Raw genomic sequence first — 110,127 nt, 5'->3', positions numbered from 1 at the left:
CGGACGATGCGGTACATCGCGGGCTGCTCGACCTCGCTCACCGGCCGGGCGCGCATGGCCGACAGGGCGATGCGATCGCTGAGGAAATAGGCGACGCCGTTCGTGATCAGTGCGATCACCAGGGCGATCGTCAGACCGGCACGGCCGCCCAGCGCGCCTCCGATGAGGAGGATCAGCGCCGACATGACCCCCAGCAGGGCGGCCGTCTTGACACCGTTGAAACGCAACTGCGGCACCTCCCCTTGTCCCCATAGGATCAACGGGCTGACCTGGAGGGATGTTCCCTGTCAGGGCCTGTCTCGAAGTCCCCGCCGGTAGCGGGCGGTGTCCAGGTGGTGCCTCGCGATGCGGAGGAGGGAGGCCCTACGGGACGGCGAGCGCGGCCGCGTGCAGGACGAGTTCAGGGGCCACGGAGACGGCGACGGCCCCGGCCAGGGCCACCGCGATCGCGAGACCGCCGGCGCGGCCGACCCGTACGCGCCTGGCCTTTCCGGCGGCGAAGAGCCGCGTGGCCCAGGTCAGGTAGTAGTACAGGCCGAGGACGGTGTTCACCGCCATGATCACGGCGAGCCAGGTCGCGGCGCCGCCGACCGCCGCGCGGAAGACCACGACCTTGGCGAGCAGCCCCATGACGCCCGGGGGAAGGCCGGCCAGGCAGAGGAGGAAGAACGCGAGCGCGAAGCCGCTGCCCGGGTTGACGCGGGCGAGGCCCCGGTAGGACTCCAGGTCACGGATGCCGCGCCGGGCGGCGACCGTGACGACCGCGAACGCCCCGATGTTCATGATCGCGTACATGGCGACGTACGCCGCAGTCGCGGTCATCCACTCGTGCGGGCGGACATGCGCTCCCCCGGCCATCGGGGCCAGGATGTAGCCGCTCTGGGCGACCGAGGACCACGCCAGCAGCCGTACGGCGTCGGTCTGACGGAGCGCGAGGAGGTTGCCGAGCGTCATGGTCGCCGCCGACAGCACGCCCATCAGCGGGCCCCACGTGTCGCCGTACGGCCAGAAGCCGACGGTCAGCACGAGGGTCAGCCCGGCGAACCCGCCGGCCTTCGACACGACGGACAGGAAGGCCGCGACCGGCAGCGGAGAGCCCTGGTAGACGTCCGGCGCCCAGAAGTGGAAGGGCACCGCGGCGATCTTGAAGCCGAACCCGGCGACGGTCAGGACGATGCCCGCGGCCGCCACGGGCCGCAGGTCGCCGTGGACGTGCGCCAGCCCGGCGGCCACCCGGTCGAGGTGCATCGCGCCGGTGACGCCGTACACGAGGCTGATCCCGAACAGCGTCACCGCCGACGACACGACCGACACGAGGAACAGCTTGAGCGCCGCCTCGGACGCCGTCCCGTCGTACCTTCGCAGCGCGACCAGCGCGAACACCGGCAGCGACAGCGTCTCCAGCGCGACGACCAGCGTGATCAGGTCCCGGCCCGCCGCGAGCAGCAGCGCCCCGAGGATCGCGGCGAGCAGCAGGAAGTGGTACTCCCCCACCGGCAGCGCGGACCGCCGCATCTCGCCGTGCGACAGCAGCACCACCACGATGGCCGCCAGCAGCACCACCGCCTGGAACAGCACGGTGAAGTCGTCGGCGGCGTACGAGCAGGAGACGTGCTCGCCGGGCCGGACGGCGGCCGCGCAGAACGTCGACCGCCCGTGCCCGAACGGCAGCGCCACCGCGGCCGCCACCAGCGACACGACGGTGAGCCCGCCGACGGCCTTCGCCGGCGCGCCGAACGCGTCGGCCAGCAGCACGACCACGGACGCCACCGCGACGATCAGGGCCGGGAGGATCGCCAGGTAGTCGATCGACTGGATCATCGTCCCCCCAGGAGCAGGCGTACGGCCCCGTCGGTGAGGTCGAGGAGCGTCTTCGGCCACAGCCCGATGAACAGCGTCGCGGTGATCAGCGGGGTCCAGGCCAGCAGTTCGTGCGATCGCACGTCGGCGAACCGCGCCGTGCGCCAGTGCTCGGCCACCGGACCGTGGGTGACCCTGGACAGCAGGCGCAGGAAGTACGCCGCGGTGAGGACCGCGCCGAGCCCGCCGACGGCCATGAAGGTGATGAACGTCGGCCTCGGCAGCCCCGCGTGCGGCTCGTACGCGCCGAGCAGGGCGAGCATCTCGCCCCAGAAGCCGGCCAGGCCGGGCAGTCCCATGCTGGCCACCGCCGCGAACGTGAGGATGGACGCGAGGTACGGGACCTTGGCGAGCATGCCGCCGCCGAGGGAGTCCAGGTCGCCGGTGCCGTACCGCTCCTTCACCGCCCCGGCCAGGAAGAACAGCAGGCCGGTGATGAGGCCGTGCGCGATGTTGCCGAACAGCGCGGCGTTCAGCCCGACGGGCGTGAGCGTCGCGATGCCCAGCAGCACGAAGCCCATGTGCCCGATCGACGAGTAGGCGATCATGCGCTTGAGCTCGCGCTGCGCGAGGCAGGCCAGCGCGCCGTACACGATCCCGATGACGGCGAGGAGACCGAGCCAGGGCGCCCAGACCTTCGCGCCCTCCGGTGCCATCGGCACGGCGATGCGGACGAAGCCGTACGTGCCCATCTTCAGCAGCACGCCGGCCAGCAGCACGGAGCCGATGGTGGGCGCCTCGGTGTGGGCGTCCGGCAGCCAGGTGTGCAGGGGCCACATCGGCGTCTTGACCGCGAAGCCGAGGGCGAGCAGCCCGAACGCCGCGACCTGCAGGCCGTGCGACAGGCCGGCGCCGTGCCGGGCGGTGAGGGCGGTCATGTCGAAGGTGTGGGCGTTCACCGCGACGATGAGGATGCCGACGAGCAGGAGGCCGGAGCCGAGCAGCGTGTAGAGGATGAACTTGTTCGCCGCCGCCCGGGCCCGCGGTGCCGCGTCCTTGCCGCCCGAGCCGCCCCAGTCGGCGATCACGAAGTACATCGGGATCAGGACGACCTCGAAGAACACGAAGAACAGCAGGAGGTCCAGCGCGACGAACGTGCCGAGCATCCCGACCTCGAGCAGCAGGACCAGCCCGATCAGCGCCTGCGGCGATCCGTCCCGCGACTCGGCCGGGGCCGGCAGCACCCGCGCGGTGTAGATCATGCACAGGAACGTCAGCGTCGCCGTCAGCACGACGAGCGGCAGCGAGATTCCGTCGACGCCCAGGTGGAAGCGGAGCCCGATGGACTTCGCCCAGGGAACGTCCACGCCGAGCTGCGCGCCGCGCCGGCCGTAGTCGAAGGCGGCCGCCGCCATCACCGCCAGCACCAGCGTCACGCCGGACACGACCAGGCCGTACAGCCTCGCCAGGCGGGTGACCCGGCGCGGGCTTCCGGGCAGGGGGGCCAGCATCCCCAGCGCGCCGAGGAGGGGCACCGCGAGCATCGCCGCGAGGATCATGTCGACACCGCCCGCTCCGCCGTGCGGGTCGATGCCGGCACAGCCCGCTTCGCCGCGAGGATCATGTCAGCACCACCACCGCGACCACGATGAGCACCACTCCCGCGAAGAGCCCGGAGACGTACGCCTGTGCGTTGCCGTTCTCGGTGACCCGCAGCAGGCCGCCGAGCCGCCGCGCGCCCCGGCCGGAGCCCTCGACACCCGCGTCGACGACGCGTTCGTCGGCGTGGACGACGAGCCGGGCCAGGGCCCGCACCGGCCGTACGATCGCCACGTCGTACACCGTGTCCACGTAGAAGGCCGCCCGCAGGACCGGCCGCAGCGGGCCGAGCAGGCGGACCGGGTCCAGTGCCGGGTCGTTGTTCCAGACGAGGTAGACGCCGCCCGCCCCGGCGGCGGCGCACAGCAGCGAGACCACCGCCATGCCCCACTCGGGCCGCAGCCGGTCGCTGAACGGCCCGACCAGCCCGAGGAGCAGCGACGGCACGGCGAGGACCGCGACCGGCCAGCGCATCAGCGGCGTCGCCTCCCGCGCCCGGAACGCCGACCGCCGTTCCCCGAAGAACGTCACCAGCCAGGTCCGCGTGGCGTACGCGGCGGTCACCACGGCGGTGACCAGCCCGGTCACCAGCACCAGCCACGCCACCCAGGACGGGATGGCCGGCGGGGCCCCGTGCAGGGCCTGCCGCAGCGCGTAGGTGTATCCCCCGGTGACCCCGCGTTCGTGCGATCGTGCCGGGATCATGTGGCGTACGGGCATGTAGATGGCGTCATGGCGGGACGGCGAACCCGCGAGGTGCGCCGCCCTCCAGGCCTGGGACAGGATCGTGTCCTTGCTGAAGAAGCCGCTGGCTGGCGGGATCCCGGCCAGCGCCGCGAAGCCGACCGTCATCGACCAGAACGTCACCGGCATGGCCAGGCGCAGGCCGCCCATCGCGCTCATCAGGTTGGAGCCGGCCGTGACGATCACGCAGCCCGCGCCGAGGAAGAGCAGCGCCTTGAACGCCCCGTGCGCCAGCAGGTGGAACACCGCGCCGTCCCGCGCGCCGACCGCCAGACCGGCCGCCATGTACGCGAGCTGGCTGATCGTGGAGTAGGCCAGCACCCGCTTGAGATCGTCCTGGGCGAGCGCGGCGAGCGCGGCGCCCAGCATGGAGATCGCGGCGATGACGCCGAGGACCGCCAGCGACGTGGGCGCGAACCAGAACGCCGGGTAGAGCCGGGCGACGACGTACACGCCCGCCGCGACCATCGTCGCGGCGTGGATCAGCGCGCTGATCGGCGTCGGGCCGGCCATGGCGTCCGGCAGCCAGGTGTGCAGCGGGAACTGCGCGCTCTTGCCCGCGACGCCGCACAGCAGCAGGAGCGTGCCGGCCAGCAGCGCGGTGTGCGACATGTACGGAAGCGACTCGATGATCTTGCGGATCTGGAACGAGTGCGCCGCCAGGCCCAGCACGAAGATCCCGAACAGGAACCCCACGTCGCCGAGCCGGGTGACGAGGAACGCCTTCACGGCGGCGCGCGAGGTCGCCCGGTCGTGCCAGTAGTGCCCGATGAGGAAGTACGAGCAGATGCCCATGACCTCCCACCCGACGTACAGCACGAGCAGGTCGCCGGACAGGACCACGAGCAGCATCGCCGCGGTGAACAGCGACACGAACGCGGCGTAGGAGGAGTAGCGCGGGTCGTCGCGCATGTAGGCGACGGAGTAGATCTGCACCGCGAGCGCCACGCAGCAGACCAGGAACGCGACCACGGAGGCGAGCCCGTCGACCTGCAGGGACAGCGCGATCGACGCCGTCCCCGTCGGGATCCGGGTCAGCGTGCCGACGTGCGACGCGGGGTTCCGCAACTGGGCCACGGCCAGCACGGCGGTGAGCACGGTGGACGCGGCGACGGGCACGACGGCGATCAGCGCCGGGCCGTTCGCGGGCATCCGCCGCGCCAGCACCAGCGCGCCGCGCCGCGTCGTGCCCGGCGACGAGGTCCGCAACCGGCGGGCCAGCGGGGACAGCAGATGCGAGACGGTGTGCCCGAACAGCATGCCGACCAGGGCGGCCGCGAACGGGAGCACGACCGCGACGGCCGCCACGACGATCACCGGCGCACCCCTTCGTCGTCGGTCATGGCGCCGACGTCGAGGTCGGGGTCCGAATCGCCCTCGGCGAGGGTGCGGAGCCGGTCGACGTCGACCGTACGGCGGTTGCGGTAGATCAGCAGCACCAGCGCCAGGCCGATGCCCACCTCGGCGGCCGCCAGCACGATGACGAACAGCGCCAGCACCTGACCGCCGTGCAGCCGGTCGGCCCACCGCATGTCGAAGACGACGAGGTTCAGGTTGACCGCGTTGAGCATGAGCTCGACGGACATCAGCACGAGGATGGCGTTGCGCCGGGCGAGCACGCCGTACACGCCGACGGCGAACAGCAGCGCCGCGATCACCACCGGGTAGACGAGATGCATCAGATCTCCTCGTCCACGCGGGACAGCACGATGGTGTCCTCGTCGTCGGGAGCGGGCCGCCGCTTGGCCGCGCCGAGCCGCCGCGCGACCGCGCCCCGGGGCGCGGTGGGCCGGCGCCGGGGCTCCGGGTCCTCCTCGGGCTCCGGCCCGGCACCGCGGATGTCGGTACGGGACAGCACGATCGCGCCGATCAGCGCGGCCAGCAGCAGCACCGACAGCGCCTCGAACGGCAGCACCCACGTCTGGAACAGGCTCCCGCCGAGCGTGTGCGACGAGCCGCTGCCCACCCGGTCCTTGATCGGCACGTACGCCGAGCGGAACCCGCGGACGAGCGTCGTCACCAGGACGCCCGCGGTCGCCACCGCGACGACGAGGGCGACGATCCGGTTGCCCGAGTCCAGGTCCTCCGAACGCCCGATCGGGGCGCGCGTCAGCATGATCCCGAACAGCAGGAGCACGACGACCGCGCCGACGTAGATCAGCACCTGCACCCAGGCGACGAACTCCGCCGTCAGCACGAGGTACGAGCCGGCCAGCGCGCCGAACGACACGACCAGCCACAGCGCGGCGTGCACGAGTTGCCGCGTCGCGACCACGAGCACGCCGGCGCCCACGGCGACCACTCCGAGCAGCACGATGACGACGTCCGCCGCGGTCACCTCGGCTTCAGCTCCTTGGGCGGCTCGGCGCCGGGGTCGTGCGCGGGCGGCGGCGGCACCGTCCACATCCACTCGCGGAGCCGGTCCCGCTCGTGCGTCAGCTCGTTGATGTCGTACTCGGCGTACTCGAACTCCGGGGACCAGAACAGCGCGTCGAACGGGCAGACCTCGATGCAGATGCCGCAGTACATGCACAGCGAGAAGTCGATGGCGAACCGGTCGAGGACGTTACGTGTACGCGCCCGGCGGCCCTCCGGGGCGGGCATCGTCTCCTTGTGCGAGTCGATGTAGATGCACCAGTCGGGGCACTCACGGGCGCAGAGCATGCAGACGGTGCAGTTCTCCTCGAACAGCGCGATCACGCCACGACTGCGCGGCGGCAGGTCGGGCTGCACCTCGGGGTACTGCCGCGTGATCGACCGGCGCGTCATCGTGCGCAGCGTCACCGCGAGCCCCTTCGCCAGGCCAGTTCCGGGAAGCCGTGCCACGGGTCACCATGATTACGTATCGGGAGCGTCTTTCCGAATCGACCGTATACCCATCGTGCCGAACCGGGGTGCGGCGCTTCGGAGGTCCTCCGGCTTACCATCGCCCCATGACGCGGTCGCCGATGCCCCCGCCCGGACGAGGGCCGTCGCGGCTTCCGCCGCGCCCTCCCTCGGACGGGTTGGGCTGGGCGGCGGTCCCGCTCGTCACCGTCGGCCTCGGCTCGCCGGTCTCGTTCCTGTACGCGGCGGTCCGGCGCCGGTCGGCGGGGATGGCGGTGGCCGCGGCGGGGTACGCGGCAGCGCTCACGGCGGCGTACGAGGCGATCGAGGCGCGGGGCGACCGGCCGCACACCTACGGCATGCTCCTGCTGCTGGGCACCTGGCTCGTCAGCACCATGCACGCCCTCGGCGCCCGCCAGCGCCTCTACCCGCCCGCCGACCCCAGCGACCAGCGGAACCGCCGGGTCGTGGAGGCCGCGCGGTACCGCCGGACGCTCCGCGCGGAGGCCCGCCGGATCGCGCTGGAGGACCGCGGGCTGGCGCACGAGCTGCGCATCGGCCGACCCGACTTCGACCCGCGCGCGTACGACGACGGCGGGCTGATCGACGTGAACCACGCCCCGCCGCAGGCGCTGCGCCTGCTGCCGGGCGTGACACCGGAGCTCGTCGACCGGATCGTCCGCTGCCGGGCCGAGCACGGCGCGTTCATCTCGGCCGAGGAGCTCGCACTGCAGGCCGACCTGCCGCCCCGCATCGTCCCCGACCTCGCCGAGTACGGCCTGTTCCTCACCTGACGCCGGAGCCCACCGGGCACACGGCCGCACCGACGCCGGCCGTTCGACTCGACCGAAGGAAGAGGGCGGGAGGGAACCCCTCCCGCCCCGGTTCGGGTCGGCCACACCACCTACGCGGTGAAGCGGTCGCGTCCCCTCGGCTTCTTCGGCTTGGCGTCCAGGAAGGCGCCGCGAAGCGCCCCCTTGACCCTCTCGCCCTTCGTCTTCGGGGCGTAGGCCGGCGAGCCGTCAGCGTACCGGGGGCAAGCCCCTCCCTCGTGCCAGCCCAGCGGGCGGTCGCAGGTACGGCAGTTTCCAGGCTTAGCCATTCGATGTCCTCCTTCTGTATCGCCGCCCGTCCCTCGCGGATGGGCGGGGGCCTCGCGATCGCGATCACGAGACCGATGAAGACCGTCCGGCATCGAGCCGACTCGGCAGCCATGTCATCGACGGCCGCAGGCCGCTGGCGCGGGGGTGGGGTAAACCGAACTCCCGGTTTCCGTACTGCCACGATCGTCCGGTGACCTGGTCGAACGCGAGCATGGAGGCACGACATCGCCGCTCGACCGAGGAGACCTCGATGACCGTGCTGACCACCAAGTCCCCGATGGCCGCCTGGTGGCGGACGCCCTTCACCGCCGAGCCGTGGCGGCGTACCGCCTACCTCCTGCTGGCGCCGGTCGCGGCACTGCTGGCGATCGCCGACGGCGGGCGGCTGCAGCGCCGGCTGGCGGGCGCGCTCCTCGGCCGCGGCGTCCGGGCCACCCGGCTGCGCGGGATCGCCGCCCTGCCGCTCGCCCTCGCCGGCCTGGTGATCACCGGCTACGGGTGGTCGCTCGTGGTCCTCAACCTGGCCTACCCGGTACGTTGGCTGATCGGCATGGGCGGATCGTACGAGCACGCGTGGGGCGGCCCCACGTTCGCCGGAGTCTGGGCGTTCCACGCGGTCTTCGGCGGGCTGACGTTCCTCTACCTCATGCCGTGGATCCTGCGCGGCCTGACCGCGCTGCACGTCCGGATTCTGGGGCGATGGAACGGATGACCCTCGACACGGCACTCCGGCCCGTGGCCGCCACGCGGGCGGCCTTCGGGCGGCGGGCGGCGGCCGAGCTGCTGTACGCCGTGCTCGGCATTCCGGCGGCCGTCCTCGGGTTCGGGTACGCGGTGCTGACGCTCGCGCTCGGCGCGGGCCTGGCCGTCACCGCCGCCGGCATTCCCCTGCTCGCCGTGGCCCTGGTCGGCGCCCGGCGGTTCGGCGGCCTGCACCGCGCGCTGGCCGGGCGGCTCCTCGGGGAGCGTGTACGGCCGCCGGCGCCGCACCGTCCCGGCACCGGCCTCTACGGCCGGGTCCAGGCCGTGCTGAGCGACACCGCCGGCTGGCGGGCGATGGCGTACCTCCTCGTGCGGCCTCCCCTCGCCCTGCTCCATCTCTACGTCATTCTGTTCACGTGGGGATGGGGCGTCGTCGCGCTCACCTATCCGCTGCAGCGCGCGTTCGGCTGGAACGACGTGACGACCCGCGACGAGCGCGGGATGATCCGGCACGGCTTCGTGGTCGGCGCCTTCCACCTCGACACCTGGCCCCGCGCGCTGCTCGTCTCGGCCGTCGGCGCGGTCCTGCTGTTCGTCGCGCCGCGCGCGGTGCACGCGGTCGTGCTGCTGGACCGGATCCTGATCCGGCGGCTGCTCGGCGACTCCTCCGCCGCCGCGCGCATCCGCACGCTGGAGGAGACCCGGGCGCGCGCGGTCGACGACGCCGCCGCGACGCTCCGCCGCATCGAGCGGGACCTGCACGACGGCGCGCAGGCCCGGCTGGTCGCGCTGACCATGCAGCTCACCCTGTTGCGGGAGACGGCGCCGGAGGGGCCGGTACGGGACCTCGCCACCGCCGCCCAGGCGACGGCGCGGGAGGCCGTCACCGAACTGCGCGAGCTCGTCCGCGGCATCCACCCGCCGGTCCTGGACAGCGGGCTGGACGCCGCCCTGGCCACCCTCGTGGCGGGCGCCGGGCTGCCCGTCGAGCTGCGCGCCGACATCCCCGTACGGCCGACGGCGGCGATCGAGTCGATCGCGTACTTCTGCGCGGCGGAGCTGCTGACCAACGTCATCAAGCACAGCGGCGCCACCCGTGCCGAGATCGAGGTGGTCCAGCACGAGGATCGCCTGCGACTGCGCGTACGGGACGACGGCTCAGGTGGCGCGGTCGTCGGCGCGGGTTCGGGCCTGCCCGGCCTCGCCGAGCGGATCCGGCCGGTCGACGGCCTCCTGGAGGTCGTCAGTCCTCCCGGTGGCCCTACCTTGATCACCGTCGAACTCCCTCCTCAGGCGTGAGGACCCGCCGCATGCGCATCGTGATCGCCGACGACGCCGTCATCCTCCGGGAGGGGCTGGCCCAGTTGCTGGCCGTACGTGGCCACGAGGTGGTCGCGGGGGTGGGGGACGCCGTGGCGTTGCGGGAGGCGGTCGCCGAACACCGCCCGGACGTCGCCGTCATCGACGTCCGGATGCCGCCATCGCACACGGACGAGGGGCTGCGGGCGGCGATCGACCTGCGCCGTGACCACCCGCGTACGGGGATCCTGCTGTTCTCCCAGTACGTCGAGACGCGGTTCGCCGCCGACCTCCTCGCCGGGTCGCCCGCGGGCGTCGGTTATCTGCTCAAGGAGCGCGTCGCCGACCTGGACGACTTCGTCGACGCGCTGCGGCGGGTCGCGGCGGGCGGGACCGCGCTGGACCCCGAGGTGGTGGCCCAGCTGCTGGGCGCCCGCCACCAGGGCGTCGGCGCGCTGACGCCGCGGGAGCGGGAGGTGCTGGCCCTGATGGCCGAGGGCCGGGCGAACGCGGCGATCGCCAAGACCCTCGTCGTCTCCGACCGGGCGGTGGAGAAGCACATCGCCAACATCTTCACCAAGCTCGGCCTGGCGCCGTCCGGCGACGACCACCGGCGGGTGCTGGCGGTCCTGCACTACCTCAGGTCCTGACCGGGCCGCGCCTCGCCCCTGAGCCCGCGGTCGACGAAGCCGATCATCCAGTCGAAGCTCTCGTCGGCGTCGCCGCTCCACTGGAACCCGCCGGCCGCCTGGAGCGCGGCGAATCCGTGGAAGAGACACCGCAGCGTGCGCTGGGCGTGCACCATCTCGCCGTCCTCGACGCCGTACCCGCGCAGGATCGCGGCCATCGACTCGAGCACCCGGGCGCTCGCGTCGTAGAGCTCGTCTCCGGGCCCGGTGACCTCGGCGCCGATCGTCGCGGTGTAGCGGCCGGGGTGGGCGGTGACGTACGCGGCGAACGCCCGGGCGAAGGCCGCCAGCGCGTCCGAGCCGGCCTTGCCCTGGATGGCGGCCCCTACGGCCTCGCCGAGCTCGGTCACGGCGAGGGTGGCGACCCGGCGTCGCAGGTCGTCCAGGCCGGCGACGTGCTTGTACAGGGACGGCGTGCGAACGCCGAGCCGCTGGGCCAGCGTGCCCATCGCCAGGTCCTGGTAGCCGACCTCGTCGGCCAGCTCGGCGCCGGCCCGCACGACGTCGGCGGCGGTCAGTCTGCCTCGCGGCATGGTCGCTCCTTCTCCGTCAGGCGGCCGTGTGCTGCTTGAGGAACGGCACCATGACCGCGGCGACCTCCTCGGGGAACTGCGCGTGCGGGTAGTGCCCGGCGCCCCCGATCATCGCCACGGTGCCGCGTCCGGCGGGCATCGCGGCGACGACGCCGTCCGCCTCGGCCGTCGGGTCGGCCCAGTCGGGGTCGAGCGTGCCCATGACGACCAGGGCCGGACGGGTGAGGTTCGGGAGCTGCGCGCCGGCGTCGGTCGGCTTGGACTGCCCCATCTTCCGCAGGGCCGTCATCCGGTCCTTGTCGCTCAGGCTCGCGCGGATCGCGCCGACCTGGTCGGCGAAGTCGGCGGGCTTCGTGCCGGGGTAGGCGTGATCGAGATAGCGGGTCCATGACTCCACGCTGCCGGTCATCGCCGTCCTCATCAGCAGGGTCAGGCCCTTGCGGTAGCGCCCGACCCGCAGGAGACCGCCGAGGTCGAGCTTCTGCGCCCGGGTGAAGGGAGCGATCTCGACGACGGCGCCGACCAGCTCGGGCTCCTGGGCGGCCGCGATGGTGGCGGCCCCGCCGGCGAAGGAGTGGCCGACGACGACCGCCGGCCCGCCCAGGTGCCGGATCAGCGCGAGCAGGTCCCCGGCCGTGTCCGTGCGGGTGTAGGAGGCCCAGCCGGTGCTGGACTCGCCGTGCCCGCGCAGGTCGGCGCTCGCCACCCGGAAACCGGCCGCGACGAGCCGGGGCGCGAGGTGACGGTAGGCACTGCGCAGGTCGCCCATGCCGTGCGCCAGCACGACCAGCGGACCCTCACCGGCCACCTCGTACGCGATCCGTCCGCCGTCGACGTTCAGGAACTCGGTCATGGCCATCTCCTCTTGGCTAATGCTCATAGCCATAAAGCTAATGCTGTTAGCCGACTGCCGTCAAGCGTCCCCGGCAGGGAAAAGGAACGCCCGCCCACGATCGTGGGCGGGCGTGGGGTCGACCGGACGGACTCAGCCGATGGCGATCTTGATGACGCCGGTGAGGGCCAGCTGGACGAGGGCGAGCGGGACCAGCCCGGCCCAGGCGAGCTTCTGCAGCTGGTCCTCGCGCAGCCGTGGGTAGCTCACCCGCAGCCAGATCACGACGAACGACAGCACGAACACCTTGATCAGCGTCCACAGCCAGCCGAGCTCGTGGTCGAGCGCCGGCCCCTTCCAGCCGCCGAGGAACAGCACGGTCGTCAGCGCGGCCAGCACCACGATCCCGGCGTACTCCGCCAGCAGGAAGAGGGCGAACCGCAACCCGGCGTACTCGGTGTACGGGCCGAAGATGATCTCGGAGTCGGCGACCGGCATGTCGAACGGCGGGCGGCGCAGCTCCGCCAGGCCCGCGATGAAGAAGACCACCCCGCCGATCACCTGCCAGGGCAGCCACCACCACCGCCACTGGTCGACGATCGTGGTGAGGTTCAGGCTGCCCGCCGCCATCGCCACCGACGACGCGGCCAGCACCATCGGCAGCTCGTACGACAGCAGCTGCGCGGCGACCCGCATGCCGCCGAGCAGGCTGTACTTGTTCGCGCTGGCCCAGCCGGCCATGATCGCGCCCAGCACGCCGACGCCGATCATCGCCAGCGCGAAGAACAGCCCGGCGTCCATCGACACGGCCACCTGACCACTCGGCCCGACCGGCACCACGATCAGCACGACGAGGTACGGGATCAGCGCGACCGCCGGCGCGAGCGAGAAGACCCGCCGGTCCGCGGCGGCCGGGATCACGTCCTCCTTCTGGGCGAACTTCACCCCGTCCGCGACCAGCTGCGCCCAGCCGTGGAACGCCCCCGCGTACATCGGCCCGAGGCGGCCCTGCATATGGGCCATGACCTTGTGCTCGGCCTGCCCGACCAGCAGCGGCAGTACGGCGAACGCGCCGACGACCAGCAGCAGCTTGACGATGACGACCAGGACGTCAGACATCGCCGCCCTCCGGGTCGATGCCGCGCGCCCGGCGACGCGGCGGCTGCTCCCCGGGAGCCTCGGCCGCCCCGCGGCGTGCACCCCGGCGCGTCTCCGCACCGGCGCCCTGCCGGGCGGCGGGACCCCAGTCCTGGGGTACGCCGGGCGGCAGCATCCGGCGGCGGCTCGGCGCTCCGCGCCCGGACTCGCCGGGCTCCTTCGCGCCCGGCCAGGGCTTGGCCACCCGCGCCGCCAGGACGAACTCCTTGCGCAGCGGATGCCCTTCGAACCCGTCCGGCAGCAGCAGCGGCTGCAGGTCCGGATGCCCGTCGAAGATCACGCCGAACATCTCATGCGTCTCCCGCTCGTGCCAGTTCGCGCCACGGTAGATCGCGGTCGCGCTCACCAGGCGCGGGTCCTCGCGCGGCACCGTCGTACGGATCAGCAGGTGGTGTTTCTGCTCGAGCGAGTGAAGGTGCGTCACGATCACGAACCCGCGCTCCAGCTCGTCGACGGCGGTGAGCCAGTCGAAGAAGCCGCAGTCCAGTTCGTCGCGCGCGAACGTCAGCGCCTCCTCCCACAGCTCCGGCGGCACGTCGACGGTCAGCAGGCCGAAGGACTCCTCGGCCCGCACGTCGTCACCGAACCGGCGCGCCCACGACACCGCCAGCTCAATCGTCATCGCTCAGCCCCGGGATGATCGTGTGGTCGGTGTCACCCTGCACGGGTGGCGGCTCGGCGAACTTCCGCAACCGGCCGCTCAACCGCCGCGCCTTTCTCTTCGCCCCGGCCTGCGACTCCGGCGCCTCCCCCGCGCCCCCGGCGTCGTCCGCCGCGTGCCCGGCATCGTCCGGCACTGCGGCCGGCCCGGTTCCGGCGTCCTCGTCGACCGTGGGCAGCACCTCGGTCGGCTCGTCCGGCCCCTTGGAGGACGGCCGCTCCCGGCCCGGCCCCGTCTCGGGCACCGTGGGCAGCACCTCGGTCGGCTCATCGCGACCCTTCGAAGCCGACCGCTCCGGGCTCGGCTTCGTCTCGGGCGCCTGCGGCAACACCTCGGTCGGGCCTTCCGCGACGCCCGGCTCGTCCGGCAGCGGCAGGTCCTTCGTCGTCTCGGAGTCCAGCGGGGACGAATCCTGGATCGTGCCGGAGTCCACCGTCGGGAGTTCCTGGGTCTCCGCGGCGGCGGACGGCGACTCGCCGGAAGCGGGAAGCTCTGGGACGGGCAGGTCCTGCGTCTCGACGCTGTCCCCGGTCCCGGCCTGGTCCTCTTCGGGCGCCGGGACGACCGGCGGCGGAAGCTCCTGTGTCCCGGCCGACGCGACGTCCTCGCCCAGCGCGGGGAAACTCTGCGTGGGCTGCTCGGCGGCGTCGATCTCCTCCGGCTCGGGCACGGGCGGCAGCACGAGCGGGCGGCGCAGGACCGCGGGCGTTGGCGGCCGGCGTACGACCGGCGGTGGCGGCGCGACGGCCTCACCGTCCCCGGTGTACCGCTCGCCGAGCGACTCGGCGGCGATCTTCTCCTGCAGCTTGAGGATGCCGTGCAGGAGCGCCTCCGGCCGGGGCGGACAGCCCGGAACGTACACGTCGACGGGGATGATCTGGTCGACGCCCTTCGTCACGCAGTACGAGTCCCAGTACGGGCCGCCGCAGTTGGAGCAGGCGCCGAAGGAGATGACGTACTTCGGCTCGGGCATCTGCTCGTACAGCCGCTTCACGGCCGGCGCCATCTTGTCGCTGACCGTGCCGGAGACCACCATCAGGTCGGCCTGCCGCGGCCCCGGCGCGAAGGGGATGACGCCCAGCCTGATGAAGTCGTGCCGGGACATCGACGTCGCGATGAACTCGATGGCGCAGCAGGCCAAGCCGAAGTTGAACACCCACAGGGAGTACCGCCGCCCCCAGTTGAGCACGAACTTGATCGGCTTCGGGGCGAGCCGGGAGGCGGGCCCGATACGCGGCTCGGGGAGATCGACGGCACCCATGCCCCCATTCTTACGCGTCCTCACACCGCACCGGCGACAAGGTGGATGACGACGGGATCCTTGGGGCACAGTTGTCACAGATCGGTCATAGTGTGCAGCCGACAGCGTAGTCGATCAATCACGTTACGTACATCGACCGTCATGTTGATCGAGAGCGGCTCCTATCGGCGCGCCGAACGCCTCGCCGGCGGAGCGAAGGGCCGGGTCACGCCGCCGTTCCCGGTGGAGTTCGACCCGGCTGAGCTGCTGCCGCAGGACGACTGACCGCGGTCGGCGGCTCAGACCCAGCCCAGGACGCCCTTCTTCCAGGCGTACGCGAGGCCGGCGGCGATGAAGGCGAGGAAGACGAACATCTCGCCGAGCGTCACGTAGCCGTATCCCTTGGCGGAGAAGACCGTCGCCCAGGGGAACAGGAACACCGCGTCGACCGCGAACACGACGTACAGGTAGGCGAAGACGTAGTAGCGGACGTACGACTGCGCCCAGCCCTCACCGACGGGGTCGACACCGCACTCGTACGTCGTGAGCTTCTCCGGGGTGGGCCGGTGCGGGCGCAGCGCCCGGTTGGCCAGGAACGCGCCGCCCACGATCGCACCGCCGATCACGAACAGCACGACGACCGTCAGGTAGGTCCCGTAATAGCCGTGCACGAACCTCAGCGTAATCGGATCATCCGCCGCAGACGACCTCACCCGCCCGCCACGCGACGTGCGCCCGGCTCCCAGGCGGAGGAAGGCGACCGGAGTGCTCGGCCATCGCAGACACGGCCCGAGGCAGGCACGGCCCATCGCGGGCACAGGCCGAGGCAGGCACGGGCCATCGCACGCACGGCCCACCGCGGGCACGGGCCATCGCGGGCGGTCGATGGCCGCCTCCGCCGGCGTGGGCCGGGGGGCGGGCGGAACTCTCAGCGAATGGTCGGTCGCAGGGCCGACGATCCGAACCTTCCAGGCGCTTCGCTTCCCTGTCGCCCGACTTCACCGAGCCTTCGACACACTGCGGCGGTCAGTCGTCCAGAGGGACGGCGGCGAGGCCGTGCAGGCCGGCTCGGATGCGGTCCGGCGGCATCTCGCGAACGGTGACGAGATAGTCGATGACGTCGGCGCGCAGCGCGGTGAACAGGGCGTGCGCCAGGTACTCGGCGTCGTCGTCGGGGCGGGCCGCGGTGAGGCGACGGGTGAGCTCGTCGATCCAGAACCGGCTGGCGGCGTTCGCGTAGTAGGCGTGCGGACCGCGGTGTTCGAGCGCGCGGATGAGGGTTCGGTTGGCCCAGACGAAGTCGAGCAGGGCGTCCAGGTAGGCGTGCAGCGCGGCGGCGGCCGGGCCGCCGGGGCCGAGCGGCGGCGGGCCCGCCTCGACGGCGTCGCGCAAGGCGGTGACCCGGGGTTCGATGACCGCCTCGATCAAGGCGGTGCGGTCTCCGAACCGGCGGAACAGCGTGCCCTTGCCGACACCGGCCGCCGTGGCGATCTCGCTCATCGACACCGCCTCCGCGCCGTCGCGGTCGAAGAGAGCGGCGGCGGCCGCCAGGATCGCCTGCCGGTTACGGGCGGCGTCGGCCCGCTCGGGCTTGCCGGGCATCGATTCTCCTCCTTGCCAACCGGACCATCGGTCCGTATCGTACCGAACCGATTTCGGACCGTCGGTCCGGTTATCTTCGGAGGAGTCTTCACCATGGACGCATCCACCACCGACTGGCGCGCGTTGAACGCCCAGGCGATCAACGGCCTACACGAGAACGCCCCTGGCCCTTACCGCGAAGGCAGGCCGGTGCCACGGGCGATCTCGGTCGTGGGACGCATCCGGCAGGCCGGAGGACCCGCGCCACCCTTCTCCACAGCCTGTGGACAACTCTCGGAACGACCACCCCCGGCGCGGTACCGCCAAGGCTCGGCGAACGCCGCGTCCAGCGGGGCGATTCGCCCGCCTCACGCCGATCGCCGCCCCGATCACCGAGCCTTTCACTCGGCCCTTCGGCTCCTCTCCCCTACGAACCTCAACGCGCCGCTACGCAGAGCGTCCGAAGTGTCGCCGGCACTCGATGGCGGCATCGGTGCAGGCAGCAGGACAGGTCCACCTCCACGGAGGGCCACTCGTACGGGCATCGACCGGGTAACAGACCGCTTATCCGCCTTGTCCGACGATCACCGCAAACGTAGGGTCTCGGCGTCGATCGTTATACAGGGGACATCAATTGAGCACGGAGCGAGACGGCGTTCAGGAGCCGTCGCCGGGACAGCCGGAAAAGCCGGAGGAGACCGAGCACGCAGGAGCGCCGGAAGGGGCGCATCCGTCCGCGCCGGGCGAAGGTTCAGCGCAGACGCCCCCATCCAGCCCACGCGAACCGTCCCCGCAAGGAGCAGGATCGGGGCTTGACCCGCAGGCCGCCCCACCGGAGCAGACCGCGCCAGGACAGGCTGCGCCGGGGCAGGCGGCGTTCGACCAGGCTGCCCCGCCGGAGCACGCGGCATCAGGGCAGGCCGCGGAGGCCGTGCGGGCGAGTGGTCCGGTCCAGGACGCCACCGAGCCGGCCTCCGCCGGCGAAGAACCGCGCTCGGACGAACCGGCCGGACCCACCGGCGCAGAGCCGGAGCCTCCCGGGCCGCCCGCTGAGACCGGCGTGTGGCCGGGGCAGTCGGGATCTCCATCGCCTGCTCCCCCTGCCCCTGCGCACCAGGGAACGTCACCCGCCGGCCCGCCGAGCGTGCCCGGCGATGACGCCGGGTGGTCCGGCGTTCCGGACCCGGCCTCGCCGGGCGGACCCGCTCCGTACCCGGGCGCCCCGGCCGGACCCGGCCCGCACCCGGAGAACCCGGGCGGCACCCTTCCCTACCCGGAGCACGCCGGCGGACCCGGTCCCCACCAGAACGCCCCGGCCGGGCCCGGCCCGCACCCAGAAAACGCCGGCGGCAGCCTTCCCTACGCGGAGAACGCCGGCGGGCCCGGTTCCTACCCGGGTGGTCCTGCGGGCCCCGGGCCTTACCCCGGCGGGCCGGGCGGGCCTGGGCCGTACGGGGACGGCGCCGGGGGGCCCGGCCCCTGGGTGGGGAACCCGGCCGGTCCCGGCCCGTACGGGCCGAACTCCGGGGGGCCCGGACCGTACGGGCCGAACCCCGGGGGGCCCGGACCGTACGGGCCGAACCCCGGGGGGCCCGGACCGTACGCCGGAGGCCCCGCGGGACCGTGGGAGAACCCTGGCGGGCCCGCTCCCGGCGGGCCGCAGGGCTGGGGCGGCGGGCAGACCTGGGGTGCGCCCCAGCCGTACGGGTTCCCGCCGCCGCCCGCGAAGAAGTCGAAGGGCGTTCTCATCGCGGTGCTGGCCGGCGCCGGTGTGGTGTTCGTCGTTCTCGCCGTCATCGGGGTCGCGGCGCTGGGCCGCTCCGGGGACGATCCCAAGACCACGTCGGGCAAGGCGGCGCGCCAGGCGGGTCAGACGATCGGCAAGGCGGGCGGGGTGACGCTGACGGGAACGTACGCCGGAAGCCAGGCGACGTTCAGCGTCACGAAGGCGGGGAGCGCTCGTGGCACCTTCACCGGAGGCGGTTCGCAGGTCTCCCGGGTCGATGTCGGCGGAACCACCTACCTGAAGGCGGGCAGCGGCTTCTGGAACGACGAGGGGCTGTCCTCGACCAGTGCGGAGAAGGCGAGCGGAACGTGGACGCGGGCTCCTGACGACCTCACGCTGCTCGACCTGGCCGACCTGGCGCCCTCCCGGCTGGCGTCCGTTCTCGGCCAGGCCTCGAACGATCCCCTGGCCGTACGGGCCACGGTCAACGGCGTGCAGGCCATCAAGATGAGGGTCAGCACCCGGACGTACTACGTCACGAAGAGCGAGCCACGCCGGCTGCTCCGGATCGAGGGCGCCTCGGGGGCGGAGCGATACGGCTTCGACGTCACGCCGCTGACGTCGGCCGGCGCCGGCACGCTGTTCAGCGGGCTGCGCGGCGACGTGCAGGCGCTGAAGGACGCCTACGACCCCGACCTCACCGTGCTGCCGGTCAGCGCTCTGAAGTTCGGCAGCTGCACCGAGTCGGGCTGCACCGTCAAGGCCGACGTCCGGGCGACGACGCTCGGCGACTCGACCGGAGACGTCCACGTCACCATGAAGGTCGTGTTCAGCGCTACCAAGGGCGGGTCCGCCGTTTCCACCTGCACCGACTCGGCCACGACGAAGGCGGACTCCCAGGTGGGGCTGTCCTGCCGGACGAGCGGCGGGAAGTGGTCGTCCTGGTACCGCTCGCACAACGGGAACTTCTCGATCCATGCGATGCCGTCGTTCTCCGCGACCGTCAACTCCACCTCCGACGTCAACGCGCTGCTGAGCAAGCTGACGCAGGAGCAGCGGACCGGCTGAGGACGGTGGGCGCCGGGGCCATGGACCCGGCGCCCACCGGTCCGTGGTCTCACGGGGTTTCACGCCGCTCGCCGCCCGGCTTCTCCGGGCCTTCGCGGCCGCCCGGGGACATGCCGTGCCTGCCCGCTTCGGCGAAAGCCGAGGCTGAGGCCATATAGTTCGGCACTGTGTCCGGACTCCTGCTCTTCGCGCGGCTGCACGTCGACCTGTGCCGGTCGGCGAGCGCGCTGTGTCCGGAGCCGGCGGCCTGATCCGGCCGCCCGACGCGGCGCGCCGAGCCGCCGTTCACATGTATGCCGACGCCGTGGCCTGGGAAGTCAGTACGGGGCGGGCACGTGAACGGGGCGGACCTTCGAGCGCTGCGACGCATCTCACAAGCGCGCCTCTAGCCGCGAATGTTGAAATAACCACGTGATCCGGGACGTAGCATGAAGGTAAGCCTAAGTGGCACGTCGGATGCGGACGCCTCCCTCCGCCCGAGTGCCGCGCGTCGAGGAGGTCCTGCTCTGTGACCAAACAGGTCCGGCAACTCGACCGCGTCATCATCCGTTTCGCCGGGGACTCCGGTGACGGCATGCAGCTGACCGGCGACCGCTTCACTCAGGAGACGGCCGCGTTCGGCAATGACCTGTCAACACTGCCCAATTTCCCCGCCGAGATCCGCGCGCCGGCCGGCACGCTTCCCGGCGTCTCGAGTTTCCAGCTGCACTTCGCCGACCACGACATCCTGACGCCGGGCGACGCGCCCAACGTCCTGGTCGCGATGAACCCGGCGGCGCTGAAGGCCAACGTCGGCGACCTGCCGCGCGGCGCGGACCTCATCGTGAACACCGACGAGTTCACGAAGCGCGCTTTGGCCAAGGTCGGGTACGCGGCCAACCCGCTCGAGGACGGCTCACTCGACGAGTACCGCGTGCACTCGCTGCCGCTGACCTCGATGACCGTGAAGGCGCTCGAGGACTTCGACATCTCCAAGAAGGACGCCGAGCGCGCGAAGAACATGTTCGCGCTCGGCCTGCTGTCCTGGCTGTACCACCGGCCGACCGAGGCGACGGTCCGGTTCCTCGAGGTCAAGTTCGCCAAGAAGCCCGAGATCATGAAGGCCAACATCGCGGCCTTCCAGGCGGGCTGGAACTACGGCGAGACCACCGAGTCGTTCTCGGTGTCGTACGAGGTGAAGCCGGCGACGCTGCCCCCGGGGTTGTACCGCAACATCTCCGGCAACATGGCCCTGGCGTACGGGCTGATCGCGGGAAGCGTGCGGTCCGGGCTGCCCCTGTTTCTCGGCTCGTACCCCATCACGCCGGCCTCCGACATCCTGCACGAGCTGTCCAAGCACAAGCGGTTCGGGGTTCGAACGTTCCAGGCCGAGGACGAGATCGCGGCGGTGGGCGCCGCGCTCGGCGCGTCGTTCGGCGGCGCGCTCGGCGTGACGACGACGTCCGGCCCGGGCCTCGCGCTGAAGGCCGAGACGGTCGGCCTCGGCGTCGCGACGGAGCTGCCGCTGGTCGTCATCGACGTGCAGCGAGCGGGCCCGTCGACGGGCATGCCGACCAAGACCGAGCAGGCCGACCTGCTGCAGGCGATGTACGGGCGCAACGGCGAGGCGCCGGTGCCGGTGGTGGCGCCGCGCACGCCGTCGGACTGCTTCGCGACCGCGGTCGAGGCCGCGCGCCTCGCGGTGAAGTACCGCACCCCGGTGATCCTGCTGTCCGACGGGTACCTCGCGAACGGCTCCGAGCCCTGGCAGCTCCCCGACGTCGACACGCTGCCGGAGATCGATCCGGCCTTCGCGCAGCCGGGCGAGGAGGAGTTCCAGCCGTTCAAGCGCGACCCGGAGACCCTGGCCCGGCCGTGGGCCGTGCCGGGCACGGCGGGGCTGGAGCACCGCATCGGCGGCATCGAGAAGGCCGACGGCAGCGGCAACATCTCCTACGACCCGGACAACCACGACCTGATGGTGCGGCTGCGCCAGGCGAAGATCGACGGCATCGCCCGCGACATCGCGCCGCTGGCCGTGGACGACCCCACCGGCGACGCGCGCGTGCTCGTGCTCGGCTGGGGCGGCACGTACGGCGCGATCACCGCGGCCGTACGGCGGGTCCGCAACTCCGGGAGCGAGGTCGCGCAGGCGCACCTGCGGCATCTCAACCCGTTCCCGGCCAACCTCGAAGAGGTGCTGCGCTCGTACGACAAGGTGATCGTGCCGGAGATCAACCTGGGCCAGCTCGCGCTGATCCTGCGCGGCCGTTTCCTCGTCGACGTGATCGGCTACAACCGCGTCCGCGGCCTGCCTTTCAAGGCGGAAGAACTCGCGGACGTCATCCGGGATGTGATCAACTCATGAGCGATCCCCTCGCCCTCGTGCCGAAGGACCCCGAACGGCAGACCGCGAAGGACTTCAAGACCGACCAGGAGGTCCGCTGGTGCCCCGGGTGCGGTGACTACGCGATCCTCGCGGCGGTGCAGGGGTTCCTGCCGGAGCTCGGCCTGAAGCGGGAGAACATCGTCTTCGTCTCGGGCATCGGCTGCTCGTCGCGGTTCCCGTACTACATGAACACCTACGGGTTCCACTCGATCCACGGACGCGCTCCGGCGATCGCGACGGGACTGGCGGCCTCGCGCCCGGATCTGTCGGTGTGGGTGGTGACCGGTGACGGCGACTCGCTGTCGATCGGCGGCAACCACCTGATCCACGCGCTGCGCCGCAACGTCAACCTGAAGATCCTGCTGTTCAACAACCGGATCTACGGGCTGACGAAGGGGCAGTACTCCCCGACCTCGGAGGTCGGGAAGATCACCAAGTCGACCCCGCTGGGTTCGCTGGACTCGCCGTTCAACCCGATCTCGCTGGCGATCGGCGCGGAGGCGTCGTTCGTGGCCCGGACGATCGACTCCGACCGCAAGCACCTGCAGTCGGTGCTGCGGGAGGCCGCCACGCACAACGGCACGGCGCTCGTCGAGATCTACCAGAACTGCAACATCTTCAACGACGACGCGTTCTTGCCGCTGAAGAACCCCGAGACCCGCGACGACGTGACGATCCGCCTCGAGCACGGTGAGCCGGTCGTGTTCGGCGCGAACCGGGACAAGGCACTGCGGCGGTCGGCCTCCGGCTCGCTGGAGGTCGTCCCGGCGGACTCCCCGGACATCCTCGTGCACGACGCGAAGAACCCGGACCCGTCCCTGGCGTTCGCGCTGTCCCGGCTCGACTCGCCGGCGTTCGAGCACACGCCGATCGGGATCTTCCGCAACGTCGAGCGCCCGTCGTACGACGAGCTGATGCGGACCCAGATCGACGAGGCCATCGCCCAGCAGGGCCCGGGCGACCTGGCCGGCCTGCTCGGCAGCGGAGACACCTGGCGCATCGACTGACACCGGCGAGCGCGGCGGGCGACACGCTGTTCCACCCGCGCGTGAATCGTGGAATCGTTCGGTCCCATGAGCGTGCGGGTGGAGAAGCAGGGTCCGGTGACGACGGTGGTGCTGGCCCGTCCCGAGGTGCGCAACGCGGTGGACGGGCCGACCGCGCGGGCGCTGGCCGAGGCGTTCGGTGAGTTCGACGCCGATCCTGCGGCGAGCGTCGCCGTGCTCTGGGGCGAGGGCGGCACCTTCTGCGCGGGCGCGGACTTGAAGGCGATGGGCACCGACCGCGGCAACCGGCTCGATCCGCCCAGCGCGTGCGCCTCCGCGCATGGCGTGTCCCACTCCGCGGAGGGCCCGATGGGTCCGACGCGGATGCGGCTGTCCAAGCCCGTGATCGCGGCGATCAGCGGGCACGCCGTCGCGGGCGGCCTCGAGCTGGCGGTCTGGTGCGACCTGCGCGTCGCCGAGGAGGACGCCGTGCTCGGGGTCTTCTGCCGCCGCTGGGGCGTCCCCCTGATCGACGGCGGCACTGTGCGCCTGCCGCGCCTGATCGGCGAGTCGCGGGCGGCGGACCTCATCCTCACCGGCCGCGCCGTGCCGGCGCCCGAGGCGCACGCGATGGGGCTGGTCAACCGCGTCGTTCCGCCGGGACAAGCGCGCGCGGCCGCGGAGGAGCTGGCCGCCCAGATAGCCGGGTTCCCGCAGGACTGCCTGCGGCACGACCGCATGTCCATGCTGGAGCAGCAGGGCCTGGAGGAGGACACGGCGATCGCGAACGAGTTCCGCCACGGCCGTGCCGTACTCGAGGAGACCGGGCTGGCCGGCGTCCAGCGCTTCCGGGACGGTGCCGGGCGGCACGGCTCCTTCGGCCGCTGATCAGACCGACAGCGGGTTGCTCGAGGTCGTCGTCGCGCCCGGAGTCGGAGTCGGTGTGGTCCCGGCCTGCGTCGGGCTCGGCGACGTCGACGTCTGGTTCGGGGTGGGCGTCCGCGACGGCGTGGTCAGGGTGGGGCTCGGCGTCGGGGTCTGCGTGGGAGGCGTCCAGACGGGGGCCGGGGTGGGCACCGGCGCGCCCTTTCCGGTCTTGAGCCGGTTCACGATCTCTTGGGCGGCGCTCTGGCCGAGGTTGCCGGTGATGAGCACCCGGCCCTTGGTGATCGGGGCGTCCACCCGGGGGGCGGCCACCACCTGGTCGCGTACGGTCAGTGCGAAGGTGCGGCCGGCGGCGTTGCGGGTGAGGCGTTTCAGCGCCCGGCCGTCCGCCGGGGCGAGGCTGATCGACACGGCGTACCCGCCGCTCTTCTTGGCACGCTCGACGTGGATGTCGTTCACCCGTTTGATGGTGATGCCGCTCGTCAGCTGATAGCACACCGGACCGATGCCGCTCTGGCCCATCATCCCCTGCACTCCGGGCGGGCACTGCTGACCGGGGATCGCCTGGGTGACCGGATAGATCTTCAGCGGGGCGGCGAAGCGCGCCGGATGCTCCTGGGAGAACGCCACGATGAGCGTGCCGGTCAGCGCGATGGCGGCGATGACGAGCCACAGGATGACGACGGCCGCGATCAGCCCCGGCCGGCCGCCGGCCCGTCGCGCGGGTCCCGCCGCGACCCCGCGTTCCGGCCGCGCGCCCGGGCGCCGCACGATCCGCATCACCGACCTCCGGTCCTCCGGTCTCCCGGTGGAGGACGGCTCTGCGCCGCCGGAGGTTGTCGTGCCGGCGCCGACCGGTGGCATCGGGGTGATCGGGGACCCGGCGGGCGGCATCAGCCGCGTCCGGCCGGCCGCGGCGTCGCCGCCGGGCTCCGGGGACCGGACGGGGGGCATCGGACGGGTCGTGCTCTCGGCGTCGCCGACGGACCGGCCGGTCCGACCGGCGGGCGGCGTCTCGGGTCCGGGCCCGGCGGCGGGCTGCGTCTCGGGCGCGGGCCCGCCGGCGGCCTGCGGGGACTCGACGGGAGGCATCGGACGGGTCGTGTCCTCGGCGTCGGCGCCGGGCTCCGGGGGCCGTCCGTGCGGGGAGGCCGGTCGGCGGGCGGACCGATGAACCGCGAACCTCAAGTGTCTTCTCCTCCGCGTGGGGGCGGGCGGAAGTCTCTCGCCGGGGCATGAATCAGGTCAATCGCATCATGCGGACGGCCCGGCGCGCCAGACCGGGCGGCTCCGCGTCCGTGGGCGGGACGCGCCGTACTCCAGGTTTTCGCCGGTCCTGGCCGGGTAATCCGTGCCGCAAAACTCTGCGCCGAACCTGGAAGGCCACGGCCGACTCGCGTTGGATCTTTCGTGCGTCACCCATGATTCACTCGCCGCAGCCGGGTATGAGCGTCTGGTCACCGATCACCCTGGGTGCGGGTCTCGGCCGACCTGAGGACCACGGAGAGGGGAACGAACATGGTTGCCATCGGTTACACGATGATGTGCGAGCAGGCGACTCCGGACCAACTCGTGCGCGATGTCCGATCCGCAGAGACCGCCGGGTTCGACTTCTCGGTCATCAGCGACCACTACTTCCCCTGGCTCCCAGCGCAGGGCCACGCGGGGTACGCCTGGGCGATCCTGGGGGCCGCCGCGCAGGCCACGGAGCGGATCCCGCTGATGACCTTCGTGACGTGCCCGACGATGCGTTACCACCCGGCGATCGTGGCCCAGAAGGCCGCCACCGTGCAGATCCTGGCCGGCGGCCGGTTCCGCCTCGGCCTGGGCGCCGGGGAGAACCTCAACGAGCACGTCGTGGGCAAGGGCTGGCCGATGGCGAGCGTCCGGCACGAGATGCTGAGCGAGGCCGTCGAGGTGATCGCCGCGCTGTTCGACGGCGGGACGATCGACTACCGGGGCGCCCACTTCGACGTCGAGTCGGCCAAGCTGTGGGACCTGCCCGACCAGCGCGTGCCGATCGGCGTGGCGGTCTCGGGACCCGAGTCCTGCCGGGTGGCGGGCGAGCAGGCCGACATGATGATCGCCACCGAGCCGAAGGGCGAGCTCGGTGAGATGTTCGACGCCTCCGGCGGGTCCGGCAAGCCGCGGGTCGGGCAGATCGCCATCGCGTACGACACCGACCGGGAGGCGGCGGTCAAGCGGGCCCACGAGCAGTTCCGGTGGTTCGGCCTCGGCTGGCCGGTGAACGCCAACCTGCCGGGGACCGGCGCGTTCGAGTCGGCGAGTCAGTTCGTCACTCCGGAGCAGGTCGCCGAGCAGCTCTCGTGTGGTCCCGACGTCGACGAGCACGTGGAGAAGATCAAGGGCTTCGTCGACGCCGGGTTCGACGAGGTCGCGATCGTGCAGATCGGCGGCGAGCACCAGGACTCCTTCATCTCCTGGGCCGAACGCGAGTTGCTGCCCGCGGTCCGCTCGCTCTGAGGACCGGTCAGGGGGCCATCAGTTTGCCGTAGTCCGAGCACTTCCGCTGGCGGCCGACGACGAGCGTCCAGCCGGGCGAGGGATGCTGGTCGTCGAACGTCGGTGGCTGGTCGGACTCGGGTCCGACGTACTTCCAGCGGGCCATCCGTACACGGCGAATGTCCGGCTGGGCGGTCCCGGAGCAGACGACCTGGGCCATCAGCAGCCGGGTCACCGGCTGGTCCCGCTCGTACTCGACCGTCAGGATCCCGTCCCGGACCCTGATGGCGTGCACCACGAGATTCGCGAGAGGGCTCCACATGCCCGCCGCGAGCTCGTTCCCGGTCGGCCCGCTCTGCCACAGGTCGTACAGCGCGGCCTGGGGAGCGCCGGGGAAGGCCACCCGGCGCACCGGCACCAGCGCACCGCCGCGGACGAGGTAGACGGTCGTCTGCGGGACGGCCTGCTGGGCCACGGCCGGTTCACCGGCCCCGATCACGCCGGTGGGCCGTACTCCGCAGGCGGTGCCGAGCACCATGGTGACCAGGGCGAATATGACGCGGAATGCGAGGCGGGCCGTCACGCGGAGTCCTCGGGCCGGTTGGGCAGCCACAGCTCGAACGTCGTGCCGGTCTCGGTGTCGAGCAGGGTCAGCTCGCCGCCGTGCAGTTCGGCGTTGGCGCGAGCGATGGCCAGGCCGAGGCCGCTGCCCTCGCTGCGGGTCCGCGCGGCGTCGGCCTTGTAGAAGCGCTCGAACACGTGCTTGCGCACCTCCTCGGGGATGCCGGGCCCGCTGTCGGACACGCGCAGCCGGATGCCGGGACCGTCCGGCACGTACGAGCGCCGCAGCCGTACGGTGACGGGTCGTTCGCCGTGCCGGAGCGCGTTGCCGACCAGATTCGCCAGGATCATGTCGAAGCGCCGGGGGTCGACGCGGGCGCGCAGGTCCGGAGCCAGATCGGTCTCGACCTCCTCGTCCCAGTCGCGCAGCCGCAGACTCTGCTGGACGAGCTCCGGCAGGTCCACGTCGTCCAGGACCAGCGCCGCCGCTCCGGCGTCGAACCTGCTGATCTCCAGCAGGTGGCCGATCAGCGTGCGCAACCGGCGCGTCTCCTCGGCCACCAGCCCGGCGGCCGTGGCGGCGCTCCCGGTCGCCTCCTCCTCCAGGGCGTCCGTGACGGCGGTCATCGCGGTGAGCGGCGTGCGCAGTTCGTGGGACACGTCGGCCACGAACCGGCGGGCCGACCGCTCCATCTCCTGGAGTTCGGTGACGCTGGCCTCCAGGGCCTCGGCGCTGGAGTTGAAGATCCGGGCGAGGCGGGCGAGCTCGTCGCGGCCCCGGACCTCGACCCGCCGCTCCAGGTCGCCGGCGCCGAGGCCCTGCGCCGCCACCGCCAGCCGCCGGACCGGCCGCAACACGCTGCGCGCGGCGAGCAGGGCGAGCAGCAGCGCGACGACGACGGCCGCCCCGCTTCCGGCGGCGACCGAACGGGCCATCCGGTCGAGGTCGTCGCGTTCGCGCTGGAGGCTCACGATGACGTACGCCTCGATGGGGCTGGCGGTGCGGCCACGCGTGGTCGGGAGGTAGACCGGCGTGCCGACGACCAGGTAGGGCACTCCGCGCGAGGTGATCCGCTGGAAGTAGATCTGCCGGCCGCGCAGCGGCCGGGCGAGATCGTCGTGCGGCCCCGGCCCGCGGACGGCGGCGATCAGCTTGGGCGGGATGCGCAGGCGGGTGAAGTGCGCACCGCTCGTGGCCCAACCTCCGGGCTCGTCGCCGAGCACCCAGGACTGACGGCCGGGCTGGCGGGCCAGGGCCCGGCTGATCGGCTGGAGGAGGTCGGCGGTCAGGACCGTGCCGGGCAACTGCGTGGGCACCGTCTGGGCCAGGGCGTTGCGGACGTCGTTGACGACGGCGTTCTGCACGCGCTCCAGCATCGCCAGCCGCACCAGCCAGTACGCGATCCCGGCGGTGACCGCCGAGGCCAGCAGCGCCACGGCGGCGAACGCCGCGACCAGCCGGGCGCGCAGGCCGATCATGAGGCGACGAAGCGGTAGCCGAAGCCGCGTACGGTCTCGATGTACTTCGGCCGGGACGGCACGTCCTCGATCTTGGACCGGACGCGCTGCACGGTGGCGTCCACCAGCCGGGAGTCGCCGAGGAAGTCGTGCTCCCAGACGGAGGCCAGCAGCTGCTGCCGGGTCAGCACCTGACCGGGGTGCCGGGAGAGCTCGAGCAGGAGCCGGAGCTCGGTGGCGGTCAGGTGCACGTCCTGACCGGCCCGCCGCACCTTCATCGTGCCGCGGTCGATGACCAGGTCGCCGTGGGTGGAACGGTCCCCTGGCGCGCGCTCGACGCGGCGCAGCACCGCCCGCAGCCGCGCGTCCAGGACGCGCGGCTCGACCGGCTTGACGATGTAGTCGTCGGCCCCGGCCTCCAGGCCGACGACGACGTCGATGTCGTCGCTGCGGGCGGTCAGCAGGATGACGGGCAGGGAGTCCTCCGCGCGGATCCGGCGGCAGACCTCGACGCCGTCGATGCCCGGCAGCATGACGTCGAGGATGACGATCTCCGGGCGCTGCGCGCGTACCTGTTCCAGGCCGAGTTCGCCGGTCTCGCGGGCGGTCACGGAGTGTCCGAGCCGGGTCAGCGCGAACTCCAGACCGGCACGCGCCGAAGGGTCGTCCTCCACGAGCAAGATTGTCGCCACGCGTTCATTATCAGGACGCCCGGCGCAATAGTCGGAACGAAAAGATCATGTAACAGTTCTGGGACATGGCGAACTTTCCCAGGCCGCCCAGGGCGCGGGCGAGGTGCCGGAGTACGCCACGCGCCAGCCGGCCGGGTGCCGCGGCCACGACGCCTCGGGCGCCGTACGGTCCGGGACCGGCACGATGACCATGCAGGTTCCGGCCGGTGGCGCCTCGCTCGCGCTGTGGAAGAAGGCGACCCGCGTCCAGGAGATCTGGTACGTCTGCCGCACCCAGACCCGCCACGTCAGGGCCGCGTCGACGGCCACCCCGCCACGCGGCGGACCGGGCCGGAAGATCGGCTCGCGCGCCGGGAGCCAGGGCTTGGCGATGACGAGGGCCGCGACGAGGTTGAAGGCCGTGAGCCCGACGGCGATCGTCCACGCCGGGCGTGGCAGGAACGCCACCGCGACCAGCACGCCCAGCAGCCCGAGGGCCGTGAGCGAGGCCGCGCCGAGCCGGAATGCCGTCCAGTCCCAGGTGAGGAAGCACGTCTCGGGGAAGTCGAACGCGATGAAGGTGTAGTGGGTGAGCCGGTCCCCGGCGTACACCGCGGCGGACAGGCCGGCCCCGGCGAGCACGACCCCCGCCGCGAACGCGTACCCGACGACGGCGTGCCGCCGCCGGATCAGCACCGCGAGGCCGCACAGCGCGTGCGCGACGGCGAGGCAGGCGAGGTAGCGGCCGTAGAAGTAGTTGCCGACCCGGTGCTCGTCCGGCAGCGCCGCCGAGGACGCCAGGGCCGTGCCGGCGGTCGCGGCCAGCAGGACGCCGGACAGGATCCGGTCGGCCGGGTCGCTCCAGGGGCGCCAGAGCGTACGGGCGGCGGCGACGAGGCCGATCCCCGCCAGCCCCCAGGTGGCGACGACGAGGTACCAGATCTGTCCGGCGGCGCCGCACACGGCCCACTCCAGGCCCGCGACCGTGGTGAGCCGCGTCGACAGCAGGCCGCCGAGGTCACGGACACCGCGGGGGTACAGCGCGGCCCGTACCGCGCCGTTCAGCGCCCACCCGGCACCGGCCGCGAGGAGGACGACCGCCATGGGGGCCAGCGTCGTCCCGAGGCGGCGCGCCGGTTCCCGCCGCAGCACGTCGCGGGCGAGGACGCCGGCCAGGGTGAGGACGTGCACGGCGAGGATGACGGAGCCGCGGGCGTGCACGGTGTAGGCGTACGCCGCGGCCAGGCTCGCGAGCGAGCCGGCCGTCACGGTCCACCGCGCGTACGCCCGGCGGGCGTCCCCGGACGCGGTCCGGCCCCGGGACCAGGCGCGCAGGAAGGAGTGCAGCGCCAGCAGCCAGCCGAGGAGGAGGGTGGGCAGGACGGCGTCGGTCAGCGCGAGCCCGCCGAAGACCGTCGCGGCGGGCAGCAGCGCGGCCGCGAACGCCAGCGCGTACGCCTGCGGGCGGGCCAGCCGCATCCGGCGCAGCGCGACGACGCCGAGCGGGAAGATCGCCGCGCCGACGAGGGCGTTGATCCCCAGCACGATGCGGTAGCAGGTCTGCGGGTCGTGGCTCAGCCAGAACGCCGGGGTCAGCAGCAGCGGGTAGCCGCCCTGGTAGAACGTGCTGCCCGACAGGTCACCGCCCGGCCCGCCGGTGAGCCACCGGGCCGCGAGCAGGTACCCGCTCTCGTCGGGGAACGCCGCCGGGACGCTCTGCCCCCCGGCGAGCGCGAACCGGATGCCGACCTGGGCGAGCCAGCCGGCCAGGACCAGCAGCGGCCAGGACGGCCGGCGACGCGGGCGGGCCACCGGTGTGCGCGGCGGTACCGGGGTCCGGACGTCGAAAGTGCTCGGAGACGACATGCCGACCAAGATCGCGACCCAGTGTCATGGCACTGTCCGCACGATGTCCGGGTTCTGTTACACACCGCCAGGGCCTGTCTCCGGCGGCTTTGCGACAGGCCCTAAGGTCTACGGGCATGAGGCGGGGACGGTGGGCGGCGGTCGTCGGTGCGGCGGCCGTGCTGGCGGGCGGCGTGACCTGGGCGGCGCTGCCCGGGCCGCCGAGCGTACGGACGACCGAGCAGCGCATCGCGGTGGTCGACGGGCCGCATGACGACCGGCACGTCGGCCTGGACACGACCTTCTTCGCGCCCGCCGGCCACGGCCGCGCCCCCGCGGTGCTGCTCGCGCACGGGTTCGGCGGCAGCAAGGACGACACCCGTGACGAGGCGGAGCGGCTGGCCCGGCACGGGTACGCGGTGCTCACCTGGTCCGCGCGCGGCTTCGGCCGCTCGGACGGGGAGATCACCCTGGACTCCCCCGACTACGACGTGAAGGACGTCCGGCAGCTCATCGACTGGCTGGCCCGCCGTCCCGAGGTGCGGCTCGACGCACCCGGCGACCCGCGCGTCGGCATCGCCGGACAGTCGTACGGCGGCGGGATCACCCTGCTGGCCGCCGCGTACGACCGCCGCGTCGACGCCATCGCCCCGCAGATCACCTGGTACGACCTGGCCGACTCACTCTTCCCCGACGCCACCGGCAAGGGCGCGGCGAACGGCGTGTTCAAGAAGGTCTGGGCCGGCATCTTCTTCACCGCAGGCGCGTCGTCCACAGGCTGTGGACGGTTCCTGCCGTCGCTGTGCGCGATGTACCAGAAGGTCGCGGAGACCGGAGGGCCCACGCCCGAGGCCGTCGCGACGCTGCGCCGGTCCAGCACCTCGTCCGTCGCCGGCCGGATCCACGTCCCCACCCTCCTGGTCCAGGGCCAGTCGGACTCCCTGTTCCCCCTCGACCAGGCCGACGGCAACGCGCGGGCGGTCAGCGGCGCGCCGGTGAAGGTCGTCTGGTTCCAGGGCGGCCACGACGGCGGCGACCCGGAGACCACGCGCGTCCGCGGCCTGGTCACGGGCTGGTTCGACCGCTACCTCAAGGGCGACCGTACGGCGACGTCGAGCGAGGAGGGGTCCGGCTTCACCGTCACCCGCAGCGGCGGCATCGACTCCTCCACCCAGCGCGTCGTCGTCACCGCCGCGACCGCACCCCGGTACCCGGGCCTGTCCGGCGCCACCCGCCGTACGCTCCCGCTCGGCGGGCAGGAGCAGACGATCCAGAACCCGCCCGGCGGATCCCCTGCCCCCATCTCCACGCTTCCGGGGCTCGGCGCGCTCGGCGGCGTGAGCGGGTTCGGCACCGGCGGCACCCAGCTCGACATGCCCGGCCAGTCGGCGGTGTTCGACACCGAACCCCTGAACGCGCCGCTGACGCTCACCGGGTCCGCGCGCGTACGCGTCCACGTCGCCGGCGGCAGGGCGACGCTGTTCGCCAAGGTGTACGACGTCGGGCCGGACGGCCAGGCCGAACCGGCCCGCCGCCTCGCCGCCCCGTTCACCGTCGACGGCACGGCGGACGTCGCCCTGCCCGCGCTGGATCACCGCTTCGACGCGGGCCACCGCGTGCGGGTCGTGTTCAGCACCACCGACATGGGGTTCGCCTCCCCGACCCGCGCCGCCTCCTACCGCGTGTCCGTGGACTCCCCGCTGACCGTCCCCGTCGCCCCGGCGCTGCGCACGCCCCCGACCCCGCTGCCCTGGTGGGTGTGGGGGTTCCCGGCGATCGCGGTGGCGGCGGCCGTCGTGCTCGTCGCGACGGGACGCGGGCGGCGCCGGCGCGGCGGCGAACCCGGCGACCCCGAGGTGCCGCTGGAGATCGCCGGGCTCACCAAGCGCTACAAGAACGGCCACCTCGCCGTGGACGACCTGTCGTTCCGCGTCGAACGCGGCCAGGTCTGCGGCCTGCTCGGCCCGAACGGCGCCGGCAAGACCACCACGCTGCGGATGCTCATGGGCCTCATCCACCCCGACGCCGGGCAGATCCGCATCTTCGGCGAGCCCGTACGGCCCGGCGCCCCGGTGCTGTCCCGGCTCGGCTCGTTCGTGGAGGGCCCCGGCTTCCTGCCGCACCTGTCCGGCCGCGACAACCTGGAGCTGTACTGGAAGGCCGCCGGGCGCGGCGAGGCGTACCTCGACGAGGCCCTCGAGATCGCCGGGCTCGGCGACGCGATCCGCCGGCCGGTGCGCACCTACTCGCAGGGGATGCGGCAACGGCTGGCCATCGCGCAGGCCATGCTCGGCCTGCCCGACCTGCTCGTCCTCGACGAGCCGACCAACGGCCTCGACCCGCCGCAGATCGCCGAGATGCGCGAGGTCCTCGTACGGTACGCCGCCGCCGGCCGGACCGTCATCATCTCCAGCCACCTGCTCGCCGAGGTCGAGCAGACCTGCACCGACGTCGTCGTCATGCACCGGGGCACACTCGTGGCCGCGGGGCCGGTCGCCGAGATCGCCGGCCACGACGGCTCGATCCTGATCGGCACACCGGAGGTCGACCGCGCGATGAGCGTGCTCACCGCCCTGGAGGGCGTCGAAGGCGCGGAGCCGTACGCCCCCGGCGTCCTCGTGCGCCTGAACGGCTTCGCGCCGGCGGCCGTGGTCGCCGCCCTCGTCGCCGGCGGCGTTCCGGTGGATCGCGTGACGCCGCACCGCCGCCTGGAGGACGCGTTCCTCGCGCTCATCGGAGACGGCTCATGACGCGGGGAGGACTCATGACTCGGGGAGGGCCGGTGGCCGAGGATCCCACGTACCGGCGGCGTCGAACCCTGCCGCTGCGCGTCGAGGCGGTCCGCCAGTTGCGCCGGCGCCGCACCTGGATCGCGTTCCTGGTCCTGCTGGCACTGCCCTGGGTACTCGCCGCCGCCTTCAAGCTCGGCGGCTCGCCGTCGGGGAACGACGCGAACACCCCCGGCCTCGTCACGGTGGCGACGGCGGGCGCGCTGAACTTCACGGCGTTCACGCTGTTCGCATCCGCGGGCTTCCTGCTCGTCGTGGCGGTGGCGCTGTTCTGCGGCGACACGGTGGCGAGCGAGGCGGGCTGGGCGTCCCTGCGGTACCTGCTCGCCGCCCCGGTGCCGCGCGTCCGGCTGCTGCGCCAGAAACTGATCGTCGCCCTCGCGTACGCCGCGCTGGCCGTGGTCAGCCTGCCCACGATGGCGATGATCACCGGGATCTACGTCTTCGGCTGGGCCCGCCTGCGGGTGCCGGGCGGAGACGTCGCGCTGCCGAACGGCACGGCCCTCACCCGGATGCTCATCATCGTCGGCTACATCCTGGCGTCCGAGCTCGTCGTCGCCGCCCTGGCGTTCCTGCTGTCGGTCACCACCGACTCGCCGCTCGGCGCGGTCGGCGGCGCGGTCGGCCTCGTCATCCTCAGCAACATCATCGACGCGGTGACGGCGCTCGGCCACTGGCGGGAGTTCCTGCCGACGCACTGGACGTTCGCCTGGACCGACGCCCTCCAGCCGCACCTGGAATGGACCGGCATGATCAAGGGCACCGCCCTGTCCGCCTCGTACGCCATCGTCTTCCTCGCCCTGGCCGTCCGCCGCTTCCGCACCAAGGACGTCGTCAGCTGACCCACCCTTCCGCGGCAGTCCGGTTATCGGCGGTCTGCTCCGTGGTCGACGGATAGCCGAGCTGCGTCAGCAGTGTGGCGATCACGGGAGCGTCGGCGTCCAGAGCGTCTCTGATCAGAACGTCCATCGATGGTTCCTCCCCACCCGGCCGAGCGTTTTACACGCGTGGGTGCCGGGAGCACCCGCCCCCGTTGCTCCCGGCACCACCTCGGCGTCACCTCGCGGTCAGGAGAACGGGGCGGTTTCCTGCTTGCAGACGGCGCCGGCTGGCGGCAGGACTCCCGTCAGTAGGTAGCGGGTCTCGTAATCCATGGCGCACGAGCTGGGATTCGAGAAGACCGTGTGACCGTACCCGTCGACCGTCAGGAGGCGCGCGCGGGCCAGCGTCCGGGACACGGTGATCGCCTGCCGGTAGGAGGTGGCCGGGTCCTCGGTGTTGTTGAGCAGGAGGATGGGGCCCGCCGTACGCCGGTTCCACGGCCCGGTGTAGCGGCTCTTGCCCAGTGGCCATCCCGCGCACGGTTCCGTCGCCCAGGCCGAGTCCAGGGCCGAGGGCCCCGACCTGGCGTAGGCCAGTCGTGCCGCCGTCTCGTAGGCCCGCGGATCGCTCGGGTTCGGGCTGTCGGAGCACACTGTGGCGAAGTACTGTTCCCGGCCGCTGTACGTCTCCGGCGCGGGGTCACCGGCACCGGCCTGCCGCTTCTCCGCGGTGGTGGTCCGCCCGGACGTCTTCTCCCACATCTGCTGGAGCAGGCCGGCCCCCTCCGGCCACGTGGCCACGCTCCCCAGGGGGACGCTGAGGACTCCGCAGGCGTAGCCGCAGGTCTGTGTGTCCGGCGGGGTGCCCATGGTCACCGGATGACGGCGGAGCCGGCGCAGCAGCGTGTCGTATTTGGCGCGGGTCGCCGCCGGGGTGCCCGCGGAGAAGGCGCAGGCGCTCACGGCCGCCTTGCCGCACAGGCCCAGGAAGTCCCGGAGGACCGCGGCGGAGGCCTGGTCGTTGCCCTCGCGTACGAAGCTCGGCAGCCCGTCCTTCCCGTCGGTCCACGCGGCCGGGTCGACGACGCCGTCCAGGGCCATCCGCCCGACCTTGGAGGGGAACAGGTTGGCGTACGTGGTGCCGAGCAGGGTGCCGTAGGAGAGGCCCACGTAGTTCAGCGTGGGATCACCGACGGCCTGGCGGAGCAGGTCCATGTCACGGGCCACGTCGGCGGTGCTGACGTGCTGGAGGAGGGCGTCACCCGGCTTCGCGCAGCGCGCGGTGAAGCGCGACCACGTACGGACCCAGGCCGACGTCTCCCGGGCACCGACGGGGAAGCCGATGGGCGCGCCGGCCAGGAACGCGCTCTCCGCGTCGGCGGTCGGGAAGCAGCGCATCGCGGTGCTCTGGCCGAACCCTCGAGGGTCGAAGTCGACGATGTCGTACCGAGCCCTCCAGGCCGCCGGCACCCGCCCGTAGGCGGCCGTGAAGCCCGTGAGCTGCGGGCCCGGGCCGCCGCCGTTGACGAACAGCGAGCCGATGCGGTGCGCGGTGTCGGTCGCCCGGTGCCGCATCACGGCGACGCTGACGGTCCGCCCGCGCGGGTTCCGATGGTCTAGGGGCAGTCGCGCGGTCGCGCACTCGAAGCCCCCGTCACAGGATCGCCACCGCAACACCGGCGTCGTCCGCGACTCCGACGCGGCGGCCGTCGCCGCCGCCCGGTCGCCCGAATCGAAGAGCACGGCGGGAACGGCGACGGCGGCGAGCAGGCCGGCCGCCCCTACGGCGGTGGCGGGTCGGAGAAGCCTGGCACCGACCGTGCCAGGCCCGAGAAGACGGTTGGTCCGCATTTCCAAAGAGTCCTTTCACAGGGCGAGGAGCGGTCAGGACACGCGCCGGCGGATCCACCAGACGCAGAATCCGGCCAGGGAGAGCGCGAGGACCAGGTAGATCGCGGCCTCTTCCCACTGGAAGGCCCAGAAACGGCCGGTGGGGTGGTAGCTGACCAGCTGCCGGTAGCCGAGTTCGGCGAGCCGGTCGAAGCAGGCCTGGGACCCCTGCCGGTTCTCCAGCGGGCACTTCTCCACCCAGGAGGGCGGGGAGACCACCTGGCCGGCGGCGTTGACCGTGTGCTGGGAGACGATCCAGGCACCGGGCTCGTCGACCTTCACCGTGAGGTGCCCGGTGAAGTCGATCAGGGTGAGGTTCGCCGAGGTGATCTTGGTGGTGACGTGTTCCGGGGGCAGCAGGTGCGACCGGACTCCCACCGCCATCGTGACCTGGATGACGGTGAAGAGGGCGAGGAGGAGTGCCATCGCGGGCAGGGTCCGCCGGATGACGACGCCGATGGTGACGCCGAGGACGAAGGCGAACGCGGCGTAGCCGAGAGGGGCGATCCCGCGCGTGTCGAAGACCAGGGCCTGCATGCGCGGGAGCACGAAGACTCCGGGGCCGGGAGCGCCGCTGTTCTCGGCGATGGCCGCGTCGATCGGGCCGTTCCACCAGGTCACCGCGAGGCTGAGCAGCCCGGTGGCGGCGATCGCGACGAGGCCGCCGACCCCGAGCTTGACGACCAGCCAGCGGGTGCGGGTGGTCAGGGTCCAGGCCAGCCGGTGCGTTCCGGCGTCCAGCTCCCGGGTGACCAGCGGGGCACCCCAGAACGTGCCGATGATGGCGGGCGTGAAGAGCACGGCGAAGGTGCCGATGAGGTACAGGCTGCTCTCCGTTCCGCCCAGTTCGTCGAGGAACGCCCTCCCGTGGACGTGGTACAGGTGGGCGAGCCGAGGGCCGGTGGCCGCGAGGAGGACGGCGAGGACGGCGATCGCGCCGAACACCACGACCGCCTGCGTACGGAGCTGCCGCCAGGCGAGCCAGATCATCGCTGTCCCTCCAGGACCGGGGTGGACCCGCTCATGTAGGCGAGGACGAGTTCTTCGAGGCCGACCGGGGCGACCGTCCAGCCGTGGCCGTCGATCGGGCCGTCGGCGCGGACGAGCAGGGTGGTCCCCCGGCCGGTGCGGTCGGCCGAGACGGCGTGCACGCCCGGGGGGAGGCCGGCGGGGTCGAGGCGCGGCGCGCTGATCAGGTGGTGCGCGGCCAGCAGCTCGCGGACGTCGCCGGCGATCCGCACGCGGGAGCCGACGAGCACGATGAGGTGGTCGCAGACCCGTTCGACGTCGGACACCAGGTGGGAGGAGTGCACGACGCTGATCTCCCGGTCGGCGGTGGCGTCGCCCAGTTCCCGGAGGAACTCGTTCCGGGCGAGCGGGTCGAGGGCGGCGACCGGCTCGTCGAGGATCAGCAGCCGGGGTCGCTTGGCGAGCGCGAGGGTCAGGGCGAGCTGGGCGCGCTGGCCGCCGGACAGGTTCCCGGCCCGCTGGTCGGGGGGCAGGCCGAGCCGCCGCACCCGCTCGGTCGCCAGCCGCATGTCCCAGCCCGGGCTCAGCCGGGAGCCGAGCTTGAGGTGCTCCGCGACGGTCAGCCGGGCGTAGGTCGGCGTGTCCTGGGCGACGAAGCCGATCTTGGCCAGCTGCGCCGGCCCTGCGGCGGGGCGTTCGCCGCACACCTCGATCGTGCCCGAGGTCGGCGTCAGCAGGCCGGCGGCCAGGCCCAGGAGCGTCGACTTGCCGGCCCCGTTCGGGCCGACCAGCCCGACGACCCGCCCGGCGGGGACCTCGAGGGTGCAGTCCGACAACGCCCAGCGCCGCCGGTATCTCTTGCCCAGTCCCCGGGCCCGCAGGACGACACTCATGCGCCCTCCTTCGTCGGAGGAGTGACCAGAGACGCTGTGCTCATCGATTCGCTCGCTCCGCTCGCTCATGACGTTCTCTCCGTGAATGGCATGCGGTTCACTGTGCGGGCCTCTGCTCGGCGCGTGTACCGGCCGGAAGTACGGTTCCGGCCGAACCGGTCGTACTTTCGGCTGATTCGGCGACGGCGGCGAATCCGTAGCCTGGGCGCCATGGACCTGCTGGATCGCCTGGTGGAGCGGCCCCGGACGGCCGTGAACGCCGGGCTCGGCCTCGTGTTCGCGGCGACGCTGGGCTATGAGATCCACACCCTCATGGGCCGGCACGGCGACTGGGCGCTCACCCTCGCCGTCGGGGCGGTGGTCTCGGCCGCCGCCCTGCTGCGGGAGCGTTCCCGCGCGTGGGCCGCGGCGACCGGTCTCGCCGTCGCCGGGGCGGCCGAAGCGGTCGCCTGGCACTGGAACCTGTCCGGCGAGCCGGCCGGTGCCGCGATCCTCGCCCTGTTCGTACTCATCGCCGCGGCGGTCAGGGTGCTGCCGGTCCGTACGGCGGCGGCCGTCGCGGCCGGCGGGGCGGTCGTGGTGGCCGGCAGCCTCGAGCGGTACTCCCACTTCTTGGCCACCGGCGCTCCGGTCTCCTACTCCGCGACCTGGATCATGGCGCAGGGATGGGTCGCCGCCGTGGGGGCCGGGCTGGTGCTGCGCCGCCTCGACGCCCGCCGGGATGCCTCCATCGAGGCCATACGTAGGGGCGAGCGCCTGGAACTGGCCAGGGAACTGCACGATTCGGCGGCCCACCACATCACCGGCATCGTGCTCCAGGCGCAGGGGGCCCGCATCGCCGCCCGCCGGAACGCCGGGAACCTCGACGAGACGCTGGCGGGCATCGAGGCCGCCGCCACCGAGGCGCTCGCGTCCATGCGCCAGGTCATCGGCCTGCTCCGGGACGCCGACGACGCCGGTGGGCCGGCCCGCGGGCCCGAGGCGCTGGCCGAGCTGGTCGAGCGTTTCGCCCGGCGCGGCCCGGCCGTACGGCTGGACCTGCCCGACGGACCACCGGACCCCGCGTGGCCGCCGGAGGTGACCGCGACCGTCTACCGGGTCGTCCAGGAGTCGCTCACCAACATCACGCGATACGCCTCCGACGCCCGGGAGGTCACCGTGGCCCTCGCCCACGACCGGCGTGACATCACCGTCGAGGTCACGGACGACGCCGCCCCGGCCGGTTCGCCGCGCTTCCCCCACTCCGGCGGGTACGGTCTCGTCGGAATGCGCGAGCGCGTCGAGGCCCTCGGCGGAACCCTCGCCGCCGGTCCGCGCCCCAGGGCCGGCTGGTCGGTGCGCGCCACGCTGCCCGCCTCGAGCCGCCCATGACCACCCGGGTGCTGATCGCCGACGACCAGGCGATGGTCCGCGGCGGGCTCCGGCTCATCCTCGAGGATCAGCCGGACATCACCGTCGTCGCCGAGGCCGCCGACGGTGCCGAGGCCGTCGCCCTGGCCCGGCGGCTGCGGCCCGACGTGTGCCTGGTCGACATCCGGATGCCGGGCCTCGACGGCATCGAGGTCACCCGTGTCCTGGCCGGCCCGAGCGTTCCCGATCCGCTCCGGGTCGTCATCGTGACCACCTTCGACCTCGACGAGTACGTCTACGGAGCGCTGCGCGCGGGCGCCGTCGGCTTCATCCTCAAGGACGCCGGCCCGGCCCTGCTCGTCGAGGCCGTCCGCGCCGCGGGCACCGGCGACGTCCTGATCTCCCCGTCGGTCACCGTACGGCTGCTCAGGCACCTGGCGCCCGCCAGGACTTCCACCGCGCCTCCGGCGGTACCGCTGTCCGTACGGGAGACCGAGGTCATCCGGGCCATCGCCCGGGGCCGTACGAACCAGGAGATCGGCGCGGAGCTCTTCATCTCGGTCAGCACGGTCAAGAGCCACCTGGCCAGCGTCCAGTCGAAGCTCGGCGTCCGTAACCGGGTGCAGATCGCCGCGTGGGCCTGGGAGAACGGTCTCGTACAGCCGTCCGGCCGGTGACCGGGTCACGGCAGATCGATAGTGACGAAGACGGCCGTTCCGGGGATGATCGTGGCGGACGGCGCGGGAGGCGATGCTGGTGACCGGTTCCGACTTCGAAGAGCTGCTGGTGTTCGGCGGAACGGGCAGTCCGCGGCTGACCGCCGCGATCTGCGACCACCTGGGCGTGAAGCCGGGTCGCGGGGAGGTGATCCGTTTCTCCGACGGCAACCTGTTCGTGAAGGTCAACCAGAACGTCCGGGGCCGGCACGTGCACCTGGTGCAGTCCACGGTGTTCCCCGCCAACGACAACTTCGTCGAGTTGCTGTTCTGGATCGACGCGTTCAAGCGGGCCAGCGCCGCGTCGGTGACCGTGCTGATGCCCTACTTCAGCTACGCAAAGGCCGACAAGAAGGACGAGCCGCGGGTGTCGATCCGCGCCCGGGTGTGCGCGCAGTCGATCGAGGTGGCCGGGGCCGACCGGGTCGTCACGATGGACCTGCACGCGCCGCAGATCCAGGGGTTCTTCACCCGGCCGGTCGACGACCTGTACGCCCTTCCCCTGCTCGCCGAGGCGATCGGCGCGCAGGGGAACCTCGTCGTCGTGTCGCCCGACGCGGGGTTCGCCAAGCAGGCCCGGAAGTACGCCAGGCGGCTCGGCGCGCCGCTCGCCATCGCCGACAAGGAGCGCGTCGACCACAGCGAGACGGCGCGGGTCGTCGACCTGATCGGTGACGTACGCGGCCGGGACGCGGTGATCGTCGACGACTTCACGATCACGGCCGGCACGCTGACCGAGGTCGCGGAGTCCGTGATGGAGCACGGCGCGCGGAGTGTGCGCGCGGCGGTGACGCACGGAGTGTTCACGAGCAAGTCGATGGAGCGGCTGGACGCCAGCCCGATCTCGCGGCTCTACGTGACCGACACGGTGGAGAACCAGCCGGTACGGCTGTCGCCGAAGGTGCAGAAGGTCTCGGTCGCGCCGCTGTTCGCCGAGGCGATCGCCCGTATCCACCGCCGGGAGAGCATCAGCGTCCTGTTCGACTTCTGACGCCCTCCCGCTACGGACGGATCGACTCCCGACGCAGGCGAATTGTCTTGACCAATAAACTGGAAGGTGGTTTGGTCGATTGCGCCCGGCAGTCCCTGAGTCCGTCACAGCAGGCGATGCACACGGCGGCCGCCAGGATGGCTCTTTGCGATGACCGGTCGGCGAGGCAGGGCAGCAGCCGCAGTGGTTCGGCGATCACGCCGGACGTGACGGAACAACGGTTCTGCCGCGCCCGACGAAAGGTTGGACCGGTGGCCATTCGCAAACAGACCATCGAGAGACAGGCGAACGCACTGGTGGCCCGCGTACTGCAGCCCGGCGACCGGATCATCAGCGGCGTGTACTCGATGACGGGCCCGAACCCGATGTACGGCTGGATGCTCGCCGCGATCATCGCTGCCGCACTTTCCGGTGCCGTTGGCGCTACCGGCGTTACTTACTATGTGATTCTTATTGGTGTTTTTATTGTTGCTTCTGTTCCGTCTGCTTTTACCGACCACTACTACGTCGCCGTCACGCGGCGGCAGGTCGTCTTCGTCAAGATGAACGGCTTCACGAACCGGCCCAAGCAGATCTCCTCCACGGCGCCGCTGCACGGCGTAGGAGGAATCTCCGACTACCGGCCGAACACCCTGGGGTGGAGCTCGTTCCGCTACACCGTGCCCACCGCCCCGCCACTCCGGCTGAACGTCCCGGGAGGATTCCTCATCCCGTCCGGCAGTTGGCGTCGGGAGCTCGACGCCCTGGTCGGGGCGTTCGGTGTGCCCGTGCGCTGATCACGGCGTTCGGGCGAGCTGGACAGGCGCGGACCGGCCGATGGCTGGAATCGTCAGATCCGTGTCATTGCGGACACATCACCGGGGCGGGACGCTGAGGACGCGCGGATCACGTTCCTCGTCCACCCCGGCTTCCAGCCGCTGGACCTCACCGGTCGCGTGCGCGCGGCCGTGACGCACGGGGTCATCAGCGTCCTGTTCGACTTCTGACGTCGAGCGTCCCGCGCCGGCCGCGCTCCGCCGGCGACACGATCCGTACGACCGGTGACCGGCGGCTTTCCGGATATCGGCGAAAACCGGGAAGGTGCGCAGCCGAAACCGCTATTTTGTCAGAATGATCTTGAACCGTTACCGTAAGCACGGTCGGGGTTGGCTTGCGCTGGGCGGCGCCGTGGTGCTACTGGCCACGGTCGCGCAGCCGGCGCAGGCGGCCGAGCCGGACACCAGCGGTGTCGCGCAGAAGCTCCAGAGGACCATGGCCGCACTGAAGTTCGGCGAGGTCCTGGACACCGAACCCCCCACGTCCACCCAGGCGAAGAAGTCCGCCTCGGTCGACGTCGACCCGGAGAAGAAGCTCGCGGGACGGGATCGGGCTCCCAAGCTGAAGGCGGCGGCCATCGCGGCCGCGACACAGATCCACCAGCAGCCGAACGTCGATGTGACCGTCCTCGAGCTCGACGACAAGGGCCGTCCCGTCTCCTCTGGCACCGTCGTGACGAGCCCGACGTACAAGAACGGCGTCATCGTCCCGGTCGACCGGAACTTCCACACCACCGCGGTGCGCTACCGGCACTGGGACACCAACCTCTGGAACACCAACAACGGGCAGGGCGACACCGACGTCGTGCCGGGCCGCGAGAACGCACCCATCGACTTCATGTCGCCCTACCCGGCGTCGACCCTCAAGCTGCTGGTCGGCTTCGGCGTCCTTCAGCTCGTGGACAAGGGCGCCATCACGCTGGACGACACGTACGCCTACCAGCCGACGCAGGCCTCCGACCTGTGCGGCGCCGCCACGACCGACACCGTCCGCAACTACTTCGACCGCATGATCACCGTCTCCGACAACGGCTCGGCGTGCGCGATGATCAAGCTGTTGAACGACAAGGGCGCGATCGATGGTCTCAACCAGACCTTCCAGGACATCGGCCTGGAGACGCTGCAGCTGAAGGGCACCAACCCCGCCAACGGCGGGAACTGGACCTCCGGCATCAACATGTCCTCGCTGGACACCGCCAAGCTGCTGGCGCTCGTCAACGGCGTCACGGGCACGGCGTGGACCACTCCGAACGGCAAGGCGGTCACCAGTGACGTTCTGAGCAGGTCCTCCCGCGAGTTCTTCATGAAGGAGCTCGGCGACCAGGGCTGGAACAACGTCCTGTCGACGACGAACTACTGCGGCTACACCTACCCGACGGCGGGCATGCCGCAGCGGATCTCGGACCGGTGGATCGGCCCGGACGGGACCGTGACGGTCAACGACGACCCGACCGACGGCAAGTACCAGTACCCCGTGCAGCCGTGCCAGGACGCCGCCCAGGTGACGTTCGCCCACAAGACGGGGCTGTCGGAGAACGCGGTGAGCGACGCGGGCATCGTCAAGTCGCTGCCCGGCAAGCCGAACCGGCACTACATCATCACCGCGTTCAGCAACCTCGGCTACCGGTACATCGACCCGAACCGTCAGGACGTTCAGCCGTCGGTCAACCGGACCGAGAAGTTCGCGCTGCTCGGACGCACGATGGACGCCTACGAGGCCGCGCACTGACCCAGGCGGATACAGGACGAAGGGGCCGGGGAATCCCGGCCCCTTCTGCTCATCCGCTCCGCCCCGGTGAGAACGGCCACCCGCCGGCGAGCGGTTCCACCAGGGCCGGGTGAACGCGGGCCGCGTCGACGGCGACGGCGGTTCGATCGCCGATCAGGTCACGAGGCAGAACTCGTTGCCCTCCGGGTCCCGCATCACCTGGAACCGGCCGTGGGCGTCAGTGCGCAGGTCCCCGGCGGCGGTGGCGCCCTCGGCGCAGAGGCGTTCGCGCGCCGCGTCGATGTCCGGGACCTCGACGTCGAGATGGAGGCGGTTCTTGACCTCCTTGCCCTCCGGCACCAGCTGGAACGCCAGGCGCAGCGGCCCGTCCGGCGGATCGACGTAGGACCAGTCGGGATCACGGTCGACGGCCTCTCCGCCGACCACGGCCGTCCAGAAGCGGGCCAGCTTCGGCGGGTCGGCGCAGTCGATGACGAGTTCCTGCAGTCGTCCGATCATGCCGGAACGCTACCCGGCGGGTCGGCTTCCACTCCCGGTCCGGCGGGCCCGGCCGAGATCTGCCCTCCGCTTACCGTCTGATCTGGGAAAAGTCGTCTACCGTGAGATACCCGGGCGGCCGAGAATGAGGGGGGCAGGCATGCCGGATGAGCTGGCGCGCTTGACGGAGTTCGTCTACGAGATGGGACTGCTCAAGCGCTACAAGCGGAGCGGCTGGCTGGTCGCGGGCGTCGCCGCGCCCGAGAGCATCGCGGACCACTCCTTCCGGGCCGCGGTGCTGGCCGGCGTGCTGGCCGCCCTGGAGGGCGCGAGCCCCGAGCGGGCCATCCTGCTCAGCCTCTTCCACGACAGCCAGGAGACCCGGCTCACCGACCTGCCGTACCTCGCCAAGCGGTACGTCACCCGCATGCCCAACGAGCAGGTCACCGCGGATCAAGTTCGCGGGCTGCCCGCCCCGGTGGCCGACCTGATCACCGGTTCGGTCGCGGAGTACGAGCAGCGGACCAGCCTGGAGGCCCGCTGCGCGCGCGACGCCGACAAGCTCGAATGCCTGTTGCAGGCCATCGAGTACCGAGACCAGGGGCATCACACCATCCAGCCGTGGATCGACAGCTCGCTCGCCGCGCTGCAGACGCCGTCCGGGAAGAAGCTCGCGGATGAGGCGCTCGCCACCGGGTCGCTCGACTGGCTCCCCGGCGTCGTGAACGGTGAGGACGAACCGGCCGTCGGCTGAGCGGCGCACGGTTCGTCCCGGATGTCCAGCCTCGCAGGCCGTGAGGTTTGTTACTTGGATGTTTCTGACAGACGGAGTTAGCGTCTGTTACGTGCATGATGCATCCAATGAGGAGGCGTTCCGTGTGCGGCATAGCCGGCTGGGTGGATTACGACCGCGACCTCACGCTCGAGCGCGACACCGCGCTCACGATGACGCGCACGATGGCGCTCCGCGGCCCGGACGCCGAAGGGCTCTGGATCGACCCGCACGTCGCGCTGGGGCACCGGCGCCTCGCCGTGATCGACATCGAGGGCGGCGCGCAGCCGATGAGCGAGGGACCCGCGGCGCTGGTCTACAGCGGCGAGACGTACAACTTCCGTGAGCTCCGCCGGGAGCTCGAATCCCACGGGCACCGGTTCCGCACCCGCAGCGACACCGAGGTGGTCCTGCAGGCCTACCTGCGCTGGGGCGCCGACCTCGTCGAGCGCCTGAACGGGATGTACGCCTTAGCGCTGTGGGACCGGCGGACCGAGGAACTACTGCTGGTCCGGGACCGGATGGGCATCAAGCCGCTGTACTACGCGCCGACCCGCCACGGAGTGCTCTTCGGCTCCGAGCCCAAGGCCATCCTGGCCAATCCGCTCTTCACCCCGCGCGTCCGGGGCGACGGCCTGTTCGAACTGCTCTCCACCGCCAAGACCCCCGGCCACGCCGTCTTCGACGGCATGTACGAGGTCGAGCCCGGACATGTCGTCCGCGTCTCACGCGACGGGGTCACCGACCGGCGCTACTGGGCGCTCACCGCCCGGGAGCACACCGACGACGTCCCCACGACCGTCCGCCACGTCCGCGAGTTGCTCGAGGACATCGTCGAACGGCAGCTCATCTCCGACGTGCCGCTCTGCACCCTGCTGTCGGGCGGGCTGGACTCCAGCGCCCTGACCGCGCTGGCCGACCGGGCCCTGGGAACCGGCACCGTACGCACCTTCGCGGTGGACTTCACCGACGAGGGCGGCGGGTTCGTGCCCGACGCCATGCGGGACACCGCCGACACGCCGTACGTCCATGACGTCGCCAAGCACGTCGGGACCCACCACACCGACGTCGTCCTCAGCAGCGACAACCTCACCTCGCCGGAGGCCGTCGAGACGGTCATGCGCGCCCGGGACCTGCCCGGCGGCGGCGACATGGACACCTCGCTGTACCTGCTGTTCGCCGAGATCCGGCGGCACTCCACCGTGGCGCTGTCGGGCGAGTCCGCCGACGAGGTCTTCGGGGGGTACCGCTGGTTCCACGATCCGGCCGCGGTCGCCGCCGAGGGCTTTCCCTGGCGCCACGGCCTGGGCAGGGAGCAGGACCTCATCGACCGCGACCTCGGCCGCCGTACCGACGCCTACCTCGCCGCGCGGTACCGCCAGACGATCGACGAGGTGCCCCGGCTGCCCGGCGAGAGCGGCCTCGAACGCCGCATGCGGGAGATCTGCTACCTCCACCTCACCCGGATGGTCCGTTTCCTCCTGGACCGCAAGGACCGGATGAGCATGGCGGTCGGCCTGGAGGTCCGCGTGCCGTTCTGCGACCACCGGCTCGTCGAGTACGTGTTCAACACGCCGTGGTCGCACAAGACCTACGACGGCCGGGAGAAGAGCCTGCTACGCGGCGCGACCGCCGACCTCCTCCCCGAGTCGGTCGTGCGGCGGCGGAAGAGCCCGTACCCCGCCACGCAGAACCCCAGCTACGAACGGGCGGTGCGCGACCGCCTGTCCGGCATCCTCGCCGACCCGAACGCGCCCGTACGGCCCTACGTCGACGAGGACGCCGCGCGCACGGCCCTGCGCCGCCCGATCGGCCGGGCCAGCCTCCAGCAGGACCGCATGGCCATGGAGCGGATCGTCGCCCTGAACGACTGGCTGACGGCCTACCGCCCAGAACTCGTCTAATTAATCACCATTTATCGCAATTAGTGAGTGATCGATTCGCAGCCGAAGGCATGGCCGGTTTAAAGTCCCGGCCATGCCATCGCTGAGTCACGAATCACTCGCCATGCTCTTCAAGAACCGCCCCAGCCTGGCGGCAGAAATTTTGCATGACGCTTTAAAAGTGGATATCCCGGACTATAAAGCCGTCCGGGTCGAATCCGGCGATCTCACCGAGTGGAACCCGGCGGAGTTCCGCGCGGACGCCGTGGTGGTCTTCGAGGCGGCCTCCCCCGTGCTGGCCGTGGTGGTGGAGATCCAGCTCGGGCGGGATCAGGGCAAGCGGTGGAGCTGGCCGGTCTACCTCGCGGGTCTGCGCGCACGGACCCGCTGCCCGGCGATCCTGCTGGTGATCTGCGCGGACGCCGCGATCGGGGACTGGTGCGCCGAGCCGATCGAGCTCGGCCACCCGGGTTGGACCCTGGCCCCTTTGGTGCTCAAGCCCGAGGCGGTCCCGGTCGTGACCGACGCGGCGGAAGCCGCCCGCGCACCGGAGCTGGCAGTCCTGTCGACCATGACCCACGGCGCCGCCTACAACCGGGCGAGGATCTTCCACGCCCTGCTTTGCGCTGTCGCCGCCATGGAGGACGGCGACCGCGCGGAACTGTACATTGACGTTGTGCTCGCGGCGCTGCCCGAGGCACCCGCCACCGAACTGGAGGCAATGATGCAAAGCGGGACATCCCCATACCAAAGCGACTTCGCCCGCCGTTATTACCTCAGAGGGGAAACTAACGGCAAGGTCGAAGGCAAAGTCGAAGGCAAAGTCGAAGGTAAGGTCGAGGGCAAAGTCGAGACGCTCCTCCAAGTCCTCGAGGCGCGCGGCGTTCCAGTCCCGGACGAGGCACGGGAACGCATCACCGCCTGCGCCGATGTCGCGCAGATCGAGGCCTGGGTCAAACGCGCCGTCATCGTCCGCACCGTCGACGCCCTATTCGACTGACCGCCGGCTCGCCCGCGCCGGGACGGTGCGGTCGGTCGACGCGCTCTTCGAGTGACGCCGTGGCCGGTCAGTCGAGATCTGCGAAGAGGTGGCGGGTGAGGAAGTCGTTGGTGAAGGTGCCGTTCGGGTCGTAGTGGCGGGCCAGGGCGTGGAAGTCGGATAGCCGCGGGTACCTCGCGCGCAGCGCGTCGGCGGGAGTGGTGAACAACTTGCCCCAGTGCGGCCGGGCGTCGAAGGGCGCCAGGCGCTCGTCGACCAGGTCGAGCACGGGGAGTACCTCACCGGTGTCCTTGACCCAGGTGAAGTGCACGGCCACCGTGTCCCGTCCGTAGGACGTGCTCATCCACAGGTCGTCCGCCGCGACGGTCCTGATCTCGCAGACCTGCAGGACCGGGGCGATGCGGTCCCGGACCTCGTTCAGGGCGTGCAGCGCCTCGACGGCGTGCGACCGGGGCAGCAGGAACTCCGACTGCAGCTCGTCGCCGCTGCTGCTCGGCGCGAAGTCGGGCCGGAAATGCGGCAGCCGGTCGAACCACGGACCGGGCACGCCGAGCTGCTCGGTGCAGGCGACGACGGACATCCCGGGGACCGGGTGCCGTGGCCCGTCGGCGGGCCGGGCGCCGAACCACTCCTCCGGCATCGCGTCCCCGCCCGCGGCGTCGACGCGCTGCTTCACCCAGACCTGGTCGATCAGCGCCTCGCGCCATGTGGTGAACAGGCTCACGCTGTACGCGCCGGAGACCACCTCGGCGAAGCGCTCGTCGAGGACCTCGAGCGGCAGCCCTTCGTACACCCGCTGCCGTACGTCGAACGTCGGGCCGAGGTCCAGCGTCACGCTCACGACGATCCCGAGGGCCCCGAGCCCGACGACCGCGCCGGCGAACCGGTCCCCGTCCCGCTCGCGGCTCAGCGCGACGAGGTCGCCGCCGGCGGTGACCAACTCGAGCCCGGACACCGCCGTGGCCAGGTTGCCGTTCGTCTCACCGGAGCCGTGCGTCGCCGTCGCGATCGAGCCGGCCACGGAGATGTGCGGCAGAGACGCCAGGTTGGGCAGGGCGTAGCCCTTGTCGTGCAGCTCCCGGCTCAGCTCGGCGTACCGCACGCTCGCCCCGACCCGTACCCTCGCCGCGGCGCTGTCGATCTCCACGGCCGCCGGCAGCTTCGCCAGGGAGACCAGGGTGTCCGGCGTGTCGGCGATGTCGTTGAAGGAGTGGCCACTGCCCAGCACGCGCACCTTCGCGCCGCGCGCCGCCAGGCCGCGTACCTCGTCGAGAGAGGCCGGATAGCGGACCTGCTCGGCCTGGAAGCCGATGTTGCCCGCCCAGTTCCGTCCCGCACCGGCCACCGGACCACGCACCCTTCGCCCCTCGTCGGCCGCCCCACGCGGTCGATCAGCCCACCTCGCACGATATGCCCTGGCGGAATTCCGTTGCCCGCCGTGGCCGCCCTCTGTTGTACTCCCCGCGTACGAGCAGTCGACCGAGGAGATGGTCATGCGTCCTGCGTACGTGTCCACCCAGCAGGCAATCGCCACCTACGCGAAGGACACGACGCCACGTGCGACCATCGACCCGACCGGCGCGGAGAGACGCCGGTAACCCCACTTCGGCCACCGTCCTGGGCTGCCTTCGCCCGGGACCTCGCGCGACCGCGGCCCTGGCCGCCGCCGTCACGGCGGCGACCGCGCTCCCGCTCGCCGCGCCGCAGCTCACCCGGCGCTTCGTCGACGACGCCATCGGCGGCGCGAGCACCCGCCATCTGGTGTTCGTCGCCGTCGGCTACCTGGCCCTCACCGTCGCCGGGCAGGGCGCCCGTACCCTCACCGCCTGGCTGGCGAGCCGTCTGGCCTGGGACGGCACCAACCGCCTCCGGGAGCGGCTGGCCGAGCACGCGCTCGGCCTCGACCTGGGCTCCCACGGGCGGCGTACGCCCGGCGAGCTGATCGAACGGGTCGACGGCGACGTCGTCGCCATCGCCGAGTTCGTCGTCGCCTTCCTGCTGGACGTCGTCGCCGGTGCCCTGCTCCTGGCGGGCGTGCTCGTCGTCATGCTGGCCGTGGAGCCGCGCGTCGGCGCCCTGCTCCTCGCGTACTGCGCGGCGATCGGGCTCGCGATGGCCCAGGCGCAGCGGCTCGCGGTGCCGGCGGCCGCCCGCTCCCGCGCGAAGTACGCCGCGCTGTTCGGCGACATCGAGGAGCGGCTGGCCGGCCTCGAGGACATCCGCGCCAACGGCGCCGGCGAGCACGCCGTACGCCGCGTGCACCGGGCAAGTGGCCGGATGTACCGCGCGGAGTTCCGGTCCGAGCGCATCGGCAGCGGCCTGCTCGCGGGCACGTCGGTGGCCTTCGCGGCGGGCACGGCGCTGGTGCTCGCGCTGGCCGCGTGGGCCCGCCAGTCCGGGACGCTCACCGTCGGCACCGCCGTGCTGCTGTTCCAGTACACGCAGATGGTACGGACGCCGTTCGAGCGGTTGATCGACCAGTTGCGGCAGTACCAGGCGGCCCTGGCGGGCGTCGCCCGCGTCCGGGACCTGCTGTCCGAGCGCCGTACGCTGCCGGAACCCGCCGATCCGCGACCGCTGCCGGCGTCCGGCCCGCTCGACCTGCGGTTCGACCGCGTCGACTTCGCGTACGCCGACGACGGCGTGCCGGTGCTGTCGGGAATCGACCTGACGCTGGCGCCGGGTGAGACGCTCGGCCTGGTCGGCCGTACGGGCAGCGGCAAGACCACCATCGCCCGGCTCGTCCTGCGCCTGTACGACCCGACCGGAGGCGCCGTGCGGGTCGGCGGGGTGGACCTGCGGACCGCCGACCCGGACTCCGTACGGCGGCGGATCGGTGTGGTCACCCAGGACGTGCAGTTGTTCACCGCGACCGTGCGGGACAACCTGACGTTGTTCCGGCCGGGACTCGCCGACGACCGGCGACTGCGCGCGATCCTCGCCGAGGTCGGCCTCGGCGCCTGGCTGGCCGCCCTGCCCGACGGCCTCGACACCGAGCTGGGGGGCGACGCGGTCGGGGTGTCCGCCGGTGAGGCGCAGCTCCTGGCGTTCGCCCGGACGTTGCTCACCGACCCCGGACTCGTGGTGCTGGACGAGGCGTCCAGCCGGCTCGATCCGGCGACCGAACGGCGCATCGAGGAGGTCGTCGACCGGCTCCTCGCCGACCGTACCGGCGTGCTCATCGCGCACCGGCTGTCCTCCCTGGCGCGGGTGGACGTCGTCGCGGTGGTCGACGGCGGCCGGATCGTCGAGTTCGGCCGCCGGGAGGAACTGGCGGCCGACCCCCGCAGCCGGTTCGCGCGGCTGCTGAGCGCGGCGGGGGTGGCGCGATGAGGCCCGTACCGACCGTGATGGCCGGCCTCGCCCGCTCCTCCGGGCTGGGCCGGTACGTGCTCGGCGGCCTGCTGTGGCTGCCGACGTACCTGTTCCCCATCGGCGGCGGCCTGCTGCTGAAGCGGCTGTTCGACCAGCTCAGCGGGCATCGGGCCGCCGACCTTCGGGAGGCGCTGTGGCTCTGCGCCGCGTTCGTCGGGCTCGAGGTGGTCCGCGGCCTGAACCTCGTCACCGCGTGGGCGTACGGGGTGTACTGGTGGGAGGCCGCGGCGACCACGCTGCGCGTCAACGTGCTGCGCTCGATCCTCACCGCCCGCGGTACCGCCGCGACCCGGCTGCCGCACTCGTCGGGTGAGGCGCTGGCCCGGCTGCGCGACGACGTGGACGACCTCGTCCAGGTCACCGACGACCTGGTGGACCTGGCCGGCACCGCGCTGTTCGGCGTCACCGCGTTGGTGATCATGGCGGCGATCGACCCCGTCGTGACGCTGGCGCTCGTACTGCCGATGCTCGCCGCCGGGGTGCTCAGCCGGCTGCTCGGCACGGTGATCCGGCGGCTGCACCGGCGCGCCCGGCGACTGGGCGCGGTCGTGACGGCCCACATCGGCGACGCGTTCGCGGGCATCCTGGCGATCAAGACGGCCGGGGCCGAGGACGCGGTGCTGGCGCGTCTCCGCGCGCACAACCGCCGGCGGCGGGACGCCGCCGTCCGGGACCGGCTGGCGACCGACCTGCTGGAGACGGTGACGGGCGCGACCGTGGAGATCGGCATGGGCCTCGTCCTGCTCATCGCCGCCCCCGCGATGCACCACGGGACCTTCACCGTGGGCGACCTGGCGCTCTTCACGGGCTACCTCGGCTGGCTGACCGCGCTGCCGCGTTCCCTCGGCACGTTCCTGTACCGCCTGCCGCAGGGCGCCGTCGCCGCCGAACGCCTCGGCCGGCTCATGGCGCCGCACGAGGACGTCCACGACCTGGCGCGGGCGAGCGGCGTCTGGTTCCGCCGGGAGCCGCCACCGGTCCGGACGCCACCGCCGCACCCCGACCCGCTGAAGGTCGTCGAGGGCCGCGGACTGACCGTGCGGTACGGCGGCGGCCGCGGCCTGGACGCCGTCGACCTGCGGATCGAACGCGGCTCGTTCACCGTGCTCACCGGAGCCGTCGGGGCCGGCAAGACCACCCTCGTACGGGCGCTGCTCGGGCTCGTGCCCCTGGACGCCGGGACGATCACCTGGAACGGCCGGCCCGTCGACGACCCGGGAACGTACCTGGTCCCCGGCCGGGTCGCGTACGCGAGCCAGATCCCCCGGCTGTTCTCCGACTCGCTCCGGGAGAACCTCCTGTTCGGCGCGGCCGACGACCGGCTCGCCACCGCGATCGAGCTCGCCGCCTTCGACGCGGACGTGGCGGACATGCCGGACGGCCTGGACACGCTCGTCGGTCCCCGGGGCGTACGGCTGTCCGGCGGCCAGGTGCAACGGGCCACGGCCGCCCGGGCCCTCGTACGGGCGCCGGACCTGCTCATCGTCGACGACCTGTCCTCCGCGCTGGACGTCGAGACCGAACGACTGCTGTGGGAACGGCTCGCCGGCGCCGCCCGGGACGGCCGCGGACCGGCGACGCTGCTGGTCGTCTCGCACCGCCGCGCGGCTCTCGAACGAGCCGACCGGATCGTGGTGCTCGACCGCGGCCGCGTCGTCGGTCAGGGCCCGCTCGATCGACTGCTGGCGGACTGCCCCGAGATGCGCCGCCTGTGGACGGGCGACCTCCTCGCCGAGGCCGAGGAGCAGCCGGACCCAACCGTCCGCTGATCCAGCCGGCAGGTCGCGGATGGCGGATCATGGGTCGCGGCGAACGGACGGTGGACTCCGCGACGGCGGGCGGTGGGTCCGGCAAAGGGACGGTGGATCCCGCGACGGCAGACGGTGGGCCCCGGCCCACCGCCCGCCTCAGCCGAAGACGGGGAAGAGCTCGGCCACCGGGCCGAGGGACTCCCGCTCCGCGGCGGTGAGCGGCGTACGCCCGGTGCCCACGCGCACGTAGTGGGCGTCGTCCCAGTCCTGCGCCACCGGCCGGCCGATGAGCCCGTCCAGCACGTCCCGTACGAGACGGAGCACCGCGGGCGCGGGCGGCGGGCCGGGCAGGTGCGCCGTGAGGTCGAGCTGGTGCACGCCCGCCTCCACCGCCAGCGTCGCCAGCAGGTCACCGACCGTCAGCGTGTGCCCCTGAGTGGTGACGAGTTCGTCGCCTTCGAACCGGCGCGCGTGGACGAGCACGGCGCGGGCCGTCTCCGCGTACAGGTCCGCCAGCGGACGGATGCCCGACCAGACGCTCGCCATGATCCGGGTGTTGCGCCGCGAGGGATCGGCGTCGGGGTCCCCCGGTTTCCACGCCCGCCAGTAGGTGACGGCGTCCACGTCCGCCGGCCCGGTCGCCGGGGTCCCGAGCGCCACCAGCGCCCGCTGCGCGTCCCCCAGCAGATGGAACACCAGATCACGCACCACCCAGCCCGCGCATCCGGTCGGCCGCCACGCCGCCTCGTCATCGAGATTCTCGACCAGATCGATCAGGTCGCCGAATGCGACCTCGAGGACAGAAGCCGGATTCACCATGCGCCGCAGTATCGCAGCGGCCGACGCGTTGATCCCTGGCGTTCGGTGCGAATAGAGCGCCGCGATCGCCAGTGATCAGTCCTGCGTGTCAGCAGTACCGGGAGCTGCCCGACGAACCCCAGGAACACTTGTCGATCAAAGAGCCGGAGGAGCTGCGGAGGTAGGCGGTGTCGCCGGTGTTGTTCCAGACGTAGGCCCGCCGGCCCCAGTAGCGGTTCTTCGTCGTGTCCGTGCCCCTGCCGGTGTGGACGTAGACGGTCTTCCGGGCGCCCAGCCGGAAACTGCCGAACGTGTAGGTGTAGCCGGTCCGGTCCCGCAGTTTCCAGCCGGTGAGGGACCGGGAAGTCGAGCCACGGTTGACGATCTGGACCCACTCGGCGTTCAGGCTCGCGTTGCTCCGGTTATCGGAGCCCGGCGAGTCGTAGTAGACCCGGTAGATCTGAACGGACGAGGCCGCCTCGGCGGGAGATGCCGAGAAGAGGGTTGCCGTTACCGCGAGCGCTGCCGTGATTCCGGCGACGTGAGATGACTTCATGGCGTGATCATAGTTATACGTCCCGAAAACAACCGGGATGACCAGCCAGTAGGAAATGGCCCGATAAGGCCCGATCAGCGGGACAACCACGGCCTCCTGACCCGCGTCGAAGTCGGAGCGGACAGGTCACTCGGTCAGCCCGTAGGCTCGGGGGATGGTCTGGAGTCTGCTCGGGGCGATCGCCGCCGCGATCTGTTTCGGAACCGGGAGCGTGCTGCAGGCCCTCGCCGCGCGCACGACGCCGACGGGTGCGGGCGTCGATCCCCGGCTGCTGGTCCGCCTCATCCGGCGGCTCCCGTTCGTCCTCGGCACGGCGCTGGATCTCCTGGGCTTCGTCGCCGAGCTGGCGGCGCTACGGTCGTTGCCCCTGTTCGTCGTCCAGGCGGTGGTCGCCGCCAACCTGGCGGTCACCGCGGTCGTCGCCGCCCGGGTCCTGCACATCCGGCTGTCCGCCCGCGAGTGGATCGCGGTCGCCGCGGTCTGCGCCGGGCTGGCGTTGCTCGGCCTGGCAGCCGGCCACGAGAACCCGGCGTCGGTCAGCCTGACATTCCGGCTCGCGCTGCTCGGCTGCGCCGCCGCGATGGCGGTGGCCGGCCTCGCGGCCGGACGCCTGCACGGGGAGACCCGGTCGGCGGTGCTCGGGTTCGTCGCGGGACTGGGGTTCGGCTTTGTGGCCATCGGCGCGCGGGTGTTGGTGAGCCTGTCCCCGCTCGACCTTTTGAGCGACCCGGCGACGTACGTCGTGGCAGGCGGCGGCCTGTCGGCGTTCCTGTTCTTCGCGACCGCGCTGCAGCGCGGCTCGGTGACCACGACCACCGCCGCGATGGTCGTGGCCGAGACCGTGGTGCCGGCGCTGGTCGGGGTGTTCCTCCTCGGCGACGGGACCCGTCACGGCTACGCCTTGAGCGCCGTGCTGGGCTTCCTGCTGGCCGTCGCGGGCACCCTCGCCCTCGCCCGCTTCGGCGAGCCCGCCGCGGAGACGGCCGAGGCCGCCCCTACGCCGACGTCCCTGCGCTGAGCCCCGCGATCACCGATGCTCGACGCGGTCCCGCCTGCGGGACTTGTTCTGCTTCCAGGACAGCGGGCCGGGCAGGTCGACACGGTGCGCCCGGGACCGGGAGTTCCACGACCAGCGACCGATTTTGATGCTCCAAGAAGAGAAACCGTGCTCAGTGAAATTGAGGATCAGCGGTCCATACTTCTGCCGCTTCCGGAACATCACGCCCATCGCCGCGCTCCCCTTCGTTCCTTTTAGGTAGGTGCGCCAGCAGGTGCCCGCCATGCCCCGTGCCAAACTTCCCGCACTTCAGGCCGCTGAAAGTCGCCCAGGCACGAAAGAGGTGATCACCCTACGTACAACCCCGGTAAAGGAAGCAGCCCCCCGGGGTGGGGGGCTGTTGTCGAGCTGAGAAGGCTCGCTGTCAGCGCGACTCACCCGCAGGGGTGGGTCCCGGCTGCCGCGGCTCCGCGTGCGGTGCCAGAGCCGGGGTCTGAACTACGTGTTCGCCGTCTCCTGCGATCACCCTCTTGTCCTGGTCGGCGCCAAGACGCGAGCCGACCACGCCTTCGCCGCCCTGGACGCCGACGCCTGGCAGCGCTACTCCTGCGGCCGGGGGGTGCCAAGGGCGAACGTTGGTATGACTGGGCGTGGATCCACCTGGCCGAGCGTGAGTGCGTGCTGGCTCGCCGGTCCATCAGCGACCCCACGGACCTGGCCTTCTACCGGTGCTACGCCACACGCCCGGCCAGCCTGCCCGAACTGGTACGGGTGGCCGGGTCCCGGTGGAGTGCTGGCCTTCCTCGCCGCCGGTCCACCCGATGCACCCGGCAGCGAGCTTAGCGAGGAGCATGACGGCCTCGCCACACACGGGGCCCGAAACAACCGGACGATCACACTGTGAGGCCGCCGCTGCCATTACCAACGCCAGCAACGCCTCATCGATCACTAGATGCGGCTGGAAGATTATCCAGGAGCGCAGTAACACGGTCATACCGAAAAACTCCACCATCGGTATCGCACGTAATGTACGCAATAGCAGAGGGATCGCTGGAGATCGAGGGGATGGGACAAAGATCGTCGTCGACGGTACGACGGGGGAGCCTTGGGACATCCGCGATCGCCGGCGCGCCCGGCCTGGGCGGTCGTGGAACCGCTTGCGAACTGTCCTGCGACTCGCGCTGCTGGGACGAGTGACGAGCCACCCGCGACGTGTCCTGCGACTCGCGCTGCCGGGGCGGTTGCGGAACAGCCTGCGACGCCGCGAAGGCCGGCGCCGCGACCCCGATGGTCATGGTCGCCAGCACCGTGCCCGCCAGGGCTATCATTTTTGGCCTCATATATCCCCCTTAGGTGTGAGCGGTAGCAGGCCGGCGGCTTGCTACCTGCATTGCCACGCGTTTTGCTGATTACCCAAGGAATTCGGCCTCCGCCAAGGTAAGTATCGATCTTGCCGAAGAATCTAGGCCGGCTTCACAATCAGCTACACGCCACCTCTAGCATCAATCTGGACTTCTAATCGATAACGGCTAATCACCCGGAAGTCGCATATCCATCGCAAATCGATCTGCGACGCTCTACCCGACATCGCCCTCGCGTGGGCCAGCGGTATCGGCGTCCGGCGCGGAGCCGGACGCCGATACCGGGCAGGTCAGGCCGGTGACACGCCGGCCCGGCCGAGATGCCGGACCAAGAAGTCGTCGTCGACGCCGACCCAGCGCATCCTGCGATGGGTGCCGGGGTTGGCGAGCAACGTCTTGTCCTCCGAGGCGAACGCGTCGAACAACGCGAGAACCGACTGGCGGTCGACGTACTCTTCGTCCCACGGGAGCAGGAACTGGACCGGGACGGTGATCCGTCTCGCCGCCTCGATCAGGCCCTCGTGAGCGAAGAACCCGCCACCGAAGATCGCGGCGGTGATCCTCGGTTCGACCGCCGCCAGCGGGATTCCGATCGCGGTGCCCAACGACATGCCGCCCCCGTAGCCGATCGGCGCTTCGGCGCCGATCTCGGGCAGTTTCTGCAGGGCGTCCAGGGTCGCCTGCCATTCCGGTACGGCACGCTCCGCGAGTGAGTTGCTGTAGCGGACGCTGATCGACTCGAAGCGCTCGATCTCGCCTGCCGCCACGGACTGCTGGATGTCGGCGCGGGCCTGCTCGTCCTCCGCCGTGCGCGGGCGGTCGCCGTGTCCGGGCGCATCGATGGCGACCACGGTGAAACCCCACCTGGTCACGGCGTCGCGAGCGCGCGCCATGAGTCCCGGCGTCTTCTTGTTCAGGCCGCCGCCGTGACCCATCAGCACCAGCGAGGCTTGGGCGGAGCCGGATACCGGCGACCAGAGCGCGCCGGGGACCTCGCCCACGACGAAGTCGCGTTCGACGACACCGTTCGACGATGTCTCCGCGGTGAAACGCACAGAATGCATAGGTGTTGCCTTTCGGGAATGCCTCGTTGTCCAGGCGCTCCCGGCGACCCCTACGTCAATCGCCCGACCGTGACAACGAGGGGGAGCACCCACCTGCGTACAGCGTTCATGGGTCTCACCTCCTGGCGTGGTCTCACGGCTTCGGGAGAAGCTATCAACCCGAACCCGGCCCCGCCAACCCGTTTTCGCGCCGCCCTACCAGCGCTCGCCGGGCCCTCGGAGAATGGCGGTGAACCGTTGGTCGGCGCGGTCGAGTTGGCGGGTGATGTGCAGCCTGACCTGGGCCGCCAGCGGGGTGTCGGGGCGGTTGACGAATTCCTTCAGCTCGGGGACGAGCGGGCGGTACTTCATGGCGAGCTTGCGGAGCTTCGGGCCGGTGGTGTGCACGAGCCCGACACCGTTGTCGGTGAAGTCGGACACCTTGATGACGCGGGCCGCGGGGTGACGGTCCAGGCTGGTGACGACGTGCGCTCGATACTGGGCGTGGACGTCACGGGTCCGGTCGTACGTCGGGTTCGTCACGGCACGTACGAGCTCGGCGACGCGTGGACCGAACTCGGCGGACAGAACGCCCAGGGCGGCCTCGGTGGAGTCCTCGTGGCCGTCCCCCGCCAGTTCGACGGGATGGTCCTCGACGGAGTCGTGCAGGAGAGCGGCGACGATGATGTCGACGTCGTTCACCTCGTAGTGGCACATCACCCGCAGCGCCACGCGCAGCAGATGGTTGACCGCCGGTTCGCGCACCCGCCGGTCCTGGCGGTGGAGGTCGCTTGCCAGCGCGAGCGCCTTGTTGAGCCGACGCCAGTCCGGCTCGGTGAACCGTTCGATCTCACGGGAGAACCGGTCGCGCAAGCCGGCCTCGCCGTACACCTCGGTGATCGTGTGCAGTGGCAGCGTCTGCAGGTAACTGGGCACCGTGCTCCCATCTCACAGGGCGGAGCCCCCACCGGGGAGCATCGGCCGTCCCGTGTACAAATGGGACGCGGCAGAAGATCATCCGGTTCCGGCCCGAACTTCCCGGCTGAACGGACGAGCGACGGCCTTCCCGGCCCGGCAGGCGGCCGCCGGCCCTGGGGAGCCTGTCCGCCGGCGACCGGCCGCGTTGCTCACTGCCGGAGGTGGTCGGCGCGCCAGGTGACGTCCTGTTCGCTCAAGCCGAAGAGGTCCAGGAAGACCACCTCCGCGTTCTCCCCGTGCTCGCCTTTGATCAACCAGACTTCGGTCTCACCCGGCCGACCGCCCCGGTGGCTCACGATCGCGAACGACTCACCCGCGCCACGGATGCAGGCCGCGCTGAGGCCGTCGAGATCGTCCCACGACTGCTCGAGTTTGATCCGAAGCCGTTCCGCGAGCTCCTCGATGGGTCGACTGACCTGGAAGGCGTGTACGCACCAGGTGGCCAGCATCTCCCACAATCCGAACTGCGTGACCGGGTTGCGGGCCCCCGGCCACCTCGCCGACGGAGCCGGCTCGAAGGCGCCCTCAGCCATCCGCGCGGGCAACGATCGTCGGGACGCTTCGACCACGTGCGAAACGTTGAGAACGGCTGCGAGCGTCCACGCTGTGCCTTTCGCCAGGGGCTACGGTGCCCGAAGTGCGGCAAGCTCTGTGAGGATCTGCTCCCAGGGTGGCATACGGGCATCCGGTGGCGCAGACGGATCGAACAGCACCCGCACCCCCATAGAGCGCAACGCGTCGAGGTTAGGACCGAACGCCACATGACGGGCAAGGGCGTCCTTGAGCAGCGGAACAGCCACGATCGGGATAACGGATCCCGCCAGCTCGCACAGCACACCGACGGCGAACGTGTCGGTGATGCCGGTCGCCCACTTGTTGATCGTGTTGAAGGTCGCCGGGGCGACGATCGCCGCGTCGGCCGGAGGCAGCGCCTTGGGCTCCCCCGGCATACGCCACTCGCTCTGCACCGGCTCACCGGTCAACGAGGCGAGCCGGTCGGCATCGACGAACCGCAGGCCCAGCGGAGTGGCGATCACGTAGACCCGCCATCCCGCCGCCTGCGCGAGGAGCACCAGGTCCTCGACGCCGGAGGCCGCCGGAGCCGCACAGACAACGACATAAAGGACCCGACCGGCCGCAGGGTTCACGCGATGTGTCTCCGGTGTTCGTCACCCGTGTCGAAGAACGTCGTGAGGTAGTCGTCGGGTCCCAGATCGCTCTTTCGGATCAACGAGAAGACCTCGACACCGTCCGTGATCAGCTTCTCGTCGCCGATGAAATACGCCTGCGCCAGATCGGTGTACTCGCCACCGCACGATGCCGCGTAGTCACGCGCTTGGGCCTCCGCCTTCTCGATCGCCTCGCCGAAGGACGCCGCGCGCCAGACGGTGATGCTCTCCTCGTACGCCGCGTTCTGCGGCCAGCGGATGACGCAACGGACTCCATACCAGCCCGGTTTCGCCATGACCGTCCCCTGTCTACTCGGCATGGGCGACGCCTACCCGCATTCCAAGCGTTCGCTGTTCGGTCAATACCGAACAGCGAACGCTGTGGTCCCGCAGGAGCGCGATCACGCACCACCCGAGGCCGCGGGAGCGGCACAGACCACGAGGTAGAGGACCCCGCGCGAGGTCACGCCCTACTCGGCGCGCGCCACGCCCACCGGGCAGGTGAGGCCGGTGCCGCCGACGCCGCAGTAGCCGTTCGGGTTCTTGGCGTCCGAGAGGTACTGCTGGTGGTAGTCCTCGGCGAAGTAGAACTCACCGGCGGGGACGATCTCGGTGGTGATCTCGCCGTAGCCGGCGGCGTTCAGGACCTTCTGGTACGACTCGCGGGAGGCGAGGGCGGCGTCGCGCTCGGCGTCGTCGCGGTAGAAGATGACCGAGCGGTACTGGCTGCCGACGTCGTTGCCCTGGCGCATGCCCTGGGTCGGGTCGTGGCCCTCCCAGAACGCCTTGAGCAGCTGGTCGTAGGAGATCTTGGCCGGGTCGTACACGACGCGCACGGCCTCGGTGTGGCCGGTGCGGCCGGAGCAGACCTCTTCGTAGGTGGGGTTGGGGGTGTAGCCGCCGGCGTAGCCGACGGCCGTCGACACGACGCCGGGGATCTTCCAGAAGGCGCGCTCGACGCCCCAGAAGCAGCCCTCGCCGAACTCGGCGATCGCGGTGCCCGGCGGGTAGGGCGGTGCGAGCGGGGTGCCGAGCACGGTGTGCCGCTCGGCGACCGGCATCGGGGTGTCACGGCCCGGGAGGGCCTCTTCGGGGGTCACCATCGTCGTCTTTGCGAATCCGAACACCCTTGCAGGGTATCCCTCGGCGCAAACGGACCCCCGTCCGTGAAGCAGCGCTTGACATTACCGTGAAGCATTTACGCTAATTACGGCTTGATATGATTCGGCCGTGGCTGATACCCGTCGTGGCATTCTGTCCGGCATCGCGGCGTACACGATGTGGGGGCTGTTCCCGCTCTACTGGCCGTTGCTCAAGCCGGCCGGGGCGCTGGAGATCCTCGCCCACCGCATGATCTGGTCGCTCGTGGCCGTCCTGGTGATCCTGGCCGTACGCCGGCACTGGACGTGGCTGCGGACCATGGGGCTGCGGCGAATCCTGCTGCTGGCCCTCGCCGCACTGATCATCACGGTCAACTGGGGAACGTACATCTACGCCGTGAACAGCGGGCACACGATCGAGGCGGCCCTCGGCTACTTCATCAACCCGCTGGTCAGCGTGCTGCTCGGCGTCCTGGTCTTCCGCGAGCGGCTGCGGACGTGGCAGTGGGCGGCGATCGGGGTCAGCGTGGTCGCCGTCGGCGTGCTCGCCGCGGACTACGGCCGGCTGCCGTGGATCGCGCTGCTGCTGGCCGGCAGCTTCGGCACGTACGGCCTGGTCAAGAAGTTCGCGGCGACCGGATCCGCGGAGAGCCTGACGATCGAGACGGCGGTGCTGTTCGTCCCCGCGCTGGCGTACACGCTGCTCGCGCCGCACCAGACCTTCACCGGGCACGGGGCCGGGCACGTCACGTTGCTCGTCGGCGCCGGCGTGGTCACGGCGATCCCGCTGATGCTGTTCAACACCGCGGCGACGCGAGTGCCGCTGACCGTCATCGGCATGCTGCAGTACCTCGCGCCGGTCATCCAGTTCCTGATCGGCCTGCTGGTCCAGCACGAGGCGATGCCCGCGAGCCGGTGGGTCGGCTTCCTGCTGGTCTGGGCGGCCCTGGCGATGCTCACCGCGGACGGGCTCCGCGCGGCCCGGACGAAGCGGCGCGCGGCGATCCGGCCCGAGCCGGTGCCCGAGGCCGTCTGAGTCAGGCCTCCTCGTCGGCCTTGGCGATCAGCTTGGAGATGTCGCCGTCGAAGAGGGCGCTGTAGGAACGCCAGTGGGTCGAGCCGCCCCGCTGGTGCCCGCCGAGCGTCCCGATGACCATGCCGCTCTGCGTCCTGTTGTCGTACCGGACGATCCACGGGCTGCCGCTGGTGCCGCCGTAGAAGCCCTTGCAGTCGAAGCCGACCTGGTACCGCGACAGCTTGAACGTCCGGTTCGCGCACCAGATGGGCCGGTCGGCCGGGTCGTGGGCCTTGACCGGGTACCCGATCACCGTCACCCGATTGGTGAACCCCTGGCCGACCAGGAGCCGGTTCGAGCCGACGACGTCGACGATGTGGCGGCCGCCGACCCTGCCCAGCGCCGCGAAGCCGAAGTCGAGGTCCCGGTCGCCGTGGCTCGTCCAGCGCGAGTCCAGCCAGGTCCTGCGGACGGGCCAGACGCCGTACGGGTGGGGCCGCGCGGTGCGGTACGCCGGGACGAACGCGATGTGCGTCGCGTAGGCCCGGTCGCCCGGGTCGTACAGGCAGTGGGCCGCCGTGAGGATGAGGTCCTTCTTCGGCGTGTGGACGACGCTGGCGGTGCAGTAGTGGTCGCCACGTCCGTTGCGGTAGAAGAGCGCGCCGACGACCCGGCTGCCGCCGCCCGGCCTGGCCCGGGGGATGCCCGCGGGCGGTCCGGGCGCGTGGTGTCCCGACCGGACCTCCGGCGGAGTCGCGGCCGCCATCCGGGAGACGGTCCAGTACGCGGCGTCCCGCGCCGCGTCCGGTTCGACGTGGCTGACCGCGCGGATCCCCGCGACGTTCGCCGCGGCGGCCGGCACCGTCATCGAGGACAGGGCCGCCGTCAGCAACGCGCCGCGGAGCACCCCTAGGCCTGGTCGTTCGCCGTGACGGCGAGGCGGCCGATGTCGTCGTCGAACAGGGGGCTGTAGGACCGCCAGTCGGTGTCGCCGCCCTTCTGGTAGCCGCCGATCACGCCGATCACGTAACCGCGCTGCGCCTGGTCGTCGTAGTCGGAGATCCACGGGCTGCCGCTCGTGCCGCCGGTGAAGCCACCGCAGTCGAACCGGAGCTGGGCGTCGGCGTACCGGTACGTCGGGCCGGTGCAGCGGATCGGCCGGTCGCTCGGGTCGTTCGCCCGCGACGGGTAACCGATCACCGTGACCCGATTGGCGTAACCCGTGTTGATCAGCAGTTCGTTCGCCCCGACGACGTCGGCGATGCGCCGGCCGTTCATCTCCTGCACGGCGGCGAACGCGACGTCGGCGTCCTGGTCGCCGTGGTCGATCCAGCGCTGGTCGGCGACCATCAGCCACACCGGCCAGGTGCCGTACGGGCGGTGGCCGCGGCTGTACTTCGGCACGAAGACGAGGTTCCGGTTCCACGCGTGGCCGCTCGGGCTGTACAGGCAGTGCGCCGCGGTGATCAGGAGGTTCCGCTTGGCGGAGCCGACCACGCTGGCGGTGCAGTAGTGCCGGCCGGTCCCGTTGCTGAGGAACAGCGCCCCGACGACGCGGCTGCCGCCGGTGTAGCCGGCCGCCGGAATGGCGTCGGGCGGCCCGGCCTGCCGCGTCAGGCGCGCGTCGACGGGCGTCGCGGTCGCCATCATCCGCTCGGTCCAGTAGGCCGCGCTGCGCGCCCCGGCGGTGCGGTCCACGAAGGTGACGGCGTGCACGGCGTGCCCGCCGACGGCCGAGGCGCGCGGGAGCGGGGTGAGCGGCGTCAGGCCGGCCAGGACGGCACAGAGCAGTCGTGTGGTCTTCACCAGGGAACCACCCTCCGTGCGCACGCGTACACGAAGAGGAACTATTGCATCATCACCGCGCCGCCGCCGGGTTTTCCCGAGCCGTGTCGCGATTCAGCCGTGCTTCTTGGCCGTCGTGAAGAGGTTGTTGACGTCCTTGTCGAAGACGGAGGCGTACGACCGCCACTCGTACTTGCCGCCCTCCTGGTAGCCGCCGATGACCCCGAGGACGTCGCCACGCCGGGTGGTGGTGTTGTAATTCTTGATCCAAGGACTGCCGCTCGTGCCGCCGTAGAAGCCGTTGCAGTCGAAGTAGATCTGGTACTTGAACGCCTTGTGGGTGGTGACGTTGCAGTAGATCGGCTTGTCGACGGAGGAGTACTTCTTCATCGGGTACCCGATGACGCGGACCCGGTTCGTGTAGCCCTGGTTGATGACGAGCCGGTTCGCCCCGACGACGCTCGCGATGGCCTTGCCGTTCCGCGTGCCGACCACCGCGAAGCCGAAGTCGAGGTCCGGATCGCGCTTCTTCTTCCAGCGCGAGTCGACGTACATGTACTTGACGGTCCACGCGCCGTACGGGCGGGCGCCCTTGGTCTTGCTGTAGCGCGGCACGAAGACGATGTTCTTCGCCCAGCCGTTGGTACCGTACAGGCAGTGGCCGGCGGTGAGGATCAGGCTCTTCTTGGGCGTGCTGACGACGCTGGCGGTGCAGTAGTGGCTGCCGCTGCCGTTGCTGAGGAACAGCGCTCCGACGACGGGGCTGCCGGTCCACGTCTTGGCGGTCGGCCGGCTGGACGCCACGCCCATCTTGCCACTGGCCGCCTGGGTCGGGCGTCCGTCGAGCGGCGTGGCCGCCGCCATCCGCTTCGGCGTCCAGAACGCGAGCGTGGCGGGGTCGGAGACGCCGTACGGATCGTCCGACTGAACGCTGACCGAGGTGCCGCCCCCATGACCCGATCGTGCGAGCGCCGGTCCCGCGACTGCGACCGATACCGCCGGAATCAGGACAATAGGCATGATTCGCGTCGCCCGCACCAGTCACCCCGTCCATCACAATTGCTAACACTGGCAAAGCGAACCCATAGCGTAGCCCTAACATCTCCACGCTTGATCAAGGTATGCAGTAACTTGCAGGTCCCGGAGTGGACTTGGCCCAGACCGGACATGGACCCGAGAGCCGACAGGCTCCGAGGAGGAAAGCAGTGCGACCAGTTCCCAAGGCCGTCGCGGCCGCCGTCGTGGCCGTAGCGGCGACCGGTCTGGGCGCCGCGCCCGCCGCCGCGGACGGCATCGCCGTCTCGCCGCACTCACCGCGTCCCGGGCAGCGAATCCACATCTCCGTGCCCGACTGCAGCGTCGGGCCGACGGCCCACATCGCCAAGTCCCTGGCGTTCACTCGCGACGTCGCCCTGTACGGCAAGGCGGACACCGGCGAGGGCGACCCGAGGATCAAGAAGGACCTGTCGCCGGGCAAGTACGCCATCGTGGCGTCCTGCGGAGCCGGCCGTACGGTCCACGGCGAGGTCGTGGTGACGGAGAGGGTCGGCAGGACCGGCCCGCACACGTCGGTGCCGGTCGCGTCGCCGCCCGCGGAGAGGCACACCGCGTCCCCGCACCCGGCCGTGAGCAGCCTCAGCGCCACGCCCACGGCCTCGCAGAGTCATGACGACTCGAAGCTGCCGTTCGTGGCGATCGTCGCGGGCATGGCGGTGCTGCTGCTCGGCACCGCCGGCACGCTGCTCGTCCGCCGCCGACGCGGCTGAGGGGCGCCGTCCGCCGCCGCCGTCGCGCGCGAGCGGCGGCGGCGTCATGATGACCGAAGCGCTGTGACCGCCGCCGGTGGCTCGGCGGCCTACGCGGTGCGGGTGAGGACGAAGTCGCAGAGGGAGAGGAACGCCGCCCGCGCGGGTACGTCCGGCAGGGTCAGCAGCTCGGCGCGGGCCTCGTCGACCCACCGGCGCAGGTCCGCGCGGGCCCGGTCCATCGCCGGGTGCGCGCGCAGCAGGGCCAGGGCCTCGGCGTGCCGCGCGTCGTCGGTGAGGTCGGAGTCGAGCAGCTCGCGCAGCCGGGCGTCCTCGTCCGCCACCGAGCGCAGCACGTGCAGCACCGGCAGCGTACGGATGCCCTCGCGCAGGTCGGTGCCCGGCGTCTTGCCCGACTCCTCCGACTCCGAGGCGATGTCGAGGATGTCGTCGGACAGCTGGAACGCGACGCCGATCTTCTCGCAGGCCGAGGTGAGCGTCTCGACGATCTCCGGGCCGGCCCCCGCGAGCAGGGCGCCCAGTTGCGCGGACGCGGCGATCAGCGAGCCCGTCTTGCCCGCCATGACCTCGATGTAGTGGTCGAGCTGATCGGTACCGGCGGCGGGGCCGGCGGTCTCCAGGATCTGCCCGCGCACGAGCCGGGCGAACGTCCGCGCCTGGATGCGCACCGCCTCCGGCCCGAGGTCGGCGAGGATGTCCGAGGCGCGGGCGAACAGGTAGTCGCCGGTGAGGATCGCGATGGTGTTGTTCCACCGGTTGTTGGCCGAGGCCTGGCCGCGGCGCATCACGGCCTCGTCCATCACGTCGTCGTGGTAGAGCGTCGCCAGGTGGGTCAGCTCCACCACGACCGCGACCGGGATGACCCCGGGCGCGGCCGGGTCGCCGAACTGCGCGGCCAGCAGCACCAGCATCGGCCGGAACCGCTTGCCGCCCGCGTCGGTGAGGTGCCGCGAGGCGTCGGTGATCAGTGCGTAGTCGCTCTGCACCGCGTCCCGCAGCGCCTCCTCGACCTCGGCCAGTCTCTCCTGGATGCCTGCTGCGAGCGTGTCATCGACGGCCGGAAGGCCCAGAAGGGCACTACTCACAGACTTCTCCCCAGTCTCAGCGAACGAACAGCTGATTCGCGGCCGACTGCGCCAGGTGCAGCGCGGGGGCGGGAATCACGCCGAGGACCAGGGTAACGAACGCCCCAACAGCGACCGCCGCCGCGGTCGTCGGGCTGAAGGCCACACTCGGCCCGTCCGCCAGCGGCTCGCTGAAGAACATCAGCACGATGACCCGGACGTAGAAGAACGCTGCGATGGCGGAGGACACCACACCGACGATCACCAGCGGCATCGCGCCGCCGGCCATCGCGGCCTGGAAGACCGCGAACTTCCCGGTGAACCCGCTGGTCAGCGGGATACCGGCGAACGCCAGCAGGAAGAAGGCGAACGTTCCGGCGACGAGCGGCTGGCGCTTGCCCAGGCCCGCCCAGCGGGACAGGTGCCCGGCCTCGCCGCCCGCGTCCCGGACCATCGTGATGACCGCGAACGCGCCGACCGTGGTGAAGCCGTACGCCGCCAGGTAGAACAGCGTGCTGGACAGGCCCGCCTTGTTGGTGGCGATGACGCCGGTGAGCAGGAAGCCGCCGTGCGCGATGGAGGAGTACGCCAGCATGCGCTTCACGTCGGTCTGCGTGATCGCGACGATCGAGCCGACCAGCATCGTGAGGATCGCGACGGCCCACATCATCGGCCGCCAGTCCCAGCGCAGCGTCTCCAGGCCGACGTAGAAGACCCGCAGCACACCGCCGACCGCGGCGACCAGGGTGCAGGAGGCCATCAGCGCGGTGATCGCCGTCGGGGCGCCCTGGTACACGTCCGGCTTCCACGCCTGGAACGGCGCGGCACCCATCTTGAACAGCAGGCCGACCGCGAGCAGCGCGACGCCCGCGAGCAGCAGCGGCTCGGTGCCGCCCTGCTTGCTGATCGCCGCCGCGATGTCCGACAGCCGCACCGAGCCGGCGAAGCCGTACAGCAGCGCGGTGCCGTAGAGGAAGAACGCCGAGGAGAACGCGCCGAGCAGGAAGTACTTGACCGCGGCCTCCTGCGACAGCAGACGGCGGCGCCGCGCCAGACCGCACAGCAGGTACAGCGGCAGCGACAGGACCTCCAGGGCCACGAACATCGTCAGCAGGTCGTTGGCGGCCGGGAAGATCAGCATGCCGCCGACCGCGAACAGCACCAGCGGGAAGACCTCGGTCTGCACGAGGCCCGCCACGAGGCTCTCGCGCTCCTCCGGGCTGCCGGGGACCGTGGAGGCCTGCGCCGTGAACGGGCTGTCCTCGTGCGTCCGCTCGGCGATCAGCAGCATCGACATCAGGGCGAGGACGAGGATCGTGCCCTGGATGAACAGGGTCGGTCCGTCGACGCCGATCGCGCCCATCGCGGCGACGTGGTGCGGCTGGTCGCCGAGGGCGAGCGCGATCGTCCAGGCGAACGCCCCGACCAGGCCGACGACCGAGACCAGCACCTGCAGCCCGAACCGCTGGGTACGCGGCGCGAGGGCCTCGACGAGCACACCGAGGCACGCCGCGCCGAGCACGATCAGGGTCGGAGCGAGCCGCCCGTACTCGATGTGGGGGGTCGGGATGTCCCCCGCCGCCATGTAGACGGGTGTCACTGGTGGCTTCCCTTCTCGGCGACCGTCGGTTTCGGGTCCTGCTTGTGGACCTGGACCAGGGTCTGCTTGACCGACGGGTTGATGACGTCCAGCACCGGCTTCGGGTAGAAGCCGAGCGCGACGATGATCGCGACGATCGGCGCCACCACGATCAGCTCACGCTTGGACAGGTCGCTCATGCCCTTGACCGCCTCGGCGGTCGGGCCGTTCATCGTCCGCTGGTACATCCACAGGATGTAGATCGCGGCGAGGATGATGCCGACCGTCGCGATGACCGCGGGCACCTTGTAGCGGGAGAACGTGCCGACCAGGACCATGAACTCCGAGACGAAGCTCGACAGACCCGGCAGCGACAGACCGGACAGGCCCGCGACGAGGAAGGTGCCGGCCAGCAACGGGGCGACCTTCTGCACGCCGCCGTACGCGTCGATGCGCGCCGACCCGCGACGGGAGATCATGAACCCGGCGAGCAGGAACAGCGCACCGGTCGAGAACCCGTGGTTGACCATGTACAGCGTCGCGCCGCTCTGGCCCGACGAGGTCATCGCGAAGATGCCCAGCGTGATGAAGCCGAAGTGGGACACCGACGTGTAGGCGATCAGGCGCTTGATGTCGACCTGGCCGATCGCGAGGACCGCGCCGTACACGATGCCGATCACCGACAGCGTCAGCACCACCGGCGTGAACCACTTCGAGGCGCCCGGGAACAGCTCCAGGCAGAACCGCAGCATCCCGAACGTGCCGACCTTGTCGAGCACGCCGACGATCAGCACGGCGGCGCCGGCCGGGGCCTGGCCCGCGGCGTCCGGCAGCCAGGTGTGGAACGGCACCAGCGGCGCCTTGATCGCGAAGGCGATGAAGAAGCCGAGGAACAGCCACTTGGCGGTGGTCGGCGCAATGTGCAGGTTGCGCAGCTCGTCGAACAGGAACGTGCCGTGGCCCGCGTTCGCCGACACGACGTACAGGCCGATCACCGCGGCGAGCATCAGCAGGCCGCCGAACAGCGAGTACAGCAGGAACTTCACCGCGGCGTACGAGCGCTGCGGCCCGCCGTAGGACCCGATGATGAAGTACACCGGGATCAGCATCGCCTCGAAGAAGACGTAGAAGAGGAAGACGTCGGTCGCCGCGAAGACGCCGACCATCATCGCCTCGAGGGCCAGCAGCAGTGCCATGTAGGTCTTCACGGACCGCTTCGGGGGGGCGTCGACCCCGCCCGAACGGTCCGCGTCGTTCCAGGAGGCCAGCACGACCAGCGGGACGAGGATCGTCGACAGCAGGATCAGCACGAGGGCGACGCCGTCGACGCCGACCGCGTAGTGCACGCCGAACTGCTTGATCCACCAGTACTTCTCGGTGAACTGGAAGCGCGCGCCGTCCGTCTTGAACTGCACCGCCATGACGATGGACAGCACCGCCACGACGAGCGTGATGCCGAGCGCGACCTGCTTGGCCAGCGCGTCACGGCCCTTCGGCAGCAGCGCGACGAGCAGTGCTCCCACGGCCGGGATCGCGATGAGGGCGGTCAGCATGAGGCCACCTTCCGGTGCGGCAGGGAAGTCGTGGCGACCACTAGATCCTCACCAGGAACAGGGCACCGATGACGAGCGCGGCGCCGACGAACATGGACAGGGCGTACGAACGGACGAAGCCGGTCTGCACGCGCCGGACCCGGCCGGAGGTCCCTCCGATGAACGCGGCGAGGCCGTTGACGAGGCCGTCGACGCCGCGGTTGTCGAAGTAGACCGTGAGGCGGGTCAGCCACTGACCGGGCCGCATGAGCAGCGACTCGTTCAGCGCGTCGCCGTACAGGTCCTTGCGGGCGAAGGTAACGGCGGGGTTGCCCGCCGGGGCGGTCCGCGGGATCGGGCGGCGCAGGTACTGCACGTACGCGAGGCCGATGCCGACCACCATGAGCGCGAACACGATCCCGGTGTACGGCGTGATCAGCTTGTGCGCCGCCTCGGGCTCGCCCACGACCGGCGCGAGGAACTTCGCGAACCGGTCGCCGGCGATGAGGAAGGCGCCGCCCGCGATCGAGCCGATCGCCAGCAGGATCAGCGGGACGGTCATGACCTTCGGGGACTCGTGCGGGTGCACGTCCTCGTCCCAGCGCGGCTCGCCGAAGAACGTCATGAACATCACGCGGGACATGTAGTACGCGGTGATGCCGGCGCCGAGCAGCGCGAGCCAGCCGAGGATCTGGCCGGACGTGCCGCCCTTCTCGAAGGCGGCGTCGATGATGCCGTCCTTGGTCCACCAGCCGGACAGGCCGGGGAAGCCGATGATGGCGAGGTAGCCGAGGCCGAACGTCGCGAACGTGATCGGCATGACCTTCCGCAGGCCGCCGTACTTGCGCATGTTCACGTCGTCGTTCATGGCGTGCATGACCGAACCGGCGCCGAGGAACATGCCGGCCTTGAAGAAGCCGTGCGCGATGAGGTGCGCGATCGCGAAGACGTAGCCGGGACGGCCGAGGCCGGCGGCGAGCACCATGTAGCCGATCTGCGACATCGTCGAGCCGGCGAGGGCCTTCTTGATGTCGTCCTTGGCGCAACCGATGATCGCACCGGCGAGCAGCGTGGCGACGCCGACGATCGTGACGAGCAGGCGCGCGTCCGGCGACAGCTCGAAGATCGCGTGGGAGCGGACGATGAGGTAGACGCCCGCGGTGACCATCGTCGCCGCGTGGATGAGCGCCGACACCGGGGTCGGGCCCTCCATGGCGTCCAGGAGCCAGGACTGCAGCGGGAGCTGGGCGGACTTACCGCACGCGCCGAGCAGGAGCAGCAGGCCGATCGCGGTGATCGTGTTGTGCGACGCCTGCGAGGCCTGGCCGAAGACGTCCTGGTAGCTCAGCGAGCCGAAGGTCGCGAACATGATCATGATCGCGACGGACAGACCGAAGTCACCGACCCGGTTGACGATGAACGCCTTCTTGGCCGCCGTGGCCGCGCTCGGCTTGTGCTGCCAGAACCCGATCAGCAGGTACGACGCGAGACCCACGCCCTCCCAGCCGATGTACAGGCCCACGTAGTTGTCGGCCAGCACCAGCAGCAGCATCGCCGCCACGAAGAGGTTCAGGTACGCGAAGAAGCGCCGCCGGTCCGGGTCGTGCGCCATGTAGCCGATCGAGTAGATGTGGATCAGCGAGCCGACCCCGGTGATCAACAGAACGAAGCTGATCGACAGCGGGTCGACCAGCAGGTTCATGTCGACCTTCAGGGAGCCGGCCGAGATGAAGTGGAAGAGGTGCACCACACGGCTGCGCCCCTCCGCGTCCTGACCCAGCATCTGGAAGAAGGTGAGGACGCCGACGACGAAGGCGCCCAGGGACATCGCGGTGCCCAGCAGGTGGCCCCACTTGTCGGTACGGCGCCCGCTCAGCAGCAGGATCGCCGCGCCGGCCAGCGGCAGGGCGATCAGCAGCCAGGCGACGGACTGGACGCCCTCGGCCGCCTGGGGGTGGAGTTCCGGCCCACCGGCGGCAAGAACAGCGTTCATCGTGGTCATCGGGATGTCCTCAGTACTTCAGCAGGTTCGCGTCGTCGACCGACGAGGACTTCCTGCTCCGGAAGATCGTCATGATGATCGCCAGTCCGACGACCACCTCGGCCGCGGCCACGACCATCACGAAGAACGCGATGATCTGCCCGTCGAGGCTGCCGTGCATGCGGGCGAAGCTCACGAACGCCAGGTTGGTGGCGTTGAGCATGAGCTCGACGCACATGAAGACCACGATGGCGTTGCGGCGGATGAGCACGCCGACCCCGCCGATCGTGAACAGGATGGCGGACAGAACCAGGTAGTGGCCCGTCACTGTTCCTCCTCCTCGATCTCGACCGGCTTCTCGATCACGGCCTTGACCGTCTTGGTCCCCTCACGGGCGACCGCCTCGGGCGAGGCGCCGTGCAGGTCCTCGTGCTCGCCGGTACGGCGCCGGGCGATCACCGGGCTGACCGACAGCTCCGAGATGCTGCCGTCGGGCAGCAGGGCCGGCATGTCGACGGCGTTGTGGCGGGCGTACGTGCCGGGCGGCGGCAGCGGCGAAACGCGGTCGCTCTTGATCCGCTCCTTCGACAGCTGCTTCTGCGTCGGCTTCGGGCGCAGCCGCTCACGGTGCGCCAGCACCATCGCGCCGAGCGCCGCGGTGATCAGCAGGGCGCTGGTCACCTCGAACGCGAAGACGTACTTGGTGAAGATCAGCCGCGCCAGGCCCATGACGTTGCCGCCATTGGCGTTCGCGTCCTTCAGGCCCGCGGTCTTCGGCAGCGTCGCGTGGCCGAACCCGACGAACAGCAGGACGGCGAACGCGATGCCCACGATCGCGGCGAGGATGCGCTGGCCCTTGATCGTCTCGACCAGGGACTCGGTCGAGCTGACCCCGATGATCATGACGACGAACAGGAAGAGCATCAGCACCGCGCCGGTGTAGACGATCACCTGCACGAACGCCAGGAACGGCGCCTCGTTCACGGCGTACAGCACCGCGAGCGAGAACATCACCGCCGCCAGCATCAGCGCCGAGTGCACGGCCTTCCGCGTGAGGATCATGCCGAGGGCCGCCCCGACCGAGACGATCGCGAGGATCCAGAAGATCGCGCTCTCGCCGGTCTGGTGCGCGCCCGCGGCCACTACCCCGGTCATTTGGCACCGTCCTTGGACTCGCTCTTGGCGCCGAGGCGGTAGTAGTCCTCCTCGGTCTCGCCGAGACGCATCTGGTGCGGCGGGGCCTCCATGGCCTCGGTGAGCGGCGCGAGCAGCATCTCCTTGGTGTAGATGAGGCTCTCGCGGCTGACGTCGGCGAGTTCGTACTCGTTGGTCATCGTGAGCGCCCGGGTCGGGCACGCCTCGATGCACAACCCACAGAGGATGCACCGCAGGTAGTTGATCTGGTAAACGCGGCCGTACCGCTCACCCGGGGAGAACCGCTCCTCCTCGGTGTTGTCGGCGCCCTCGACGTAGATCGCGTCGGCGGGACACGCCCATGCGCACAGCTCGCAGCCGACGCACTTCTCCAGGCCGTCCGGCCAGCGGTTGAGCTGGTGCCGGCCGTGGAAGCGCGGTGCCGTCGGCTTCTTGACCTCGGGGTACTCCACCACCTCGGTCTTACTGAGCATCTGGTGGAACGCGACGCCGAACCCCTTGATCGGGTTCAGGAAATCAAGCACGGGTGGCCTCCGCGGAGTTGGGCGCACGGCCGTTGCCGACGCCGTGGTAGTGCGGCGCGTCGAGCGGCGGCACCGGGAAGCCGCCCGCCATCGGGTCGTGCTCGGCCGCGGCCTCCGCCTCCTCCGGCTGCGCCTCGCTCGCCGAGACCCGCTCCCACAGGAACGACCCGATGAGCAGGAGGAAGACGACGATGGCGGCGACGATCATGATCGGGCCGACGTCGTGGTGCTCGTTGCGCAGGGCCCGCACCACCGACACGAACAGGATCCAGCCGAGCGAGACCGGGATGAGGACCTTCCAGCCCAGCTTCATCAGCTGGTCGTAGCGGACCCGCGGCAGGGCCGCGCGCAGCCAGATGAAGAAGAAGGTGAACATCCAGATCTTGATCAGGAACCACAGGATCGGCCACCAGCCGGAGTTGGCCCCGGACCAGAACCAGGTGATCGGCCACGGCGCGCGGTAGCCGCCGAGGAACAGCGTCGTGCACAGCGCCGACAGCGTCGTCATGTTCACGTACTCGGCGAGGTAGAACATCATGAACTTCAGCGACGAGTACTCGGTGTGGTAGCCGGCGACCAGCTCGCCCTCGCCCTCGGGCAGGTCGAACGGGATACGGCCGGACTCCCCCATCATCGTGAAGATGTAGATGATGAACGACGGCAGCAGCAGGATCGCGTACCAGGACGGCGTGTGGAACGTGATCCCGGCGACCTTGAACGCGGTGCCGTGCGCCTGCGCCGCGACGATCTCCGAGGTGGACAGCGTCCCGGCGAACAGGAACACCGCCACGAACGACAGGCCCATCGCGATCTCGTAGGAGATCACCTGAGCGCTGGAGCGCAGACCGCCGAGCAGGGCGTAGGGCGACATCGACGACCAGCCGGCGAGCACGAAGCCGTACACGCCGATCGAGGCCATCGCCAGCGGCAGCAGCACCGCGACCGGCAGGTCCGCGAGCTGCAGCGGCGTCTTGTGGCCGGCGATCGAGACGACCCCGCCCCACGGGATGATCGAGAACGACACCATCGCGGGCGCGGCGGCGAGGATCGGCGCGAGGAAGAAGACGACCTTGTCCACGCCGCGCGGGACGATGTCCTCCTTCAGCGCGCCCTTGATGCCGTCGAACAGCGCCTGCAGGATGCCGAAGGGGCCGGCGCGGTTCGGTCCCGGACGCAGCTGCATCCGGCCGATGATCCGGCGTTCCGCCCAGACGGTGATGAGCACCGTCAGCAGCAGGAACACGAAGATCACCAGCGCCTTGAGCACGATGATCCACCACGGGTCGTGCCCGAAGTTGTTCAGCGTGGCGCCCTCGGCGAGGACGTGGGTGGCGTTCATGCGACGCTCCCGTTCTGGATCTTCACGACCGCCCCGGCCGAAACGTCCAGGTCCCGGTGGACCGCGCAGCCCGGGGAGTTCTCGGGGAGCCAGACCACGCGATCCGGCATGTCGACGATCTCCAGCGGCAGGGTGATCTCGCCGTGCGCCGTGGCGACGGTGACCTTCCCGTCCGCTGCGATCTCCGCGGCGGTGGCCGCGCTCAGCCGCGCGACCGGCGTCTTCGCGGTGCCCGCGAGGTACGGCTCGCCGTCCTGCATCCGGCCCGCGTCGAGCAGCATCCGCCAGGTGGCCAGCCGCGCCTCGCCCTTGCCGGGCTCGGCGGCTACGGCCGCGGGCACGCTGGGCAGGCTCGGCCGGTCGCCGCGGAACGCGCCGAGCGCGGCCATCTCGCGGCGGGCCGCCGCCGAGTCCGGCAGGCCCAGGTGGACGTCGAGCTGGTCCGCGATGGCGGCCAGCACCTTCAGGTCCGACATCACGCCGGGGGTCTTCAGCACGACGTCGAACTGGCGGCCGCGGCCCTCCCAGTTGACGAAGGTCCCGGCCTTCTGCGTCACCGTCGCCACCGGCAGCACGACGTCGGCCCGGTCGGTGACCGCGCTGACCCGCTGCTCCAGGCTGACGATGAACGGGGTGTTCTCCAGGGCCTCGAGCGCTCCGGCCGGGTCCGGCAGATCGTACGGGTCGACGCCGCCGATGAGCAGCGCGTCGATCCCGCCGTCCCGCGCGGCGGCGAGGATGCCCGTCGTGTCGCGGCCCGGCGTCGCCGGCAGCGAGCCGACGGTCCAGGCCCGGGCCACCTCGCCGCGCGCGGCGGCGTCGGTGACCGGACGGCCGATCGGCAGCAGGGTCGGCAGCGCGCCGGCCTCGACCGCGCCGCGCTCACCGGCCCGGCGCGGGATCCACGCGAGGCGGGCGCCGGTGGCGGTCGCGAGCCGGCCGGCGGCCGACAGGGCGCCCGGCACCGCGGCGAGCCGCTCACCGATGAGGATGATCGCGCCCTCGGCCTTGAGCAGCTCGGCGGCGGCCTTGCCCGCGTCGTCCAGGGCGGTCCCGGTGATCAGGTCACCGAGGGCCTCGGCCTCGGCCCCCGGCGCGGTGGCCAGGAGCGTGCCGGACACCTTGCGCAGGCCGCGCGTGGCGTACGGCGCGACGGAGTAGACCTTCAGGCCCTTCTTGCGGGCCGCCTTGCGGAGCCGCAGGAAGACGATCGGCGACTCCTCCTCCGGCTCGAAGCCGGCCAGCAGCACCGCCGGGGCGTTCTCCAGGTCGGTGTAGGACACCGTGATCGGCCGGCCCGCGACGGTCGCGGCGAGGAACTCGACCTCCTCGGCCGAGTGCGCGCGGGCGCGGAAGTCGATGTCGTTGGTGCCGAGCGCGATCCGCGCGAACTTGCTGTACGCGTAGGCGTCCTCGAGGGTGACCCGGCCGCCGGTCAGCACGCCCGCCTTGCCGCGGGCGCGGGCCAGGCCCTCGGCCGCGACGCTCAGCGCCTCCGGCCAGGACGCCGGCTCCAGCACGCCGTCCTCGTTACGGATCAGCGGGTGGGTCAGGCGGTCGGGCTGGGTGGCGTACGTGAACGCCCACCGGCCCTTGTCGCAGTTCCACTCCTCGTTGACCTGCGGGTCGTCACCGGCCAGGCGGCGCGTCACCTTGCCGCGCCGGTGGTCGGTGCGCTGGGCGCAGCCGGAGGCGCAGTGCTCGCAGACGCTCGGCGTCGACACGAGGTCGAACGGCCGGGAGCGGAAGCGGTACGCCGCGCCGGTCAGCGCGCCGACCGGGCAGATCTGCACCGTGTTGCCGGAGAAGTAGGACTGGAACGGCTCGTCGGTGGCCGCGCCGACCTGCTCCTTGGCGCCGCGCTCGAACAGGTCGATGAACGCGTCGCCGGCGATCTGGTCGGAGAACCGCGTGCAGCGGGCGCACTGGATGCACCGCTCGCGGTCCAGCAGGACCTGCGAGGACAGCGCGAGCGGCTTCGGGAACGTCCGCTTCGTCTCGACGAACCGGGACTCGCCGCGGCCGTTGGACATCGCCTGGTTCTGCAGGGGGCACTCGCCGCCCTTGTCGCAGATCGGGCAGTCCAGCGGGTGGTTGATCAGCAGCAGCTCCATCACGCCGTGCTGGGCCTTGTCGGCCACCGGCGAGGTGAGCTGCGTCTTGATCACCATGTTCGGCATGACCGTGGTGGTGCAGGACGCCTGCGGCTTGGGCATCGGGCGCCCGTTGCCGGCGTCCGGGATCTCCACCAGGCACTGCCGGCACGCGCCGACGGGGTCGAGCAGCGGGTGGTCACAGAACCGCGGGATCTGAATGCCGAGCAGCTCGGCGGCCCGGATGATCAGCGTGCCCTTCGGAACGCTGATCTCGAAGCCGTCGATCGTGACGGAGACCAGGTCCTCGCGCTTCTCGACCCCGGTGCTGTCGCTGGTGACGGTCACTTTCCACCTGCCCACGCGGTCGAGGCGGCCCGGTCGAAGGGACAGCCGCCCTGTTCGAAGTGCTGGATGTACTCGTCCCGGAAGTACTGGATGGACGAGGTCACCGGGCTGGTCGCGCCGTCGCCGAGGGCGCAGAACGACCGGCCGAGGATGTTGTCCGACAGGTCCAGGAGGGTGTCGAGGTCCTTCTCGCTGCCCTCGCCCTTCTCCAGGCGCTTGAGCATCTGCTTGTACCAGTAGGTGCCCTCGCGGCACGGCGTGCACTTGCCGCACGACTCGTGCGCGTAGAACTCGCTCCACCGCAGCACGGCCCGTACGACGCAGGTCGTGTCGTCGAAGAGCTGCAGCGCCCGGGTGCCGAGCATGGAGCCGGCCGCGCCGACGGACTCGAAGTCCAGCGGCACGTCGAGGTGCTCGTCGGTGAACAGCGGGGTGGAGGAGCCGCCCGGCGTCCAGAACTTCAGCCGGCGCCCGCCCCGGATGCCGCCCGCCATGTCGAGCAGCTCGCGGAGCGTGATGCCCAGCGGCGCCTCGTACTGGCCCGGCCGGGTGACGTGCCCGGAGAGGCTGAAGATGCCGAAGCCCTTGGACTTCTCGGTGCCCATGGAGGCGAACCAGTCGGCGCCGTTGGCGATGATGCCGGGAACACTGGCGATCGACTCGACGTTGTTGATCACAGTCGGGCCGCCGTAGAGGCCGGCCACCGCCGGGAAGGGAGGCTTGAGCCGGGGTTGACCGCGGTAGCCCTCGAGCGAGTCGAGCAGCGCCGTCTCCTCGCCGCAGATGTACGCGCCGGCGCCGGAGTGGACGACGAGCTCCAGGTCGAAGCCGGAGCCGAGGATGTTCTTGCCGAGGTAACCCGCCTCGTACGCGTCCGCGACCGCCTGCTGGAGCCGGCGGATGACGTGCAGGACCTCACCGCGCACGTAGATGAAGGCGTGGTTCGCGCGGATCGCGAACGAGCTGATGATGATGCCCTCGACCAGCACGTGCGGGTTGGCCATCATCAGCGGGATGTCCTTGCACGTACCCGGCTCGGACTCGTCCGCGTTGACGACGAGGTAGTGCGGCTTGCCGTCACCCTGCGGGATGAAGCCCCACTTCAGGCCGGTCGGGAAGCCCGCGCCGCCACGGCCGCGCAGCCCGGAGTCCTTCACCGCCTGGATGATGTCGTCCGGGTTCATGCCCAGGGCCGTGCGGAACGCCTGGTACCCGCCGGCGTTCTCGTACCCGCGCAGCGTGAACGAGTCCGCCTGGTCCCACGTCTTGGTGAGGATGGGGGTCAGAGTCGTCATTTGGTCTCCTCGGCCTCAGGAGCGGTCCAGCCCTCGCGCTTGGCCAGCTCGAGGCCGCGCAGCGACTCCGGCCCGGCCTGCACGCCCTCGCCGGCGCGACCGTCGTTGAAGCCCGCGAGCACCCGCGACGCCTGCTTCCAGGAGCACACCGAGGACGGGCCGCGGGTCGGCGCGACCGGCTTGCCGGCGCGCAGGTCGTCGACGAGCTGCTTGGCCTTCTCCGGCGTCATGTCGTCGAAGAACTCCCAGTTGACCATCATCACGGGAGCGAAGTCGCAGGCCGCGTTGCACTCGAGGCGCTCGAGGCTGATCTTGCCGTCCTCCGTCGCCTCGTCGTGACCGACACCGACGTGCTCGGACAGCTCCTCCCAGATCTGGTCGCCGCCCATGATCGCGCACAGCGTGTTGATGCAGACGCCGACGTGGTACTCGCCGACCGGCTCACGCTTGTACTGCGTGTAGAAGGTCGCGACGCCGGTGACCTGCGCGGGCGTGATGCCCAGCGTGTCGGCGCAGAACTGGATGCCGTCGTCGCTGACGTACCCGACCTCGGACTGCACCAGGTGCAGCATCGGCAGCAGCGCCGACCGCGTCTTCGGGTACTTGGCGATGATCTCTTTGGCGTCGCGCTCGAGCCGCGCTTGGACCTCTGGCTCGAAGCTCATCGGTCGACTCCCCCCATGACCGGGTCGATACTCGCCACCGCGGCGATGATGTCGGCGACCTGGCCGCCCTCGGACATCGCCGGGGCCGCCTGCAGGTTGGTGAACGACGGGTCGCGGAAGTGCACGCGGTACGGGCGGGTGCCGCCGTCGCTGACCGCGTGACAGCCGAGCTCGCCGCGCGGCGACTCCACCGCGGCGTACACCTGGCCGGCCGGCACCCGGAATCCCTCGGTCACCAGCTTGAAGTGGTGAATGAGGGCCTCCATGGACTGGCCCATGATGTGCGCGATGTGGTTCGGCGAGTTGCCCATGCCGTCCGGCCCCAGCGCGAGCTGCGCCGGCCAGCCGATCTTCTTGTCCTCGATCATCACCGGGCCCGACTTGGCCGAGCCAGAGCTCAGCCGGTCGAGGCACTGCTCGATGATCTTCAGGGACTCTTCCATCTCCGCCATGCGGACGAGGTAGCGGCCGTACACGTCGCAGGTCTGCTGCGTCGGCACGTCGAACTCGTACGTCTCGTAGCCGCAGTACGGCTGGGTCTTGCGCAGGTCCCACGGCAGGCCCGCGGAGCGCAGGACCGGGCCGGTGACGCCGAGCGCCATGCAGCCGGTCAGGTCGAGGTAGGCGATGTCCTTGGTCCGCGCGACGAACACGGGGTTCGCGTCGAGGAGCTTGCGCAGCTGCTTGAGCCGCCCCTTCTCCCGCTTGACGAAGTCGCCGATCTTGTCGATCGCGCCCGGCGGCAGGTCCTGGGCGACGCCGCCCGGCCGGATGTAGGCCATGTTCATGCGCAGGCCCGCGACCATCTCGAAGATGTCGAGGGCGTACTCACGCTCGATGAACCCGTTGAGCATCACGGTGGTCGCGCCGAGCTCGAGGCCGAACGTCGCGATCGCGACCAGGTGCGAGGAGATCCGGTTGACCTCCATCATCATCACGCGGATGACCTGCGCCCGCTCGGGGACGTCGTCGGTGATGCCGAGCAGCTTCTCCACCGCGAGGCAGTACGCCGCCTCGTTGAACAGCGGCGCGAGGTAGTCCATGCGGGTGCAGAACGTGGTCCCCTGGGTCCACGTCCGGTACTCCATGTTCTTCTCGATGCCGGTGTGGAGGTAGCCGATGCCCAGCCGGGCCTCGTCGACCGTCTCGCCGTCGAGCGTCAGGATGAGCCGGAGCACACCGTGCGTCGACGGGTGCTGCGGGCCCATGTTGACGACCATGCGGTCCTCGTCGCCGGACGCCGCGGCGTCCACGACCTCGTTCCAGTCCTGGCCGTTGACGTTGTAGACGGTGCCCTCAGCGGCCTCGCCCGTGCCGTAGGCGTCGTAATCCGTGGCGGTCATACGTACGACCTCCTCTCGTCGGGCGGGGGCACCTTGGCCCCGCGGTACTCGACGGGGATGCCGCCGAGCGGGTAGTCCTTGCGCTGCGGGTGGCCCTGCCAGTCATCCGGCATCATGATCCGGGTGAGCGCCGGGTGGCCGTCGAAGACGATCCCGAACAGGTCGTACGTCTCGCGCTCGTGCCAGTCGTTGGTCGGGTAGACCGCGATCAGCGACGGGACGTGCGGGTCCGCGTCGGGGGCGGTGACCTCGAGCCGGACGCGCCGGTTGTGGGTCATCGACAGCAGCGGGTAGACCGCGTGCAGCTCCGAGCCGGTCTCCGCCGGGTAGTGCACGCCGGACACGCCCGTGCACAGCTCGAAGCGCAGCGCCGGGTCGTCGCGGAGGACCTGGGCGACCTGGAGCAGGTGCTCGCGGCGGACGACGAACGTCAGCTCGCCCCGGTCCACGACGACGCGCTCGATCGCCTCGCCGAACTCGGGGTAGGCACGCTCCAACGCGTCCGCGATCTCGTCGAACTCGCCCTCGGCGCCGGTCGTGCGCGGACCGCCGTACGGGCGCGGGCTGGAGACCTTGGGGGCCTGGCGGATGACGAGCTTGCCGTAGCCGGACGTGTCGCCGGTGGTCTTGGCGCCGAACATGCCCATGCGGGCGATCGGCTGCTCCCGCCGCTCCTCCTCGGCGTGCGCCGGGAGCTGGTCGGCGGCCTGCTCGGCCTGCTGCTCAGGATGCTGCGAGGTCATGACACCACCTCGGGCTGGTCCAGGAGGGGAAGCTGACGGAGCCGGGCCTTCTCCAGCTCCTCGATCTCCCGCTGGCGGTGCACGCCCAGCTTGGTGTTCTGGATCTTGTCGTGCAGCTTGAGGATCGCGTCGAGCAGCATCTCCGGCCGCGGCGGGCAGCCGGGCAGGTAGACGTCGACCGGGACGATGTGGTCGACGCCCTGCACGATCGCGTAGTTGTTGAACATGCCGCCGGAGGAGGCGCACACGCCCATCGCGATGACCCACTTGGGCGAGGCCATCTGGTCGTAGATCTGCCGGAGCACGGGGGCCATCTTCTGGCTCACCCGGCCGGCCACGATCATCAGGTCGGCCTGTCGCGGCGAGCCGGAGGCACGCTCCATGCCCCATCGGGAGAAGTCGTGGCGCGGGTCGCCGGTCGCCATCATCTCGATGGCGCAGCAGGCCAGGCCGAACGTCGCCGGCCAGACCGAGCTCTTGCGCGCCAGGCCGATGACCTGCTCGACCGTGGTCAGCAGGACGCCTGCGGGAAGTTTCTCTTCAAGACCCATTTGTCAGTCCCACTCCAGACCACCGCGCCGCCACACGTAGGCGTACGCGATGAGGACGGTGACGATGAAGAGCACCATTTCGACGAGACCGAACAGCCCCATGTGGTCGAAGGCGACCGCCCAGGGGTAGAGGAAGATGATCTCGATGTCGAAGACGATGAACAGCATCGCGGTCAGGTAGTACTTCACCGGGAAGCGGCCACCGCCGACCGGCTGCGGCGTCGGTTCGATACCGCATTCGTACGCTTCGAGACGGGCGCGGTTCCAGCGCTTGGGTCCCGTGAAGGACCCCATGACGACCGAGCCCACCGCGAACAGCAGCGCGAGCGCGCCGAGTACGACAATAGGAACGTAGAGGTTCAAATCCCTACACCCCCCTCTGGGTGATTGCCTTCGAGCGCGCCGCCGGCGCGGCACGGCCGCTGTGCACGGGCGGGATTCCCAATCCTAGGCAGGGCGATCATCATTTCTTCTCTCGTCTCACGCCGCCGGAGCCATTTTCGACATCGCGTTGATGACGCGGTCCATCGCGTCGCCGCCCCGCGGATCGGTCAGGTTGGCGAGCAGCTTGAGCGTGAACCTCATCAGCGTCGGATGCGGCAGGCCGTGGCGCGTCGCGAACTTCATGATCCGCGGGTCGCCGATCGCCTTAACGAAGATCCGCCCGACCGTGTAGTAGCCGCCGTAGGCCTCCTTGAGCACGCGCGGGTAGTCGTGCAGGGCACGCTCGCGCTGCGCCGGGGTCGGCCGGGCCAGTGCCTGGGCGATGATCTCGGCCGCCATCTCGCCGGACTCCATCGCGTACGCGATGCCCTCGCCGTTGAACGGGTTGATCATCCCGCCGGCATCGCCGACGAGCAGGAGGCCGCGCGTGTAGTGCGGGGTCCGGTTGAACCCCATCGGCAGCGCCGCGCCGCGCACCGGGCCGGTGGCGTTGTCCTCCTGGTAGCCCCACTCCTCCGGCATCCCGGCGAGCCAGCTGCGCAGGAGCGCGCGGTAGTCGACGTTCTTGAAGGCCTCGCTGGTGTTGAGCAGACCGAGGCCGACGTTGGAGGTGCCGTCGCCGACACCGAAGATCCAGCCGTAGCCGGGCAGCAGCCGGTCGCCGTCCCACAGCTCCAGCCAGGACTCGAGGAAGTCGTCGTCGTGGCGCGGGCTCGTGTAGTAGCGCCGGACCGCCACGCCGATCGGCCGGTCGTCGCGCTTGCGCAGCCCCATCGCGAGCGAGAGCCGGGTGGAGTTGCCGTCGGCGGCCACGACGAGCGGCGCCTTGTAGGTCACCTCGCCGTCGGCGGTCTTGGCGACGACGCCGGTGATCCGGCCGGTGCGGTCGTCGAGGACCGGGCCGGTGACGTTGGTGTTCATGTGAAGCTTCACGCCGGCGGCGATGGCGCGCTCGGCGAGGATCTGGTCGAAGTCCATCCGCGTGCGGACCAGGCCGTAGTCCGGGTAGCTCGCCAGGTCCGGCCAGGGCAGCTCGAGCCGGACGCCGCCGCCGATGATCCGCAGCCCCTTGTTGCGAATCCAGCCGGGCGCGTCGATGTCGACGCCCATCTTCACCAGCTGCTTGACCGCGCGGGGGGTCAGGCCGTCACCGCACACCTTCTCGCGCGGGAACGTCGTCTTCTCCAGGAGCAGGACGTTGAGCCCCGCCTGCGCCAGGTGGTAGGCGGTGGTCGAGCCCGCCGGGCCCGCGCCGACGACGATGACGTCGGCCTCGGTCTCGGGGTCCTTCTGCGTTATGGACACTGGCTCGGTCACGAGAATCCTTCGGGTGCACGGTTTCGGTAGTCCGCCCCTCGGGCGGGGCGATGCCGCGACGGATCGTACGGGGCTGCGAGGAGCCGGGTGCGACCCGGGGTGCGATCTGGCTCTCCATGTTCTTTTGTGAAGCGCTTCACAAGCTCCCTACAACCGTGAGTCTAAACCTTGCCCCTCGATGCTCGGGAACCATGCGCGATGCCCGATCGTACGCGCCTGCCCGCGTGCCGCGTTAACCGACCGCTTGCGTACGCTTACCTCTCATGACCCGGGCATCCCTGGACAAGCGACCGGCCGAGGTGGCCGCGATGTTCGATCGCACCGCCGCGCGCTACGACCTGCTCAACGACCTGATGACCGGCGGACTCGACCGGCTGTGGCGGCGCGAGGTCGTCAAGGCCCTCGACGTACGACGCGGCGAGCGGGTCCTCGACCTGGCGGCCGGGACCGGCACCTCCTCGGTGCCCTTCGCCGAGGCCGGAGCGCGGACCGCCGCGTGCGACTTCTCGTTCGGCATGCTCCAGGAGGGCGTGCGGCGCAACGGCTACGCGGGCGTCCGGTTCGTCGCCGGGGACGCGATGCGGCTCCCGTTCGCCGACGAGTCCTTCGACGCGGTGACGATCTCCTTCGGCATCCGCAACGTCAGCGACACGGTCCAGGCGCTGGCGGAGATGCGCCGGGTGACGAGGCCGGGCGGGCGGCTGCTCGTCTGCGAGGTGAGCCGGCCGCCGAACCCGGTGCTGCGGACCCTGCACGGCCTGCACCTGAAGGTCGGCCTGCCACTGATGGCGAAGGTGAGCTCCAACCCCGACTCCTACCACTACCTCGCGGAGTCGACGGCGGCCTGGCACGACCAGGCGGCGTTCGCCCGGCTGATCCAGGAGGCCGGCTGGACCTCGGCGCGCTGGCGCAACCTCACCTTCGGCGCGGTGGCCCTGCACCACGCCGTCCGCTGAACCGCTGAATCAGGCGGTGGGCTCCCGGTTCTCCGCACGGACCGTCGCGGAGGAGGCCGGCTCGTCATCGGCGTCCTCGCGGGCGGCGCCGGCGGCGAGGTTCTCCCGCATCCGGGCGGCGCGCCTGGTCACGGAGGACGAGACGGCGTCGCGCTGACGTGACAGCAGGACGAAGCTGATGATGCCGCTGATCAGGATGGCCAGCGCGAGGAGCAGGAACCCACGCGCCCCGGTCAGGAACAGCACTCCGGCGGTCGCGCCGAACAGCGCCAGCCGGGCGAGGGTGTAAATGAGTACGGAACGCATGACCTTTTGAGGGTATCCCCCCTTCGCGGGAGTCGGGCCGGGGACCGGCCCACCGGCCCCCGGACCGTGATCCGTCGGTTCGGTCCGAGGGCCGGATCCACCGGTCCCGCGACCGTCATCCGTCACTTCGATCCCGGGACCGGGCCGCCGGTCCCGCGACCGTCATCCGTCACTTCGATCCCGGGACCGGGCCGCCGGTCCCGCGACCGTTATCCGTCACTTCGTGCCGGGTTCTCCGGAGTCGCCGAGGATCTCCATGTAGAGGGCCGGGTCGACGTTGCCGCCGGAGACGATGGCGACGTGACGCTGCGGACGCCCTCCGTGGTGTCGCCCGCGTGCGCCGGTCGCCGCCAGGTGCCCGGCGGTCGCGACCGCGCCGCCCGGCTCGGCGACCAGGCCCGCGCGGCGGGCGAGCAGCCGCATGGCGGCGCGGATCTCGTCCTCGGAGACCACGATGATGTCGTCGACGTACGCGCGGATGTGCGCGAACGGCAGTTCGCCGACGCGCTCGATGCGCAGGGAGTCGGCGATCGTGCGGATCGTGTCGACGGCCGGCCAGCCGATCCGGCGGCCGACGCGGAAGGAGTCGCGCGCGTCGGCGGCGAGCTCGGGCTCCACGCCGATGACCTTGGTCTCGGGACGCTTCGCCTTGATCGCCGCGGCGACGCCGGCGATCAGGCCGCCCCCGCTGACCGGCACGAAGACCGCGTCGACCTCGGGCTCGTCCTCGAGGATCTCCAGGCCGATCGTGCCCTGCCCCGCGATGATCCGCGCGTCGTCGAACGGCGGGATGAGCGCGTACCCGTGCGCCGCCGCCAGCCGGTCGGCCGTCTCCACGCGGGCCTCGATGGTCGGCTCGACGAACACGATCTCGGCGCCGAGCGTGCGGCAGGCCTCGGCCTTCACGGCGGGGATCGTGGTCGGGACGACGAGCACGGCAGGGATGCCGAGGACGTTCGCCGCGTACGCCACGGCCTGCGCGTGGTTGCCGCTGGAGTGCGCGATGACGCCGTTCTTCTGCTCCTCCTCGGGCAGGGCGCTGACCGCGGCGTACGCCCCGCGGAGCTTGAAGGAGCCGACCGGCTGCAGCGACTCGGCCTTGAGCAGGAGAGGAACGGAGGACTTGGTGCCGCGGAGCGGCACCAAAGGGGTGCGCAGTGCGACCCCGGACAGCCGCCGGGCGGCGTCCTCGATCTCCTCCGGTGTTACAAGATCGGGCATAGCGAGCACCCTACGTGGGGTCGGTGCGTCCGGGTGCGACGGTCGCCATCTCGGCGTGTGGCCGCCGTCATCTCGCCGTGTGGCCGCCGTCATCTCAGCGTGTGCCCGCCGTCATCTCGCCGTCCCGTCGTGGCCGTCTCGGCGTCACTGTGGGCGACGGGCCGACCGTACGGCCGAGGGCCCGCAACTGATCCGTCACGTGCAGTCATTACTGCATGTCACAAAACTACGCAGCGTGATGTTTTCCGAAAACAAGGGAGAAATCGGTCTTGACACGGCAGACTGAGAAACAGTCCACCCGCGACGAGAGCGGGACAAAGGGGGAGAGAAAACGTGGAGAGTACGAGCGAGCGCCTGCTGACCCCAGGTGAGGTCGCCGCCCTGTTCCGGGTCGACCCGAAAACGGTAACACGGTGGGCGGCGGCGGGCCGGATCAGCAGCATCCGGACGCCGGGCGGCCACCGCCGTTTCCGGGAATCCGAGGTGCACGCACTCCTGAGGGGCGAGGAGCCGGTCGAGTCCTCGGTACGCAGCGAACTGAGCCGGTAGACGGTCGGTAGGCGGCGACCGGACCTCGCCGTCACTCCTCCGACCGTCGGGCCTTGAACTCCTCGAATTCGGCGCGCAGCGCCTCATCATCCTCGCGCCAGCGACGACGCTTCTCCGCCATCTCCTCTTCCGAGATCGACTGCGCGAGAAGACGCTGGTAGTCGGGATCCTCCGGGCCGATCTCCACATAGGCCTGGCCGATCACGCTCCCCGAGCCGCCATGCGCCTGCCGCCCGCGAGCCAGCACGCTCGCGGGCACCCGTAGGTTTCCGCCGGGGAGCCTGATCACGTACATCGCGCATCACCTAAATCCCGTATTTGCGGTTGAAGAAAAGCATTACATTCAACGCCGTTCGGGTATCCCCACCAAGCATGTCGACAAGCGCCGGTCGTTGGTGCGACGCGATCGCCGCGAAGGCGTCCGCGAAGAACTCGTGCCGACCGAGATCCTCCGCCTGCCGATGAAAGGCACTCTCCAAGTGTGGAAGACATTGGGCGTACAGTGCCCGGAACTCCGGAGTGTCGGACTGCCATTGTCGACCGCCCTCGTCGGTCATCCTGCCGTCGATGTCGTCAAGAGCATGCCCGATCTCGTGCAGCATCACGTCTGGAGTCGGTGACGGACGGTCACCGACGACGATCGTTCGGTCCCCGTACGCCCCGGCGCAGATGTCCCAGGTCGCCTTGCCCGACGGCAGCGGCTCACCGCGCAGATAGGCCATGTCGTCGAGGTCAGGAACCCCGCCGGAGCCCACGTAGATGCCGTTCAGGCTCTCGGCGAGCTTGTCCTTGAGGACGTCGGGCAGCTCGGCGAGGCTGTCCACGGCCCGGACCACGTCCGGGGAGACCGGCGCGCCGTCGCCGGGCCACTGCCGGTAGAGGACGTCCTCCAGGGATCCGCAGTGCCGGCGTCCGTCCCGTAGGTCGGGCGCGTCCGGCCGGTGCGGCGCCGCGCGCGGCAGCTCGTCGTCGAGCTCGAAGTCGCGCCAGGTGTAGCGCCGCTCGGCGGGCCGGTCGGGCAGCGGGGTGTCCGCGCGGTCCGTGAGCCGCCGCTGCTCGTCCGGGCGCAGTTTACGGAAACGGCCGAGCGCGTCCCGGGGCTGCAGGCGGCGCGGGCGGGCGACGGGCCGCTCGGCGGCCGCCGTCCGATCGGCGTCGCCGGCGGAGTCCTTGCTCCGGCGGTGGCGTCCGGTCCGGGAGTCGGCGGCCGGCGCCTCGAGCTGCTGGCGACGGTTCACCCGGTACCGCATGACACGTCCCCTCGCCTCGGCTACGCCGAAGCGTAAGCGAGCATGCGGCCACCCGTCATCCCAGGCTCCGCTGATCCGGCGGCCCACTGCGGCCACCTCCACGGCCCGGTGCGGCCACCTCTGCGGTGACGTTCAGGTGGGCGGGTTACTCTGCGACCATGCTCGTCCTTGCCGTCGTGCTCGTCCTTGTCGCACTCGGCGTGTGGCTCTTCTGCCTCTTCGAGGTCCTGTCGACCGATGAATTCGAAACCCGGCACCTGCCGAAGTTCGCGTGGTTCCTCGTCGTGCTGCTCGGCTTCGAACTCGGTGCGGTCGCCTGGCTGCTGTTCGGCCGGCGCCGCAGATACGTCCGGGCGGGGATGACCGGGTGGCCGTCGGAGTTCCTCACCTCACGGAACGCCGGCGGGGACGAGGTCGAACCCCTGGACCGGCGGGGCCCGCTCGGCCCGGACGACGACCCGGAGTTCCTCCGCCAACTGGACCGCCGCCTCCGCGGCGAGGAGCCCTAGGTGTACTGACCACGGAGGTTGGTGACGGCGATACGGGTCGATGATCTCCAAATGGGTGAGGTTTTCTGATGGTCGTAGACTGCCTCCCTTCGAGCCGACGACCTCGGTGCGGTGGCCGAGACGGTCGAGCGTGGTCTATGACCGGGGCGGCCGGCCGCGAAAGCGGAGGCGGTGCCGCCGCCGACAATCGAGTACAGCAACGAGGACGCCCGGTCGGCCCCGGGAACTCTTCAAGCGGTGACGAGTTGGTCGGTGGTCACGATCGCATGTGCGAAGGTGGGCCCGTTGATCTCGTGGGCGGTGTGCATCCCCTCACGGCTGAGGGCGGCAGTCGCATCCCTGACCAGGGTCGTGTGGTAGCCCAGTTCCGTCGCATAACGCGAGGTGGACTCGATGCAGGTGTTGGCGAGCATGCCGACGGTCACCACGTGGTCGATCCCACGCTGCCTGAGTTGGTGGTCCAGATCAGTGTTGGCGAAACCGCTCTGCGCCCAGTGCTCCTTGATGACGACGTCGCCCGGTTGGACCTGGAGATCGTCGTGGAAGGCACCGCCCCAGGTGTCCTTGGCGAAGGTCTGAAGCTTGGCAGAGGCCACCTGGGTGGGGGTCGGGAACTTCCAGTCCTCGTAGTCGCCCGGTTCCCAGCGGTGATGGGGCACGAAGAAAATCTGGACACCGACCCGCCGCGCCGTGTCCACGATGGTGCGCAGATGTTCCAGCGCATGCACTTCCTCGGCGACTTCCTTCAGCCGCGGCCACAGTTTGCCGCCCTCGCTGAGGAAGTCGTTGTAGGGATCGACTAGCAGCAGGCCGGTCCTCGCTGGGTCGTGATGAAAAGTCACAATGCACCTATGTACCGTCAAATTCCGGCAGTCGGCCGGTTCGGATCGCTGTCACGATTCGGCGAACAGCGGGTAGCCGCTGGTGTAGGTCAGTTCGATCAGTTCGGTACGGGGTGCTGCCCAGGCCAGTGCGGCGCGGATCGGGCCGATGTCGGCGGGGATGGTGCGGCCGGGCAGGAAGTCGTCGTGGTGCCTGAGGATCACGCGTGCGGGAGTGGTCGCCGGGAACGCCCTCTCGTTCCATGATCCGGATGGTTTCGTGGCTGCCGATGATCGTGGCGCCGGTGCGCCGGGCAATGCGTTCCGCGCCCCACAAATGATCGAAATGGGAGTGACCGATCACGATCCAGTCGGCTCTGTCGATATCGTCGGTGTGCACGTCGGGTCCCGGCGCACCGGGGAACCGGTCGATGTAGGCATCGAGGAAGACGACCAGCTCACCGATGTTCAGGCGGAAGGTCGCGCAGCCGTACCAATCCAGGGTCGCCTCGGCGGTGCCGTCGTCGTTGCCGGCCACTGCTAACCCTGGTTTCCGGGCCGGTCCGTGAAGACGCCGAAGAGCTCATGGGCCATGCCGAACCCATGGTCCTCCAGCAATCGCCGCCGGAAGGGGCGCTGCACGATGGCGTGGGTCAGGCGTCGCGTGGATCGGGGCCTGTCCATCATCGTCTGGGCGATCTGTCGTGCGCGAGGCAGCAGCTCGTTGGTGGGCAGCACCTCGTTGACCAGTCCCAGGTCCAGCGCCTCGCGCGCGTCGATCCGCTCGCTGGTGTACAAGGCATGAGCCGCCCGTTTGGGCCCCAGCAGGGATTGGAAGGCCAGTTGCAGACCGTCGCCCGGCGCCTGCCCGGCGGCGAAGTGCCCGTCGGAGAAGACCGCGTCCTCGGCGACGAGGGTGATGTCGCAGAATAGGGCGAGCTCGGTGTGGAAGCCGGGGCCGTTGACCACCCCGATGGTGGGGACATCGACTCCGAAGACAAGGTTCTCCAGGAGCTTCATCGCGTCGTAGTAGAGTTCGTGAGCGATATCGCCGGGCCATTCATGAAACGGCTGGGCGAAGGAGGCAGGGTCGACGCCGGCCAGCCACGCGTTACCGGTCCCCGTGAGGATCACGACCTCGTTGCGGGGGTCGTTGCCGATCTCCTGCCACGCCTGGCCCCAGGCGTTGTGAAGCCCCAGGGAGTAGACGGCGGGGCCACCCTTGGAGTGCATCCGTAGCTCTATGACCCCGCCGTTGCGCTCTATCACAAAGTGGTCGGAGTACTTATCCGCGTACTCCTCCAACGTCGGCCGCCTGACGAATCCGCCCAGGCGGTCGTGCCACTCATCCAGTTCCTCGGGCATCGGCCCGCACCTCCTGATCAGACGCCCCTCGCTGACACGAAGGACATAAACGGGGAATGTCCCCGGTTCGATTACCCGTACAATACGGGGACACTCCCCGATTCGCAACCACCGACCGAGGGGCCGTACGTGATCAAGCCGGAGACCAGCGCGCCTGAAGCGACACAACGCCCCATGCGCGCCGACGCACGCCGCAACTACGATCGGCTCCTCGCGGCGGCGAGGGACGCCTTCGCCGCCGACGGAGCCAATGCCTCTCTGGACGACATCGCCCATGACGCGGGGGTCGGCAACGCTACGCTTTACCGGCATTTCCCCAGCCGAGAGGCCCTACTGGACGCGGTCTTCCGCGACCGCGTCCAGACGCTGTGCGCTCAGGCGGAGGAGTTGCACGGCCGCGATGCACCCGATGACGCGCTGGTCACCTGGCTACGGGCCCTCGTCGCACACGTCACCACCTACAGAGGCCTGGCAGCCTGGCTCATGTCCACCGCGACCGGACAAGAACAGTCCCTGGCCTCATGCCAGGAGTTGATACGCGCGGCTGGAAAATCCCTGCTCGTCCGGGCCCAACAATCCGGCGCTGTCCGCCCTGACATCGGCACCTCACAACTGCTCAGGCTCACCCACGCGATCGCCCTGGCTACCGAACAGACGCCGGACGAGGCCGACCAGCTACTTTCACTGTTCATGGACGGCCTCCGAACGCAGACGGCCCCACCACCCGGCTTCTCCCCCGCGACCTGACGCACCCCACCCGAGGCTCAGCCGGACTTCTGCCAGACGCCTCGGCGGCCGGCCGGGATCTGTCCGGCTAACGGCACCGTTCTGTTCGAAGCCGCTTGACACAGAGAGGTGCCGAATACCTACAGCCCCTGGTATCGCCGACCCGAGGTCATCGCGTAGTGAAGCCGAACATCCCAAGCCGACACCTCCGGTCTCTCCGGAGAGCACGCGGAGCCGGCGGGACGGCTGAGGAACGTCGTGGTCTCACGGGTACCCCATCCGTCCGCTCGGCGGGCACCCAGGGCGTGGAAACGCGCCGACCCCGGCGCCACGCGGGCGGCCGGGGTCGGAGAAGCGCTGGTCGGCGGGTCAGTGCAGGGCGCTGCCCGCGACCCACTTGTTCCACGACAGGGCCCAGAAGACCCAGCCGTTGGAGTCGACCTCGTTGGACAGCTTGCGGCTGGTGCCGGTGACGTTCACGATGTCGCCGCGCTGGGCGATGTCGTAGAAGTACCGGGCGCCGGTCGGCGAGGTGCGGACGCAGCCGTGGCTGGCGTTGCGGTTGCCGAGGGCGTCGTACTCCCCGACGCTCTGGTGGACGTACTCACCGCGGTTGGTGATCCGGACCGCGAGGTGCACGACCTCCTTGTAGTAGCCGGCGTCGCCGGGCTTGCGGCCGGGCGACTCCATCGTCACGCTCTCGGACTTCTCCTGCGTGATGTGCAGGCCGCTGGTCGTGGTGTACTCCGTCGTCGACCCCACGCCCGTGCTGATCGGGAACTTCTTGACGACGCCGTCGTGGTCGACCTTCATGTAGTGCGTCTTGGAGTTGGCCACGGTGACGTTGGACGCGCCGATCTTGAAGGACCGCGACACGTCCGCCTTGCCGTACACGCCCTTGAGGCCGCGGACGCCGGCGAGGTGGGCGGTGAACGTGACGTTCTGGTGCGAGCCCCAGAACTTCTGGGTGCGGAAGACGACCTCCGTGCTCGACATCCAGTGCCAGACGCCGGTGTCGCCCTTGTCCGACTTCACCTCGAGCGCCCGCTCGACGTTCGCCTTGTTGGCGATCGGCTTGTCGAACTTCACGATGATCGGCATGCCCACGCCGACCTTCTCGCCGGGCATCGGCGTGATGTCAGCGATCTTGAAGGTCTGGGTGGCCTGCTGCGTCTTGAACGTGCTCTGCGTCGTCGTGGTCTTGCCCTTGGCGTTCTTGGCCGTGACGTTCACGGTGTACGACGCGCCGGGCTTCAGCGTCCACTTGGTCTTCCACTGCGTGTGATCGGGGGTGAAGTCGCCCGGCACCTGCGTGCTGCCCGAGGCGACCGTCACCTGCTCGAGCTTTCCGCCCGAGGCCGCGACCGAGACGCCCTGGTCCGGGCGCGCGGCGCCGGTGCCGTTGGCGGGAGTGACGCGCACCTGGGCGTCGGGGGCCTTCGTGCCGTCCTTGCCGTTCGTGCCCGCCTCGCTGCTGCCCGTGCACGCGGACGCACCGGCCAGCAGGGCCACCATCGCCATCATGCCAACGGCCGACCGCCTTCTACCCACGCGAGTCCTCCCAGATTCACCCACGACCCATGTGACGCACGGCGTGCGTAAAAAGTTGCCAGTGGGATCTAAGTAATCAACCAGCGTAGGAGTGCAACCCGGAAACGAGGTAGTTGATTCCGAAGAAGTTGAACAGAAGGCACGCGAAGGCGATCAGGGAGATGACGGCCGCCTTGCGGCCCCGCCAGCCGGCGGTGGCGCGGGCGTGGAGGTACCCGGCGTAGACGACCCAGGTGATGAACGACCAGGTCTCCTTGGGGTCCCAGCCCCAGTAGCGGCCCCACGCGGAGTCCGCCCAGATCGCGCCGGCGATGATGGCGAACGTCCAGATCGGGAAGCCGAACATCATCGTGCGGTGGGAGATGCGGTCGAGGGTCTCGGCGTCGGGGACCCGCTCCATCAGGCCGCCCGGCTTGGGCGGCGTCCGGCGGGTCTTGAGGAGGTAGAGGATCGTGGCGACGCCGGCGACGGTGAACGTTCCGGTGGCGGTCACGGCGGCGGTCACGTGGATGGCGATCCAGTACGAGTGCAGCGCCGGGCGGAGCGGACCCGGGTCGTCGTACAGCCAGATCGTGGCGATGCCGAGCGCGATGACGACGGCCACCATGAGGAACGGGCCGAGCCAGTTGGTCTTGTAGCGCCAGAGCATCACGAGGTACACGGTCACCGCGGCGAACGTGATCGCGGACACGAACTCGTACATGTTGCCCCAGGGCACGCGGTCGGCCGCCATGCCCCGGGTGACGATCTCGGCGCCGTGCACGCCCCAGGCGAGCACGTTGAGGAGGACCGCGAACCGGCCCCAGTCGATCCGGCGGCCCTCGTCCTCGTCCTGGGCCTCCTCGACGTCCTGCACGTCCTCGGGGCCGCCCGCGCCGACGAGGACCTTCGCCTCCTGCGGCACGGCCGCGACGCGCCGCCGCCCGAACGAGATGTCGGCGGCGTATCCGACCATGGTGACGACGTAGAGCAGCACCGCACCGAGCATCAATTGGTTGCTCAGATTGGCCAGATGGGTGTCGACCACGGTCGTCACTCCTCGTCTGTGTTCGGGGGTTCGTCCGGAGCCGTGCCCCGGGACTCTTCGGGAGCGGCCGTCTTGAGCCGCTCGACGATCGCTTCGAAGTCCGGAGTGGCGCCGCCGAGGGTGAGCCCTCCGACCTGGACCACGGTACGCCCGCCCTCCGCGGCCGTCGCACGGACCCACACCCTGCGGCGGCGCACGAGGAAGGAGGTCACAATCCCGGCGATCGCGACGATGCCGGCGGCGAGCGCGGGGACGCGTCCGGGGTCGTGGTTGACCTGGAGGGTGACGTACTGCCGGTAGCCGTCGAAGGTCACCGACCCGGCGCCGCCCGGCAGTTGCAGCGTCTGGCCGGCCGCCAGCGGCTTGACCTTGTTGCCCATGAGGATGGGCTTGAGCTTGGCGGTCTCCAGCCGGTACACCGACTGCGGGGCGCCGTTGGACAGGCCGAGGTCGCCCTTGAAGGCGAACAGCGCGACCTGCGGGTTCCACGCGGCGGGGAAGGCCGAGACGACCTTGCCCTGCTGGTTCGGCACGGCGGTGGGCCAGAACAGCCCGATGAAGCCGAGCTGGTCGGGCTGCGCGTCCGGCACCTTGATGACGCCCTCGGAGGCGTACGTCGCCTCGTTGGTCGGCAGGAACGGCACGGCCTCCTGGAAGGCGACCTGCCCCTTGCCGTCGCGCACGGTGAAGCGCGGCGCGTAGCCGTGGCCGAGGAGGTAGACCCGCGACCCGTCCACGTTGAGCGGGTGGTTGACCTTCAGGTCGTAGGACTTGACAGAGGACCGCAGGCCGTTCTGGTACCGGATCTTGGCCGAGAAGTTGGTCGGCTGCCCGCGGTTCGGGCCGCTCGGCAGGTAGCTCGCCGAGAAGGAGTCCAGCCAGACGGTGAACGGCGGCAGCTTGGAGGCGGTGAAGCTGCGGCCGCCCTTGAACGCGTCGTACGAGGCGAGGGTGTTGGAGAAGCCCTCCCCCTCGGTCACCAGGACGTTGCCCTTGTAGCCGAACGCCGCGCCGGAGCCGACCGCGAACAGCAGCACGAGCAGGGCCATGTGGAAGACCAGGTTGCCGGTCTCGCGGAGGTACCCCTTCTCGGCCGCGACAGCGTCGTCGTACGTGTCGACGCGGAACCGCCGGCCCTTGAGGATGCCGCGCGCCTCGGCGAGCACCTCGTCGGGGGCGGCGGCCGTCTCGTACGACGCCGCCTCCGGCAGCCGGCCGAGGTTGCGCGGGGCCTTCGGCGGCCGGGACCGCAGCTGGTCGACGTGGTGCTTGGCCCGCGGCAGCACGCAGCCGGCCAGGGACACGAACAGCAGGATGTAGATCGCCGCGAACCAGGGCGCGGCGTACACGTCGAACAGCGACAGCTTGTCCATCACCGGCGCGAGCGTCTTGTGCTGCTGGAAGAAGGTCGTGACCTTCTCCGGCGCGAGCCCGCGCTGCGGCAGGAACGAGCCGGGCACGGTGCCGAGTGCGACGAGGAACAGGAGGACCAGGGCCGTCCGCATCGAGGTCAGCTGCCGCCAGCCCCACCGGAGCCAGCCGACCAGGCCGATGCCCGCCGGGCGTTCCCGTGGCGCCTGCGGCGCGGCCTGCGTCTCAGGAGCGTCGACGCTCACGGGCGTGCCCCCTTGTCGAAGCTCATCAGATCACCGTCTTGAAGCCGGAGACCCAGCCTTGCAGTTGAATCGTCAGGTCACTCCAGAACCCGGTCACCAGGAGCAGTCCGATCGCGACGAGCAGGCCGCCGCCGATGCGCATCACGGCCTGGTAGTGGCGCTTGACCCAGCCGAACGCGCCCAGGGCCTTACGGTACGCGACGGCGGTGAGCAGGAACGGCACGCCCAGGCCGACGCAGTAGGCGAACGACAGCAGCGCCCCGCGCGCCGCGCTCGCCTCGGTGTAGGCCATCGCCTGCACGGCGGCGAGGGTCGGGCCGATGCAGGGCGTCCAGCCGAGCCCGAACAGCGCGCCCAGGAGGGGCGCGCCCGCCACTCCTGCGGCGGGCAGCCGGCTCGACTTCACGGTCCGCTGCAGCCCGGGGATGAACCCCATGAACGCCAGTCCGAGCAGGATCGTGACCGCGCCCAGCACCTTCGTGATCACGGCGGCGTGCCGCTGCAGCAGCGCGCCGAACCCGCCGAACGCCAGCCCGGCGCTCACGAACACGACCGTGAATCCCAGGACGAACAGCGCGACCCCGAGCAGCAGCCGCCCCCGCCGCCGCTCGCCGAGGTCCGCGCCGCTCATGCCGGTGACGTACGAGAGGTAGCCCGGGACGAGGGGCAGCACGCACGGGGACAGGAACGACACGAGCCCGGCCGCCGCCGCGACCGGGACCGCCATGACGAGCGATCCGCTGGTGACGGTGCTCACCACGCGCTCACCCCCGTACGGCCGCGCTTCATCGGCCCGCCGCGATCTTCGTGACCAGGTCGCGCAGGGCGGAGTACGGCGTGCCGCCGACGATCCGGCCCGCCACACGGCCGTTCCGGTCGACGACGAGCGTGGTCGGCACGCCGGTGAGCGGCACGTCGCGGAAGGCCGGCGCCACCTGCCCGGCCTGGTCGTAGACGCTCGGATAATCGATCTTGAAGGTGCGGGCGAAGGCCTTGCCGGCCTCCTTGGCGTCGCGTACGTCCACGCCGACGAATTGCACCCCGGACGCCTTCGTCTCGGCGGACACCTTCTGCAGCGCGGGCGCCTCGGCGCGGCAGGGACCGCAGTAGGACTGCCAGAAGTTCAGGACGGCGACCTTGCCGCGCAGGGCGGCGAGGTCGAAGCTCTTCCCGTCCAGCGTCGTCCCCGTGACCCGCGGCGCGGGTCTGCGGTCCTTGAAGAGTTCGTACGGCGCGGTGGAGGACTGCCGCGCTCCGGTGGCGCCGGTGCCGGCACAGCCCGCGAGCGCACCGCCGAGTACGGCCGTGGCCGAGGCGGCCACGGCACGACGGCGCATCGCGGTAGGGCTCATTTCTCGGCCGCGACCTTGGTGACGAGGTCCCGGAGGCGGGAGTAGGGCACGCTGCCGATGATGCGGACCGCGACCTTGCCCTGCCGGTCGATGATCAGCGTGGAGGGCACTGCGTTCGGCGGGATGTCACGGAAGGCCAGCGCCACCTGCCCGGCCTGGTCGTACAGGCTCGGATAGGTGATCTTGAAGGTGCGCAGGAACGCCTGCGCGTTGTCCTTGCCGTCCTTGATGTCCACGCCCAGGAACTGCACGCCCGAGCCCTTGGTCTGCTGGTAGATCTGCTCCATCGTGGGCGCCTCGGCGCGGCACGGCGCGCACCAGGACGCCCAGAAGTTGACGACCGTGACCTTGCCGCTCTGCGCGCCGAGGTCGAAGGGCTTGCCGTCGAGCGTGGTGCCCTTCACCTGGGGGGCGGGCTTGCGGTTCTTGATGATCTGGCTGGAGTTGTCGCCCGCGACGTACCGCGAGTCGGAGTTGCCGGCGCCGCTCTGCACCGCGCCGGTGCCCGCGCATCCCGCGAGCACGCCGACACCGAGCAGGATCACCGCCGGAAGGGTCAGGGCACGGGGGGTCACGGGCACGCTCCTACTACTACATCGTGTAGTACTCAGCTCTATTGTGCAGGAGGGCTCAGGCGCCGGGGACACCGGGGCGGTGGGAGAGCTCCCCCGCCGGCTCGGCGTAGTCGACCTTGACGATGCGGTCGTCGTCGTAGGTGAAGCTGGTCACGCTGGCCAGCGCGCACTGCCGGCGCCCCGGGTGGTGCCACATCCGGCGGCCCTCCACCCGTCGCCGCGTCACCCAGATCGGCAACTGGTGGCTGACGCACACCGCCTCGTGCCCGCGCGCGGCGTCGCGCGCGGCCGCCATCGCGGCCAGCATGCGCCGGGCGATCTCCTCGTACGGCTCGCCCCACGACGGCCGGAAGGGATTCCAGAGGAACGGCCAGTGCTCCGGGCGGCGCAGCGACCCGTCGCCGACGCCGAACGTACGGCCCTCGAAGTGGTTGGCGGCCTCGATCAGGCGCTCGTCGGTGCCGACCGGCAGGCCAAGCGTCTCGGCGATCGGCTCGGCGGTCTCCTGGGCGCGCTCCATCGGCGAGGACACGAGCGCGGTGATGTCACGCCCGTCGAACCACTTGGCCGCCGCCTTCGCCATCAGCCGGCCGTCGTCGCTGAGGTGGTAGCCCGGCAGCCGCCCGTACAGGACACCCTCGGGGTTGTGCACCTCGCCGTGGCGCAGCAGATGAACGATCGTCTTCATAGCGCCCCAACACTACCGGCCCCCGGACGTGACAGCGCCGACCGGACCAGCGAGTCGCCCGCACGGCGGCACCGAAGGTGAAAACCCGCACGGCGCGTTACCCGCACGCGACGCAGGTGACACGCCGTGCGGGGAGGCCATCAGCCGCCGGCGTCCGGGACACGCCGTGCGGAATCGCGGCGTTCGGCGGCGTCTCGACAGATGCTTGTGTCGTACGCCGCTCCGGCGAACCTGCCCGCCGTACGCGCATCTCATAGAAAGTGAAGATTCACATGAGGAATCGGCGGCTGTTCGCCGGCCCGGCCATCGCCGCCGCGACCGTCGCCGTGACGTCGGCCTGCTCCGGGGGCGGCCAGCAGGCGGCATCGGTCGCGGCCGACGCGACGATCAAGATCAGTCCGGCCGACGGCAGGCGCACCGTCCGGCCGGACCGGAGCGTCGAGGTCACCGTCTCCGGCGGGCGGCTGGAGCAGGTGGACGTACGGCAGGACGACACGGACGCGCCGGGCGCGTTCGACGCCGACCACAGGTCGTGGAAGACCATCTGGACCCTGAAGCCCGGCGTCTGGTACCGGGTGAAGGCCACGGCCCGGAGCTCCACGGGCCGGGTCACCGCGGTGATGAGCCGGTTCCGCACGGCGTCGGCGGCGCATCAGATCGCCATCGCCGACGTCACGCCGCAGGCCGGCGAGAAGGTCGGCGTCGGAATGCCGATCATCGTGACGTTCGACGGCCCGGTGGCCGACCGCGCCCAGGTCACGCGCGCCCTCGAGGTGCGGGCGGACCGGGCGGACGGGGGCGCCTGGCACTGGATGTCGGACCGGCAGGTCGTCTACCGCACCCGCCGCTACTGGCAGCCGCACCAGAACGTGACCTTCACCGCGCACCTGGCCGGCGTACGCGCCGCCAAGGGCGTGTACGGGACGACGGACGTCACGAGGACCTTCACCATCGGCGCGTCGAACATCACGGTCGCCGACTCCCGCACCCACCTGATGAAGGTCGACCACGACGGCGTGCTGCGGACGTTCCTCATCAGCATGGGCAAGGGCACCACCCGGGAGTACACCACGACCAGCGGCATCCACCTGACCAGGGAGAAGAAGCAGGTGGTGCAGATGGAGTCCCCGAACTGCAAGCCGGGCCAGTCCGGCTGCGACTACTACAAGGAGGACGTCCACCTCGCGGTGCGGATCTCGATGGGCGGCGAGTACGTCCACCAGAGCGTCGGGGAGTACGACGCCCTCGGCGACCGCAACGCCAGCCACGGCTGCGTCCGCACCTCCCGCGCCGGCGCCCGCTACTTCTTCGGCATCGCGCAGCGCGGCGACATCGTCAAGATCACCGGCACGTCCCGCCGCTTCGTCGACGAGCCGAACGACGGCGACTGGAAGTACTGGAACTACTCCTGGAGCTCCTGGCAGAAGGACGGCGACCTGTCCCGCTGAGCGCGTCAGAGAGCCACCGTCACAAAATCCGCAAATATGGACGAGTCGCCTCGCGGGCGGCGTTGTTCGCCGAGCCTTTCGTACGGCCCCGGTCGACGGCACCCATCAGGGCCAGGGCCCAACCAGGACGAAACCCCTTTTCATCCGTCGGAGTCGCCTTACCCGGCGCTTGTTCGTCGATTAGGATTTCGGGCCGTGTCCTCCTGGCGAGCCGCAGGCGATTTCCCGCCCACCTATCCGCATCCGATGCAGACCCTGACGCTGATGTTGATGGACGGCTCCGTCCCACGACGGGCCCGAGGCGACATGGACGCCTGCCTCGCGGCCGCCCTGGAAGGCGCCGAGGGCAGACTCCGCCCGGAGCCCGACGCGGGGATGCTCTACCCGTTCGGCCTGGTCATGGACGCCGACGGCGTGCTGCGGAAGGCCGGGCAGTACGACGCGGACTACGCCTACGACGAGACGGCCACCGCCGGGGCGCTGCACCACCTCGCCGACGGCTACCGCGCCCGCGGGGCCGAGCTCCGGTGCGCGGTCATCACCTACTACGTGCGCATGAAGGAGCCGTCGCCGGGCGACACCACCCCTGTCAACGTCCAACTTCGCCGGTCCACGGACTGGCGGAAGGACCCCGCCCCGGCACCGCCGGGAAGCGTCGACGCGATCGCCATGGAGGTCGAGCACCAGGCGGGCTGCGCCCTCGCGGTGTTCATGCCGTTCGCCTGGCAGGGGCCCCAGCAGGAGTTCGTCGTCGGCGACCTGCTGGCCGTCCCCGCGAAACGCCGTGTCTGGCCCGACGCCTGACCTGTTCCCCCTGCCGCCCCGCCGCGGCGTGCCCGCCCTGGCGTGCCTCCCTCTCAGGGAGCGAAGGCCCGGGACACCGCCGTGGACAGGGCCTGCCGACGGCGTTCATGGTCCGCGGGGGAATCATCGGGAGTGGCGACGTAGGACAGGCCCGCGCAGGACCAGGTCAAGGCCATCGCGATGACCAACGCGAGCACGTCCTGCGGCTCCATCGCGGGTGTGATGAAGCCGGTCCGCTGCGCGTCGGCGATCGCCCGCAGTTTGGCCGCACTCGCTGATTCGTCGGTCACGAGGTTCCCGGTCCCGACGCGTTCGAGGCGCGCCCAGGCGGCCAGCCGGATCAACTCCGGCCGTGCGACGGCCGCGTCGTACAGGCGTACCGCGTAGTCCGGGAGATCTTCGGCGGTGAACGGGGTCGCCTCCACGACGGCGCCCGCATGCATGCGGAAAACGGCGTCGAAGAGCCCGAGCTTGTCGCCGAAGTGGGAGTACAGCAGCGCCTTGTTCACGCCGGCCTCGGCCGCGATCCGGTCGACCCGAGCGCCGGCGATGCCGTAGGCGGCGAAGTCGGCGGTGGCGGCGGCGAGGAGGTTGCGGCGGGTGGCCTCGGCATCGCGGACGCGCATCCGCTGATGCTATCCGACCAGTTGGTTGACAGATTCGGAAGCGACGCTACGTTGTAACTATCTAGTTAGTTACTGGAGGGAACAAGCGATGACGAGGCGTGCGTACGCGGTCGAACAGGCGGGCGGCCCTGTGCGGGTACATGAGTACGAACCGGCGCCCCTGGGGCCACTCGAGGTCGAGGTCGCGGTGACCCACTCCGGGATCTGCCACACCGACCTCGGCATGATCGACGACGAGTGGGGGATCTCGAACTTCCCCGTGGTCGCGGGCCATGAAGCGGTCGGCGTGGTCGAGGCTCTGGGCGACGCGGTCGATCGCACGCGGTTGGCCGTCGGTCAACGCGTGGGCGTCGGGGCCACGGCCGGATCATGTTTCGCCTGCGAATGGTGTCTCAGCGGCCGGCAGCAACTCTGCCCGGCCAAGGACAACGTTGTGGTCCGCGGGACCGGAGGAGCCTTCGCCAGCCATGTCCGCGTCAGCGACTGGCGGCACGTTCAACCCATCCCCGACGTCATCGCCTCTGAGCACGCAGGGCCTTTCCTGTGCGCCGGGACGACGGTCTTCCCCCCGCTCCTCCATCACTCGGTTCGACCGACGGACCGCGTCGCCGTCGTCGGGATCGGTGGCCTGGGGCACCTGGCGATCCAGTGCCTCGCGAAATGGGGATGCCATGTGACCGCCATCTCCTCGACGCCCGGCAAGAGCGCCGACGCCCGCCGGTTCGGCGCTCACGACTTCGTCGCGACGAACGAGGGGACAGGGCTCGATCGGGTGTCGAATTCGTTCGACTTCGTCCTCTCGACCGTCTCGGCCGACCTGCCGTGGGACGCCTACCTGGCGACCCTGCGCCCGCGCGGGACGTTGTGCGTCCTCGGCCTCCCCAACGGCGCGCTCACCATCAACCCGCTCAGCCTCCTCCCCGGCGAACGGACCATCGTCGGAGGCGTCACCGGCTCACCGACGGAGACCCGCCAGATGCTCGACTTCGCGACCCGGCACGACATCCGCCCGATGGTGGAGGTCTTCCCCGTTACGCGCATGGACGAGGCCCTGGACCAGGTCCGCCACGGACGCGCGCGCTACCGCGCCGTCCTGGAGTTCTGAGCCAGAAGGAACGCCGAGGGCCTTCGTCGCCTCCACAGCGCCGATAACGGCGTGATGACCAAGGGGATCCAAGAGGTTCTCCTTTAACGCCCCGGATTTTCGTCGCTCCAGCGACGAAAATCCGGGGCACTATTAGCTTTGCTCGGCGAGGAGCGGGCGTAGTCGCGCGCAGATGGCGTTCACCGCCGCCTCCCCCGGCGACTCACCCGCGCGGAACATCGCGAGTTGGAGCTCCGGGCCGGCCGCGGCGAAACGCGCCATGTCGGCCTTGGTGATCGGCTGGACGACGAAGTGGATGTGGCCGGGCTTTCGGTCCATGTGCGACCACAGGCAGACGTAGACCTGCTCCGGCCGGACCACCTCCGTGACCGCCGCAGCCGTCCGCCGCAGAAGCGGACCGAGCGCCGCGCTCTCGGCCTCGTCGAGGTCGGCCACATGGACGACGTGCCGCAGCGGCTTGACCACCAGCGTGCCGACACCCAGCGGCCCGACGCAGTGCTCCACGACCAGACCCGAACTCTCATACAGCCGCCCACCCGGCAACGGCCGCACACCGGAGCTCAGCTCACAGGCGATGCACCCGGCCCGCGCCACCTGCTCAGCCGCCGCCACGGGCCTCCTCGACGACGGCGACTTCTACGCACATTCCGCCCTGTTGGTCGGACCGGGTACTCGTACGCCACTGGACCGACGACGCTCCCCGCACGTTCAGGTGTCCTCTGCCACGACGGCCACCTCGACGCACTGACCGCCCTCCTCGTCGCTCCGCGTGCCTTTACGCCACTGAACCGGCGGCCGCTCCTCCATGTTCATGTGTCCTCCAGAACGGAACGGATGAGCTCCTCGGACGCCATGGCAGGCAATGCCGCCGCCCGAACCAGGTCGAAACGGGCTTTGAGCCTCCCGACGTGCCGATGTTCTTTCGTGATACCACCCGAAATCTCGCCTGTCGCCGCGTAGGCCACGTCTGGCCCATTGTCGAATCCCATGATTGTGAACGGCATCGAGAGGTAGACGGGCGCTTCCTCCGGAAGGACCTGGATGGTGACGTTCGGCTCTTTCATCGCGTCGAGGAGGCGTTGGAGTTGGGCGCGCATCACCTCGGGGCTGCCGATCTTGCGGCGGATGGCGTACTCGGCGAGGAGGAGGACGAGCCACGGGGGCTCGTCGCGGCGGAGGATCTGCTGGCGGTCCATTCGCGTGGCGACGAGTTGTTCGACCTTGTCGGGGTGGTTGCCGGCGGTGAGGACGGGGCCCATGACCGCCGACTCGTACTCCCTCAAGCTGGGGCCGCATCCGGGTGCCGCCAAGGTGGCCAGGCTCGCGGTCGAGCGGCGGTTGCGGGACTGGGCGCTGCCCGAGCTGCTGGACGACGTGCACCTGGTCACCACCCAGCTGGTGTCCAACGCCGCGCGGCTCGGTGCCGTGTTCGAGCTGACGATCAGCCGTCCGGGTGACCGGGCCGTGCTGGTCGAGGTACGGGACTCCGGCGACGGCGAACCCGCGATCCGGGCCGCCGGGCTGGACGAGGAGGACGGCCGCGGGCTGTTCATCGTCCAGGCGTACGCCACCGAGTGGGGCTGGCGTCCGGAGGACGACGGCAAGACGGTCTGGGCGCGGTGCGGCGGGTGACTGAGACTCCGCGCGGTCGGGTCTTCCCCCGAAGCCGGTCGCGCGGCAGGGGCACGGCGGGCACGGAGGTGAGGGGCCGATGCTCGCCGTGCCGCCATCTCCCGCAGGGATACGCGCCCGGTCCGCCGGCAGCAACTGCTGTGCGAGGTGAGGGGACCATCGGACGAGAACAAGAGTGGCTTCGGTCCTGTTGGTGGCCAGAGATGAAAAAGTCCCGGCGGGAGTGGTTCAGGACCACCCCGCCGGGATCAGTCGATCAGGGCTCCTCAGACGGAAGCCTTAACGCAGTGTCGTCGCTCACCGCCCCGACGACTTCGGCGCCGGCGGACCCGGGATCAGACCGCCACGGGCACCGGCGCGCCCATCACCGGTTACGGCCCGGGTTGGTGGGTCGGGGCGGGCGGTTGTCACCGGGAACCGGGCCCGGGTTGCGCGGTATCGGACCGGGGTCGGGCTCGCCGATGGGCGGCTGTCCCGGCGTGCTGCTCAGCGGTTCGAACGGGATTCGACCGTCACGCATGAGGTTGTCCTTTCCGTTGGGCGACCATCGCATTGGGCGATCATCGGTCGCTTCTTGATGCATCACCGTCCGCGGTGCCCGAGTTTCCGCAACCTCGAACTCGGCGGCCTCGCGGTCGGCAATGCCGCTACGGCGGACTCACCGTCGACGGTTGCCCGGATACGGGCCGGTGTCCACCGCGCAGTGCCCGCTGTCTACCAGCGGCATTCTCCAGCCGGGTGGGGACGTCCGACTGTGCCGACCTCCGCCTCACGCCGACCGGGTGGCACGTGCGAGACCGGCTTCGGTCCGTCTGGGGTCAAAATAAAAAGATCCCGGCGGGAGTGGTTCAGGACCACCCCGCCGGGATCAGTCGATCAGGGCTCCTCAGACGGAAGCCTCACGCGGTGTCGTTGCTCACTGCTCCGACGGCTTCTGCACCGGCCAGCTCGGCCCGATGGGCTGCGGGTTCGGCTCTTCCGGCGTGGTGCCCAGCGATTCGAACGGGTTCCGACCGTGGCGCATGAGATTGTCCTTTCCTTTGGGCGACCATCGCATCAGGTGATGCGTCGGTCGCGTCGTCAGGAATGACAGTCCACGATGCGCGAACTTGCGCAACCTCATTACTCGGCCGTCTCACGGCCGGCAGCCGCGGTCAGGGGCGAGATCGCCGCCGTGGTCGCCCTCGGGAGCCACGTCTATGGAGGCCGTCCGCGGATCCGGTTCGCCCCTTCGGTGAGGGGCCGGTGCTCGCCGTGGCTCGTACGGTGTCAGGGGCACCTCATCCGGATCTTGATGTTGCCGTCGCCGTGGCGGCTCGTCTCCTGGAAGCCGAGGCGGCGGTAGACGGCGTGGGCCCGGGTGTTGATGGTCAGGACGTCCAGGGTGACGTGCCGGCCCTGCGCGTGGGCGCGGTCGATGAGCCTGCGGATGAGGGTGCCGCCGATGCCCCGGCCCTGGTGGTCGGGGTGGACCTCGATGCGGCCGAGATAGAGCTCGTCCGGTCGGTCCTCGGCGATGAACAGGCCCGCGTCGGTCCCGTCGACCGTGATGATCTGCCAGTGGCCGGGAGCGAAGGCCCGTCGCTGATATTCGCGCTGGTCCGCGTCGTTCCAGCCCCAGATCGCGGCGACATACTCCCCCATGGCGAGCCTGTGCAGTTCGAAGCAGAAGTCCGCGTCGGCCGGTGTCGCCGGCCGCAGCCCGATGCCGTCCATGGCGCGAGCGTTCCAGAACGAGCGAACCCGACGCGAGTAGCTCCGCCGGCACACGAGAAGAGGGCCCCAGCGCAGCGGCTGAGGCCCTCTGTGGTTGTGCGGTCAGGCTTCCGCCGTCACCGCTGCTCGGGCTCGGTCCCGGCCTGGGACGCCTTGCCCGCGGCCCTGTCCCTCGCTTGCTCCGCGATGACACGCACCGCGCCCAGCAGGGGGTCCTTACCATCGCGCTTCGCCGCGCGCTTCACCATGCGGTCCTTAAAGCTCATTGCCGCCTCCTTGGTTGGCTCCCACACATGCGGTGGGACTTCTTAGGAAGAGACCGTCCGGGTAGCGGCGGATCGGACCACATCGGATCACCGAGTCAGGACAGCGTCGGAGATCGTGTCGCATGAGAAGAGGGCCCCAGCGCAGTGGCTGGGGCCCTCGCGGTCGTGGCGTCAGGCTCCTACCGCCGTGCGGCGGTCAGCCTTCCGCTGTCACCGGCAGTGCGCCGAGCCAGGACGACAGCGCGGCCACCACGGCACCGGGGACGGGGGGGGTCGCGGCGGGGAACGTGCTGGAGATCACGCCTGCCGAATGATCTTGGTTACCGGTGGCCGCTCCGGCTGTGTCATCATAAAGATGATCTTGAACGCGGTTCCTGCGGGGGCCGTGGAGCGCTGGCAGCGCTCCGTTGACCGCCCGACGGTTGAACCGGCCGCCCCCAGGAACAGTGGCCGGGGAATCGCCGAGCCGGGCCGGCGGAAGGGCCGGTGACCCGCCACTGGGTCGCCGGCCCTTCACCGTCTCAGGCGAGGTGGGGCATGACCTCGGCGGCCAGGCGCTCCATCTGCTCGGCCTCGTCGAAGAGCGTGGTGAACAGGATCATCTCGGCGCCCGCGTCCGCGACCTCGCGCAGCCGGGTCACGCACTCGTCGGGCGGGCCGAAGACCGCGACGGGGGTCAGCTCGTCCCCGCCGGAGCGGCCGTACACCCGGTTCAGCGCGTCGGTCATGCGCCGGCGGGCCCGCGCGGCGTCGTCGTCGACCGCGATGTACACGCGCTTGGCGATCCGGAAGTCGCCCGGGTCGCGGCCGGCCTCGTCGAGCGCCTCCCGTACGACCCGCGTCTGGTCGGCGAACTGCGCGGTCGTCTGCGACCCCGCGCCGAAGAAGCCGTCGCCGTACCGGACCGCGCGGCGGAGCGCGTTGGGGTGGTTGCCGCCGAACCACAGCGGCGGGTACGGCTTCTGGAACGGCTTCGGCTCCATCGCCTGGCCGTCGAGCTGCCAGAACCGGCCGGGGAACGCGATCTCGGACTCGGTCCAGCACGCCTTCATCAGCCGGATGCCCTCGGTGAAGCGGGCGACGAAGGCGTCCGTGTCGACGCCGAACGCCGCGAACGCCCTGCCCCGCCCGCCCGTGCCGACGCCCACCTCCAGCCGACCCCGGCTGAGCTGGTCGAGCGTGCTGATGCTCTTGGCCAGGTGCAGCGGATTGTGCAGCGTGCTCACGAACACCGCGCACCCGAGGCGCAGGCGTTCGGTGCAGGCCGCGGCGTACGTCATGGTCTCGATCGGGCCCAGGTTGGGCATCGAGCCGAGGACCTGCTCCTGGGTCCAGCCACTGTGGAAGCCCAGCTCCTCGGCCCGTACGACGTAGGCGCGGAACGCGGCCGGGTCGAACTCCCCGGCGGCGGAGAACTGCGGGATGGAGATCGCGAAGCGCACCCTCCGACCCTACTCCGGCCGGTCAGCCCGGCGCGGGTGCGACGGTCTCGGTCGCCTCGAGGTAGCGCTGGAGCGCGTCCCGGTTGCGGGTGAGGGCGTCGATGCGGGACTGCATGCCGTCCAGGGACTGCCGGAGGATGCCGCGCAGCTCCGGGCAGCCGGTGAGCCGGGGCGTCCTGCCCTCGGCGCACGGCAGCAGCTCCCGGATGACGTCCGTCGACAACCCGGCGTCGAGGAGCCCGCGGATCTGGGCGACGATCACGGGGGCGTCCTCGGCGTACTCCCGGTAGCCGTTCGGCAGCCGCTCCGGGACGAGCAGTCCCTGCTCCTCGTAGTACCGCAGCAGCCTCGCGCTGACCGAGGTCCGCCGCGACAACTCGCCGATGCGCATGTGACCTACTCCACGATGGTTCGGCTGGACCTTCACACCAATGTGAAACCCTAGCGTCGGCGCCATGCGGTACACACACCTCGGCCGTACCGGCCTGCAGGTCTCCCGGCTCGTGCTCGGCACCATGAACTTCGGTCCCGACACTCCGGAGGAGACCGCCCACGCCATCATGGATCGCGCCCTCGACCTGGGAATCAACTTCTTCGACACCGCCAACATCTACGGCTGGCGGCTCGGCGAGGGCTGGACCGAGCAGATCATCGGGCGCTGGCTGGAGAAGAGCGGCCGGCGGGACGACGTCGTGCTCGCCACCAAGGTGTACGAGCCGATGGGCGAGGGACCGAACACGAGTGGCCTGTCCGCCCGGCACATCCGCCGGCAGGTCGAGGACTCCCTGCGCCGGCTGCGGACCGATCACCTCGACCTCTACCAGGCCCACCACGTCGACCGGAACACGCCGTGGGAGGAGTTCTGGCAGGCGATGGACGTCCTGGTCGCGCAGGGCAAGGTGCTGTACGTGGGCTCCTCGAACTTCGCCGGCTGGCACATCGCCCAGGCCGGTGAGGCGGCGCGGCGCCGGAACTCTCTTGGCCTGGTCAGCGAGCAGTCGCTGTACAACCTCGCCGAGCGCACCGCCGAACTCGAGGTGCTCCCCGCCGCCCGCGACTACGGGCTCGGCTTCATCCCCTGGTCGCCGCTGCACGGGGGCATCCTCGGCGGCATCCTGCGGAAGGACCGGCCCGGCCGGGAGAGCGGTTCGGACCTCACCGCGAAGCGCCTGGCGGCCGTGCGGCCCCGGGTGGCGGCGTACGAGGAGTTCTGCGACGAGCTGGGCCGGCCCCCGGCGGACGTGGCCCTCGCCTGGCTGCTGCACCAGGAGGGGGTGACCGGACCGATCATCGGCCCTCGTACGCTCGACCATCTCGAGCGCGCGGTCGGCGCCCTCGACGTCCGTCTCGGCCCGAGCGAGCTGGACCGCCTCGACGAGATCTTCCCCGGTCCGGGCCCCGCCCCGGAGGCCTATGCCTGGTGACCGGCCGCCGGGTCGCCCGGGCTCTCGGCGGGGAAGAGGATCGGGCTGATCAGGTGGCGGACGCGGTCCGGCGCGGGTTCGTTGGTCATCCGGGAGACGATGACGTCGCGCAGCTCGCCGATCAGCTCGGCGCGTTCGCGCGGGCTGAGCCAGATCGCGTGCTGCCGGTAGCCGACCAGGTCGCGGGCCGGGTCCGCGTCGCGGTCCAGGTAGGCGTTGAACTCGGCCAGCAGGGTGGCCATGGCCGTGGCGAAGGCGCGGCGGTGGTCCTCCGGTGAGGCGGACGCGGCCGTCTCCGCGTCGATCACCGCGCGGGCCCGGCGCAGGCGGTACGTCCGTTCGACGGCGCCGCGCACCCGCTGCTCGCCGTCGATCTCCAGGAGCCCGCCCTCGGCCAGCAGGCCGACGTGCCGGTACAGGGTCGCCTTCGAGACGTCCGGCAGGAGCTCGGACAGTTGCGCGGTCGTGAGCGTCCGCCCGCCCGACATCGCGTGCACGATGCGGAGCCGCACCGGATGCAGAAGCAGCTCGACCGGGTCCATGGCCCAACGATCTCACGACTGATACCTTTCTCAAAGTTGAGAATAATCTTTGGAGGCGTCTCGCATGGGATCTGCGACACCGGAGCACCGGACCGAGCCCCCGCTGGGGCGGCTGTACGAGGTGGGCGGCCGGCGGCTGATGCTGCACCGGTCCGGCGCCGGGGAGCCCGCCGTGGTCCTCCTGGCCGGGGCCGGCCTCGTCGGCCTGGACTACGTGAACCTGCACGACCGCGTCGCCCGGCTGACGACCGGCGTGCTCTACGACCGGGCCGGCACCGGCTGGAGCGACCCGGTCGAGCTGCCCCGTACGGCCGGTGAGGTCACCGACGAACTGCGCGACCTGCTGGCCGCCGCCGAGGTTCCGGGCCCGTACGTGCTGGTCGGGCACTCCCTGGGCGGGGCCTACGCGCGCCACTACGCGCAGCGCTTCCCCGGCGAGGCGGCCGGGCTGCTCCTGCTGGACCCAACCCACGAGGACTTCCTGCGCCGCGCGCCCCGGCAGGTGCCCGAGATGCTGGAGCGGATGAAGAGCCAGGACCTGCCGGAGCCGACCGAGGAACAGCTCCAGCGCTCCCGCGACGCGCTCGCCGGGCACTTCGCGAAGTGGCCCGACGCCGTTCGGGGACCGCTCATCGAGCACCACCTCACCGCGTGGCGTACGGCCTGGAACGAGGACAAGAACCTCTACACCGAGGTCGCCGACGAGCTCCGGAACGCCCCGGACCTGCCCGACGTACCGCTGATCGTGCTGACCGCCCTGGGGCACGACGCGACCCAGGCCCACCTGTGGCCCGAGGACCTGCTGCGCGAGATCAACGACATGAAGCGCACGATCCACGCGGAACTGGCCGCGTCGGTCCCGCGCGGCGAACAGCGGGTCCTCGACGACGTCGGGCACGGCTGGATGCACGAGGAGCGCCCCGACGCCGTCCTCGGGGCCCTCACCGACCTTCTCCGCGCCGTCTGGGCACGGCGTCCACTACTGCCTCGGCGCGCCGCTGGCCCGGCTGGAGGGGCGGATCGCCATCGGGACGGTGCTGCGCCGGCTCG

114 protein-coding genes and 1 pseudogene (1 of these 115 only partly in view) are annotated in these 110,127 nt (G+C 70.8%); 37 read left to right on the top strand and 78 right to left on the bottom strand.

Features of this window, described 5'->3' with window-relative positions; genetic code table 11:
• The 7 genes from htpX to AB0L00_RS01490 form a co-directional block, all read right to left on the bottom strand.
• Positions 1–227: the 5' portion of a zinc metalloprotease HtpX gene (gene htpX, locus AB0L00_RS01520; protein ID WP_345352534.1), read on the bottom strand. 631 nt of this gene lie to the left of the window's left edge; the window shows 227 of its 858 coding nt (coding positions 1–227); its start codon is at positions 225–227; its stop codon lies beyond the left edge, outside the window.
• Between the two features lie 136 nt (positions 228–363).
• Complete coding sequence (locus AB0L00_RS01515; RefSeq protein ID WP_364426909.1) at positions 364–1,821, bottom strand: NADH-quinone oxidoreductase subunit N; 1,458 nt, start codon at positions 1,819–1,821, stop codon at positions 364–366.
• Positions 1,818–3,359 (bottom strand): NADH-quinone oxidoreductase subunit M, encoded by a 1,542-nt coding sequence (locus AB0L00_RS01510; RefSeq protein ID WP_364426906.1) that lies wholly within the window; start codon positions 3,357–3,359, stop codon positions 1,818–1,820. Before AB0L00_RS01510 ends, AB0L00_RS01515 begins: the two co-directional genes overlap by 4 nt.
• Positions 3,360–3,420: 61 nt before the next feature.
• A complete protein-coding gene (locus AB0L00_RS01505; RefSeq protein WP_364426903.1) occupies positions 3,421–5,460 on the bottom strand; it encodes an NADH-quinone oxidoreductase subunit L in 2,040 nt (679 codons plus the stop codon).
• Positions 5,457–5,822 carry an NADH-quinone oxidoreductase subunit NuoK gene (nuoK, locus tag AB0L00_RS01500; RefSeq protein ID WP_364426901.1) on the bottom strand — a complete coding sequence of 122 codons (366 nt, stop codon included), beginning with the start codon at positions 5,820–5,822 and terminating at the stop codon, positions 5,457–5,459. Before nuoK (AB0L00_RS01500) ends, AB0L00_RS01505 begins: the two co-directional genes overlap by 4 nt.
• Positions 5,822–6,481 carry an NADH-quinone oxidoreductase subunit J gene (locus AB0L00_RS01495; protein WP_364426898.1) on the bottom strand — a complete coding sequence of 220 codons (660 nt, stop codon included), beginning with the start codon at positions 6,479–6,481 and terminating at the stop codon, positions 5,822–5,824. The genes nuoK (AB0L00_RS01500) and AB0L00_RS01495 overlap by 1 nt, the downstream gene beginning before the upstream one ends.
• Entirely contained in the window at positions 6,478–6,969 is a 492-nt protein-coding gene (locus tag AB0L00_RS01490) for an NADH-quinone oxidoreductase subunit I (protein ID WP_364426895.1), read from the bottom strand. The genes AB0L00_RS01495 and AB0L00_RS01490 overlap by 4 nt, the downstream gene beginning before the upstream one ends.
• Positions 6,970–7,076: 107 nt before the next feature.
• On the opposite strand from AB0L00_RS01490, the gene AB0L00_RS01485 reads away from it, so the two are divergent.
• Complete coding sequence (locus tag AB0L00_RS01485; RefSeq protein ID WP_364426892.1) at positions 7,077–7,763, top strand: helix-hairpin-helix domain-containing protein; 687 nt, start codon at positions 7,077–7,079, stop codon at positions 7,761–7,763.
• 110 nt (positions 7,764–7,873) lie between these two features.
• On the opposite strand, the gene AB0L00_RS01480 is transcribed toward AB0L00_RS01485, so the two are convergent.
• Positions 7,874–8,071, bottom strand: coding sequence for a hypothetical protein (locus AB0L00_RS01480; protein ID WP_364426889.1), 198 nt, complete (start codon positions 8,069–8,071; stop codon positions 7,874–7,876).
• 191 nt (positions 8,072–8,262) lie between these two features.
• Between AB0L00_RS01480 and AB0L00_RS01475 the strand changes: the two genes are divergently transcribed.
• The 3 genes from AB0L00_RS01475 to AB0L00_RS01465 are packed head-to-tail and all read left to right on the top strand — an operon-like array spanning position 8,263 to position 10,723.
• The gene (locus AB0L00_RS01475) at positions 8,263–8,784 is read left to right on the top strand and encodes a hypothetical protein (protein WP_364426887.1); all 522 of its coding nucleotides are present in this window, start codon (positions 8,263–8,265) and stop codon (positions 8,782–8,784) included.
• Positions 8,772–10,073, top strand: a complete 1,302-nt coding sequence (locus tag AB0L00_RS01470; protein ID WP_364426884.1) for a sensor domain-containing protein — start codon at positions 8,772–8,774, stop codon at positions 10,071–10,073. The genes AB0L00_RS01475 and AB0L00_RS01470 overlap by 13 nt, the downstream gene beginning before the upstream one ends.
• Before the next feature lie 11 nt (positions 10,074–10,084).
• The gene (locus tag AB0L00_RS01465) at positions 10,085–10,723 is read left to right on the top strand and encodes a response regulator transcription factor (protein ID WP_364426882.1); all 639 of its coding nucleotides are present in this window, start codon (positions 10,085–10,087) and stop codon (positions 10,721–10,723) included.
• Here the strand turns inward: AB0L00_RS01465 and AB0L00_RS01460 are convergent.
• From AB0L00_RS01460 to AB0L00_RS01440, 5 genes and pseudogenes are all read right to left on the bottom strand, one after another.
• Positions 10,708–11,295, bottom strand: a complete 588-nt coding sequence (locus AB0L00_RS01460) for a TetR/AcrR family transcriptional regulator (RefSeq protein WP_364426879.1) — start codon at positions 11,293–11,295, stop codon at positions 10,708–10,710. The genes AB0L00_RS01465 and AB0L00_RS01460 overlap by 16 nt on opposite strands.
• Before the next feature lie 16 nt (positions 11,296–11,311).
• Positions 11,312–12,148: an alpha/beta hydrolase gene (locus AB0L00_RS01455; RefSeq protein ID WP_364426876.1), complete on the bottom strand. Its 837-nt coding sequence runs from the start codon at positions 12,146–12,148 to the stop codon at positions 11,312–11,314.
• 132 nt (positions 12,149–12,280) lie between these two features.
• Positions 12,281–13,246 (bottom strand): NADH-quinone oxidoreductase subunit NuoH, encoded by a 966-nt coding sequence (nuoH, locus tag AB0L00_RS01450; RefSeq protein WP_364426874.1) that lies wholly within the window; start codon positions 13,244–13,246, stop codon positions 12,281–12,283.
• Positions 13,239–13,907, bottom strand: coding sequence for an NADH-quinone oxidoreductase subunit C (locus AB0L00_RS01445; protein WP_364426871.1), 669 nt, complete (start codon positions 13,905–13,907; stop codon positions 13,239–13,241). Before AB0L00_RS01445 ends, nuoH (AB0L00_RS01450) begins: the two co-directional genes overlap by 8 nt.
• Positions 13,908–14,706: 799 nt before the next feature.
• Positions 14,707–15,207, bottom strand: a pseudogene (locus AB0L00_RS01440) (NADH-quinone oxidoreductase subunit B family protein); the annotation flags it as partial.
• 141 nt (positions 15,208–15,348) lie between these two features.
• Between AB0L00_RS01440 and AB0L00_RS01435 the strand changes: the two are divergent.
• Positions 15,349–15,471: a hypothetical protein gene (locus AB0L00_RS01435; RefSeq protein ID WP_364426868.1), complete on the top strand. Its 123-nt coding sequence runs from the start codon at positions 15,349–15,351 to the stop codon at positions 15,469–15,471.
• Positions 15,472–15,485: 14 nt separating this feature from the next.
• On the opposite strand, the gene AB0L00_RS01430 is transcribed toward AB0L00_RS01435, so the two are convergent.
• Positions 15,486–15,857, bottom strand: a complete 372-nt coding sequence (locus tag AB0L00_RS01430) for an NADH-quinone oxidoreductase subunit A (protein ID WP_345352486.1) — start codon at positions 15,855–15,857, stop codon at positions 15,486–15,488.
• Between the two features lie 355 nt (positions 15,858–16,212).
• Positions 16,213–16,788 carry a helix-turn-helix domain-containing protein gene (locus tag AB0L00_RS01425; RefSeq protein ID WP_364426866.1) on the bottom strand — a complete coding sequence of 192 codons (576 nt, stop codon included), beginning with the start codon at positions 16,786–16,788 and terminating at the stop codon, positions 16,213–16,215.
• Positions 16,789–18,250: 1,462 nt separating this feature from the next.
• Between AB0L00_RS01425 and AB0L00_RS01420 the strand changes: the two genes are divergently transcribed.
• The 5 genes from AB0L00_RS01420 to AB0L00_RS01400 all read left to right on the top strand — a co-directional run bounded on the left by AB0L00_RS01420 (position 18,251) and on the right by AB0L00_RS01400 (position 23,803).
• The gene (locus AB0L00_RS01420) at positions 18,251–19,561 is read left to right on the top strand and encodes a hypothetical protein (RefSeq protein WP_364426863.1); all 1,311 of its coding nucleotides are present in this window, start codon (positions 18,251–18,253) and stop codon (positions 19,559–19,561) included.
• A gap of 167 nt (positions 19,562–19,728) precedes the next feature.
• Positions 19,729–19,812 carry a putative leader peptide gene (locus AB0L00_RS01415; RefSeq protein WP_364402014.1) on the top strand — a complete coding sequence of 28 codons (84 nt, stop codon included), beginning with the start codon at positions 19,729–19,731 and terminating at the stop codon, positions 19,810–19,812.
• 257 nt (positions 19,813–20,069) lie between these two features.
• Entirely contained in the window at positions 20,070–21,908 is a 1,839-nt protein-coding gene (locus AB0L00_RS01410; protein WP_364426861.1) for a 2-oxoacid:acceptor oxidoreductase subunit alpha, read from the top strand.
• Positions 21,905–22,936 carry a 2-oxoacid:ferredoxin oxidoreductase subunit beta gene (locus tag AB0L00_RS01405; RefSeq protein ID WP_364426859.1) on the top strand — a complete coding sequence of 344 codons (1,032 nt, stop codon included), beginning with the start codon at positions 21,905–21,907 and terminating at the stop codon, positions 22,934–22,936. Before AB0L00_RS01410 ends, AB0L00_RS01405 begins: the two co-directional genes overlap by 4 nt.
• A gap of 66 nt (positions 22,937–23,002) precedes the next feature.
• Positions 23,003–23,803 carry a crotonase/enoyl-CoA hydratase family protein gene (locus AB0L00_RS01400; protein WP_364426858.1) on the top strand — a complete coding sequence of 267 codons (801 nt, stop codon included), beginning with the start codon at positions 23,003–23,005 and terminating at the stop codon, positions 23,801–23,803.
• On the opposite strand, the gene AB0L00_RS01395 is transcribed toward AB0L00_RS01400, so the two are convergent.
• The gene (locus AB0L00_RS01395) at positions 23,804–24,988 is read right to left on the bottom strand and encodes a hypothetical protein (protein ID WP_364426856.1); all 1,185 of its coding nucleotides are present in this window, start codon (positions 24,986–24,988) and stop codon (positions 23,804–23,806) included.
• A 330-nt stretch (positions 24,989–25,318) separates the two neighbouring features.
• On the opposite strand from AB0L00_RS01395, the gene AB0L00_RS01390 reads away from it, so the two are divergent.
• Entirely contained in the window at positions 25,319–26,284 is a 966-nt protein-coding gene (locus AB0L00_RS01390; protein WP_364426854.1) for a TIGR03557 family F420-dependent LLM class oxidoreductase, read from the top strand.
• A 7-nt stretch (positions 26,285–26,291) separates the two neighbouring features.
• On the opposite strand, the gene AB0L00_RS01385 is transcribed toward AB0L00_RS01390, so the two are convergent.
• From AB0L00_RS01385 to AB0L00_RS01370, 4 genes are read right to left on the bottom strand one after another with little or no spacing between them, the layout of a single operon-like run.
• Complete coding sequence (locus AB0L00_RS01385; protein WP_364426852.1) at positions 26,292–26,846, bottom strand: hypothetical protein; 555 nt, start codon at positions 26,844–26,846, stop codon at positions 26,292–26,294.
• Positions 26,843–28,303 carry a HAMP domain-containing sensor histidine kinase gene (locus tag AB0L00_RS01380; protein WP_364426849.1) on the bottom strand — a complete coding sequence of 487 codons (1,461 nt, stop codon included), beginning with the start codon at positions 28,301–28,303 and terminating at the stop codon, positions 26,843–26,845. Before AB0L00_RS01380 ends, AB0L00_RS01385 begins: the two co-directional genes overlap by 4 nt.
• The gene (locus AB0L00_RS01375; RefSeq protein WP_345352450.1) at positions 28,300–28,974 is read right to left on the bottom strand and encodes a response regulator transcription factor; all 675 of its coding nucleotides are present in this window, start codon (positions 28,972–28,974) and stop codon (positions 28,300–28,302) included. The genes AB0L00_RS01380 and AB0L00_RS01375 overlap by 4 nt, the downstream gene beginning before the upstream one ends.
• 45 nt (positions 28,975–29,019) lie before the next feature.
• Positions 29,020–30,819, bottom strand: a complete 1,800-nt coding sequence (locus AB0L00_RS01370) for a hypothetical protein (RefSeq protein WP_364426847.1) — start codon at positions 30,817–30,819, stop codon at positions 29,020–29,022.
• A gap of 116 nt (positions 30,820–30,935) precedes the next feature.
• Between AB0L00_RS01370 and AB0L00_RS01365 the strand changes: the two genes are divergently transcribed.
• Together AB0L00_RS01365 and AB0L00_RS01360 are read left to right on the top strand one after the other, a co-directional pair.
• Positions 30,936–33,548, top strand: a complete 2,613-nt coding sequence (locus AB0L00_RS01365; protein WP_364426844.1) for an alpha/beta fold hydrolase — start codon at positions 30,936–30,938, stop codon at positions 33,546–33,548.
• 32 nt (positions 33,549–33,580) lie between these two features.
• On the top strand, positions 33,581–34,429 hold the full coding sequence (locus AB0L00_RS01360) for an ABC transporter permease subunit (protein ID WP_364401904.1): 849 nt from the start codon (positions 33,581–33,583) through the stop codon (positions 34,427–34,429).
• Here AB0L00_RS01360 and AB0L00_RS01355 read toward each other — a convergent pair.
• The 4 genes from AB0L00_RS01355 to AB0L00_RS01340 form a co-directional block, all read right to left on the bottom strand.
• Positions 34,422–34,556, bottom strand: a complete 135-nt coding sequence (locus AB0L00_RS01355; protein WP_364426842.1) for a hypothetical protein — start codon at positions 34,554–34,556, stop codon at positions 34,422–34,424. The genes AB0L00_RS01360 and AB0L00_RS01355 overlap by 8 nt on opposite strands.
• Positions 34,557–34,654: 98 nt before the next feature.
• On the bottom strand, positions 34,655–36,259 hold the full coding sequence (locus AB0L00_RS01350; RefSeq protein ID WP_364426839.1) for an alpha/beta hydrolase: 1,605 nt from the start codon (positions 36,257–36,259) through the stop codon (positions 34,655–34,657).
• Between the two features lie 33 nt (positions 36,260–36,292).
• Positions 36,293–37,288, bottom strand: coding sequence for an ABC transporter permease (locus tag AB0L00_RS01345; RefSeq protein WP_364426836.1), 996 nt, complete (start codon positions 37,286–37,288; stop codon positions 36,293–36,295).
• A complete protein-coding gene (locus tag AB0L00_RS01340; protein WP_364426834.1) occupies positions 37,285–38,160 on the bottom strand; it encodes an ABC transporter ATP-binding protein in 876 nt (291 codons plus the stop codon). Before AB0L00_RS01340 ends, AB0L00_RS01345 begins: the two co-directional genes overlap by 4 nt.
• A 210-nt stretch (positions 38,161–38,370) precedes the next feature.
• Here AB0L00_RS01340 and AB0L00_RS01335 point away from each other — a divergent pair, with 210 nt between their 5' ends.
• The 5 genes from AB0L00_RS01335 (at position 38,371) to AB0L00_RS01315 (ending at position 43,761) form a co-directional block, all read left to right on the top strand.
• Positions 38,371–39,531 carry a sensor histidine kinase gene (locus AB0L00_RS01335; RefSeq protein ID WP_364426831.1) on the top strand — a complete coding sequence of 387 codons (1,161 nt, stop codon included), beginning with the start codon at positions 38,371–38,373 and terminating at the stop codon, positions 39,529–39,531.
• A complete protein-coding gene (locus tag AB0L00_RS01330; protein WP_364426828.1) occupies positions 39,528–40,187 on the top strand; it encodes a response regulator transcription factor in 660 nt (219 codons plus the stop codon). Before AB0L00_RS01335 ends, AB0L00_RS01330 begins: the two co-directional genes overlap by 4 nt.
• Before the next feature lie 79 nt (positions 40,188–40,266).
• Positions 40,267–41,217, top strand: coding sequence for a ribose-phosphate pyrophosphokinase (locus AB0L00_RS01325; protein WP_364426825.1), 951 nt, complete (start codon positions 40,267–40,269; stop codon positions 41,215–41,217).
• A gap of 47 nt (positions 41,218–41,264) precedes the next feature.
• The gene (locus AB0L00_RS01320; RefSeq protein ID WP_364426822.1) at positions 41,265–41,993 is read left to right on the top strand and encodes a hypothetical protein; all 729 of its coding nucleotides are present in this window, start codon (positions 41,265–41,267) and stop codon (positions 41,991–41,993) included.
• Between the two features lie 334 nt (positions 41,994–42,327).
• Positions 42,328–43,761 (top strand): serine hydrolase, encoded by a 1,434-nt coding sequence (locus AB0L00_RS01315; protein WP_364426820.1) that lies wholly within the window; start codon positions 42,328–42,330, stop codon positions 43,759–43,761.
• A gap of 153 nt (positions 43,762–43,914) precedes the next feature.
• Here AB0L00_RS01315 and AB0L00_RS01310 read toward each other — a convergent pair whose 3' ends face one another.
• The gene (locus AB0L00_RS01310; protein ID WP_364426818.1) at positions 43,915–44,259 is read right to left on the bottom strand and encodes a VOC family protein; all 345 of its coding nucleotides are present in this window, start codon (positions 44,257–44,259) and stop codon (positions 43,915–43,917) included.
• Between the two features lie 139 nt (positions 44,260–44,398).
• Here AB0L00_RS01310 and AB0L00_RS01305 point away from each other — a divergent pair, with 139 nt between their 5' ends.
• The 3 genes from AB0L00_RS01305 (at position 44,399) to AB0L00_RS01295 (ending at position 47,893) form a co-directional block, all read left to right on the top strand.
• Positions 44,399–44,992, top strand: coding sequence for an HD domain-containing protein (locus tag AB0L00_RS01305; RefSeq protein WP_364426816.1), 594 nt, complete (start codon positions 44,399–44,401; stop codon positions 44,990–44,992).
• 122 nt (positions 44,993–45,114) lie between these two features.
• The gene (gene asnB / locus AB0L00_RS01300) at positions 45,115–46,914 is read left to right on the top strand and encodes an asparagine synthase (glutamine-hydrolyzing) (protein ID WP_364426814.1); all 1,800 of its coding nucleotides are present in this window, start codon (positions 45,115–45,117) and stop codon (positions 46,912–46,914) included.
• A 73-nt stretch (positions 46,915–46,987) separates the two neighbouring features.
• The gene (locus AB0L00_RS01295) at positions 46,988–47,893 is read left to right on the top strand and encodes a hypothetical protein (RefSeq protein WP_364426812.1); all 906 of its coding nucleotides are present in this window, start codon (positions 46,988–46,990) and stop codon (positions 47,891–47,893) included.
• Positions 47,894–47,960: 67 nt separating this feature from the next.
• Here AB0L00_RS01295 and AB0L00_RS01290 read toward each other — a convergent pair whose 3' ends face one another.
• A complete protein-coding gene (locus AB0L00_RS01290) occupies positions 47,961–49,250 on the bottom strand; it encodes a D-arabinono-1,4-lactone oxidase (protein WP_364426810.1) in 1,290 nt (429 codons plus the stop codon).
• A 200-nt stretch (positions 49,251–49,450) separates the two neighbouring features.
• Between AB0L00_RS01290 and AB0L00_RS01285 the strand changes: the two genes are divergently transcribed.
• Together AB0L00_RS01285 and AB0L00_RS01280 are read left to right on the top strand one after the other, a co-directional pair.
• On the top strand, positions 49,451–51,226 hold the full coding sequence (locus AB0L00_RS01285) for an ABC transporter ATP-binding protein (RefSeq protein ID WP_364426808.1): 1,776 nt from the start codon (positions 49,451–49,453) through the stop codon (positions 51,224–51,226).
• Positions 51,223–53,037, top strand: a complete 1,815-nt coding sequence (locus tag AB0L00_RS01280) for an ABC transporter ATP-binding protein (protein WP_364426806.1) — start codon at positions 51,223–51,225, stop codon at positions 53,035–53,037. Before AB0L00_RS01285 ends, AB0L00_RS01280 begins: the two co-directional genes overlap by 4 nt.
• A gap of 138 nt (positions 53,038–53,175) precedes the next feature.
• On the opposite strand, the gene AB0L00_RS01275 is transcribed toward AB0L00_RS01280, so the two are convergent.
• Together AB0L00_RS01275 and AB0L00_RS01270 are read right to left on the bottom strand one after the other, a co-directional pair.
• Positions 53,176–53,838: a maleylpyruvate isomerase N-terminal domain-containing protein gene (locus AB0L00_RS01275; RefSeq protein ID WP_364426804.1), complete on the bottom strand. Its 663-nt coding sequence runs from the start codon at positions 53,836–53,838 to the stop codon at positions 53,176–53,178.
• Between the two features lie 88 nt (positions 53,839–53,926).
• Entirely contained in the window at positions 53,927–54,373 is a 447-nt protein-coding gene (locus tag AB0L00_RS01270) for a lamin tail domain-containing protein (RefSeq protein WP_364426802.1), read from the bottom strand.
• Between the two features lie 154 nt (positions 54,374–54,527).
• Here AB0L00_RS01270 and AB0L00_RS01265 point away from each other — a divergent pair, with 154 nt between their 5' ends.
• On the top strand, positions 54,528–55,391 hold the full coding sequence (locus AB0L00_RS01265) for a hypothetical protein (RefSeq protein ID WP_364426799.1): 864 nt from the start codon (positions 54,528–54,530) through the stop codon (positions 55,389–55,391).
• A gap of 9 nt (positions 55,392–55,400) precedes the next feature.
• Here AB0L00_RS01265 and AB0L00_RS01260 read toward each other — a convergent pair whose 3' ends face one another.
• From AB0L00_RS01260 to msrA, 7 genes are all read right to left on the bottom strand, one after another.
• The gene (locus AB0L00_RS01260) at positions 55,401–55,601 is read right to left on the bottom strand and encodes a DUF4236 domain-containing protein (protein ID WP_364426796.1); all 201 of its coding nucleotides are present in this window, start codon (positions 55,599–55,601) and stop codon (positions 55,401–55,403) included.
• A gap of 1,420 nt (positions 55,602–57,021) precedes the next feature.
• Positions 57,022–57,795 (bottom strand): alpha/beta hydrolase, encoded by a 774-nt coding sequence (locus AB0L00_RS01255; protein WP_364426793.1) that lies wholly within the window; start codon positions 57,793–57,795, stop codon positions 57,022–57,024.
• A gap of 195 nt (positions 57,796–57,990) precedes the next feature.
• The gene (locus AB0L00_RS01250; protein WP_364426791.1) at positions 57,991–58,710 is read right to left on the bottom strand and encodes an HD domain-containing protein; all 720 of its coding nucleotides are present in this window, start codon (positions 58,708–58,710) and stop codon (positions 57,991–57,993) included.
• A 191-nt stretch (positions 58,711–58,901) separates the two neighbouring features.
• Positions 58,902–59,285: a hypothetical protein gene (locus tag AB0L00_RS01245; RefSeq protein ID WP_364426788.1), complete on the bottom strand. Its 384-nt coding sequence runs from the start codon at positions 59,283–59,285 to the stop codon at positions 58,902–58,904.
• Between the two features lie 90 nt (positions 59,286–59,375).
• Positions 59,376–59,900 carry a flavoprotein gene (locus AB0L00_RS01240; RefSeq protein ID WP_364426785.1) on the bottom strand — a complete coding sequence of 175 codons (525 nt, stop codon included), beginning with the start codon at positions 59,898–59,900 and terminating at the stop codon, positions 59,376–59,378.
• The gene (locus tag AB0L00_RS01235) at positions 59,897–60,241 is read right to left on the bottom strand and encodes a hypothetical protein (RefSeq protein ID WP_364426782.1); all 345 of its coding nucleotides are present in this window, start codon (positions 60,239–60,241) and stop codon (positions 59,897–59,899) included. Before AB0L00_RS01235 ends, AB0L00_RS01240 begins: the two co-directional genes overlap by 4 nt.
• Positions 60,242–60,391: 150 nt before the next feature.
• Positions 60,392–61,048, bottom strand: coding sequence for a peptide-methionine (S)-S-oxide reductase MsrA (msrA, locus tag AB0L00_RS01230; protein ID WP_345352357.1), 657 nt, complete (start codon positions 61,046–61,048; stop codon positions 60,392–60,394).
• 103 nt (positions 61,049–61,151) lie between these two features.
• Between msrA and rarD the strand changes: the two genes are divergently transcribed.
• Positions 61,152–62,057: an EamA family transporter RarD gene (gene rarD / locus AB0L00_RS01225; protein WP_364426779.1), complete on the top strand. Its 906-nt coding sequence runs from the start codon at positions 61,152–61,154 to the stop codon at positions 62,055–62,057.
• Between the two features lies 1 nt (position 62,058).
• On the opposite strand, the gene AB0L00_RS01220 is transcribed toward rarD, so the two are convergent.
• The 3 genes from AB0L00_RS01220 to AB0L00_RS01210 all read right to left on the bottom strand — a co-directional run bounded on the left by AB0L00_RS01220 (position 62,059) and on the right by AB0L00_RS01210 (position 64,841).
• On the bottom strand, positions 62,059–62,943 hold the full coding sequence (locus tag AB0L00_RS01220) for a hypothetical protein (protein ID WP_364426776.1): 885 nt from the start codon (positions 62,941–62,943) through the stop codon (positions 62,059–62,061).
• Positions 62,944–62,945: 2 nt separating this feature from the next.
• Positions 62,946–63,842, bottom strand: coding sequence for a serine protease (locus AB0L00_RS01215; protein ID WP_364426773.1), 897 nt, complete (start codon positions 63,840–63,842; stop codon positions 62,946–62,948).
• Between the two features lie 93 nt (positions 63,843–63,935).
• Entirely contained in the window at positions 63,936–64,841 is a 906-nt protein-coding gene (locus tag AB0L00_RS01210; RefSeq protein WP_364426770.1) for a trypsin-like serine protease, read from the bottom strand.
• A 185-nt stretch (positions 64,842–65,026) separates the two neighbouring features.
• Here AB0L00_RS01210 and AB0L00_RS01205 point away from each other — a divergent pair, with 185 nt between their 5' ends.
• Positions 65,027–65,587: a hypothetical protein gene (locus AB0L00_RS01205; RefSeq protein ID WP_364426767.1), complete on the top strand. Its 561-nt coding sequence runs from the start codon at positions 65,027–65,029 to the stop codon at positions 65,585–65,587.
• Between the two features lie 89 nt (positions 65,588–65,676).
• Here AB0L00_RS01205 and AB0L00_RS01200 read toward each other — a convergent pair whose 3' ends face one another.
• The 16 genes from AB0L00_RS01200 to AB0L00_RS01125 form a co-directional block, all read right to left on the bottom strand.
• Positions 65,677–66,672: a polyprenyl synthetase family protein gene (locus tag AB0L00_RS01200; RefSeq protein ID WP_364426764.1), complete on the bottom strand. Its 996-nt coding sequence runs from the start codon at positions 66,670–66,672 to the stop codon at positions 65,677–65,679.
• A 16-nt stretch (positions 66,673–66,688) separates the two neighbouring features.
• Positions 66,689–68,236: an NADH-quinone oxidoreductase subunit NuoN gene (nuoN, locus tag AB0L00_RS01195; protein ID WP_364428945.1), complete on the bottom strand. Its 1,548-nt coding sequence runs from the start codon at positions 68,234–68,236 to the stop codon at positions 66,689–66,691.
• A gap of 11 nt (positions 68,237–68,247) precedes the next feature.
• Positions 68,248–69,783, bottom strand: a complete 1,536-nt coding sequence (locus AB0L00_RS01190) for an NADH-quinone oxidoreductase subunit M (protein ID WP_364426761.1) — start codon at positions 69,781–69,783, stop codon at positions 68,248–68,250.
• Positions 69,784–69,823: 40 nt separating this feature from the next.
• Entirely contained in the window at positions 69,824–71,755 is a 1,932-nt protein-coding gene (gene nuoL / locus AB0L00_RS01185; protein ID WP_364428942.1) for an NADH-quinone oxidoreductase subunit L, read from the bottom strand.
• Between the two features lie 19 nt (positions 71,756–71,774).
• A complete protein-coding gene (gene nuoK, locus AB0L00_RS01180; protein WP_364401989.1) occupies positions 71,775–72,071 on the bottom strand; it encodes an NADH-quinone oxidoreductase subunit NuoK in 297 nt (98 codons plus the stop codon).
• The gene (locus AB0L00_RS01175; RefSeq protein WP_364426758.1) at positions 72,068–72,898 is read right to left on the bottom strand and encodes an NADH-quinone oxidoreductase subunit J; all 831 of its coding nucleotides are present in this window, start codon (positions 72,896–72,898) and stop codon (positions 72,068–72,070) included. The genes nuoK (AB0L00_RS01180) and AB0L00_RS01175 overlap by 4 nt, the downstream gene beginning before the upstream one ends.
• The gene (gene nuoI, locus AB0L00_RS01170; RefSeq protein ID WP_252802592.1) at positions 72,895–73,422 is read right to left on the bottom strand and encodes an NADH-quinone oxidoreductase subunit NuoI; all 528 of its coding nucleotides are present in this window, start codon (positions 73,420–73,422) and stop codon (positions 72,895–72,897) included. The genes AB0L00_RS01175 and nuoI overlap by 4 nt, the downstream gene beginning before the upstream one ends.
• On the bottom strand, positions 73,415–74,761 hold the full coding sequence (nuoH, locus tag AB0L00_RS01165) for an NADH-quinone oxidoreductase subunit NuoH (RefSeq protein ID WP_364426755.1): 1,347 nt from the start codon (positions 74,759–74,761) through the stop codon (positions 73,415–73,417). The genes nuoI and nuoH (AB0L00_RS01165) overlap by 8 nt, the downstream gene beginning before the upstream one ends.
• Entirely contained in the window at positions 74,758–77,202 is a 2,445-nt protein-coding gene (locus AB0L00_RS01160) for an NADH-quinone oxidoreductase subunit G (RefSeq protein WP_364426752.1), read from the bottom strand. The genes nuoH (AB0L00_RS01165) and AB0L00_RS01160 overlap by 4 nt, the downstream gene beginning before the upstream one ends.
• Entirely contained in the window at positions 77,199–78,497 is a 1,299-nt protein-coding gene (gene nuoF, locus AB0L00_RS01155) for an NADH-quinone oxidoreductase subunit NuoF (protein WP_345352322.1), read from the bottom strand. The genes AB0L00_RS01160 and nuoF overlap by 4 nt, the downstream gene beginning before the upstream one ends.
• On the bottom strand, positions 78,494–79,162 hold the full coding sequence (nuoE, locus tag AB0L00_RS01150) for an NADH-quinone oxidoreductase subunit NuoE (RefSeq protein ID WP_364426749.1): 669 nt from the start codon (positions 79,160–79,162) through the stop codon (positions 78,494–78,496). The genes nuoF and nuoE overlap by 4 nt, the downstream gene beginning before the upstream one ends.
• Positions 79,159–80,505: an NADH-quinone oxidoreductase subunit D gene (locus AB0L00_RS01145; RefSeq protein WP_364426746.1), complete on the bottom strand. Its 1,347-nt coding sequence runs from the start codon at positions 80,503–80,505 to the stop codon at positions 79,159–79,161. Before AB0L00_RS01145 ends, nuoE begins: the two co-directional genes overlap by 4 nt.
• Positions 80,502–81,248 carry an NADH-quinone oxidoreductase subunit C gene (locus AB0L00_RS01140; RefSeq protein ID WP_364426743.1) on the bottom strand — a complete coding sequence of 249 codons (747 nt, stop codon included), beginning with the start codon at positions 81,246–81,248 and terminating at the stop codon, positions 80,502–80,504. The genes AB0L00_RS01145 and AB0L00_RS01140 overlap by 4 nt, the downstream gene beginning before the upstream one ends.
• Positions 81,245–81,799 (bottom strand): NADH-quinone oxidoreductase subunit B family protein, encoded by a 555-nt coding sequence (locus AB0L00_RS01135; RefSeq protein WP_364426740.1) that lies wholly within the window; start codon positions 81,797–81,799, stop codon positions 81,245–81,247. Before AB0L00_RS01135 ends, AB0L00_RS01140 begins: the two co-directional genes overlap by 4 nt.
• 3 nt (positions 81,800–81,802) lie before the next feature.
• Positions 81,803–82,162 carry an NADH-quinone oxidoreductase subunit A gene (locus tag AB0L00_RS01130; RefSeq protein ID WP_345352310.1) on the bottom strand — a complete coding sequence of 120 codons (360 nt, stop codon included), beginning with the start codon at positions 82,160–82,162 and terminating at the stop codon, positions 81,803–81,805.
• Between the two features lie 117 nt (positions 82,163–82,279).
• Positions 82,280–83,560: a geranylgeranyl reductase family protein gene (locus AB0L00_RS01125; protein ID WP_364426737.1), complete on the bottom strand. Its 1,281-nt coding sequence runs from the start codon at positions 83,558–83,560 to the stop codon at positions 82,280–82,282.
• Positions 83,561–83,823: 263 nt separating this feature from the next.
• Here AB0L00_RS01125 and AB0L00_RS01120 point away from each other — a divergent pair, with 263 nt between their 5' ends.
• Positions 83,824–84,516 carry a demethylmenaquinone methyltransferase gene (locus AB0L00_RS01120; RefSeq protein WP_364426734.1) on the top strand — a complete coding sequence of 231 codons (693 nt, stop codon included), beginning with the start codon at positions 83,824–83,826 and terminating at the stop codon, positions 84,514–84,516.
• A gap of 9 nt (positions 84,517–84,525) precedes the next feature.
• Here AB0L00_RS01120 and AB0L00_RS01115 read toward each other — a convergent pair whose 3' ends face one another.
• Positions 84,526–84,822 (bottom strand): DUF4229 domain-containing protein, encoded by a 297-nt coding sequence (locus AB0L00_RS01115; RefSeq protein ID WP_364426731.1) that lies wholly within the window; start codon positions 84,820–84,822, stop codon positions 84,526–84,528.
• A gap of 216 nt (positions 84,823–85,038) precedes the next feature.
• Positions 85,039–86,043 (bottom strand): threonine/serine dehydratase, encoded by a 1,005-nt coding sequence (locus AB0L00_RS01110; RefSeq protein WP_364426728.1) that lies wholly within the window; start codon positions 86,041–86,043, stop codon positions 85,039–85,041.
• Between the two features lie 333 nt (positions 86,044–86,376).
• Between AB0L00_RS01110 and AB0L00_RS01105 the strand changes: the two genes are divergently transcribed.
• The gene (locus AB0L00_RS01105) at positions 86,377–86,592 is read left to right on the top strand and encodes a BldC family transcriptional regulator (protein ID WP_252779585.1); all 216 of its coding nucleotides are present in this window, start codon (positions 86,377–86,379) and stop codon (positions 86,590–86,592) included.
• A 31-nt stretch (positions 86,593–86,623) separates the two neighbouring features.
• On the opposite strand, the gene AB0L00_RS01100 is transcribed toward AB0L00_RS01105, so the two are convergent.
• Together AB0L00_RS01100 and AB0L00_RS01095 are read right to left on the bottom strand one after the other, a co-directional pair.
• Entirely contained in the window at positions 86,624–86,887 is a 264-nt protein-coding gene (locus tag AB0L00_RS01100) for a hypothetical protein (RefSeq protein ID WP_364426725.1), read from the bottom strand.
• Between the two features lie 10 nt (positions 86,888–86,897).
• A complete protein-coding gene (locus AB0L00_RS01095; protein WP_364426723.1) occupies positions 86,898–87,842 on the bottom strand; it encodes a hypothetical protein in 945 nt (314 codons plus the stop codon).
• A gap of 158 nt (positions 87,843–88,000) precedes the next feature.
• Between AB0L00_RS01095 and AB0L00_RS01090 the strand changes: the two genes are divergently transcribed.
• Entirely contained in the window at positions 88,001–88,351 is a 351-nt protein-coding gene (locus AB0L00_RS01090) for a PLD nuclease N-terminal domain-containing protein (protein ID WP_364426720.1), read from the top strand.
• 230 nt (positions 88,352–88,581) lie between these two features.
• On the opposite strand, the gene AB0L00_RS01085 is transcribed toward AB0L00_RS01090, so the two are convergent.
• Together AB0L00_RS01085 and AB0L00_RS01080 are read right to left on the bottom strand one after the other, a co-directional pair.
• A complete protein-coding gene (locus AB0L00_RS01085; RefSeq protein ID WP_364426717.1) occupies positions 88,582–89,193 on the bottom strand; it encodes an isochorismatase family cysteine hydrolase in 612 nt (203 codons plus the stop codon).
• 7 nt (positions 89,194–89,200) lie between these two features.
• Positions 89,201–89,509, bottom strand: a complete 309-nt coding sequence (locus AB0L00_RS01080; RefSeq protein WP_364428939.1) for a hypothetical protein — start codon at positions 89,507–89,509, stop codon at positions 89,201–89,203.
• Here AB0L00_RS01080 and AB0L00_RS01075 point away from each other — a divergent pair.
• Positions 89,408–89,716 carry a hypothetical protein gene (locus tag AB0L00_RS01075; RefSeq protein ID WP_364429028.1) on the top strand — a complete coding sequence of 103 codons (309 nt, stop codon included), beginning with the start codon at positions 89,408–89,410 and terminating at the stop codon, positions 89,714–89,716. The two genes, AB0L00_RS01080 and AB0L00_RS01075, sit on opposite strands and share 102 nt — an antisense overlap.
• Here the strand turns inward: AB0L00_RS01075 and AB0L00_RS01070 are convergent.
• Entirely contained in the window at positions 89,713–90,537 is an 825-nt protein-coding gene (locus AB0L00_RS01070; protein ID WP_364426714.1) for an enoyl-CoA hydratase/isomerase family protein, read from the bottom strand. The two genes, AB0L00_RS01075 and AB0L00_RS01070, sit on opposite strands and share 4 nt — an antisense overlap.
• A gap of 129 nt (positions 90,538–90,666) precedes the next feature.
• On the opposite strand from AB0L00_RS01070, the gene AB0L00_RS01065 reads away from it, so the two are divergent.
• Positions 90,667–91,284, top strand: a complete 618-nt coding sequence (locus AB0L00_RS01065) for a TetR/AcrR family transcriptional regulator (protein WP_364426711.1) — start codon at positions 90,667–90,669, stop codon at positions 91,282–91,284.
• A 348-nt stretch (positions 91,285–91,632) separates the two neighbouring features.
• On the opposite strand, the gene AB0L00_RS01060 is transcribed toward AB0L00_RS01065, so the two are convergent.
• The 7 genes from AB0L00_RS01060 to AB0L00_RS01030 form a co-directional block, all read right to left on the bottom strand.
• Positions 91,633–92,814 (bottom strand): Ig-like domain-containing protein, encoded by a 1,182-nt coding sequence (locus AB0L00_RS01060; protein WP_364426709.1) that lies wholly within the window; start codon positions 92,812–92,814, stop codon positions 91,633–91,635.
• Positions 92,815–92,890: 76 nt separating this feature from the next.
• Positions 92,891–93,841, bottom strand: coding sequence for a c-type cytochrome biogenesis protein CcsB (gene ccsB, locus AB0L00_RS01055; protein ID WP_364426706.1), 951 nt, complete (start codon positions 93,839–93,841; stop codon positions 92,891–92,893).
• 5 nt (positions 93,842–93,846) lie between these two features.
• Positions 93,847–95,457, bottom strand: coding sequence for a cytochrome c biogenesis protein ResB (locus AB0L00_RS01050; protein WP_364426703.1), 1,611 nt, complete (start codon positions 95,455–95,457; stop codon positions 93,847–93,849).
• A 25-nt stretch (positions 95,458–95,482) separates the two neighbouring features.
• Positions 95,483–96,184 (bottom strand): cytochrome c biogenesis protein CcdA, encoded by a 702-nt coding sequence (locus AB0L00_RS01045; protein WP_345353676.1) that lies wholly within the window; start codon positions 96,182–96,184, stop codon positions 95,483–95,485.
• 58 nt (positions 96,185–96,242) lie between these two features.
• Positions 96,243–96,794 (bottom strand): TlpA disulfide reductase family protein, encoded by a 552-nt coding sequence (locus AB0L00_RS01040; protein WP_364426700.1) that lies wholly within the window; start codon positions 96,792–96,794, stop codon positions 96,243–96,245.
• An 11-nt stretch (positions 96,795–96,805) separates the two neighbouring features.
• Complete coding sequence (locus tag AB0L00_RS01035; RefSeq protein WP_364426697.1) at positions 96,806–97,384, bottom strand: TlpA disulfide reductase family protein; 579 nt, start codon at positions 97,382–97,384, stop codon at positions 96,806–96,808.
• Between the two features lie 55 nt (positions 97,385–97,439).
• The gene (locus AB0L00_RS01030) at positions 97,440–98,072 is read right to left on the bottom strand and encodes a histidine phosphatase family protein (protein ID WP_364426694.1); all 633 of its coding nucleotides are present in this window, start codon (positions 98,070–98,072) and stop codon (positions 97,440–97,442) included.
• A 272-nt stretch (positions 98,073–98,344) separates the two neighbouring features.
• Here AB0L00_RS01030 and AB0L00_RS01025 point away from each other — a divergent pair, with 272 nt between their 5' ends.
• Both AB0L00_RS01025 and AB0L00_RS01020 read left to right on the top strand, forming a co-directional pair.
• Positions 98,345–99,520 (top strand): Ig-like domain-containing protein, encoded by a 1,176-nt coding sequence (locus AB0L00_RS01025; protein ID WP_364426691.1) that lies wholly within the window; start codon positions 98,345–98,347, stop codon positions 99,518–99,520.
• A gap of 246 nt (positions 99,521–99,766) precedes the next feature.
• Positions 99,767–100,324, top strand: coding sequence for a hypothetical protein (locus tag AB0L00_RS01020; protein ID WP_364426688.1), 558 nt, complete (start codon positions 99,767–99,769; stop codon positions 100,322–100,324).
• 53 nt (positions 100,325–100,377) lie between these two features.
• Here AB0L00_RS01020 and AB0L00_RS01015 read toward each other — a convergent pair whose 3' ends face one another.
• A complete protein-coding gene (locus tag AB0L00_RS01015; RefSeq protein WP_364426685.1) occupies positions 100,378–100,950 on the bottom strand; it encodes a TetR family transcriptional regulator in 573 nt (190 codons plus the stop codon).
• An 88-nt stretch (positions 100,951–101,038) separates the two neighbouring features.
• Between AB0L00_RS01015 and AB0L00_RS01010 the strand changes: the two genes are divergently transcribed.
• Entirely contained in the window at positions 101,039–102,055 is a 1,017-nt protein-coding gene (locus AB0L00_RS01010) for an NAD(P)-dependent alcohol dehydrogenase (RefSeq protein WP_364426682.1), read from the top strand.
• A 132-nt stretch (positions 102,056–102,187) separates the two neighbouring features.
• Here AB0L00_RS01010 and AB0L00_RS01005 read toward each other — a convergent pair whose 3' ends face one another.
• The 4 genes from AB0L00_RS01005 to AB0L00_RS00990 are packed head-to-tail and all read right to left on the bottom strand — an operon-like array spanning position 102,188 to position 103,314.
• Entirely contained in the window at positions 102,188–102,667 is a 480-nt protein-coding gene (locus AB0L00_RS01005; RefSeq protein WP_364426680.1) for a hypothetical protein, read from the bottom strand.
• Positions 102,654–102,761: a DUF397 domain-containing protein gene (locus AB0L00_RS01000; protein ID WP_364426677.1), complete on the bottom strand. Its 108-nt coding sequence runs from the start codon at positions 102,759–102,761 to the stop codon at positions 102,654–102,656. The genes AB0L00_RS01005 and AB0L00_RS01000 overlap by 14 nt, the downstream gene beginning before the upstream one ends.
• A gap of 2 nt (positions 102,762–102,763) precedes the next feature.
• Positions 102,764–102,868 (bottom strand): DUF397 domain-containing protein, encoded by a 105-nt coding sequence (locus AB0L00_RS00995; RefSeq protein WP_364426675.1) that lies wholly within the window; start codon positions 102,866–102,868, stop codon positions 102,764–102,766.
• Positions 102,865–103,314, bottom strand: a complete 450-nt coding sequence (locus AB0L00_RS00990) for a DUF5753 domain-containing protein (RefSeq protein ID WP_364426672.1) — start codon at positions 103,312–103,314, stop codon at positions 102,865–102,867. Before AB0L00_RS00990 ends, AB0L00_RS00995 begins: the two co-directional genes overlap by 4 nt.
• Between AB0L00_RS00990 and AB0L00_RS00985 the strand changes: the two genes are divergently transcribed.
• Positions 103,313–103,687, top strand: a complete 375-nt coding sequence (locus AB0L00_RS00985; protein ID WP_364426669.1) for an ATP-binding protein — start codon at positions 103,313–103,315, stop codon at positions 103,685–103,687. The two genes, AB0L00_RS00990 and AB0L00_RS00985, sit on opposite strands and share 2 nt — an antisense overlap.
• Before the next feature lie 1,269 nt (positions 103,688–104,956).
• Here AB0L00_RS00985 and AB0L00_RS00980 read toward each other — a convergent pair.
• From AB0L00_RS00980 to AB0L00_RS00965, 4 genes are all read right to left on the bottom strand, one after another.
• Complete coding sequence (locus AB0L00_RS00980) at positions 104,957–105,403, bottom strand: GNAT family N-acetyltransferase (protein ID WP_364426667.1); 447 nt, start codon at positions 105,401–105,403, stop codon at positions 104,957–104,959.
• Between the two features lie 116 nt (positions 105,404–105,519).
• Positions 105,520–105,669 (bottom strand): hypothetical protein, encoded by a 150-nt coding sequence (locus tag AB0L00_RS00975; RefSeq protein WP_364426664.1) that lies wholly within the window; start codon positions 105,667–105,669, stop codon positions 105,520–105,522.
• Positions 105,670–106,190: 521 nt separating this feature from the next.
• On the bottom strand, positions 106,191–107,111 hold the full coding sequence (locus tag AB0L00_RS00970) for an LLM class flavin-dependent oxidoreductase (RefSeq protein ID WP_364426661.1): 921 nt from the start codon (positions 107,109–107,111) through the stop codon (positions 106,191–106,193).
• 22 nt (positions 107,112–107,133) lie between these two features.
• Entirely contained in the window at positions 107,134–107,502 is a 369-nt protein-coding gene (locus AB0L00_RS00965) for a MerR family transcriptional regulator (protein ID WP_364426658.1), read from the bottom strand.
• Between the two features lie 64 nt (positions 107,503–107,566).
• On the opposite strand from AB0L00_RS00965, the gene AB0L00_RS00960 reads away from it, so the two are divergent.
• A complete protein-coding gene (locus AB0L00_RS00960; RefSeq protein WP_364426655.1) occupies positions 107,567–108,535 on the top strand; it encodes an aldo/keto reductase in 969 nt (322 codons plus the stop codon).
• Here AB0L00_RS00960 and AB0L00_RS00955 read toward each other — a convergent pair.
• Entirely contained in the window at positions 108,523–109,077 is a 555-nt protein-coding gene (locus AB0L00_RS00955; RefSeq protein WP_364426652.1) for a helix-turn-helix domain-containing protein, read from the bottom strand. The genes AB0L00_RS00960 and AB0L00_RS00955 overlap by 13 nt on opposite strands.
• Positions 109,078–109,141: 64 nt before the next feature.
• On the opposite strand from AB0L00_RS00955, the gene AB0L00_RS00950 reads away from it, so the two are divergent.
• Positions 109,142–110,127, top strand: a 986-nt coding sequence (locus AB0L00_RS00950; protein ID WP_364426649.1) for an alpha/beta hydrolase, incomplete at its 3' end; no start/stop codon positions are given.

It is taken from the genome of Actinoallomurus sp. NPDC052308 (assembly GCF_040679195.1).
In the GTDB taxonomy this organism is placed as follows: Bacteria; Actinomycetota; Actinomycetes; order Streptosporangiales; family Streptosporangiaceae; genus Actinoallomurus; species Actinoallomurus liliacearum.
The sequence above is the reverse complement of the archived record's forward strand: the minus strand, read 5'-3'. Positions and strand labels throughout refer to the sequence as shown.

What these genes read in the sequence shown, in the direction of transcription:
- AB0L00_RS01455 (WP_364426876.1), bottom strand. Translation starts at nt 12,148, where the DNA reads ATGACCGAGTTCCTGAACGTCGACGGCGGACGGATCGCGTACGAGGTG.
- nuoH (WP_364426874.1), bottom strand. Translation starts at nt 13,246, where the DNA reads ATGTCTGACGTCCTGGTCGTCATCGTCAAGCTGCTGCTGGTCGTCGGC.
- AB0L00_RS01315 (WP_364426820.1), top strand. Translation starts at nt 42,328, where the DNA reads ATGATCTTGAACCGTTACCGTAAGCACGGTCGGGGTTGGCTTGCGCTG.
- AB0L00_RS01270 (WP_364426802.1), bottom strand. Translation starts at nt 54,373, where the DNA reads ATGAAGTCATCTCACGTCGCCGGAATCACGGCAGCGCTCGCGGTAACG.
- AB0L00_RS01245 (WP_364426788.1), bottom strand. Translation starts at nt 59,285, where the DNA reads ATGGCTGAGGGCGCCTTCGAGCCGGCTCCGTCGGCGAGGTGGCCGGGG.
- nuoL (WP_364428942.1), bottom strand. Translation starts at nt 71,755, where the DNA reads ATGAACGCTGTTCTTGCCGCCGGTGGGCCGGAACTCCACCCCCAGGCG.
- AB0L00_RS01480 (WP_364426889.1), bottom strand. Translation starts at nt 8,071, where the DNA reads ATGGCTAAGCCTGGAAACTGCCGTACCTGCGACCGCCCGCTGGGCTGG.
- nuoF (WP_345352322.1), bottom strand. Translation starts at nt 78,497, where the DNA reads ATGACGACTCTGACCCCCATCCTCACCAAGACGTGGGACCAGGCGGAC.
- AB0L00_RS01330 (WP_364426828.1), top strand. Translation starts at nt 39,528, where the DNA reads ATGACCACCCGGGTGCTGATCGCCGACGACCAGGCGATGGTCCGCGGC.
- AB0L00_RS00960 (WP_364426655.1), top strand. Translation starts at nt 107,567, where the DNA reads ATGCGGTACACACACCTCGGCCGTACCGGCCTGCAGGTCTCCCGGCTC.
- AB0L00_RS00955 (WP_364426652.1), bottom strand. Translation starts at nt 109,077, where the DNA reads ATGGACCCGGTCGAGCTGCTTCTGCATCCGGTGCGGCTCCGCATCGTG.
- AB0L00_RS01095 (WP_364426723.1), bottom strand. Translation starts at nt 87,842, where the DNA reads ATGCGGTACCGGGTGAACCGTCGCCAGCAGCTCGAGGCGCCGGCCGCC.
- AB0L00_RS01145 (WP_364426746.1), bottom strand. Translation starts at nt 80,505, where the DNA reads ATGACCGCCACGGATTACGACGCCTACGGCACGGGCGAGGCCGCTGAG.
- AB0L00_RS01465 (WP_364426882.1), top strand. Translation starts at nt 10,085, where the DNA reads ATGCGCATCGTGATCGCCGACGACGCCGTCATCCTCCGGGAGGGGCTG.
- AB0L00_RS01275 (WP_364426804.1), bottom strand. Translation starts at nt 53,838, where the DNA reads ATGGTGAATCCGGCTTCTGTCCTCGAGGTCGCATTCGGCGACCTGATC.
- AB0L00_RS01380 (WP_364426849.1), bottom strand. Translation starts at nt 28,303, where the DNA reads ATGATCGGCCTGCGCGCCCGGCTGGTCGCGGCGTTCGCCGCCGTGGCG.
- AB0L00_RS00990 (WP_364426672.1), bottom strand. Translation starts at nt 103,314, where the DNA reads ATGGGCCCCGTCCTCACCGCCGGCAACCACCCCGACAAGGTCGAACAA.
- nuoN (WP_364428945.1), bottom strand. Translation starts at nt 68,236, where the DNA reads ATGGCGGCGGGGGACATCCCGACCCCCCACATCGAGTACGGGCGGCTC.
- AB0L00_RS01190 (WP_364426761.1), bottom strand. Translation starts at nt 69,783, where the DNA reads ATGCTGACCGCCCTCATCGCGATCCCGGCCGTGGGAGCACTGCTCGTC.
- AB0L00_RS01260 (WP_364426796.1), bottom strand. Translation starts at nt 55,601, where the DNA reads ATGGGCGTGATGTTCCGGAAGCGGCAGAAGTATGGACCGCTGATCCTC.
- nuoE (WP_364426749.1), bottom strand. Translation starts at nt 79,162, where the DNA reads ATGAGCTTCGAGCCAGAGGTCCAAGCGCGGCTCGAGCGCGACGCCAAA.
- AB0L00_RS01365 (WP_364426844.1), top strand. Translation starts at nt 30,936, where the DNA reads ATGAGGCGGGGACGGTGGGCGGCGGTCGTCGGTGCGGCGGCCGTGCTG.
- AB0L00_RS01470 (WP_364426884.1), top strand. Translation starts at nt 8,772, where the DNA reads ATGGAACGGATGACCCTCGACACGGCACTCCGGCCCGTGGCCGCCACG.
- AB0L00_RS01345 (WP_364426836.1), bottom strand. Translation starts at nt 37,288, where the DNA reads ATGATCTGGCTCGCCTGGCGGCAGCTCCGTACGCAGGCGGTCGTGGTG.
- AB0L00_RS01445 (WP_364426871.1), bottom strand. Translation starts at nt 13,907, where the DNA reads ATGACGATTGAGCTGGCGGTGTCGTGGGCGCGCCGGTTCGGTGACGAC.
- AB0L00_RS01305 (WP_364426816.1), top strand. Translation starts at nt 44,399, where the DNA reads ATGCCGGATGAGCTGGCGCGCTTGACGGAGTTCGTCTACGAGATGGGA.
- AB0L00_RS01400 (WP_364426858.1), top strand. Translation starts at nt 23,003, where the DNA reads ATGAGCGTGCGGGTGGAGAAGCAGGGTCCGGTGACGACGGTGGTGCTG.
- AB0L00_RS01175 (WP_364426758.1), bottom strand. Translation starts at nt 72,898, where the DNA reads ATGACCGGGGTAGTGGCCGCGGGCGCGCACCAGACCGGCGAGAGCGCG.
- AB0L00_RS01355 (WP_364426842.1), bottom strand. Translation starts at nt 34,556, where the DNA reads ATGGACGTTCTGATCAGAGACGCTCTGGACGCCGACGCTCCCGTGATC.
- AB0L00_RS01100 (WP_364426725.1), bottom strand. Translation starts at nt 86,887, where the DNA reads ATGTACGTGATCAGGCTCCCCGGCGGAAACCTACGGGTGCCCGCGAGC.
- AB0L00_RS01405 (WP_364426859.1), top strand. Translation starts at nt 21,905, where the DNA reads ATGAGCGATCCCCTCGCCCTCGTGCCGAAGGACCCCGAACGGCAGACC.
- AB0L00_RS01010 (WP_364426682.1), top strand. Translation starts at nt 101,039, where the DNA reads ATGACGAGGCGTGCGTACGCGGTCGAACAGGCGGGCGGCCCTGTGCGG.
- AB0L00_RS01115 (WP_364426731.1), bottom strand. Translation starts at nt 84,822, where the DNA reads ATGCGTTCCGTACTCATTTACACCCTCGCCCGGCTGGCGCTGTTCGGC.
- AB0L00_RS01140 (WP_364426743.1), bottom strand. Translation starts at nt 81,248, where the DNA reads ATGACCTCGCAGCATCCTGAGCAGCAGGCCGAGCAGGCCGCCGACCAG.
- AB0L00_RS01020 (WP_364426688.1), top strand. Translation starts at nt 99,767, where the DNA reads ATGCAGACCCTGACGCTGATGTTGATGGACGGCTCCGTCCCACGACGG.
- AB0L00_RS01515 (WP_364426909.1), bottom strand. Translation starts at nt 1,821, where the DNA reads ATGATCCAGTCGATCGACTACCTGGCGATCCTCCCGGCCCTGATCGTC.
- AB0L00_RS00965 (WP_364426658.1), bottom strand. Translation starts at nt 107,502, where the DNA reads ATGCGCATCGGCGAGTTGTCGCGGCGGACCTCGGTCAGCGCGAGGCTG.
- AB0L00_RS01110 (WP_364426728.1), bottom strand. Translation starts at nt 86,043, where the DNA reads ATGCCCGATCTTGTAACACCGGAGGAGATCGAGGACGCCGCCCGGCGG.
- AB0L00_RS01135 (WP_364426740.1), bottom strand. Translation starts at nt 81,799, where the DNA reads ATGGGTCTTGAAGAGAAACTTCCCGCAGGCGTCCTGCTGACCACGGTC.
- AB0L00_RS01040 (WP_364426700.1), bottom strand. Translation starts at nt 96,794, where the DNA reads ATGCGCCGTCGTGCCGTGGCCGCCTCGGCCACGGCCGTACTCGGCGGT.
- AB0L00_RS01070 (WP_364426714.1), bottom strand. Translation starts at nt 90,537, where the DNA reads ATGCCCGAGGAACTGGATGAGTGGCACGACCGCCTGGGCGGATTCGTC.
- AB0L00_RS00980 (WP_364426667.1), bottom strand. Translation starts at nt 105,403, where the DNA reads ATGGACGGCATCGGGCTGCGGCCGGCGACACCGGCCGACGCGGACTTC.
- AB0L00_RS01255 (WP_364426793.1), bottom strand. Translation starts at nt 57,795, where the DNA reads ATGCATTCTGTGCGTTTCACCGCGGAGACATCGTCGAACGGTGTCGTC.
- AB0L00_RS01510 (WP_364426906.1), bottom strand. Translation starts at nt 3,359, where the DNA reads ATGATCCTCGCGGCGATGCTCGCGGTGCCCCTCCTCGGCGCGCTGGGG.
- AB0L00_RS01265 (WP_364426799.1), top strand. Translation starts at nt 54,528, where the DNA reads ATGGTCTGGAGTCTGCTCGGGGCGATCGCCGCCGCGATCTGTTTCGGA.
- AB0L00_RS01350 (WP_364426839.1), bottom strand. Translation starts at nt 36,259, where the DNA reads ATGCGGACCAACCGTCTTCTCGGGCCTGGCACGGTCGGTGCCAGGCTT.
- AB0L00_RS01370 (WP_364426847.1), bottom strand. Translation starts at nt 30,819, where the DNA reads ATGTCGTCTCCGAGCACTTTCGACGTCCGGACCCCGGTACCGCCGCGC.
- AB0L00_RS00995 (WP_364426675.1), bottom strand. Translation starts at nt 102,868, where the DNA reads ATGAACATGGAGGAGCGGCCGCCGGTTCAGTGGCGTAAAGGCACGCGG.
- AB0L00_RS01030 (WP_364426694.1), bottom strand. Translation starts at nt 98,072, where the DNA reads ATGAAGACGATCGTTCATCTGCTGCGCCACGGCGAGGTGCACAACCCC.
- nuoK (WP_364426901.1), bottom strand. Translation starts at nt 5,822, where the DNA reads ATGCATCTCGTCTACCCGGTGGTGATCGCGGCGCTGCTGTTCGCCGTC.
- AB0L00_RS00975 (WP_364426664.1), bottom strand. Translation starts at nt 105,669, where the DNA reads ATGAGCTTTAAGGACCGCATGGTGAAGCGCGCGGCGAAGCGCGATGGT.
- AB0L00_RS01390 (WP_364426854.1), top strand. Translation starts at nt 25,319, where the DNA reads ATGGTTGCCATCGGTTACACGATGATGTGCGAGCAGGCGACTCCGGAC.
- AB0L00_RS01335 (WP_364426831.1), top strand. Translation starts at nt 38,371, where the DNA reads ATGGACCTGCTGGATCGCCTGGTGGAGCGGCCCCGGACGGCCGTGAAC.
- AB0L00_RS01015 (WP_364426685.1), bottom strand. Translation starts at nt 100,950, where the DNA reads ATGCGCGTCCGCGATGCCGAGGCCACCCGCCGCAACCTCCTCGCCGCC.
- AB0L00_RS01310 (WP_364426818.1), bottom strand. Translation starts at nt 44,259, where the DNA reads ATGATCGGACGACTGCAGGAACTCGTCATCGACTGCGCCGACCCGCCG.
- AB0L00_RS01340 (WP_364426834.1), bottom strand. Translation starts at nt 38,160, where the DNA reads ATGAGTGTCGTCCTGCGGGCCCGGGGACTGGGCAAGAGATACCGGCGG.
- AB0L00_RS01425 (WP_364426866.1), bottom strand. Translation starts at nt 16,788, where the DNA reads ATGCCCGGCAAGCCCGAGCGGGCCGACGCCGCCCGTAACCGGCAGGCG.
- AB0L00_RS01045 (WP_345353676.1), bottom strand. Translation starts at nt 96,184, where the DNA reads ATGGCGGTCCCGGTCGCGGCGGCGGCCGGGCTCGTGTCGTTCCTGTCC.
- AB0L00_RS01120 (WP_364426734.1), top strand. Translation starts at nt 83,824, where the DNA reads ATGACCCGGGCATCCCTGGACAAGCGACCGGCCGAGGTGGCCGCGATG.
- AB0L00_RS01210 (WP_364426770.1), bottom strand. Translation starts at nt 64,841, where the DNA reads ATGCCTATTGTCCTGATTCCGGCGGTATCGGTCGCAGTCGCGGGACCG.
- AB0L00_RS01460 (WP_364426879.1), bottom strand. Translation starts at nt 11,295, where the DNA reads ATGCCGCGAGGCAGACTGACCGCCGCCGACGTCGTGCGGGCCGGCGCC.
- nuoH (WP_364426755.1), bottom strand. Translation starts at nt 74,761, where the DNA reads ATGAACGCCACCCACGTCCTCGCCGAGGGCGCCACGCTGAACAACTTC.
- AB0L00_RS01295 (WP_364426812.1), top strand. Translation starts at nt 46,988, where the DNA reads ATGCCATCGCTGAGTCACGAATCACTCGCCATGCTCTTCAAGAACCGC.
- AB0L00_RS01025 (WP_364426691.1), top strand. Translation starts at nt 98,345, where the DNA reads ATGAGGAATCGGCGGCTGTTCGCCGGCCCGGCCATCGCCGCCGCGACC.
- AB0L00_RS01090 (WP_364426720.1), top strand. Translation starts at nt 88,001, where the DNA reads ATGCTCGTCCTTGCCGTCGTGCTCGTCCTTGTCGCACTCGGCGTGTGG.
- AB0L00_RS00985 (WP_364426669.1), top strand. Translation starts at nt 103,313, where the DNA reads ATGACCGCCGACTCGTACTCCCTCAAGCTGGGGCCGCATCCGGGTGCC.
- AB0L00_RS01235 (WP_364426782.1), bottom strand. Translation starts at nt 60,241, where the DNA reads ATGCCGAGTAGACAGGGGACGGTCATGGCGAAACCGGGCTGGTATGGA.
- AB0L00_RS01435 (WP_364426868.1), top strand. Translation starts at nt 15,349, where the DNA reads ATGTTGATCGAGAGCGGCTCCTATCGGCGCGCCGAACGCCTCGCCGGC.
- AB0L00_RS01485 (WP_364426892.1), top strand. Translation starts at nt 7,077, where the DNA reads ATGACGCGGTCGCCGATGCCCCCGCCCGGACGAGGGCCGTCGCGGCTT.
- AB0L00_RS01280 (WP_364426806.1), top strand. Translation starts at nt 51,223, where the DNA reads ATGAGGCCCGTACCGACCGTGATGGCCGGCCTCGCCCGCTCCTCCGGG.